Consider the following 112,923-nt stretch of genomic DNA (forward strand, 5'->3'; position numbering starts at 1 on the left):
TCGCATTTTATGGAGCGATGCAAAACAGCGACATCCTGAACATGATCTATGTTCAAATCGCGATTAAAGTATGTTTTGCCTTCTTCAACATCCTGCCAGCTTATGGTGCCAGGTCATTGTTCAAGAGATACATCCCGGACGGCCAGAACAAGCAACAGAGTGCCTGATTGTCTCAAGGCATTGGATTCAACACTCATCTGACAGCCAGACGCAGTGTTGAATCCCATTGGCCAGCAATCAAGCCTTTAGCTGAGACTCAACTTGCCTTTCAAGCTATTCATGACCTCTGTCTTGTTCTCCAGATAGCTGTTCAAGCCTCTTGCGCGAAGATTGCACGCATCGCAATTAGCGCAGCCACTGCCCATGATCCCGTTATAGCAAGTCAGTGTTTGTTCACGAATCAGGTCCAGTTGGCTGTGGTAGTCAGCCAACGCCCAGGTTTCTGCCTTGTTCAGCCACATCAGTGGAGTTTCAAGCTGCAGCTTGTACTCCATGCCCAGCTCCAGCGCCTTGTTCAAGGCCTTTACAAACTCATCGCGACAATCAGGATAACCAGAGAAGTCCGTCTCACAGACACCGGTGATGACAGTCTCGGCTTTTACCTGATAGGCATAAATGGATGCCAGGGTTAAAAACAGAATATTGCGTCCCGGCACAAAGGTACTGGGCAGGCTCTCACCTGAACTGTTCACCGTCGGCACCGGGATATTGTCCCGAGTGAGACTGCTGATTGCCAACTCGTTCAGCAGCGAAGCATCCAGCACCTTGTGAACTGTCGCTCCCAGTTGTTTTGCAAGCCGCTGCGCCGTTTCTATCTCTGCGTGGTGCCGCTGACCATAGTCAAACGTAATGCAGTGCACCTCGTCATAAAGCGGCAATGCGTGGATCAAACAGGTTGTCGAGTCCTGCCCGCCACTAAAAACGACGACGGCTATTTTCTTCATCATTCTGCTTCCTGCATAAGTAGAGTCATTTCATGAGTTAAACGGCCCATTGACGGGCTCTGAATAAAATACCCCGCACTTCTCTCGAAGGCGGGGCTTTTTTGTCTAGGACAAAAAATCAAGCCGAGGGGCTGCTACCGGCCATGCGCCGCAGGATATGCGCCTGGCCTTTGACACAGTGCAGGATCACCGCCGCGACATGGCCCACGATCAGTACCAGCAAGGTCCAGCCCAGCAAGCTGTGGAAGTTGTTGCCCAGGTCGGTCATCCACTGGATTTTCGCCCCCTCGAAGCCGCTCATCACCGGCAGGCCAAAGGCGGAAAATGCCCGCCCCGATCCGTACTGGCGCAGCAGTCCGAGAAACGGAATGGCGAACATGCCGACATACAGCAACCCGTGCCCCAGACGCGCGGCGAAGTTCAGGCTCGGCGGCCGGCGATGACGGTTCAACAGGCTCCAGAGCACACGCACCAGCAACAGGCCCATCAACAGCAGCCCCACTTGCTTGTGGGTCGGCCAGAGAAATTCATCCAATGCCGATTCGGCCAGCAGGTAATGTGCACCGGTGGTGCTGTAGATCCAGACAAAGGCCAATGCCATGGCCCAGTGCAATCCGCGACTGATAACGCCATAACGCGCCTGCGAATCGTATATTTCGATACGGCTTTCCATTACATCCACTCAGGTTCATCCACGAACGAGGCATTTTACCCGGCCATGCAAAGTCATCGGGCCGAAAAGCTTTAAATGATGTGACGGTCCCCCCGAGCGGTATAAAAAAGCCCCGCGCTTCTCTCGAAGGCGGGGCTTTTCTGTGGCCTGGACAGCTTAGTGTGCGTAGGTCAGCAAGAGCTCGGTCGGGGCCTTGAAATCCACCGACATCATCACGCTCAGGGCGGTGATGGTGAAGATCGAGAACACGAAGAGCTTGCGCGCCCACACAGTGTCATCCACTGCCTTGTAGCCGGTCCAGGCCATGTACAACCAGTACATGCCCATCGCCGCCGCTACCGCCAGGTAGCTCATGCCGGCGTAACCGCTGAAGGTCAGCATCAGGGTCGCCACCAGGAATGCCAGGATGTAGAGCAGGATGTGCTTCTTGGCCACGCGAATGCCACGCTTCACGGGCAGCACCGGAATCGATGCGGCCAGGTAATCGTTGAAGCGGAAGATCGCGATGGCGTAGGAATGCGGCATCTGCCACAGGCTGAACATCACCAGCAGGGTCAATGCGGCCATGTCGAAGCTGTTGCTCACAGCCACATAACCGATCACCGGCGGCATGGCCCCGGACAGACTGCCCACCAGCGTGCCGTGAACCGACTTGCGCTTGAGGTACAGGCTGTAGAGACCGACGTAGATGACAAAGCCGATTACCGCGAACAACGCAGCCAACGGGTTGGCCACGTAGTACAGCAGGGCGACGCCGGCGACACCGAGGATGGAGGCATAGACCAGGGCCGCTTCCAGGGAGATCAAGCCCTGGACCAGCACGCGGTTCTTGGTGCGCTCCATCTTCAGGTCGATGTCACGGTCGATGCAGTTGTTGAACACGCAACCGGACGCTACCACCAGCGAGGTGCCGATCATGGCGGCCAGGAAAATGGCCAGATCGACATGCCCTTTCGAGGCCAGGAAAAACCCGCCTGCCACAGAAAGCACGTTACCGAAAATGATCCCCGGTTTGGTGATTTGGATAAAGTGCTTGAGCGACATCGGGTTTACCTCACTTGGCCATCATGACGGTGTGGATGCTGAACATGATCCACAACGACAGACCAACCAGCAGAACAATGACCAACGCGGCGAAGATGAACGCCACCACGTTGTTGCGCTGTGCCGCGGAACGGTCCAGGTGCAGGAAGTACACCAGGTGTACCAGCACCTGGATCACTGCGAATGCCAGGACGATCCACAGGGTCACGTCTTTAGGCAGCGACGGGTACATCACCAGGCCGAACGGGATCAGTGTCAGGATGACCGACAGGATGAAGCCGATGGCGTAGGACTTGACGCTGCCGTGACCGGCTTCGTCGTGGGAGTGTGTGTTGGCCATTTACATAGTCCCCATCAGGTAAACAACGGTGAATACGCAGATCCACACCACGTCCAGGAAGTGCCAGAACAGGCTCAGGCAGCTCAGACGGGTCTTGTTGGTCGCCGTCAGGCCGTTTTTCTGCACCTGATACATCATGATCGCCATCCAGATCAGACCGCTGGTCACGTGCAGACCGTGGGTACCAACCAGGGTGAAGAAGCCGGACAGGAAGCCGGAACGGCTAGGGCCGTAGCCTTCGGAGATCAGCAGGTGGAACTCGTTGATCTCCATGCCGATGAAGCCCAGGCCGAACAGGAACGTCATGCCCAGCCAGCCCAGTACCTGCTTCTTGTTACCCCGGAAGAACGCCAGCATGGCGAAGCCATAGGTGATCGAACTGAACAGCAGCAGAGCGGTTTCGCCCAGTACGTAAGGCAGTTCGAAGATGTCGTGGCCCGATGGGCCACCCGCTACGTTATTAACCAGTACCGCGTATACCGCGAAGATCGACGCAAACAGAATGCAGTCGGTCATCAGGTAGAGCCAGAAACCGAATACGGTCATCTCGCCCGAGTCGTGGTGATGGTCATCGTGCCCATGGTCATCGACATGGGCGTGTCCAGCATTGGTCACTAAGTTCGACATGGATTAAGCCTGTTCCAACGAGGTTTCAACACGGGTAGCCGGGATCTTGTTCTCCGATACCAGACGCTTGTGCTGCTCGGCTTCGATGCGTTCGATCGTCTCGACCGGCACCATGTAGCCTTGATCATCACGGGCAGCGTGGATCGCGAAATAGATCACGGTGCCGGCCAGGCTTGCGATGGCCAGCCACCAGATGTGCCAGATCATGGCGAAACCGAACACGGTCAGCAGTGCCCCCATGACCACACCGGTAGCGGTGTTGTTGGGCATGTGGATCGGCTGATAGCGGCCTGGCTTCGCGTAGGCAGTGCCGTCTTCCTTGGCTTCGGTGAACGGGTCGATGCCTTCGGCTTTCGGCAGTACAGCGAAGTTGTAGAACGGCGGTGGCGACGAGGTCGACCATTCCAGGGTGTGGGCGTTCCATGGGTCGCCGGAGACACACATGTTCTGCTTGCGGTCACGCACACTGACATACAGCTGGATCAGCTGGCAGGCGATACCCACAGCGATCATCAGTGCACCCACCATGGCGACGTACAGGTACGGCACCCACTCAGGGTTGGTAGTGGCGTTCAGACGACGGGTCATGCCCATGAAGCCCAGTGCATAGAGCGGCATGAAGGCGACGAAGAAGCCCGAGATCCAGAACCAGAATGCTGCCTTGCCCCAACCTTCATGCAGCTTGAAGCCGAAGGCTTTCGGGAAGTAGAAGCTGAAGCCGGCGATGTAGCCGAATACCGCGCCGCCGATGATCACGTTGTGGAAGTGAGCGATCACGAACAGGCTGTTGTGCAGGACGAAGTCCGCACCCGGGATGGCCAGCAGTACGCCGGTCATGCCGCCGATGGCGAAGGTCACCATGAAGCCCAGGGTCCACAGAACCTGGCTGGTGATGCGCAGACGGCCGTGGTAGATGGTGAACAGCCAGTTGAATAGCTTCACCCCCGTCGGGATCGAGATCAGCATGGTTGCCAGGCCGAAGAAGGCGTTGACGCTGGCACCCGAACCCATGGTGAAGAAGTGGTGCAGCCAAACCATGAAGCCCAGGATCGAGATCGCGCCGGAAGCGTAGATCATCGAGTGGTGGCCGAACAGGCGCTTGCCCGAGAAGGTCGAGATGACTTCGGAGAAGATACCGAACGCCGGCAGGATCAGGATGTACACCTCGGGGTGACCCCAAGCCCAGAACAGGTTCACGTACATCATCGGATTGCCACCAAGTTCATTGGTGAAAATGTGGAAATCCATGTAACGGTCAAGCGTCAGCAGTGCCAGGGTAGCAGTGAGGATCGGGAACGAAGCCACGATCAGCACGTTGGCCCAGGTGCAGGTCCAGGTGAAGATCGGCATGTCCATCATCTTCATGCCCGGGGTACGCATTTTCAGCACGGTGGCCAGGAAGTTGACCCCCGTCAGCGTTGTCCCCAGACCCGATAGCTGTAGCGCCCAGATGTAGTAGTCCACACCCACGCCCGGACTGTATTGCAAGCCCGACAGCGGCGGATAGGCAACCCAGCCGGTCTTGGCGAATTCACCAACGCCCAGGGACAGGTTGATCAGCACCACGCCCGATACCAGCAGCCAGAAGCTCAGGGAGTTGAGGAACGGATAGGCCACGTCACGCGCGCCGATCTGCAGCGGCACGACAAGGTTCATCAGGCCGGTGAAGAATGGCATCGCCATGAAGATGATCATGATCACACCGTGGGCGGTGAAGATCTGGTCATAGTGTTCAGGTGGCAGGTAGCCAGGCGAACCCTCGGTGGCCATGGCCAACTGGGTACGCATCATGATGGCGTCAGCGAAGCCACGCAGCAGCATGACCATGGCGACGATGATGTACATCACACCGATTTTCTTGTGGTCGACGGACGTCAGCCACTCGGTCCACAGGTAAGTCCACTTCTTGAAGTAGGTGATTGCCGCGAACAGCGCCAGACCACCGAGCGCGATCATGGCAATGGTCACCATGACAATCGGCTCGTGGAACGGAATCGCTTCCAGACTTAATTTACCAAACATCGTTTACTCCTCTGCCCCGGCAGCTGAATGCGAACTCACGTCCATCCCTTCGGTTGCGGCCACTTCCTTTTCTTTCTTCTCGTGCTTGAGCGGCTTGCCCGGTTTCATGCCTTCATACTTGTCGATGATGGTCTGGAACAGGTTCGGCGCGTACGCGGAGTAGAGCTCTACAGGATTGTTCTGGCTCGCCTTGGAAAGGGCTTCGTATTCAGCGGTGTCCAGCTGTTTAGGTGCCTTCTTGACTTCGTTTACCCAGGCGTCGAAATCTTCCTGACTGGTTGCGATCGCTTTGAATTTCATGCCGGTAAAGCCCGCGCCACTGTAGTTGGCGGAGATACCTTCAAGTTCGGTGTTCTGGTTGGCAATCAAGTGCAGCTTGGTGGTCATGCCCGCCATCGCGTAGATCTGGCCGCCCAGGCCCGGGATGAAGAACGAGTTCATCACGGTGTCGGAGGTCACGCGGAAGTTCACCGGGGTATGGGCCGGGAAAACGATCTTGTTGACGGTGGCGATCCCTTGGTCGGGATAGATGAACAGCCACTTCCAGTCCATGGCGACCACTTCGATGGTGACCGGTTTGGCGTCGGACTCCAGCGGACGGTAAGGGTCCAGGGCGTGGGTCGACTTGTAGGTGACATAACCCAGGGCAATGATGATCAGTACCGGAACCAGCCACACCGCAATTTCGATCTTGGTGGAGTGGGACCACTTCGGCGCGTAGGTCGCGTCCTTGTTCGAGGCGCGGTATTTCCAGGCGAAGGCGAAGGTCATGATGATGACCGGCACAACCACCAGCAGCATCAGAATGGTTGCCGTGATGATCAGGTTTCGTTCATCCAGACCGACCTGACCCTTAGGATCGAGCAAGGTCCATTTGCAGCCTCCCAGCATCAACATGCCGAGCAGCGGCAATAAGCCTAGTAATCTGGGGTACCTGTTTTTACTCATCTCACGACCTCTAAAGCAGCTTGCGCAATGCAGTTGGGTTTTGATCGCCAACACTTCACCCTGCCAAGGGTTGGCATTTTTCTTCAATTGAATAAGGGCCTGCCCGTTGGGTTAAACGCTCAACGACACATCCCGGGCTAGCAGTGGTTCTTATTCGATCTCGTGGTCAAAGGCCTTGTTACAGACCAATTCCATTTGGTGCGGAAGTTTGGAAGGCGCCGACACCCGCAGTCGCATGGAGCGCTCTATCCGCCCCTCGACCGTCCTCGTGTGCTCAGGGATGAGCAGCGTCGGAAATTCAGTGCGGGCGATTGTAGATATGTCGCGTTTTATAAACCATGTCTTATCCCGAAATAATTTTTATCGCTGAGCGCAACAATCGCTCATGATTGTTGCGAAGGATCGCAATCATAACGATTTTCATTATCAACAAAAAGCCCCAAAAAGGACTCCACAGCGCCCGGCTACCGGGCCTCCGCCCGCCCCTGAAAGCCGTCTTTCATATGGCTTCACCCCTTGTAAAACGGGGTCTGTGAAGAATTGTATAGATAGCAGGCTATGGGTTTTCCCCAACAGCGCGGCTTACACAAACTGACAGACTTGCATGGAACCAGTTGCTCGGAATGCAGTCTGTTGCAAGCCCCCGATCGCCCCTCTGCGACTGCGACAGTGTGACAACATGTCGCACTTTTGCCGCGCCCCGACTTGCCGCAAATCACGGACTTTTCAGGTGTCGAATGAACGGCATGAAAAAGCCCCGGCCTCTGTTGGGAGACCGGGGCTTTTCCGGGTGGATCAGTAGGTTTTCTTGCGATTGCGGACAATGCCCAGCGGCACCAGGATCACCGTCAGCACGAACGCCAGCAGTGCCCACTGGGCCAGGGACAGCCCAAGGATCGGCGGATACGGCGTGGAGCAGAAGCCATCTACCTGAAAGCCCAGGGGAAAGATCGTCGCCAAGGGCAGGCTGTCGACAATCGGCTGCAGCACGTCAATGCCGCAGCTCACCGCCGGATAGAACTGGGTGTACACATGGTGCCCGGCGACTCCCGCGCCGGCGATGGCACTGATGACCACCAGGGCCTCCATGATGGTGATGCCCCGTCGCGAGCTCAGGGCCGCGCCGATGAAAGCGAACAGTGCAATCAGCAGCAAGGCGTAGCGCTGCAGGATGCACAGTGGGCAAGGCGCTTCGCCCAATACCACCTGCATGTACAGGGCCCCGCCGATCAGTGCCAGGCAGATAACCCCCAGCAGCACCAGGAAGCGCCGTTCACGTCCCAAACGCAGTCTGTCGTCACTCATCCCTATTCCTTTTTTCTGTTGTCTGTCCAACCGGGCCGCCAGTGCTGGTCACGGCAGCCCGCGGTTGAATTGCGAAGTTGATCTGATTGCCATCGGGTGCCCGGAAGTCTACACGCTGATCATGACCTTTGAATGCATTGCATCGAAGGCAACACCCCAAGGTTTACGGGCCTGGAGGACGCACAATGAAAGGGCCGGCATGGCACTGCCATCCCAGCATCGAGGGGAATTAACGACAGGCAGGTTAAGCACGGATTAACAGCCCTGCCCCATTGCAGGGCTGACGTGTGCAGGAGCTGGCTTGTGTAGGAGCTGGCTTGCCAGCGAAGGCATCGGTGCCGATAGCACTTGGGTCACCGGCGGATGCACCGGCAAGCCGGCTCCTGCAGGCAGGAGCCGGTGACAGGGTTACTCCAGGGCCGCCGCCGGGCCGAAGAACTCATAGCGACTTTGTTGCTCGGGGATGCCCAGGGCCTTCAGGTGGCGCTTGATGGCCGCCATGAACCCCTTGGGACCGAGGAAATAGGCATCCAGGTCACGCTGCTCCGGCAACCAGTCGGCCAACTGCTCCCGGGTCAGCAGCCCCAGTTTGTCCGCCGCGGGGCTGACGCCGTCGTCCTCGGCATAGCAGTAGAAACGCTTGAGCTGTGGATAACGTTGCGCCAACTCGTCGACCCAGTGACGGAACGCGTGCACTTGGCCGTTGCGTGCACAGTGGATGAAATGCACCGGGCGTTCGGTAGCCAGCGCTGCCTCCAGCATCGGCAGGGTCGGGGTGATACCGACCCCGCCGCTGATCAGCACCAGGGGCTTGTCGCTGGCCACCAGGGTGAACTCACCCGCCGGCGGAAACAGCATGATGCGCGCGCCCACCGGGCACTGGTCATGCAGGTAGTTGGACGCCAAGCCTCCGGCCTCGCGCTTGACACTGATGCGGTACTGGCCCTGGCTGGAAAGCGCCGACAGGGAATAATTGCGCCGCACTTCCTCGCCCTCTATGAAGAGCTGCAAGCCAATGTACTGCCCAGGCTCGGCGGCGAGGATCGGCCCCTGGTCCGATGGTTCGAAATAGAAGGAGGTGATTTCCGCACTTTCCTCGACCTTATCCACCAATTTGAATTCCCGCGCGCCACGCCAGCCACCGGGGGCCTGGGCCTTCTCGTCGTAGATGGCCGACTCGGCGCCGATCAGGATATCCGCCAGCTGGTTGTAAGCCGCGCCCCAGGCATTGATCACTTCAGGAGTGGCGATCTCGCTGCCCAGCACCTGCGAAATGGCCCGCAACAGGCAGGTGCCGACAATGGGGTAATGCTCCGGCAGGATCTGCAGGGCCACATGCTTGTTAATGATCTTGGCCACCAGATCCCCCAGTTGATCCAACTGGTCGATATGCCGGGCATACATCAGTACGCCGTTGGCCAGGGCCCGGGGCTGATCACCGCTGGCCTGGTGTGCCTGGTTGAACAGCGGACGCACCTCGGGGTACTCGGAGAGCATCATCCGGTAGAAATGGGTAATCAGGGCTTCGCCACCGCTTTCCAGCAGGGGCACAGTGGATTTAATGATGGCGCGATCTTGAACGCTTAGCATAGGGACAACTCCTGGACTTTTTGACTGCTTGCAGGTTGCCCTTGTCTAATCAGTTTTCATGCCAGAAATTAAATTCTTATAAATCAATAACTTGAAATATATATAGTCATAAAGACACTTATGCATTTATAGTCATTAGGACAACATGGAGTCCTTATGACTGCAAAATCCCTACTCATGACCCTGCTGCCCCTGGTGACCGACCTGTCTCGGGAACTGCCCGAGGGCGAGCGTTACCGCCGCCTGCTGGAAGCCCTGCGCGCCCTGCTGCCCTGCGATGCCACTGCGCTGCTGCGCCTGGATGGCGAATGGCTGGTGCCGCTGGCGGTCAACGGCCTGAGTACCGATACCCTGGGCCGGCGCTTCAAGGTCAGCGAGCACCCGCGCTTTGCCGCCCTGCTCAGCAGCCCGGGGCCGACCCGTTTTGCCAGCGACAGTGAACTGCCCGATCCCTATGACGGCCTGGTGGAAGGTCTCGACGATCACCTGGAAGTCCACGACTGCATGGGATGTCCGCTGTTTGTCGATGAGCGCCCCTGGGGCCTGCTGACCCTCGACGCCCTCGATCCGCAACGCTTCGAACCTATCGAGCTGGACGCCCTGCAAGCCTTCGCCAGCCTCGCAGCGGCCACTGTCAGCGCAGCCGAACGCATCGAGCGCCTGGCACTGCGCGCCGAAAACGAGCATCAACGGGCCGAGGTCTTCCGCCAGGCCAGCGGACAGAACCGCGAGATGATCGGCCAAAGCAAGGCCCACAAGCGTTTGCTGGAAGAGATCAGCCTGGTTGGCGGCAGCGACCTGACCGTGCTGATCACCGGTGAAACCGGCGTTGGCAAGGAGTTGGTGGCCCAAGCCATTCACGCTGCCTCACCCCGGGCTGAGCAACCGATTATCAGCCTCAACTGCGCGGCCTTGCCCGACACCCTGGTGGAGAGTGAGCTGTTTGGCCACGTGCGCGGCGCCTTTACCGGGGCCACCCAGGATCGTCGGGGTAAATTCGAGCTGGCCAATGGCGGCACCCTGTTTCTCGATGAAGTCGGCGAGCTGTCGCTGACGGTGCAGGCCAAACTGCTGCGGGTGCTGCAAAGCGGTCAGTTGCAGCGCCTGGGCTCGGACAAGGAACATCAGGTAGACGTGCGCCTGATCGCCGCCACCAACCGTGACCTGGCAGAAGAAGTACGCAACGGTCGCTATCGCGCCGACTTCTACCATCGCCTCAGCGTTTATCCGCTGCGGGTGCCGGCCCTGCGGGATCGGGGCCGGGACGTGCTGCTGCTCAGCGGCTACTTCCTGGAACAGAACCGCTCGCGCATGGGCCTGGGCAGCCTGCGCCTGAGCGCCGATGCGCAACAGGCGCTGCTGGCCTACAGCTGGCCGGGCAACGTCCGCGAGCTGGAGCACTTGATAGGCCGCAGCGCCCTCAAGGCCTTGGGCAACTGCCGTGAACGGCCGAAAATCCTCAGCCTGGATGCAACGGACCTGGACCTGCCACGGGTCAGCGAAAAGGCGCCTGCCGTGCCTGAGCAAGCCCTAGAAAGCGCGCCCCTGGCCCTCGCCAACGGCGATCTGCGCCAGGCCACCGAGCACTATCAGCGCCAACTGATCAACGCCTGCCTTGAACGGCACCAGCACAACTGGGCCAGCGCCGCCCGTGAGCTAGGCTTGGACAGGGCCAACCTCAGCCGTCTGGCCAAGCGCCTGGGCCTGCGGTAGACGCCAGGGGCAGGCTCGCAGGAGCCGGCTTGCCAGCGAAGGGCACGCCGCCAATCCAGGGACCTGCGCACCGGCCGACGGAAAGCAGCCTCGCCGCTAAAGCCCGCCCTGAATACGTCGATAACCCGTTATCAAGGGTTATCCGTGGGTCGAGCCACAAGCCAATTTTTTCCAGAGAAGGTTTTTATGTCCTCCAACAAAGCCCGCGCAGACTCGCTTTCGCTTCTGCTGTTTACCTTGCGCAGCGGCAAGCTGATGGCAATCAACCTGCTTAAAGTCAGTGAAATCATCCCCTGCCCGCCGCTGACCAAGCTGCCGGAATCCCACCCCCATGTGAAAGGCATCGCCACCTTGCGGGGCAACTCCCTGTCGGTGATCGACCTCAGCCGGGCCATCGGCGAGCGCCCCTTGGCAGACCCGGACAGCGGCTGCCTGATCGTCACCGACGTCAGCCGTTCCAAACAGGGCCTGCACGTACAGGCGGTGAGCAAGATCGTCCATTGCCTGACCACCGATATCCGCCCGCCACCCTTTGGCTCCGGCGGTATCAAGTCCTACATCACCGGGGTAACCCAGGTGGACGGCACGCTGGTGCAAGTGCTGGATATCGAGAAAGTGATCCACGGCATCGCCCCGGCGCAGATCGAGATGGCGCCCACCGAACTGAGCATGGAAGACGCCGAAGCCCTGGGCAATGCACGCATCCTGGTGGTGGACGACAGCCAGGTAGCGCTGCAGCAATCGGTGCACACCCTGCGTAACCTGGGCCTGCAATGTCACACCGCCCGCAGCGCCAAAGAGGCCATCGACTGCCTGCTGGAGCTGCAAGGCACGGCCAACGAGATCAACCTGATCGTCTCGGACATCGAGATGTCGGAAATGGATGGCTATGCCCTGACCCGGACCCTGCGGGAAACCCCGGACTTCGCCCATCTGTATGTGTTGCTGCACACCTCGCTGGACAGCGCCATGAACAGCGAGAAAGCCCGCCTGGCCGGAGCCAATGCGGTGCTCACCAAGTTTTCCTCGCCGGAACTGACCCGCTGCCTGATCGACGCCGCCAAGGCCATCGCCAGCCAGGCGGCCTGAGCCATGAGCGAGATCCACTGCCTGCTGCTGCGCCGCGATCTCAGCGCTCCCCAGACCACGCCACAGTGGCCGGCGGGTATCACCCTGGAGCACTACAGCCCGGAACTGGCCGAAGCCGTGCATCAACTGATGCACCTGGGCTACCAGGACGGCGGTGGCCGGGTGCCGCCCCTGGAAGACTGGCGCCGGGCCTTCGAAACCGATGCCGAGTACGACCCCCAGCTGTGCCTGGTGGTGCGGGATGCGGAGGGCGTGGTGGCGGTGGCCCAGTGCTGGACCAGCACCTATATCAAGGATCTGGTGGTGCACCCTCGGGCCCGTGGTCAAGGACTGGGCCGCGCCTTGCTGCTACAAGCCTTCCTGATGTTCGCCGAACGCCGGGAAGGCTTTGTCGATCTCAGGGTACTGGAGGACAACCTGCGGGCGCGGCGCTTGTATGAAAGCGTCGGCATGCATATCGTGCGTCGCGAAGTCGTGCCCTAGACGACAGCCATCAAGACCCGACAGCTGGCGTGCAACTTGCTTCGACACGCTCCCTGGCCGCGTCAATAACAGCATTTATGGCGCTATCCCTGTCGACCCAGAACGGTTTACTCGCTCCATGAATACTCAGTTTTCCTGCGTTGGTTGCGGCAAGTGCTGCAACGATCACCATGTGCCCCTGACCCTCACCGAAGCCCGGGCCTGGGCCGCCGACGGCGGTCAGGTGATCGTTCTGGTGGAGGCCTTCCTCGGCAATGGCCTGGGGCTGCCGACGCAACAGCGCGAACACGCCGAGCGCCGTTCCTGCCGGGTCACCAGTGGCAGTACCGAAGCCTACGTGGCGATCACCTTTGCCGCCTACAACGTCGGCCCCTGCCGGAATCTTGACGAAGACCAGCTGTGCCGCATCTATGAGCGTCGCCCCCTGGTGTGCCGCATCTACCCCATGGAGATCAACCCCCATATCCCCCTCAACCCACTGGCCAAGGAGTGCCCGCCGGAATCCTGGGAACAGGGACCGCAACTGATTCTGGGGGGAGCACTGGTGGATAGGGAACTGGCCGAGCTGATCGACCGCTCGCGCCAGGCCGACCGCGATGATATCCATACCAAGGAAGCCATTTGCGCCCTGTTGGGCATTCGCACCACGGCCCTCAAGGGCGACGGCTTCACCGCCTACTTGCCCGACATGAATGCCCTGGCCAAGGCCATCGATCAGGTTCAGGCAGCGCCACCCGCGGCATCGAATCAACCCTGGCGCTTTCACCTGTCCGGGAACGACATCGCCGGCCAGGTCCAGGCTGCCGGCGCCCTGGTGGTCAGCGAAGCCGCACTGGACTATGCCTTCATCTCGCTGCGCGCCGCCTGACTCCGCAGGATCAGGCTTGCCGGCGAACCGGCGCCCCGCGAACCGGCCTATCCACGCTTGTGCCAGAACTCCTGGGCCAGTTGCCGCAAGTCCCCCGCCAGCCCGGCCACGTCGCCTGAATTGACATGACTGAGCTGGCCGGCACTGACCGTCACTTCACAGGCATTGCGAATACCGATGATGTTGCGGTTGATGTCCTCGCTCACCGCGCTCTGCTCCTCCACCGCTGCGGCAATCTGCAGGCTCATTTCGGTGATCTGATTGACCCGCTGGCTGATGCCGTCCAGCGCCACCGCGGCGCGCTGGGCCTGATCGACGCTGCTTTCCACATGCTGACTGCTGTGCTGCATGGCCTCCACGGCATTGCGCGCCGCATTTTGCAGGGTGCTGATCATGCGCTGGATTTCGTTGGTGGAATCCTGGGTCCGCTGGGCCAGCCCGCGCACCTCATCGGCCACTACGGCAAAGCCGCGTCCCTGCTCACCGGCCCGCGCCGCCTCGATCGCAGCGTTCAGAGCCAACAGGTTGGTTTGCTCGGCGATGCTGCGGATCACCTCCAGCACACCGGAAATGTCCGCGCTGTGGTTTTCCAACTGATGAATGACCTCGGTGGCCCGCTCCAGCTCACTGGCCAGGCGCAACACCGCACTGCGGCTTTCACCCACCAATAGATGACCTTCGCGGGTTTCGCTTTCCGCCTGATCCGCCGCCACCGATGCCTGCTGGGCATGGGTGGCGACTTCCGCCACGCTGGCGGCCATCTGGTGAATGGCGGCCGCCACCTGATCGGTTTCCGCCTGCTGCTCCAGGGTGCTGTTGTGACTGCTGTGCAGATGCTCCACCAGCTCCGCGGCATGCCCGGCCAATCGCTGGGACGCATCGCCGATCCGCCCCACCACTGCCCCCACCTGGGCCTCGAGCATCTGCAAGGCGAACTCGATACGCCCGAACTCATCGGCACGACCGGTGTAGATGCCCTGGCTCAACGGGTTGTCGCCGATCTGCCGGGCCCGCTCGGTCAGCCGATCCAGCGGCCGCAGCTGGGCACCGACCGCGACCAGGCTCAGGCACCAGCCCATGGCCATCACCGCCCCCTGGACCATCCAGGATTCGGGCAGCAACCACACCGAAACACCGTAGGTACCAACGAAACCGGCGCTGATCGATGCCCACAAGCGCAGACGCAGACTAATGACCGGCAACAGACTCCACCAGGAAGCTCCCGCCCCGTTGAGCCGGGCATAAGCCCGTTGCGCAGCCTCGATCTGCTGTGCACTGGGCTTGGTGCGCACCGACTGGTATTCCACCGCCTGCCCGTCGCGGGTCACCGGCGTGACGTAAGCGCTGACCCAGTAGTGATCGCCGTTCTTGCAACGGTTCTTCACCAGGCCCATCCACGAACGACCGCGCTTGAGGGTACGCCACATGTGGCCGAACGCTGCCGCAGGCATGTCCGGATGGCGCATCAGGTGGTGGGGCGAGCCCAGCAACTCCTCGCGGCTGTAACCGCTGATCTCGATGAAATCAGGATTGGCGTAGGTGATCGCGCTGGTCAGATCAGTGGTCGAGAGGATGTTCGCATCAGGGGCAAAGTCCACGTTTCGCCCAGTAACCGGAAGGTTGATCTTCATGGGAAGCGCGCTCGTAATTGTTAGGAGGAGTCGGCAGGGCTGCTGACTCTAAGCGCACTGATGCCACGAATACTGATCCAGCTCAGGTTTAAAGCAATTAGCCATCATTGCGATTAAAAAGCGCAAATCGAGGCAATGTCTTCGATTGTCGGCGATATCAACGTTTGCCCATGGAGCGCCGAGTGCCGGGAGGCGCTGCGCCGGGGGTCTTGGTGTGGCCATTGCTGGCGCCGTTCTTGTACCAGGGCTGCTGAACGTTTTTTGCCGCGGCGAATTCGGACGGTTTGAAGGGAAACTTGAACGCCGGGATCGCAGCCTTGCCCTCGGTTTCAGGGGTGACCGGCTCGGCCGCAGGATCAACGCTCAGGGCGTCATCCGCAGCAGGTTGTGCAGGGGAAGTCATGGAAACTCCAAGAGAGAAAGAAAAGCCGGGCCGAGGGACGGGCCACAGTGGCCGGCAGTATACCTGTGTGCCTGCGATCTTTGACCTGGATCGCAACGGCTGGCAGGTACTTTTCTGACAGGGCTGACAGCTGGCCGTCACCCTGCTGACCGAGTTAGCGGACTATAACTGTGCACAGATCATGGCCACCCTTCCGACATTACTGCCCGGCGCCCTCCCCTCATGTCCATTGCCAAGAAAACCGTCGTGACCGCAACGCTTCTCCTGGCTGTCGCCGCCGCTGCGATCTGGTTCCTCAACAAACCCACGAGCCCCAGGCTCGCCGCGCCCACGGCGATACCGGTACGAGTGGTGCAAGTGATCCAGCAGGACGTACCGCGCTACACCAGCGGCATCGGCTCGGTGCTGTCGCTGCACAGTGTGGTCATTCGCCCCCAGGTGGACGGCATCCTCACCCGGTTGCTGGTCAAGGAAGGGCAACTGGTGAAAGCAGGTGACCTGCTGGCCACTCTCGATGACCGTTCGATCCGCGCCAACCTGGATCAGGCACGGGCCCAACTGGCGCAAAATCAGGCCCAGTTGCAGGTGGCGCAGATCAATCTCAAGCGCTACAAGCTGCTGTCGGTGGATGACGGCATCTCGAAGCAGACGTACGACCAACAGGTGGCCCTGGTCAATCAGCTCAATGCCACAGCCCAGGGTAACCAGGCCGCCATCGACGCCACCCAGGTACAACTCTCCTACACCCAGATCCGCTCTCCCGTCACTGGCCGAGTGGGTATTCGTACCGTGGATGAGGGCAACTTCCTGCGCATGACCGACACCCAGGGCCTATTTTCGGTCACCCAGATTGACCCCATCGCCGTGGAGTTCTCCCTGCCCCAGCAAATGCTGCCGACCCTGCAACAACTGATCCGCGCCCCCGAGCCGGCGACGGTCCAGGCCTACCTGGGCGCCGACAGCAACACCCCCAGCGCTCTGCTGGGCAACGGCCACCTGACGCTGATCGACAACCAGATCAATGCTGGTACCGGCACCATTCGCGTCAAGGCCGAGTTCGACAACGCTCAGCAAAAGCTCTGGCCCGGACAATTGGTGACAGTGAAGATCCAGACCGCGCTGGACCAGGCCGCGCTCACCGTACCGCCTACCGTGGTCCAGCGCGGCCTGGATCAGCACTTCGTGTTCAGGGTCAAAGGCCGGCAAGTGGAAAGCGTGCCGGTGCAGGTGGTGTATCAGGACAGTGGCCTGAACATCATCTCCGGCGTCCAGGCCGGAGATGTGCTGGTCAGTGACGGTCAGTCGCGGCTCAAGCCCGGCTCACAGGTCCAGGTGCTGAGCGACCCGCCGCCCCTGGTGCAGGCTTCGGAGTCCAAGCCATGAAGGGCGGTGGCTCGGTGTCCGCCTGGTGCATCGACCATCCGGTCGCCACCGTGTTGCTGACGTTTGCGCTGGTGCTGCTGGGGTTGATCGCATTTCCGCGCCTGCCAGTGGCGCCGCTGCCGGAAGCCGAGTTTCCCACTATCCAGGTTTCCGCCGCCTTGCCCGGGGCCAGCCCGGACACCATGGCTTCCTCGGTGGCCACGCCCCTGGAAGTGCAGTTCAGCGCCATCCCCGGCATGACCCAGATGACCTCCAGCAGCGCCCTGGGCTCGTCCCTGCTGACCCTGCAGTTCACCTTGAACAAAAGCATCGACACCGCCGCCCAGGAAGTCCAGGCGGCCATCAACACCGCCGCCGGCAAGCTGCCCAAGGACATGCCCACCCTGCCGACCTGGAAGAAGGTCAACCCGGCGGACAGCCCGGTGCTGATCCTCAGCATCAGTTCAACGCAGATGCCTGGCACCGAACTGAGCGACTACGCGGAAACCCTGCTGGCCCGGCAGATCAGCCAGATCGACGGCGTTGGTCAGATCAACATCACCGGCCAGCAGCGCCCGGCGATCCGGGTCCAGGCGTCGGCAGACAAGCTGGCCGCCATCGGCCTGACCCTGGCCGACATCCGCCTGGCGATCCAGCAGACCAGCCTTAACCTGGCCAAGGGCGCGCTGTATGGCGAGTCGAGCATCTCCACCCTGTCCACCAACGACCAGCTGTTCCATCCCGAGGAATACGGCCAGTTGATCGTTTCTTACAAAAACGGCGCGCCGGTGCATCTGCAGGACGTGGCGCGTGTGGTCAACGGTTCGGAAGATGCCTACGTCCAGGCCTGGTCCGGTGACCAGCCAGGGGTCAACCTGGTGATCTCGCGCCAGCCGGGGGCCAATATCGTCGACACCGTGGACCGTATCCAGGCCGCGCTGCCGGGCCTTGAGGCCATGCTGCCGGCGTCGGTGCAGGTCAAGGTGCTGGTGGACCGCACCCAGACCATCCGGGCCTCGCTGCACGAGGTGGAGATCACTCTGCTGATCGCCGTGCTGCTGGTGGTGGCAGTGATGGCGCTGTTCCTGCGCCAGTGGTCGGCGACCCTGATCGTCTCTGCGGTGCTGGGGGTATCGCTGACCGCCAGCTTCGCCCTGATGTATGTGATGGGCTTCAGCCTGAACAACCTGACCCTGGTGGCCATCGTCATCGCCGTGGGATTTGTGGTGGACGATGCCATCGTGGTGGTGGAGAACATCCACCGCCATCTGGAGGCCGGCGACGGCATGCGCGAGGCGGCGATCAAGGGCGCCGGAGAAATCGGCTTCACCGTGGTCTCCATCAGCTTTTCCCTGGTGGCAGCGTTCATTCCCCTGCTGTTCATGGGCGGCGTGGTGGGGCGGCTGTTCAAGGAATTCGCCCTGACCGCCACCTCCACCATCATGATTTCGGTGGTGGTTTCGCTGACCCTGGCGCCCACCCTGGCGGCCCTGTTCATGCGCACCCCGGTGCACCCGGCCCATGCCCAGCCGGGCTTCGGCGAGCGCCTGCTGGCCTTCTATGAACGCGGCCTGCGCAAGGCCCTGGCCCATCAGAAACTGATGCTGGGGATTTTCGGCCTGACCCTGGGCATGGCCATTGCCGGCTATATCCTGATCCCCAAGGGCTTCTTCCCGGTGCAGGACACCGGCTTCGTGCTCGGCACTACTGAAGCGGCGGCGGACATCTCCTACCCGGACATGGTGAAAAAACACCAGGCCCTGGCGGAAATCGTCGCTGCCGACCCGGCGGTGCAAGCCTTCTCCCACTCGGTGGGTGTCTCCGGCAGCAACCAGACCATCGCCAACGGCCGCTTCTGGATCTCACTGAAAAAACGTGGCGACCGGGATGTTTCCGCCAGCGCTTTCATCGATCGCATCCGCCCGCAACTGATGCAGGTGCCCGGCATCGTGCTCTACCTGCGGGCCGGCCAGGACATCAACCTCAGTTCCGGACCGAGCCGTGCCCAGTACCAGTACGTGCTCAAAAGCAACGACGGCCCGACCCTGAGTACCTGGACCCAGCGCCTGACCGAGAAGCTGCGCAGCAACCCGGCGTTCCGGGATGTTTCCAACGACCTGCAACTGGGCGGCAGCATTACCCACATCAACATCGATCGGACCGCCGCCGCGCGCTTCGGCCTCACCGCCAGCGATGTCGACGAAGCGCTGTACGATGCCTTCGGCCAGCGTCAGATCAACGAGTTCCAGACCGAGATCAACCAGTACAACGTGATCCTCGAACTCGACACCCAGCAACGGGGCAAGGCCGAGAGCCTCAACTACTTCTACCTGCGCTCGCCGCTGACCGGGGAAATGGTCCCGCTGTCGGCCCTGGCACGCTTCGATGCCCCCAGCATCGGTCCTTTGTCGATCGCCCACGACGGCATGTTTCCGGCGGCCAACCTGTCGTTCAACCTGGCCCCCGGCGTGGCGCTGGGGGACGCGGTGATCCTGCTTGACCAGGCCAAGAGCGAGATCGGCATGCCGGCGGCCATCAGCGGCAACTTTCAGGGCGCGGCCCAGGCCTTCCAGAGTTCCCTGGCCAGCCAGCCGTACCTGATTCTCGCCGCGCTGGTGGCGGTCTACATCATTCTCGGGGTGCTGTACGAAAGCTTCGTGCATCCGCTGACGATCATTTCCACCCTGCCTTCGGCCGGGCTCGGCGCCTTGTTGATGCTCTGGCTCTGCGGCCAGGATTTTTCCATCATGGCGTTGATCGGCCTGGTGCTGCTGATCGGCATCGTCAAGAAAAACGGCATCCTGATGATCGACTTCGCCCTGGAGGCCCAGCGCAACCGTGGCTTGCCGCCCGAAGAAGCGATCTACCAGGCCTGTATCACCCGTTTCCGGCCCATCATCATGACCACTCTGGCCGCACTGCTCGGCGCCCTGCCGCTGATGCTCGGCTACGGCACCGGCGCCGAACTGCGCCAGCCCCTGGGCATCGCCGTGGTCGGCGGGTTGCTGGTGAGCCAGGCCCTGACGCTGTTCACCACGCCGGTCATATACTTGTGGCTCGAGCGGCTGTTCCACCGGCCCCAGCCGGCCCTTTCGCCGGCCACCAACACCTGAGGCGGGTCATGCGCGTTCTGATTATCGAAGACGAAGAAAAAACTGCGGACTACCTGCATCGCGGGTTGACCGAACAGGGCTACACCGTCGACCTGGCCCGAGAGGGCATCGAGGGTCTGCACCTGGCCCTGGAAGGCGATTATGCGGTGATCGTGCTGGATGTGATGCTCCCCGGCCTGGACGGCTTTGGCGTGCTGCGGGCCCTGCGTGCGCGCAAGCAGACCCCGGTGATCATGCTCACCGCCCGGGAGCGCGTGGAGGACCGGATTCGCGGCCTGCGCGATGGCGCCGACGACTACCTGGGCAAGCCCTTCTCCTTCCTTGAACTGGTGGCCCGCCTGCAAGCCCTGACCCGCCGCAGCGGCGGTCACGAGCCGGTGCAGATCAGCATCGCCGACCTGTGGATCGACCTCATCAGCCGCAAGGCCAGCCGCGCCGGCACTCGCCTGGACCTGACCGCCAAGGAGTTCTCCCTGCTCAGCGTGCTGGCCCGACGCCAGGGCGAGATCCTGTCCAAGACCTCGATTGCCGAGATGGTCTGGGACATCAATTTCGACAGCGACGCCAATGTCGTCGAAGTGGCGATCAAGCGCCTGCGGGCCAAACTCGATGGCCCTTTCGAACACAAGCTGCTGCACACCATCCGCGGCATGGGTTATGTGCTGGAGAGCCGCAGTGCCGAGTAACTCCATTGCCCTGCGCCTGAGCGGGCTGTTCACCCTGGTGGCACTGCTGATCTTCCTGCTGATTGGTGGTGCTCTCTATCAACAGGTGGACAAGGGCCTGGGCCTGCTGCCGGAAGCCGAGCTGGATGCGCGCTACAGCGTGCTGGAGTCGGCCCTGAATCGTTACGGCACCCCTGAGCACTGGACCAAGATCAACGCCAAGCTCAAGCTGCTCAGCGAGGAGGACAAACGCATCCGCTTCTGGGCAGTGAGCGGTGACCCCGGTTATGAATACGGCAACCCGGACCCACAGATCCGCGCATTCGCCCAAGGTCCGCTGGGCATGCGCGATCTGATTCTGAGCGATCATCCCTACCCACTGAGGGTACTGGTCAGCCAGTTGCCGGCCAAGGAACAGCGGCCGGCCCTGCGCTTTCTGATTGCCATCGATACCGATACCTTCCACCAGACCCAGCACCAGTTGCTGATCGCCCTGATCGGCCTGGCCATCGTCGGTGTTCTACTGGCCTCGGCCCTGGGTTACTGGGTGGCGCGGATCGGCCTCAAGCCGCTGATCAAGCTGTCCCAGGAGGCGCAGCGCCTGGCTCCGCCGCGCCTCTCCGGACGCCTGCAGCTCTCGCCCCTGCCGCCGGAACTGAGCCAGTTCGTCAACTCCTTCAACTCCACCTTGGAACGGGTCGAGCAGGCCTACTCGCGCCTGGAGTCGTTCAACGCCGACGTCGCCCATGAACTGCGCTCGCCCCTGACCAACCTCATTGGCCAGACCCAGGTGGCCCTGACCCGCGGCCGCTCGGCGGAGCATTACTTCGAGGTGCTGCAATCCAACCTTGAAGAGCTGGAACGGCTGCGTTCCATCGTCAACGACATGCTGTTCCTGGCCAGCGCCGACCAGGGCAGCAAGGCCACCAAGCTCACCAGCACCTCCTTGGCGACGGAAGTGGCCACAACCCTGGACTACCTGGACTTCATCCTCGAAGACGCGCAAGTCAGGGTCGAGGTCCAGGGCGATGCCCAGGTGCGGATCGAGATTGCCCACCTGCGCCGAGCCCTGATCAACCTGCTGAGCAATGCCGTGCAGCACACGGCGGCAGGGGAAGTGATCCAGGTGCGGATTGAAGTGCAGGAGCAGCAAGTGGCGATCGCCGTCAGCAACCCGGGCCAAGGCATCGCCAGCGAACACCTGCCTCGCTTGTTCGAGCGCTTCTACCGGGTCGATGCATCCCGCAGCAACAGCGGCGCCAACCACGGCCTGGGGCTGGCCATCGTCAAGGCCATCGCCCTGATGCACGGCGGCGACGTGTTCGTGCGCAGTGACCGGGGCATCAACACCTTCGGCCTGTACCTGCCTCTCTGACTCGGGATTCTCGGATTCTCGGATTCTGTAGGAGCCGGCTTGCCGGCGAAGGCGTCAACACATCCGGCGCATGACGATATGGCGCGTTCGCTGGCAAGCCAGCCCCTACAAGCCAGCGCCTACTGTTGTTTTTTTGGTAACAGTCCTTATCCTGTTCAGCTCTTTTTCCAGCCGCCTCATGGTTATATTTTTGTCGCACCGAATTGAACTTGCTCAGCAAGAAGGTCTTCAGAAATGTCCAACAGTATGGGTATGGCCAGCGCCTTTGTTTTGTCTTCCCTGTTCGTGGTGCCAATGGCCATGGCCGAAGAATCCCAGGGATTCGTGGCGAGAAATGCCGCACGCGCCGCCGCGTTCGAACAAGCACAGATTGCCCAGGCCGCCCAGCAGCAAAACACTCAGCAAGCCCAGAAGATCACCGCCGAGCACAGTAAGAGCGACGCTCAGAAAGACAGTTGATCCGCGCTACCGACTTGCTTCCCTCGACAACTTCTCTGCTTTCAACCCGGGAGTAAGTTGTCTTAAAGCCGCTGAGTTCAGCGGCTTTTTTTTGCTGTGGAGAAACCCATGGCAAATACGTCATACCCAGAACAAGAAACACCCGAATTCACAATAAAAAACCATGTTCATTCACCAAAGGAGCTACACGTTGTTCAGGACCACGCTGAGAATCAGCCCGCTATTCATTGCAATCGCTGCAACTATTCCCGCCTTGGGCCAAGCGGCCGAAGAGAGCGACAACCAGGGCTTCGTCGCCGGCTCGAGCCTCAAGCTCAACGCCCGCAACTACTACATGAACCGCAATCGCCAGCAGCAGAACAAAGACAACATCGAATGGGGCCAGGGTTTCCTCGGTGTCTTCGAGTCCGGCTATACCCAAGGCACTGTGGGCTTTGGTATCGATGCCAACGCTATGCTCGGCCTCAAGCTGGACGGCGGAGGCGGCACCACCAAGTCGAGCATCCTGCCCCTCAGCGAAGATGGCCGGCACAAGGCGCCCGGCTCGTTCTCAACCACCGGTGCCACCTTGAAGATGCGAGCCTTCGACACCGAGCTCAAGGCCGGCGACCTGTTCCTCAACAACCCGGTGATCGCCGGGGGCATGAGCCGCATGCTGCCGCAGACCTTCCGCGGCGTCAGCCTGACCAACCACAGCTTCGACGGCTGGTTGATCGAAGGCGGCCAGGCCAGCTTCACCAAGCCCTACAACCAGAGCGGTCACAAGCGCATCGGCACCTCCTACGGCGCCCTGCAAAAAGGTGACGAAAGCCTGCACCTGAATTGGACCGGGGTGGCCTGGAGCGGTGTTCCAGGCTTGACCAGCAGCCTGTATGCCTCCGAGCTCAAGGACATCTGGAACCAGTACTACTACGACCTGGACTACACCTACGCGCTCAACGATCTGGTCAGCCTCAATCCGGGCCTGCACTTCTATCACACCCAGGACACGGGCCAGGCGCTGCTGGGCAATATCGACAACAACACCTACAGCCTGCACTTCACCGTGGGCGTGGGCAGCCACAGCATCACTGCGGCCTACCAGCGGGTCAACGGCAACACGCCATTCGACTACATCGCCCAGGGCGACAGCATCTACCTGGATAACTCCCAGCAGTACTCGGACTTCAACGGTCCCAACGAGCGCTCCTGGAAGCTCAAGTACGCCTACGATTTTGCCGGCGTCGGCCTGCCGGGCCTGACCTCGGCCCTGTCTTACTCCCGGGGCGAGCTGGACCTGACCAAGGTCGATCCGGCCAGCCGCGGCTATGCCAGCTGGTACAGCGCCGACGGCAAGAATGCCAAGCACTGGGAACGTGACCTTGACCTCAAATACGTGGTGCAGGGCGGCACCGCCAAGGACCTGGCCGTGCGCTTGCAATGGGCTACCAACCGTGGTGGCAACGGCTACGGCGCACTGGACAACGACACCGATGAGTACCGGGTGATCGTCGACTATCCGATCAACGTGTTCTAAGCCGATATAAGCAAAAGGCCAGCATGTTTTGCTGGCCTTTTTTTTATTCGGGATTTATACAGGCGCGAAGGCGTGACCGATTTCTGTAGCCCACGTCCACACTAGACTTAAATCTGTCGACGTAGCAGAAATCAAAATCATGAGCGTGAGTAGTGCGACACCCCGCACAGGGAAAATCGCGTCAAATCCGGAACGTCTGTTGGTCCTGGCCAGTTCGCTGATCGTCGTGGCCATTCTCAGTATCGTCACCTACCTGTTGATCCGTGAACACGCTGCTGCCGAACAGGCTGCCACCCGTGCCGCGAACAACATCGTGCAACTGATCGACGCTGATGTACTGCGCAACGTCGAACTCTACGACCTGTCCCTCAAGGGACTGATCAGTGCGGCGCAACGCAACGACCTGAAGGACGTTTCGCTGCCCATCCGCCATCTGGCGCTGTTCGACCGCGCCACCGCAGCGCCCTACAAGGGCGATATCCTGTTGCTGGACAAGCACGGCGATGTGCTGGCCGACTCGGCTTCGCTCGTACCCCGTACGGGCAACTACGCCGATCGCGAGTACTTTCGATCGCACATCGACAATCCAGACCCGAGGATGATGATCAGCCCGCCGTTCCGCGCCCGCACCGCCGAGCATGACTGGCGGATCAGCTTCAGTCGTCGGCTCAGCAACGAGAATGGCGAGTTCATTGGCGTCGCCGAAGCGGCGATGCGCCTGAGCTACTTCAATGAGCTGTTCAAGAATCTGGATATCGGGCGCAACGGCTCGATCAACCTGATCAGCCGCGATGGGGTTCTGCTGGCCCAGCAGCCGCCCCTGGCAGACGACCTGATTGGCAAGAGTTTCAGTAACCGCCCCAACTTCGTCCGCATCCTGCGCGAAGGCAATGGCAGCTTCAGCAGCGTGTCCAGCGTGGATCGGATGCAACGGCTGTACACCTTTTCCCAGGTGGGCGACCTGCCGCTGATCGTGGTCGTGGCACTGTCCATCGATGAGGTCTTTGCTGCCTGGCAACGCACAGCGTTGCTGATCAGCGGCGCCACTGGGGCGCTGTGCATCGCCCTGTTCTGGCTGACCTGGCAACTGTGTCGCGAACTGCGGCGCCGGCAGAATGCCGAGCAGGAGCTGGCGCGCCTGGCAGCCGTCGATGCCCTCACCGGCCTGGCCAATCGTCGTACCCTGGACCAGGTATTGAACAATGAGTGGGCCCGGGCCCGGCGCGCAAACCTGCCCCTGTCACTGCTGATGATCGACGTCGACCACTTCAAGTCGTTCAACGACCGCTTTGGCCATCCGCTGGGGGACCAGGCATTGCGTGTGGTGGCGCAGAACATTGGCGCTTGCGCAGGACGCCCGGCTGACCTGGCGGCACGCTATGGGGGCGAAGAGTTCGCGGTGATCCTGCCGGGGACCGACAGCGCCGGCGCCGCCGTACTCGCCGAGAGAATCCGCGCCAGCATCGCCGCATTGCCGTCCGTCAGCGAACAGGCCACGCCCTTGACGGTAAGCATTGGCATCAACACCTGGTCGGGCAATCCGGATATCAGCCTCGACCAATGGGTGAGCGACGCCGACAAAGCCCTGTATCAAGCCAAGTACAGCGGCCGCAACCGAGTGGTTTCCAACATGTCACGGCGCAGCGCCTGAACCTTGCGGCATAAAAAAAGGCCATCCGGGGGGATGGCCTTCAAAAACAAAAGGAAAGAGAGAGTAATTACACGGCCGCGACCGGACGCATGTAAGAGATCGGTGCAGTGCTGGCATCTTCGAAGGTCACGACTTCCCAGGCATCTTTCTGCTCAATCAACTTGCGCAGTAGCTGGTTGTTCAGTGCGTGGCCCGACTTGAAGCCCTTGAACTCGCCTATCAGGCTGTTGCCCAGCAGGTAGAGGTCACCAATTGCATCCAGGATCTTGTGCTTGACGAATTCGTCTTCGTAGCGAAGACCGTCTTCATTCAGTACGCCATCCGAATCGACCACAATGGCGTTTTCCACGCTGCCGCCGAGTGCGAGGTTGTGCTTGCGCAGGTACTCGATATCACTCATGAAACCAAAGGTACGGGCGCGACTGACTTCTTTTACAAACGAAGTACTGGAGAAGTCCACGCTTGCACTCTGGGTGCGGTCACGGAAAACCGGGTGATCGAAATCGATCTCGAAGCTCACTTTAAAACCATCGAAAGGCACGAAAGTGGCGCGCTTGTCGCCGTCTTCCACGGTCACTTCACGAAGGATGCGGATGAACTTTTTAGCTGCGTCCTGTTCTTCGAGGCCAGCAGATTGAATCAGGAATACGAAGGGTCCGGCACTGCCATCCATGATCGGGACTTCGGACGCGGAGAGCTCGACGTAGGCGTTATCGATGCCCAGGCCAGCCATGGCCGAGAGCAAGTGCTCCACCGTGTCCACTTTGACGTCACCGTTGACCAACGTGGTCGACATCGTGGTTTCGCCAACATTTTCCGCGCGAGCAGGAATCTGCACCACAGGGTCCAGGTCGGCACGACAAAACACAATGCCGGTGTCGACAGGCGCAGGCTTGAGGGTCAGGTAAACCTTCTCCCCGGAATGCAGGCCTACACCTGTGGCACGGATAATATTCTTCAGGGTGCGTTGTTTAATCATGGCTTGGGCCGCTTCAGCGCAAATTGCGAACTGGTATCAACAAAGGCTGGCGATAATAGCAGACCATGCCTTTGCTGAACACCAATCACCCTAATACCCCTGATACATTCCATCAATCGGCCTGACGACGCAGGAATGCCGGGATGTCCAGGTAGTCCAGATCATCTTGCGGATTCAGCTTCGCCGCGGTCGCCGCGTTCGACTGCGCCTGATTGCGCATAACGGTCGGACGATCCAGGTCACGGTAGTTCACCGACGGCAGTTCCTGACGAGCAGCAGCTGGCGCTTGCGATTGTGCGGACATGGAAGTCTGAACGGTGTTGTCGATGACCTTCACAGGCTTCTCGATTTTCGCGCCCAGGCCGGTGGCCACTACGGTTACATGCAGCTCGTCACGCATGTCCGGATCGATAACGGTACCGACCTTGACCATGGCGTGTTCGGAAGCGAAGGCTTCGATGATGCTACCCACGTCGGAGTACTCACCCAGGGACAGGTCAGGACCGGCGGTGATGTTCACCAGGATGCCGCGTGCACCTTCCAGGTTCACGTCTTCCAGCAGCGGGTTGCGGATGGCCGCTTCAGTGGCTTCACGCGCACGGTTCGGACCGCTGGCGCAGCCAGTGCCCATCATCGCCATGCCCATTTCGCTCATCACGGTACGTACGTCGGCAAAGTCGACGTTGATCATGCCCGGACGCTTGATGATGTCGGAGATACCGCGAACGGCACCAGCCAACACGTCGTCAGCCTTGGCAAACGCCGACAGCAGGCTGGCGTCCTTGCCGAGGATGGTCAGCAGCTTCTCGTTGGGAATGGTGATCAACGAGTCGACGCTTTCGCTCAGCGCGCGGATGCCCTCATCGGCGATCTGCATGCGCTTGCGGCCTTCGAACGGGAACGGACGGGTGACCACCGCAACGGTGAGGATGCCCATTTCCTTGGCCACTTCAGCGATGATCGGCGCCGCACCGGTACCGGTACCGCCGCCCATGCCAGTGGTGATGAACACCATGTTGGTGCCCGCCAGTACTTCGGCGATGCGCTCGCGGTCTTCCAGAGCGGCTTGACGGCCGACTTCCGGATTGGCACCCGCACCCAGGCCCTTGGTCACACCGGTACCCAGTTGCAGGATGGTCCGCGCGCCGATGTTTTTCAGCGCTTGAGCATCAGTGTTGGCGCAGATGAACTCGACGCCTTCGATGTTGCTCTTGACCATGTGATTGACCGCGTTGCCGCCGCCACCGCCAACACCGATAACCTTGATTACCGGACTCTGCGGGATGTTGTCTACGAGTTCGAACATTTTCCCTCTCCTTTCATTTCTCTAGTTTTTCGCCTACTGCCTACTGCTTTGAAACGGTGTTGCGGTAAATCTTTAGAAGTTGCCCTGGACCCAGCTCTTGATGCGGTCCAGCAACGCGGTCTTGGGCTCGTCGCTGCTGTAGCTGTCGCGGCTGCCGATGCCGGAGAACGAGATGCCGTCGGACTGTTTCTGCAGTCCGTACAGCAGCAAGCCAACGCCGGTGGAATAGATCGGGTTGCGCACCACGTCGGACAGGCCCTTGACACTGTGGGGCACGCCCAGACGAACCGGCATGTGGAAAATTTCCTCGGCCAGTTCCACCGCGCCTTCCATCTTCGAGGTGCCACCAGTGAGCACGATGCCCGCTGGGATCAGGTCTTCGTAGCCGCTACGACGCAGCTCAGCCTGAATCAGGGTGAACAATTCGTCGTAACGCGGCTCGACCACTTCGGCCAGGGCCTGACGCGACAGCTCGCGCGGCGGACGATCGCCAACGCTCGGCACCTTGATGGTTTCGCCGGCACCGGCCAGCTTGGCCAGGGCGCAGGCGTAACGGATCTTGATTTCCTCGGCGTACTGGGTCGGTGTGCGCAAGGCCATGGCGATGTCGTTGGTCACCTGATCGCCGGCAATCGGGATCACCGCGGTGTGACGGATCGCGCCTTCGGTGAAGATCGCCATGTCGGTGGTGCCGCCGCCGATGTCCACCAGGCACACGCCCAGCTCTTTCTCGTCGTCGGTGAGTACCGAGTAGGCGGAGGCCAGTTGCTCGAGGATGATGTCGTCGATTTCCAGGCCGCAGCGGCGCACGCACTTCTCGATGTTCTGTGCCGCATTCACCGCGCAGGTCACCACGTGCACCTTGGCTTCCAGACGCACGCCGGACATGCCCAGGGGCTCGCGCACGCCTTCCTGGTTATCGATCACGTAATCCTGCGGCAGGGTATGCAGGACTCGCTGGTCAGCCGGGATCGCCACAGCCTGGGCTGCATCCAATACCCGCTCCAGGTCCGCCGAGCTGACTTCCCGATCGCGGATCGCCACGATGCCGTGGGAGTTCAGGCTGCGAATGTGATTACCCGCCACACCAACGAACGCCGAGTGAATACGGCAGCCCGCCATCAGTTGCGCCTCTTCCACCGCGCGCTGGATCGACTGCACAGTGGATTCGATATTCACCACCACGCCCTTCTTCAGGCCGCGGGAAGGATGGGTGCCGATGCCGACGATTTCCAGCGAGCCATCGGCCGCGACTTCGCCTACCAGCGCCACAACCTTGGAGGTGCCGATATCCAGGCCGACGATCATTTTGCCGCTTTGCACATTTGCCATGGTCCTGCCTCTTCTTAATTCTTCGCGACGGCAGGTTGCGCCGTCGTGGGTGCCGCCGGATCGCGCCAGCCCACGGCCAGGCCGTTGGCATAACGCAGATCGATGCGCGCGATATTCGTGATCTGTTCTTTCAGCGTTTTTTCATAAATGGCAATGAAGCGGCGCATCTTCTCCACCAGATGATCGCGACCCAGGAGCAACTCGATACCCGGACCGGCACTGCCGGCACCGGTGGTCAGGAACCAGCTGCCGCGCTCGCGCAGCTCCAGACGGGCGATCGAAAAGCCCAGCGGCCGCAGCATCTGGCTCAACACCTGATACTGCTGCATCACTTGCTGCTGGGCCCGCTGCGGCCCGAACAACTGCGGCAAGTGTTCATAGTTCGCCAGCTCACGCGGAGTGAAGGCCTGGCCCTGGTTGTTCAACAGTGCCTCGTCGCCCCAACGGGCTACCGGCAGTTGCTCTTCCAGGCGAATCACCACTTGGTCCGGCCACACCCGACGAACTTCGGCGTGGGCGATCCAGGGCATCTGTTCCAGTTCGGTGCGCATGCTCGCCAGGTCGATGGTGAAGAAGCTCGCCGCGACATAAGGCGCGATCCGCTGCTGCACCGCCTGCTGGCTGATGTAGCTCAAGTCCCCCTGCACCGCGATCTTGGTGATCGGGCGGTCGGCGTACGGCAACAGACGCTGGGCACCTTCATAGGTGCCAAACCCCAGAGCCACCAGCAGCACCGGCCAGAACAGGCTTTTCAGAAAGCCAAAGTTGGCTTTCGGCAGGCGCACCGACATCGGCTCTTTAGCCACCATTCGGCTGGCACCCCGCGGCACCGGCTTGCGGCCGGGTGCGGGTTGCTGATGACGAAGCGACGCGCCTTGCATGGACTTAACCTCTCGCCTCAAGACTGGCTGCCAGGATGGCCAGGACCAACTGCTGGAAATCCAGACCGGCCGCACGAGCGGCCATCGGCACCAGACTGTGGTCGGTCATCCCCGGAGCGGTGTTCACTTCCAGGAACCAGAACTGTCCCTGGGCATCCTGCATCACATCGGCACGCGCCCAACCGGCAATACCGAGCGCCTCACAGGCTTTCGCCGTGAGGTCCATGAGTTCCTGTTCCTTGGCGCTATCGAGGCCGCACGGAATCCGGTACTGAGTATCGGAAGCCAGGTACTTGGCGTCGTAGTCGTAAAAAGTGTGGGGAGTACCCAGGGCGATCGGGGGCAACACCTGATCACGCAGAGTCGCGATGGTGAACTCCGGACCTTGGATCCATTGTTCGACCAACACTTGCGAATCGTAGGTACTGGCCGCCTTCCATGCGTCGATCAATTCGGGCGCGGAAGTCACCTTGGCCATACCGATACTGGAGCCTTCATGAGCCGGTTTGACGATCAAAGGCAGGCCCAGTTCCGCCACTGCGGAAATACAGTCGGCCTCGGAGCTCAATACTGCGTGGCGCGGCGTCGGAATCCCCAGGCTGTGCCAGACCTGCTTGGTGCGCAGTTTGTCCATGGCCAGAGCCGAAGCAAGGATGCCGCTACCGGTGTAGGGAATCCCCAGGCACTCGAGCAGGCCTTGCATGCTGCCGTCTTCACCGCCACGACCGTGGAGAATGATGAAGGCGCGATCAATCTTCTCGCTCAAGAGGCGCTGCAGCAGGTCGTCGCCGACATCAATGCCGAAGGCGTTCACACCGCCACTCTGCAAGGCTTCAATTACGGCCTTGCCGGACTTCAACGACACTTCGCGCTCGGCGCTCTTGCCGCCGTAGAGCACGGCAACGCGACCGAAATCGCTCGGCTTCACGGTGGAGAACAGATTGGCGTAGGCAGCGGTCATTTCGCCCCCTTGCCAGCGGCCACAGCACCGGCGAACAGCGGGCTGCTGAGCAATTTAGGCGCAAGGCCGCCGATATCACCGGCACCTTGGCACAACAGGATGTCACCGGCGCGCAGCAACGGCTTGACCAGCGGCGCCAGATCGACGCCACGTTCGATGTAGATCGGATCCAGCTGGCCACGCTGACGAATGCTGTGGCATAGCTGGCGACTGTCGGCGCCGGGGATCGGCTCTTCGCCGGCCGGGTAGACCTCCATCAACAGCAGGACGTTGGCATCGGCCAGCACCTGCACGAAGTCGTCGTACAGGTCACGGGTACGGCTGAAGCGGTGCGGCTGGTAGACCATCACCAGGCGGCGCTCAGGCCAGCCACCACGCACGGCCTTGATTACTGCCGCGACCTCGGTCGGGTGGTGCCCGTAGTCGTCCACCAGCATGACGTTGCCGCCTTCCACCGGCAGCTCGCCGTAAACCTGGAAGCGCCGGCCCACACCCTGGAAGCCCGACAGGCCCTGGACAATGGCTTCGTCGCTGATGCCTTCGTCGGTGGCGATACAGATGGTCGCCAGGGAGTTGAGCACATTGTGGTTGCCCGGCATGTTCACCGATACATCCAGCGGCTCGCGGTCGCGACGCAGCACGGTGAAGAAGGTCTGCATGCCTTGCTGGCGTACATTGATGGCGCGCACGTCGGCTTCTTCGCTGAAGCCATAGGTCACGGTCGGACGCTTGACCAGCGGCAGGATATCGCGCACCACCGGATCGTCCAGGCACATCACCGCCAGCCCATAGAACGGCAGGTTGTGCAGGAAGTCGACGAAGGTTTTCTTCAGTTTGTTGAAGTCACCGTCGTAGGTCGCCATATGGTCGGCGTCAATATTGGTGACTACGGCTACCAGCGGCTGCAGGTGCAGGAAGCTGGCATCGCTTTCGTCGGCTTCGGCAATCAGGTAACGGCTGGTGCCCAGCTGTGCATTGGTGCCCGCTGCATTGAGCCGGCCACCGATGACAAAAGTCGGGTCCAGGCCACCAGCGGCGAACACCGAGGCCAGCAGGCTGGTGGTGGTGGTCTTGCCATGGGTACCGGCCACGGCCACGCCATGACGGTAGCGCATCAGCTCGGCGAGCATCTCCGCCCGCGGCACCACCGGAATACGGCGTTCCAGGGCAGTGGCGACTTCCGGGTTCGAGGTATTCACGGCGCTGGACACCACCAGCACATCGGCATTGGCGGCGTTTTCGGCGCGATGGCCGATGAAAATCTGCGCGCCAAAGGACTCCAGGCGCTCGGTGACCGGCGACGCCTTGAGATCGGAACCGGAGACCTGGTAACCCAGGTTCAGCAGCACCTCGGCAATCCCGCACATGCCCACGCCGCCGATGCCGACGAAGTGGATACGGCGGATGCGGCGCATTTCCGGTTGCGGCATGGCTTTTTGATTCTCAACCATGGACCACCTCCAGGCAGATATTCACCACATCACGGGTGGCGTCGGGTTTGGCCAGGCGGCGCGCGGCCTGGGCCATGTTGTCGAGTCGTTCTGGTTGCATCAAAACCTCTGTCAGGCGAGCGGCAAGGTCCGCTGCACCAGTCGTTCTTTGCGGCATCAGGAAGGCAGCACCTTCACGAGCCAAATATTCGGCATTGCGGGTCTGGTGATCGTCGATCGCATGGGGCAAAGGCACCAGCATCGAAGGCAGACCGGCGGCAGCCAGTTCGCTGACAGTCAACGCGCCTGCGCGACAGACCACCAGGTCGGCCCAGCCATAGGCTTGAGCCATGTCTTTGATAAAGGGCTGCACCTGCGCCTCGACGCCGGCCGCGCGATAGCGCTCTGCAGTGACTTCATCGTGGTTTTTACCGGCCTGATGGAACACCTCCGGGCGCAGCTCGGGGGCGACCTGTGCCAGGGCTTCCGGCAGTAATTTGTTCAACGGCTCTGCCCCCAGGCTTCCGCCCAGGATCAGCAAACGCGCCTTGCGTCCGGCCAGGGCCTCGCGCGGTGTTTCGAGGAACAGTTCGGTACGCACCGGATTGCCCGTGGTGCGGCGGCTGTCCGAGGCCCCGAAGGTGTCCGGGAAAGCTTCGCAGACTCGGGCGGCCAACGGCACCAGCAGCCGATTGGCGGTACCGGCCACGGCATTCTGTTCATGAACGATGACCGGCACCCCGGACAACTTGGCGGCAACACCACCAGGGCCGGTCACATAACCACCAAAACCCAGCACACAGACCGGATTGAGTTGGCGAATGATCCGCCGCGCCTGGAGCACCGCCTTGATCAGGACGAACGGCGCCTTGAGCAGCGACAGCTTGCCCTTGCCCCGCAGCCCGGTGACGTTGATCAGATGCAGCGGCAAGCCGGCCGCCGGTACCAGTTCGTTCTCGATCCCACGGGGAGTACCCAACCAGTGCACGCTGTAGCCACGGGCCTGGAACTCGCGGGCACACGCCAGCGCCGGGAACACGTGGCCACCGGTGCCGCCCGCCATGATCAGCACGTTAGCGCCCATGGACTGGATCCTCGGCAAAGTCACTCTCACTGAACTCCATCTCTTCACTGCCCAGGTGGGTTCTGCTCTCCCATTCGATACGCAGCAACAATCCGAGGCAGGCGCAGCAGATCACCAACGAACTACCGCCATAACTGAGGAACGGTAGGGTCAGCCCCTTGGTCGGCAGCAGACCGACGTTCACCCCGATATTGATCAAGAACTGACCAATCCATAGGAACGACAAGCCATAAGCCACATAGGCGGCAAAGAACTGCTTGGCTTTCTCGGCCCACAGACCGATGTACATGCCGCGAATACAGACGAATACGAACAGTGCCACCGTGCACAAGGAGCCCACGGCACCCAGCTCTTCGGCCAATACCGAGAACACGAAATCGGTGTGAGCCTCCGGCAGATAAAACTGCTTCTGCACGCTGTTACCCAGTCCAACCCCCAGCCACTCGCCGCGACCAAACGCAATCAGTGCCTGGGACAATTGATATCCGGCACCGAACTGGTCCGCCCAGGGGTCGGCAAAGTTGGTCAGACGCGCCATTCGATAGGGCTGCATCTGAATCAGCAAGACAACCGCTGCCACTGCCAGGACCACCATCAGGGAAAACCGGAACAGCCCGACACCGCCGAGGAACAGCATCGCCGCTGCGGCCCCCATCATCACCACGGTGGCACCGAAGTCCGGCTCCATCAGCAGCAGGCCCGCCATTGGGAGCAGAACGATGAATGGCTTGAAGAAGCCCATCCAGCTTTCACGCACTTCCTTCTGGCGCCGCACCAAGTAGCCGGCGAGGTAGATCACCACGAACACCTTGGCAATCTCGGAGGGCTGAACGTTAAAGAAGCTGAAACCGATCCAGCGCATCGAACCGTTCACTTCACGGCCGATCCCCGGAATGATCACCATCACCAGCAAACCGAAGGCACCAATCAGCATCATCCAGCCCAGGCGCTGCCAGGTGGCGATGGGAATCATCATGGTAACAATGCAGGCCCCCAGGCCCAGCACGATGTAGATCAGGTGGCGAATCATGTAGTACAGGGCACTGCCCGACTGCGCCGCCGCCACTTCGGTAGAGGCCGATGCAATCATGACCAGCCCCAGGCCGAGCAGCGTCAGGCAGCCGGCGAGCATCGGGAAATCCAGGTCGATGCCACGCCCGGTGATAAGCGGCGACGGATACGGCTTGATGAAATTCCTCAAGTTCATGCCAGCTCCTCCACGACACGGACGAACTGGTGACCCCGGTCTTCGTAATTCTTGAACATGTCGAAACTGGCGCAGGCGGGCGACAGCAACACCACGTCGCCAGGCTGTGCAGCGGCGCGGCATTGAGCCACAGCGTCGGCCAGCGAATCGACACGAATCAGCGGCACGGCATCGCCAACCGCCTCACCGATCTTGTCGGAGTCACGGCCCATCAAGATCACCGCGCGGCAGTTGGCCGCTACCGGATCCCGAAGATCCTTGAACTCGGCGCCCTTGCCGTCGCCACCGGCGATCAGCACGATCTTGCCATCGATGTCCGCGCCCAGGCCTTCGATGGCAGCCAGGGCGGCGCCGACGTTGGTGGCTTTGGAATCGTTGTAATAACCCACGCCATCCACGTCGCGAACCCACTGGCAACGGTGCTCCAGGCCGGCGAAGGTGCGCAGAGCCGAAAGCATGGCGTCGAACGGCAAGCCGACCGCATGCCCCAGGGCCAATGCCGCCAGGGCGTTGGACTGGTTATGGGCACCACGGATCTTCAGTTCGCGCACCGGCATCAGGTTCTGGAACTCGAAGGCCAGGTACTTCTCACCCTTTTCTTCCCGTAGGCCAAAGCCCTTGAAATCGGGCTTACCCAGGCCAAAGGTCCAGCACGGCAGGTTCTCACTCAGCAACGGCCGGGACAGCGCATCCTGGCGATTGACCACCACTTGCCGCGCGCCCCGGAAGATCCGGTGCTTGGCCAGGTGATAGGCCGGCAGGCCGCTGTAGCGGTCCATATGGTCTTCGCTGATGTTCAGCACGGTGGCCACTTCAGCGCACAGCTGGTCAGTGGTCTCCAGCTGGAAGCTGGACAACTCCATCACGTACAGCTCGACGTCGTCGCTGAGCAGATCCAGGGCCGGAGTGCCCAGGTTGCCGCCCACGGCGACCCGCTTGCCCGCCGCAGCGGCCATCTCGCCCACCAGGGTGGTCACGGTGCTTTTCGCGTTGGAACCGCTGATGGCGACAATCGGCGCCTTCGCGTTACGCGCGAACAGCTCGATGTCACCGGACAATTTCACGCCACGGGCAGCAGCGGCCTGCAGGGCCGGGGTCGCCAGGGCCAAGCCTGGGCTCACGTAGAGCTCGTCGGCACGGCACAGGAACTCGACATCCAGCTCGCCACAACGCACGTCCACCTGCGGGTAGTCACGACGCAGCGTGGCCAGCTCAGGTGGATTCTCCCGCGTATCGGCCACCGCAAAAGCAACGCCCCGGTTCGCCAGGAAGCGAACCAGGGACATGCCGCTCTTGCCGAGGCCGACAACGATGCGGAAGTGGTCAGAAGCGATCAGAGACACTCGTTCTACCTCAGCTTCAGGGTGGCAAGGCCGATCAACACGAGAATCACGGTGATGATCCAGAAACGGACGATCACACGAGGCTCGGGCCAGCCCTTGAGTTCAAAGTGGTGGTGAATAGGTGCCATGCGGAACACACGGCGACCGGTCAATTTGAAGGAAGCCACCTGGATCACCACCGACAGGGTCTCCATCACGAACACGCCGCCCATGATGAACAGGACGATTTCCTGACGGACGATCACGGCGATGGTGCCCAGGGCCGCGCCCAGCGCCAGCGCGCCGACATCGCCCATGAAAACTTGTGCCGGATAGGTGTTGAACCACAAGAAGCCCAGGCCGGCACCGATCAGCGCACCGCAGAAGACGATCAGCTCGCCCGCCCCCGGTACATAAGGAATCAGCAGGTATTCGGCGAACTTCACGTTACCCGACAGGTAGCAGAAGATCCCCAGCGCGCCGCCGACCATCACCGTCGGCATGATCGCCAGGCCATCGAGGCCGTCGGTCAGGTTGACCGCGTTGCTCGAACCGACGATGACGAAGTAGGTCAGGACCACGAAACCGATGCCCAGAGGAATGCTCACGTCCTTGAGCATCGGGATCAGCAAGGTGGTTTCCACCGGGCTCTGCGCGGTCATATAAAGGAAGATCGCAGCGCCCAGGCCGAACACCGATTGCCAGAAATACTTCCAGCGGCTGGGCAAGCCACGGGAGTTCTTCTCGATCACCTTGCGGTAGTCATCGACCCAACCGATGGCGCCAAACGCCAGGGTCACCACCAGCACTACCCACACATAGTGGTTGCGCAGGTCGGCCCAGAGCAGGGTGCTGATACCGATGGCGGAAAGAATCAGCGCGCCCCCCATGGTCGGTGTACCCGACTTGGACAGGTGAGATTGCGGACCGTCATTACGCACGGCCTGGCCGATCTGCCGGTTTTGCAGAGTACGGATCATCCACGGACCCAGGCACAGCGCCAAAGACAGCGCAGTCAGTACCCCGAGAATCCCGCGCAGGGTCAGGTACTGAAAGACCGCGAAGCCTTTGTAGAACTGTTGCAGGTACTCCGCTAGCAGCAGCAGCATCAATGTTTCTCCGTGCTCGAGCCGCACAAAGCCGCGACGATGTTTTCCATCACCGCGCTGCGCGATCCCTTGATCAAAATGGTGGTATTTGGGTCTTGCTCGACGTCCAGGGCAGCAATCAGATCAGCCTGGCTGGCGAAGTGGCGCGCGTGTTCGCCGAAGGCGGCGACAGCATGAGCCATCATCGGGCCTACGGCGTAGAGGGCCGAAACCTTGCCAGCGGCATACGCACCTACTTCGCGGTGCCCCTGCTCCGCCCACTCGCCCAACTCGCCGATGTCTCCGAGCACCAGGACGGTGCGGCCGGAAAAGCCGGCGAGTATATCAACGGCGGCACACATTGAGGTGGGGTTTGCGTTGTAAGTGTCATCAATCACCCGCATGCCGTTCTTGGCCAGTTGGGCAACGGTGCGGCCCTTGACCGGCTGCACCGCATTCAGGCCGGTGACGATGCCGAACAGCGAGACGCCCATGGCATGGGCCGCGGCTGCGGCGGCCAAGGCGTTGGCCACGTTATGGGTGCCAAGCAGGTTCAATTGCACCCTATCCACGCCCTTTGGGCTGTGCAATGTGAAGGACGGGCAACCACGGGCATCACGACCGATATCCGAGGCATGAAAATCTGCTGCGCTGTTGTCCAGGGCAAAGCTCAGCACCTGACGACCGGCGGCGCGGGTCTTCCAGATCGGGAAGGCCTTGTCGTCCAGATTCAGCACGGCAATCCCGGCGCTATCGAGCCCCTCGAGAATTTCGCCCTTGGCTTCGACGATTTTCTCCGGGCCGCCGAACTCACCGACGTGAGCGGTACCAGCGTTATTGATGATCGCCACATGGGGACGAGTCATGGCCACGGTGTAGGCGATTTCGCCGATGCGCGACGCGCCAAGCTCGATCACGGCAGCGGTGTGTTCGGGGGCCAGCTCCAGAAGTGTCAGCGGCGCGCCCAGGTCATTGTTCAGGTTGCCCCGGGTTGCCAGCACCGGACCACGGGTACGCAGGATACTGGCCAGCATCTCCTTGACCGTGGTCTTGCCGCTGGAACCCGTCACCGCAGCCACCGGCCGGGTAAAGGCGCCACGATTCAGAGCACCCAATTGGCCGAGGGCCAGACGGGTGTCCTTGACCAGCAACTGAGGCAGCGCGCTGTCGGGAACTTCACGTTCGACCAACGCGGCTACGGCACCTTTGCCCGCCACTTCGTTCAAGTAGTCGTGACCGTCAAAACGGGGGCCGGTCAAGGCAACGAACAACTGACCCGCCTGAATCGCCCGGCTATCGATACTGACACCACTGAAACGCACATCGCCCGCGATCAGGCGGGCGTCCAATGGGGCCGATACTTCACTGAGCAGCAAGGCTTTAAGCATGTGCCACCTCCCATGCAGTCAAGGCCTTGTCGGCTTCAGCAAGGTCGGAGAAGTCATGGCGCTGGCCATTGATCTCCTGATAATCCTCATGGCCCTTGCCCGCCAGAACCACCACATCGTCTGCCGACGCGGCGGCGATCAATCGAGCAATGGCGAGACCACGACCGGCTACAAAATCGACCTTGTCTACCGCGCTGAAACCAGCACGGATATCGTCGAAAATCTGCGCTGGGTCTTCGCTGCGTGGATTGTCATCGGTGACCAGCACGCCATCTGCCAGGCGCTCTACCACTTCTGCCATCAGCGGACGCTTGCCGCGATCGCGGTCACCGCCGCAGCCGAACAGGCAGAGCAGGCGCCCCTTGGCGTGAGGGCGCAGGGCCAGCAATACTTTCTCCAGAGCATCCGGAGTGTGGGCGTAATCCACGACCACCAAGGGTTGAGTACCACCCCCCAGGCGTTGCATGCGCCCAGCAGGACCTTCGAGCTTGGGCAGCACGGCGAGAATTTCATCCAGTGCGTACTCCAGGCCCAACAAAGCACCGACCGCCGCCAGCACATTGCTCAGGTTGAAGCGTCCGAGCAAGGTGCTGCGCAGATGGTGTTCACCCTGCGGAGTCACCAGGGTTGCGCGCACGCCGTCGTCATCAAAGTTCGCCTCACGGCAGTACAGATAAGCAGAGGCATCCTCGAGGCTGTAGGTTATCAACCGCGATTCGTGCTTGTCCGCTGCCAGTTGCCGACCGAACTCATCATCGAGATTGATCACCCGGCAACGCAGGTCAGTCCAGTTGAAGAGCTTCGCCTTGGCTGCGCCATAGGCTTGCATGGTTCCGTGGTAATCCAGATGGTCGCGGGACAGATTGGTCAGCACCGCAACATCGAAAGCCAGGGCCGCCACGCGCCCCTGATCCAGACCATGGGACGAGACCTCCATGGCCACCGCCTTGGCACCGGCGTTCTTCAGATCAGCCAGGGTCGCCTGCACCGCGATAGGGTTAGGCGTGGTGTGCAAGCCACTTTCCAGCGCGCCATAGAAGCCAGTACCCAGCGTGCCTACCAAACCGCAACGCTGGCCCAAAAGATCCAGCGCCTGGGCCACCAACTGGGTGACGCTGGTCTTGCCGTTGGTACCGGTCACGCCCACCAGATTCAGCTGGCGGCTTGGATCCCCATAAAAGCGCCCGGCAATGTCCGACAACTGCGCCGCCAGGCCCTTGACTGGAATCAGCGGCACATCGGTCAGCGGCAGCACGGTTGCACCTTCCACCTCATAGGCCACTGCAGCAGCACCGCGCTGCAAGGCGTCGGCAATATGTGCACGGCCGTCAAACTTGGCGCCGGGTACCGCCAGGAACAAATCACCGGCACGTACATTGCGGCTGTCCAGCGTCAACTCGCGGATCAGCAGATCGCGGCCGGCGTGGGCGAAAATCTTGTTCAGGCTAAGAGACATTAGCCGCGCCCTCCATTGGCTCGTACTGGGGTACCGGGCGCCACATTGGCCTGTTGCGTGGCCGGCAGATTATCCGGAGTGATGTTCATCAGGCGCAGGGTGCCGGACATCACTTTGCTGAACACCGGAGCCGATACCAGGCCACCGAAGTAACCGGCCTTGCTCGGCTCGTCGATCACTACCACGATGGCGTAGCGCGGATCGCTCATCGGGCCGAAACCGGCAAATAGCGAACGATAGGAGTTCTCGGCATAGCCCTTGGTGCCTACCGACGTCTTGCGCGCGGTACCACTCTTGCCAGCCACGTGATAGGCCGGGACCTGGGCACGGAACACGCCCCGGGGAGCCTCGATCACCTGCTGCAGCATGCCCTGCATGGTTTTAGCGACGTTTTCCGGAATCACCTGAGCGGTTTGCGGCGTCTTGTCGGATTTGATCAGCGTCAGCGGAGCAATCCGACCATTGTTGGCCAACGCGGAAAACGCGTGGACCAGTTGGATCGCGGTCACCGAGAGGCCGTAGCCATAAGACAGAGTTGCGGTTTCAGCCTTGCGCCACTCACGGTAGTTCGGCAGGTTGCCGACTCGCTCGCCAGGGAAGCCGAGGCCTGTGTCCTGACCCAGACCGATCTTCTGCGCCAGACGGAAAATGGTTTCGCCACCGATATCGAAGGCGACCTTACTCATGCCGACGTTACTGGAGTTGATCAGAATACCGGTCAGATCGAGCACCGGCCCTTCGGTCTTCGACACGTCACGAATGGTGTACTTGCCCAACTGCAGGGTGCCCGGATAAACCTCGACAGTATCGCTGGGCTTCCAGCGTCCGGTTTCCAGGGCGGCACTCATGGAGATCGCCTTCATGGTCGAGCCGGGCTCGAATACGTCGATCATCGCGCGGTTACGCATCATCGCCGGCTGCAGATTGCGGCGATTGTTCGGGTTGTAGGTCGGCTGGTTGACCATGGCCAGGATCTCGCCGGTCTTCACGTCCATGATCACCAGGCTGCCGGCCTTGGCGCCGTTTTCGACAATGGCATTGCGCAGTTCACGGTTGGCCAGGTATTGCAGGCGCAGGTCAATCGACAACGCCAAGGGCTTGCCGGCCTTGGCGTTCTTGGTGACCTGGACATCCTTGATCAATCTGCCTCGCCGGTCCTTGATCACCTGGCGCTTGCCGGGAACGCCGGCGAGCCATTCGTCATAGGCCAGCTCGACCCCTTCGCGGCCACGGTCGTCAATGTCGGTAAAACCAACCATGTGCGCAGTCACTTCGCCGGCCGGATAGAAACGCCGGAACTCCTCGATGCCATAGACGCCCGGCACCTTCAGATCGAGCACCGCTTGGCCCTGTTCAGGGGTCAGACCCCGAACCAGGTAGATGAATTCTTTATTGGCCTGAGCTTCGAGACGCTCAGTCAGCGCCTTGGGGTCCTGACCAAGGGCCATGGCCAATGCTGGCCAGCGGTCCTTGGCCAATTGCATTTCCTTGGCATTGGCCCAAAGCGTGGTCACTGGCGTACTTACGGCCAGAGGCTCGCCATTGCGGTCGGTGATCAGGCCACGATGGGCAGGGATAGGAATATGCCGGACACTGCGCGCATCGCCCTGCCCCTTGAGGAAGTCACGGTCGACCACCTGCAAATCGATAATGCGCCAGCCAATCGCCGACACCATGATCGCCAGCAAGCCCAGCACCACACGGAAACGCCAAGGGTAGAGAGCGCCTTCAAGTTTCATGGCGCCACCATGCGAACTTCAGCCGCGCCCGGGATGTGCATCTTCAGCTGTTCAGTGGCCAGCACTTCGATCCGGCTATGAGCGGTCCAGGTGCTTTGCTCAAGAATCAACCGTCCCCATTCGGCCTGGGCCTTGTCACGCACACTCAACTCGCCATACAGCGTATTGAGTAATTGACGATTCCAGTGAGCGCTGTAGGACACCGCAATCGCGGAGACCAAAACGCCAACGAATAGCAGAAGCATGAAAAAGCTTCCGCCTGGAAGAGGCTTGGCGAAGAGCTTGCTCACCGAAGCTTCTCCGCAACACGCATGACCGCACTACGGGAACGGGGATTGGCTTTGAGCTCGGCCTCGGAGGCGAACTGCGCTTTGCCATGAATCTTGATTTTCGGCACGAAGGCTTCAAAACGTACCGGCAGGTTGCGCGGCAGATTGTCGGACTCGCCCTTCACCAGGCGCCGCATGAATAATTTGACGATGCGATCTTCCAGGGAGTGAAAGCTGATCACCACCAAGCGACCGCCCACTTCCAGCGACTCCAGCGCTGCTTCAAGGCCGGCCTCGAGATCGCCCAGTTCGTTATTCACATGGATGCGCAATCCCTGGAAAGCCCGGGTAGCAGGATTCTTGCCCTTCTCCCAGGCAGGATTGGCGACTTTCAATACTTCGGCCAGATCGGCAGTACGTTCGAAGGGCTGGATTTCACGACGCTCGACCACGGCTCGCGCCATGCGCCCGGAGAAGCGCTCTTCGCCGTACTCCTTGAACACACGGGCAATTTCCTCGACGGGCGCGGTGGCAATGAACTGCGCAGCGCTAATACCACGAGTCGGGTCCATGCGCATGTCCAGAGGGCCATCATTGAGAAAACTGAAGCCACGCTCAGGATCGTCCAGCTGTGGAGAAGACACGCCAAGATCCAGCAGAACACCACTGACCTTGCCTGCCAGGCCGCGCTCCGCGACCTCCGAACCCAACTCGGCAAAACTGCGCTGTACAACGACAAAGCGGCCGTCTTCGGCCGCTAGCGCTTGCCCGGTGGCAATCGCTTGGGGGTCCTTGTCGAATCCGAGGAGCCGGCCCTCCGTTCCGAGCTTGCTGAGAATCAAGCGGCTATGCCCGCCACGGCCGAAGGTGCCATCCAGATAGCAGCCATCAGGGCGCACGGCGAGAGCCTCGACGGCTTCGTCAAGCAGCACGGTGATGTGGTTAAAGCCGCTATCAATAGTCACAGGATCAAATCACGCAGTTCATCAGGCATGGCGCCCGGTTGTTGAATAGCCGCCAGGTCAGCTGCAGAAACAGCATCCCAGGCATCCTCGTCCCACAATTGGAACTTGTTCAGTTGGCCCACCAGCATTGCGCGCTTATCCAACTTGGCATATTCACGCAGGCGCGGTGGCACCAGAAAACGACCACTGCCATCGAGCTCGAGATCGACGGCATTACCAATCAGCAAACGCTGCAAACGACGGTTCTCTTCGCGAAGCGAAGGCAGTGCGCGCAGCTTGGTTTCTATCAGCTCCCACTCATCGAGGGGGTAAACACACAAACAAGGATCAACCGCGTCAATGGTGACGATTAATTGCCCAGAACTTCGCGAAACGAGCTCGTCACGATACCGGCTCGGCATGGCGAGACGGCCTTTTGCATCGAGACTGATAGCGTTAGCTCCGCGAAACACGTCAGCGTTTCTCCAAATTTTAGCGTTTTGCGCTCAAAAAACCCACTTCATGCCACTTTCCGCCACTTGCGCACACTATAGGAATGCGCCCACACCACCGTCAAGGCGCGCAGCGACGGAAAAGCCTTATAGAACGGAGATTTAGGAGACTAAAAGGAGAGGTAACGAGAATTCGGAGGGCATTCCAGAGCATCAACTTCAGACAGCCCAATAAGCTGCAGCACGAAGTTAAAGTAATTTATTAAGAGTAAGATTTTTTCGGTATTACAAAAACGCTTCTGCTATTGATTCAAGCAGGGAGGGAAAAGGTGGAGAGTCGATCTGTAAGCCGGGTTCTGTCGAGGACAGTCATTCCTCTACGATGGCCATCACTGGACATCTTTAGCAACCTACCCGGTTCCAGCGCGGGCCACGCCTTGGAACCCTATTTGGTCTTGCTCCGAGTGGGGTTTACCTAGCCACGAACTGTTACCAGACGTGCGGTGCGCTCTTACCGCACCTTTTCACCCTTACCGGCACCGAAGTGCTTAGGCGGTTATTTTCTGTGGCACTTTCCGTAGGCTCACGCCTCCCAGGCATTACCTGGCACTCCGCCCTATGGAGCCCGGACTTTCCTCCCCCCTCTAATTTTCATAGAGGGCAGCGACTGTCCAATCGACTCTCCGCCGCGAAGGTTAACGGCAGAGAGGCCCAAGAACAAGCGCTAAAAGCCTTTGGCCACCCTGCTACGCAATTTATTGCTCTTTCTGTTTATTCAGGGCCACCTGATACAGCACATTCTTGCGCTCACCCGTGATCTCAGCCGCCAGCGCCGCCGCCCTTTTGAGAGGCATCTCCTCAAGCAACAGGTCAAGAATGCGCATCGACTCACTACTGATCGCCTCATCGCTTTCCGGCGCCGTCCATCCCGCCACCAGCACTACGCACTCACCGCGCTGCTGGTTGCTGTCGGCCTCCACGAACTGACGCAACTCGGAAAGTGGTAGCCCCTTGAGGGTCTCGAAGGTCTTGGTCAGTTCTCGAGCCAACAGTGCCGGTCGCTCGCCACCAAATACCGTCTCCATATCCTGCAGACACTCAAGAATACGATGCGGCGCCTCGTAAAAAATCAACGTGCGAGGCTCTTCCTTGACCAACTCCAAACGCCCCCGCCGCCCAACGGCCTTGGCCGGCAGAAAACCCTCGAAGATAAACCGATCCGATGGCAGGCCTGCCGCCGACAGTGCCGCGATCAATGCGCAGGCCCCTGGCACAGGAACCACATTGATGCCTGCTGCACGGGCCTGCCGCACCAAGTGATAACCCGGATCGGAAATCAACGGCGTTCCGGCATCGGAAATCAATGCGACATCATCACCCGCCAATAAACGGGTAATGAAACGACTGCCCTCATCACGCTCGTTATGCTCATGGCAGGCTGCCAAGGGCGTGGAAATGCCAAAGTGCTGCATCAGACGCTGTGAGTGCCGAGTATCCTCGGCAGCGATCAGGGACACTTCGCGCAACAACTTCAGGGCCCGGGCACTGATGTCGTCCAGGTTGCCGATGGGCGTCGCCACCACATAAAGCGAGCCAGCAGCGGAATTCAAAGGACCTGGAGCAGTCAAAGCGCACACCTCTTGATCGGCAAAAGCGCCATTGTAGCGCGTTGAAGTCCTCTCAATATGCCTGGCGATCGTTCAACACTGCAGCCCTTTGTGGCCTTTTATGCGCTACAGCAACATTTGCACCCGTTAAATAGACGGTTTATCGCCAGTAACATCGCGCCCCGGCCAGCGCTTGGGTACAATTCCACGCTCATTTGATCGAGTATCAGGAACACTTACATGATCGCTTGCCTGCGGCTGCTTCTTGCCCTCTGCCTGGCTACCCTTTTGGTGGCTTGCGCCAGCTCGCCCTCTTCCAGCCTTGGCGAACTTCCACGGACACCGGATGCCAGCATCGAGCAATTGCTCGAACAGGCCGCCACCAGCAAAAGCCCGGACAAGGCAGCCCTGCTGCGCTTGAGCGCAGCAGACCTGGCATACCGCCAGGGCAACGCCGGACGCGCCGGACAAATCCTCCAGCAAGTGCCGCTGGATCAGCTCAAACCTGCCCAGCAGATCTTCGCCAGCACTCTGTCAGCAGAGCTGGCCATGATCCGCAATCAGCCGAAAGCCGCACTGACTGCGCTGAGCCACCCAAGCCTGCAGCACCTCAGCGAACTGCCTGCAACTCAGCAGATCCGTACCGGCAACGTTTATGCGCGCGCTCTGGAAGCGGACGGCCAGACGCTGGCTGCCGCCAAGCAGCGGATTCTTATCGCGCCCCTGCTGAAAGATGAAGCGGCGGCAAAGAACCATGAGGCCATCTGGGTACTGATTGCCGCGCTGCCCACCGACCAACTGCAATCTGCAGGCAACGATGACCTGGCCGGCTGGTTGAGCCTGGCCTTGGCAGTCAAGACCGCCGGTACTCTGGAGCAACAACAGTCGGCCATTGATAACTGGCGCGCGCAGAATCCAAAGCATCCTGCCGCCATTCAACTGCCTCAACCGCTGACCCAGCTTAAAGAGCTGGCTAGCCAGCCTGTTTCGAAAATTGCCCTGCTACTGCCACAAGATGGGCCCTTGGCTTCGGTTTCCAAGGCCCTGCGTGAAGGCTTCATGGCCGCTCACTACCAGGCTCAGCAAGCCGGGCAAAAGCCACCCAGCATTGAGTTTTACGACAGCTCGCGCCTGAGTTCCCTGGACGACTTCTACCGCAAAGCCCAGGCTGCCGGTGTGCAACTGGTAGTCGGCCCCCTGGAAAAACCACTGGTCAAGCAACTGGCTACACGCTCGCAGCTGCCGATTACCACCCTCGCACTGAACTACAGCGAAGGCGAACAAGGCCCGGCGCAACTTTTCCAATTCGGCCTGGCGGCCGAAGACGAAGCCCGTGAAGTCTCTCGTCGCGCCCGCGCCGATGGCCTGCATCGCGCTGCGGCGCTGGTCCCCAAGGGTGAGTGGGGCGACCGCGTGCTCAAGGCCTTCCGCCAGGACTGGGAAGCCAACGGTGGTAGCGTGATCGGCATCGAGCGAGTCGATCAGCCTGTCGCTCTGGCCCAACAAATTGCCGACTTGTTCCGACTGCGCCAAAGCGAGGGTCGCGCCAAGAGCCTGCAGAGCACCGTAGGCACTCAAGTCGCCGCACAACCGTCGCGCCGCCAGGATATCGAGTTCATTTTCCTCGCTTCCACTCCGCAGCAGGCACAGCAGATCAAGCCGACCCTGAACTTCCAGTACGCTGGCGATGTTCCAGTGTATGCAACCTCCAACGTGTTCAGCGCCAGCGGCGATCAGAATCAATACAACGATATGAACGGTGTAATGTTCTGCGAAACACCTTGGCTGCTGGATGCCAATGGCCTTCTGCGCCGCCAGGTCACTGCACAATGGCCACAAGCTGGAGGCAGCCTCGGTCGCCTGTACGCAATGGGTGTCGACGCCTATCGCCTGGCACCACGCCTGGGTCAACTCAAGGCCCTGCCTGACAGCCGGATCGAGGGCGAGTCCGGTAGCCTGGGCATGGCCGCCGGTCAGCGCATTGAGCGTCAACTGCCCTGGGCCAAGTTCGTCAATGGCCAGGTCACCCGCCTGCCCGACACACCGCGCTAATGCTCCAAGGATCACGCCAGCAAAGCGGAAGAGATGCCGAAAGCCAAGCGCTCCGGCATCTCCAACAGCAAGGGCTGCGCCTGCTGGCGCAGAACTGGCTGTGCAAACGCGGCGAGCTTGATCTGGTCATGCTTGACGGCGATACAGTAGTATTCGTCGAAGTCCGCTACAGACAACACACGCAATGGGGTGGAGCTCTGGGCAGTATCGATGGGCGCAAGCGTCAAAAACTGATTCTCGCCGCGCAGATTTTCCTGCAACGCGAGTCACGCTGGTCCAACCACCCCTGCCGTTTCGACGTGGTCGCCATTGAAGGCGCCCCGGGTGCAGAAGCCCGTTTGAACTGGCTACGCAATGCCTTTGATAGCTGAAAGACGCCCTCAGGCCGCACCCATTTTCACTCAACTTTTTTGCTCTTTGCTTTGCGGGCTGCACATTCACGTGCCACCAAGCCGCGCCACTTAAGGTCACACAGATGGACATGCAATCCCGAATTCGCCAGCTTTTTCAGGCCAGCATCGACACCAAGCAACAGGCGATGGACGTACTTGCACCGCACATCGAGCAGGCCAGCCAGGTCATGGTCAATGCCTTGCTCAATGAGGGCAAAATGCTCTCCTGTGGCAACGGTGGCTCCGCCGGCGACGCCCAACACTTCTCCTCCGAGTTGCTCAACCGCTTCGAACGTGAACGCCCCAGCCTGCCCGCCATCGCTCTGACTACCGACAGCTCGACCATCACTTCGATTGCCAACGACTACAGCTACAACGAAGTCTTCTCCAAACAGATCCGTGCTCTCGGCCAACCCGGCGATGTGTTGCTGGCAATTTCCACCAGCGGTAACTCGGCGAACATTATTCAAGCCATTCAAGCCGCACATGATCGTGAAATGATTGTCGTAGCATTGACCGGTCGCGATGGCGGAGGCATGGCCTCGCTGCTACTGCCTGAAGACGTGGAAATTCGCGTACCGGCCACCGTCACTGCACGTATTCAAGAAGTCCACCTGCTGGCGATCCATTGCCTTTGCGACTTGATCGACAGCCAATTGTTCGGGAGTGAAGAATGACCCCTAATCGCCTTGGCCTTCTGGCCTTGACCTTGTGCCTCGGCATCACTGGTTGCAGCTCGGTGATTACCGCCACCCGCGACAAACCAATCGATGACGATCGCGGCACCCGCACCTTCGGCAGCAAGATCGACGATTCACTGATCGAAACCAAAGTCGCCGTGAACGTTGCCAAGGCCAACCCGGACCTGGAAAACAACTCGCACATCGTCGTCACCAGCTTCAACGGTATCGTCCTGCTGGCCGGCCAGACACCGCGCCCCGACCTCAAGGCCATGGCCGAACAGGCCGCCAGCGAGGTGCAGCGAGTCAAGAAGGTACATAACGAACTGCAAGTGCTGCCGCCCTCCGGATTCCTGGCACGGCAGAACGATGGCTGGCTGACCACCAAGATCAAGACCCAGATGCTTACCGACGCCAGCATTCCCGCTTCACGGATCAAGGTCGTGACCGAAAACGGCATCGTCTATTTGCTGGGCCTGCTGACCCAACAGGAAGCCGCCCAAGCCACCAGCCTGGTACAAGGCGTCTCCGGCGTACAAAAAATCGTCAAGCTGTTTGAATATATCGACTGACACAGCACAGCAGCAGATACAAAAAAGGCGATCCATCCGGATCGCCTTTTTTATTACTTGACCACTTTCAGGCTCGGCCGGCCGCTAGGCCGTGGCGGCTCGCTGTCCGGTGGAGGCAGGTCGTCTTCCGGCTCGATATCGTCCTCCTCATCCAGAGGCGATTCCAGATCAAAGACCATGCCCTGCCCATTCTCCCGCGCATAAATCCCAAGGATCGCAGCAACCGGCACGTGCAGACTATGAGGTACACCGCCGAAGCGCCCCTCGAAAGTGACTGCATCATTGTCCATATGCAGATGGCGCACGGCGCTGGGAGATATATTCAGGACAATTTGCCCATCACTGGCGAAACCCTGGGGCACCTGCACAGCCGGGTAATCGGAGTTGACCAGCATGTGCGGGGTGCAATCGTTGTCCACAATCCACTCATAGAGCGCGCGGACCAGATAAGGTCGACTGGAGTTCATAGCGGCTCCTTAAGCCTCAGCGCATATCACGTTCGACACCAGACAAACTCGCCTGGAAAGCCTCACGCGCAAATTGGCGGTCCATATAATCAAGCAGCGGCTTTGCCTGCCGCGGCAGTTCGATACCCAGAATTGGCAATCTCCAGAGTATGGGCAGTAGGCAGCAGTCCACCAGGCTTTGTTCCTCACTGAGGAAAAATGGCTTATCGGCGAACAACGGAGAAACCCCTGTCAGACTTTCGCGTAATTCCTTACGCGCCTGCACCCGCACCGCCTCTTTGGTCCGCGAATCCAGAATCAGGTCCACCTGCCCACACCAATCACGCTGGATGCGATGTATAAGCAAGCGGCTGTTGGCACGCGCAACAGGGTAAACCGGCAGCAATGGAGGATGAGGGTAACGCTCATCCAGGTATTCCATCACCACTGTCGACTCCCACAACGCCAGGTCCCGATCGACCAGCGTTGGCAAGCTCCCATAAGGGTTCACTTCGATCAGTTTCGGCGGCTGACGCCCCGCCTCCACACTGATGATCTCGGCGCTGACACCCTTCTCCGCAAGCACAATGCGCACCCGGTGGGAATAGTGGTCGGCGGGGTCGGAGTAACAGGCCAACCGATTGGTCACGCCCATGGCGATCCTCCTCGCTTGTTGAAATTATCGGAAGCAGAAAAAACAAGCGCGCCCTCAGGGCGCCTCTGGTAACCCCCGAATGATACAGGGTTGTTACAGCTTCAGAGACGCCCTTGGGCGCGCATGTTCAACAACTGACGCTTAAAACGCTATCAATGCACATCCTTCCAGTATTCGCGCTTGAGCAGATAGGCGAATACGAAGAAGAAGGCCAGATACAAGAGTACGTAAGTACCGATGCGCTGGTGTTGCAGCTTGACCGGGTTGGCCGAGTAGGCCAGGAAGGTCACCAGATTCTTGACCTTCTCATCGAACTGCGCCTCATTGAGGGTGCCGGTGTTTTCCTTGATCGTCAGCTGATCACAAGCCTCATGAGTCAGAGGAGTACCGGTCAGCGGATCGTATTGCTTCTTACCGTCTTCGACGATCTGAACCTGTTTGCAGCCAACCACCTGACGGCCTTGCAGACCGACCAGGACGTTAGGCATGCCCACATTCGGGAAAACCTTGTTGTTCACACCCCAAGGGCGGGCCGGATCCTCATAGAAGGATTTCAGATAGCCATAGAGCCAGTCGGTACCACGAACGCGAGCCACCAGGGTCAGGTCAGGTGGCGCAGCACCGAACCAAGTCTTGGCGTCCGCCGGCTGCATACCGATGTTCATGTGATCACCGATCTTCGCACCGGTGAAAACCAGCTTGCTCAACATCAGGTCATGAGGAATGCCCAGGTCATCCGCAACTCGCTCATAACGCTGGAACTTGGCGCTGTGGCAGCCCATGCAGTAGTTGGCAAAGGTGCGCGCGCCGTCTTGCAAGGCAGCCTTGTCAGACAGATCGATATCGATCTTTTCCAACTCAGGACCACCGTGCTCGGCCGCGAAAGACAATACAGGCATAGCAGCAAGAATCAGTACAGCAAATAGCTTTTTCATCAGCCAGTCACCCTTTCCGGAACCGGTTTGGTCTTCTCGAGCCTGGTGTAGAACGGCATCAGAATGAAGTAGGCGAAGTACAGGAAGGTACATACCTGCGACAACAACGTACGGCCTGGAGTCGGCGCCAGTACACCCAGCACACCCAGGATCACGAACGAGATGCAGAACACCAGCAGCCAGATCTTGCTCAGCCAGCCTTTGTAGCGCATGGACTTGACCGGACTACGGTCAAGCCAAGGCAATACAAACAGGACAGCAATCGCGGCACCCATGGCAATAACACCCATTAGCTTGTCAGGCACCGCACGCAGAATCGCGTAGAACGGAGTGAAGTACCAAACAGGAGCAATATGCTCAGGCGTCTTGAACGGGTTGGCCGGTTCGAAGTTCGGCTTCTCGAGGAAATAACCACCCATCTCCGGGAAGAAAAATACGATCGAGCAGAAGATGAACAGGAACACCACCACGCCGACAATATCTTTCACGGTGTAGTAAGGGTGGAAAGGAATGCCATCCAGCGGGATGCCGTTCTCATCCTTGTTCTTCTTGATGTCGACGCCATCCGGGTTGTTCGAACCCACTTCGTGCAGCGCCAGGATGTGCAGCACCACCAGACCGAGGATAACGATCGGCAGGGCCACCACGTGCAAGGCGAAGAAGCGGTTCAGGGTGATACCGGAAATCAGGTAGTCACCACGGATCCACTGAGTCAGGTCATCACCAATGACCGGGATCGCACCGAACAGCGAGATGATCACCTGGGCTCCCCAGTAGGACATCTGGCCCCAGGGCAGCAGGTAGCCCATGAACGCTTCGGCCATCAGCGCCAGGTAGATCAACATGCCGAATAGCCATACCAGCTCACGAGGTTTCTGGTAGGAACCGTAGAGCAGGCCACGGAACATGTGCAGGTAGACCACAATGAAGAACGCCGAAGCGCCAGTGGAATGGAGCAGACGCAGGATCGCACCGTACTCGACGTCACGCATGATGTACTCAACGGAAGCAAAGGCCTCTTCCGCCGAAGGGGTATAGCTCATGGTCAGCCAGACGCCGGTGACGATCTGGTTGACCAGAACCAACAGTGCCAGGGAGCCAAAGAAATAGAAGAAGTTGAAGTTCTTCGGAGCGTAATACTTGCTGAGATGGTCTTCCCACATTTTGGTCGCGGGGAAGCGCGCATCGACCCAATCCATGAACTTGCTCATCACGCTTTCTCCGTGTCGACGCCAATGACAATGATGTCATCCGACTCATAGGAATGCGGGGGTACTGGCAGGTTCAAAGGCGCAGGTTGCGACTTATAGACGCGACCAGCCAGATCGTAGTGGGAGCCGTGGCAAGGGCAGAAATAGCCACCTACCCAGTCCTTGCCCAGATCCGCGGGCGCCACTTCAGGACGGAAGGTCGGAGAACAGCCCAGGTGGGTGCAAATACCGATCAGCAGCAGAATTTCTGGCTTGATCGAGCGCACTTCCGGGTCGACGTAGGTTGGTTGTACCGAGTTCTTGGAGTCAGGGTCAGACAACTGGCCCTCGATCTTTTTAAGATTCCCCAGGATCTCCTCAGTCCGGCGGACGATGAATACCGGCTGACCACGCCATTCAGCAATCATCTGCTGACCTGGGTCGATCTTGCTGATATTCACTTTCACCGGTGCACCTGCGGCTTTCGCCTTGGCACTGGGAAACCATGACCCCACGAACGGGACCGCAGCCCCCACCGCTCCAGCAGCACCCACCACGGATGTGGCTGCTACTAGGAAGCGACGCCGGCCTGCATTCACGCCGTCATTGCTCATTCAGTCCTCTCCCATCAGCTTTGTGGCCTGTTAAATCAGGCATCTACTAAGTAAAAATCTGAACTTATAAAAATTTTGCCGAATGGTAATGAAAAGCCCCTATTCTGACAAGGTAATTACCAAGCAGACCCAGCCCGAAGCCTTGTAGTATAGGGCCTCCGCGGATGTGGCAAGTTGTCACAGCGCAAATTCTAGACAATAAAAAACGCCCAGCTCCGCGAGGAGACTGGGCGTTTTTGAACGCAGTAGCGAATTAACGCTTGGAGTATTGCGGACGCTTACGCGCTTTACGCAGACCCACTTTCTTACGCTCAACTTCACGTGCGTCACGGGTTACGAAACCAGCTTTACGCAGAGCGCCGCGCAGAGTTTCGTCGTAATCCATCAGAGCGCGAGTGATACCGTGGCGGATTGCGCCAGCTTGACCACTTACACCGCCGCCGATAACGGTAACGTAGATATCGAACTTCTCAACAGTCTCGGTCAGCTCCAGCGGCTGACGAACTACCATGCGGGCAGTTTCGCGACCGAAGAAGTTATCCAGGGAGCGGTTGTTGATCGAGATGTTGCCAGTGCCCGGACGCAGGAAAACGCGTGCGGTTGCAGTCTTGCGACGGCCAGTGCCGTAATTTTGAGTCGCCGACATAATGAACTATTCCGTTAAATCTTCAGTTCTTGGGGCTGCTGAGCAGTATGAGGGTGAGCAGCGCCCGCATAGACTTTCAGCTTACGGTACATGTCGCGACCCAGCGGGTTCTTAGGCAGCATGCCTTTTACCGCGGTCTCGATCACGCGCTCAGGGGCTTTAGCGATCAGTTTTTCGAAGTTGATCGACTTGATGCCGCCCGGGAAACCGGAGTGGGAGTAGTACATTTTGTCAGTGGTTTTAGCGCCAGTAACACGTACCTGCTCGGCATTGATCACGACGATGTAGTCGCCGGTATCAACGTGAGGAGTGTACTCAGGCTTGTGCTTGCCACGCAGACGGCTCGCGATTTCGGTGGCCAGACGACCCAGGGTCTGACCTGCAGCGTCGACGACGAACCAGTCGCGCTTTACTGTTTCCGGTTTAGCAGTAAAAGTTTTCATTCTTTATAGCCTCAGGGGCCGCCCAGCAAAATAGACGGCGGATCTTACTGAATAGTGCGTACTTTGACAAGGTCAAAGGCAGCCGGACACAGACGCTATCGGGGGCTCGGGTCAGCGCGTCTGAAATACGGCAAGATTCTTCGGCAGGCGGCGCATCACTTCCACTGCAGAAAGAGCTGCCGAATTATGCAGATTGCGAAAAAAATTTCAACCTGCTTTTATGATTGTTTTGCCGAGGGAGCACCCGATGGACTATCGCCAGCTAGGCCGAACCGATCTGAATGTGAGTGCGATTTGCCTGGGAACCATGACCTGGGGCGAGCAGAACACCGAGGCTGAGGCCTTCGCTCAGATCGAGCGGGCCAAGAATGCCGGAATCAACTTCATGGACACCGCCGAGATGTATCCGGTGCCCCCCAAGGCCGAAACCTACGCCACCACCGAACGCTATATCGGCAACTGGTTCAAGCAACGCGGCGACCGCGCCGACTGGGTCCTGGCCAGCAAGATCGCAGGCCCGGGCAACACCATCGACTACATCCGCGATAAGCAGCTCAAGCACAACCGCAAACATATTATTGAAGCCGTGGATGCCAGCCTCAAGCGCCTGCGGACTGACTGGATCGACCTCTACCAACTGCACTGGCCCGAGCGCAGCACCAACTTCTTCGGCCAACTGGGCTACAAGCACCAGGCCGACGAAGACTTCACCCCGCTGGAAGAAACCCTCGAAGCCCTGGACGAGCAGGTCAAGGCCGGCAAAATCCGCCATATCGGCCTGTCCAATGAAACACCCTGGGGGACCATGAAGTTCCTCGCCCTGGCCGAAAGCCGCGGCTGGCCAAGGGCCGTTTCGATCCAGAACCCCTACAACTTGCTCAACCGCAGCTTTGAAGTGGGCCTGGCGGAAATAGCCATTCGCGAACAGTGCGGCCTGCTGGCCTACTCGCCCCTGGCGTTCGGCTTTCTGTCCGGGAAGTACGAAGATGGCGCCCGCCCAGCCAAGGCGCGACTGAGCCTCTACAGCCGCTTCAGCCGCTACTTCAACCCACAGTCGGAAGCCGCCTGCAGCCGCTACGTGGCTCTGGCCCGCGAGCACGGCCTGGATCCGGCACAAATGGCCCTGGCCTTTGTCACCCAGCAGCCGTTCGTGACCAGCAACATCATCGGTGCCACGACCCTGGAACAGCTCGACAGCAACATCGCCAGCGCCGAACTGAAGCTGTCGGAAGAAGTGCTGGCCGGAATCGAAGCAATCCATAAGGACCACCCCAACCCCGCACCATAACGCTCCCGCAGGAGCTGGCTTGCCAGCGAATGAACATAACGCGCAATGCGCTTCGTTCGATTCGCCGGCGAACCGGCTTCTACAATGAACGAGCGATGATTTCCTTCATGATCTCGTTGGTCCCCGCGTAGATACGCTGCACCCTGGCATCCGCCCAGGCCCGGGCGACCGGATACTCCCACATGAAACCGTAGCCACCGTGCAACTGCACGCATTCATCGAGCACCTTGCACTGCAGGTCAGTTCCCCAGTACTTGGCCATAGCGGCAGTCGGCACATCGAGCTTGCCTTGCAGATGCAGCTCCAGGCAGCGATCGACAAAGACCCGGCCGATCTGAATTTCCGTGGCCATTTCCGCCAGCTTGAAGCGGCTGTTCTGGAAATCGGCAATTGCCTTGCCAAATGCCCTGCGCTCACGGGTGTACTCCAGAGTCCATTGCAAAGCGGCCTCAGCGCTGGCCAGCCCGCCAATCGCCACAGTCAGGCGCTCCTGAGGCAATTCCTGCATCAGATAGGCAAACCCCATCCCGGCCTGCCCCAAGAGGTTTTCCTTGGGCACCCGCACATCCTGGAAGAACAGCTCCGAAGTGTCCTGGGCCTTCATCCCGACCTTCTCCAGTCGCTTGCCCTTGGAGAACCCCGGAGTGTTGGCCTCCACCAGAAACAGGCTGGTGCCCTTGGCTCCCGCCTTGGGATCAGTCTTGGCCACCACAATCACCAGATCGGCCAGAAAGCCATTGGTGATAAATGTCTTGGAGCCATTGATCACATAGTCGTCACCATCAAGCACCGCGGTGGTCTTTACCCCTTGCAGGTCGGAGCCCGCCCCCGGCTCGGTCATGGCGATAGCGGTGACCATCTCACCCGACACCAGCCTGGGCAGGTACTTCAATTTCAACGCTTCACTGCCGTAATGCAGGATGTAGGGAGCGACAATGTCCGAATGCAAGGAAAAGCCAATGCCGGTCAACCCCAAGCGACCGACCTCCTCGATCACTACAGTGCTGTAGAGAAAGTCAGCACCCAAGCCGCCGTACTGCTCCGGGATGTGCGAACACAGCATCCCCGCCTCCCCCGCCTTGCTCCACAGCTGACGGTCGATATAGCCCTGCTTTTCCCAATCGCCATGGAAGGGCACCGCTTCCTTCTCGAGAAAGCTGCGCACGCTGTCACGGAAGAGTTCGTGCTCGGAACTGAACAAAGTTCTGGGAATCATGCAGCCACCTGTGGTTGTTGTTGATCGGGATTGGCTGCCAGAGCCTAAGCCCAGGCACCTGCACGGGACACTGGACACATCCGACAAAAAATAAGACGATCCAGCCGTCTGGTGACCACTTTCCCCTATAAGAACAATTGAATTATGTCTAACCAAACCTCCACGCCCTTGCGGCGCGTCAGCATCCTGGCTATCGACCGGGTTTTCGCTTCCACCCTCATGCAGGCCAAGGATTTTTTTCATCTGGCCAGCCTGCGTTACGGCAAACAACTGGGCCAAGGCCTGACTCCGGCGTTCGAAACCCGCCTGGTCAGCCCCGACGGCCAGCCGGTCTGCAGCTTCAGCAATGTGATCATGCCAGTGGATGGTGCGCTGGAAGACGCCGAAGTGATCATTCTCCCGGCCTTCTGGGATGACTTCGACACCCTGTGCCAGCGTTACCCACAGATACTGCCCTGGCTGCGTACCCAGCACGCCCGCGGCGCGGTGCTTTGCGGTGAAGCCACCGGGGTTTTCTGGTTGGCTGAAGCCGGATTGCTCGACGGCAAGGAAGCCACCACCTACTGGCGCTTCTTCAGCACCTTCAACGAACGCTTCCCCAAGGTCCAGCTCAATCAGGACAAGCACCTGACGGACGCTGACAACCTCTACTGCGCCGGCGGTACCACCTCGGCCTGCGACCTGTACATTTACCTGATCGAACGGTTCTGCGGAGCCAACGTAGCCCAAGCAGTAGCTCGGGACATCCTCTACGAAGTGCAACGCAGCTACGCCCCCGGGCGCATCGGCTTCGGCGGCCAGAAGCTGCACCAGGATGTGATCATCCTGCAGATCCAGCACTGGCTCGAAGAGCACTTCGCAGACAAGTTCCGCTTCGAAGACGTGGCCCGCGAACATGGCATGAGCATTCGCAACTTCATGCGCCGCTTTCAAACCGCTACCGGTGACAAGCCCCTGCACTACCTGCAGCGTCTACGCATCGAAACCGCCAAGGGTCTGCTTTCAGGGACCCGCAAGAGCATCAAGACCATCAGCTATGAAGTCGGCTACGACGACGCCAGCTTCTTCGCCCGCCTGTTCCGCCAGCACACCGAACTCTCCCCCAATCAATACCGCCAGCAGTTCCAGCAACAGGCGGCATAAAAAAAGGGCCTGCAATGCAGGCCCTTTTTCATTGGCTCGAGATTATGGCTTGTGCGCCCGCGACAGAAACTCGTGGGACTGCATCTCCAGCAACCGGCTGAGGGTGCGCTGGAACTCGAACGTCAGGCGCCCTCCGGTATAGAGGTCCTTGAGTTCGACCTCGGCGGAGATGATCAGCTTGACGTTACGGTCATAGAACTCGTCGACCATGTTGATGAAGCGCCGAGCGATATCGTCCGTGGTGACGCTCATCTGCTCCACGCCGCTGAGCAGTACCGCATGGAAGATCTTGCCCAATTCGATGTAGTCGTTCTGGCTACGAGGGCCATCGCACAGTTCGCGGAAGTCGAACCAGGCCACGTCATCACAGGTGCGCAGCGCACGAATTTCTCGGTTCTCGATGATCAACACATCGTTTTCCACTGACTGAGTGCACTCTGGCGTCAGCGCACGGAAGCTCTTGCGCAGGCTTTCATGGGCAGCTTCGTCCAATGGATAGTGAAACAGCTCCGCCTGCTCCAGATGCCGCAGACGGTAGTCGACGCCACTGTCGACGTTGACGATCTCGGTGTTCTGCTTGATCAGGGCGATGGCCGGCAAGAAGCGCGCACGCTGCAGACCGTCCTTGTACAAACCATCCGGAACGATGTTCGAAGTCGCCACCAGGGTCACACCGTTCTTGAACAACTCTTCCATCAAGGTGCCAAGAATCATCGCGTCGGTAATGTCAGACACGAAGAACTCATCAAAACAGATCACCCGCGCCTCTTGTGAGAAACGCTTGGCAATGATGGTCAGCGGATTCTTCTCGCCACCCAGAGTTTTCATTTCTTCGTGTACGCGCTTCATAAAGCGGTGAAAGTGCGTACGAACTTTTTCCTTGAACGGCAAGGCTTCGAAGAAGGTGTCCACCAGATAAGTCTTTCCGCGCCCTACGCCCCCCCAGAAGTACAGACCCTTGACCGGCGTCTGATCCTTCTTGCCAAAGAGCTTGCCGAGCAGTCCCGGCTTGTTTTGCTCGGCCGCGATCAGATCCTCATACAGGCGCTGCAGATGACGCACAGCGGTTTCCTGTGCCGCGTCATGAAAGAAGTCCGGGCGTTTCAGATCTGCTTGGTATCGTTCTAGGGGCGTCATAATTCGTTAGCAAGGCAACAAAAACGGGCCGTCACTTTAGCGACGGCCCTGGGGAATGGCAATCAGCCCTTGGTCGGGAAGATTCCGATTAGTCCTGCGCCGGGGTCAGCGCAATCCGCAGTGCATCTATGGCTGCGTCACGCGCGGCAGTGTCAGCGAAGGCTGGGCTGTCAGCCACGCAGGCGCCATCCAGCCAAACGCTGAAACTGCCGGCTTCGCTACGCAGATCCAGCTCCTGCCCCGATTGCAGCAGTTTGGTCACCGCACCGGCGGCCTTACCGTCGGCGAAGTTGCGCGACAGCAGCAACTGCTCACCATCGGCGGACAGCAAGCGGAAACGGAAGCTACCATCGTCTTCACGGAAGCTGATGAAGCGCGCGGCCTTGGCGGTCTTTTTCTTGGTCGTGGCGGCAACCTGCACCTGGCTGGCAAAGGAACGCAAGCCCACGGCTTCGCGCAGCTCGGCAAGGAACGGCGTGGCCACGGCACGAGCTTTAGCGGCACCGGCACGCAGAATGTCTTCCAGGTCCCCGGGACGGGCGATCAACTGGTGGTAGCGCTCACGGGCCTCACCCAATTCGCCATCCAGCAACTGGAACAGACGGTTCTTGGCTTCGCCCCAGCCCAGCCCCTGCAACAGCTCAGTACGGAACTCGGCGGCCTGCGACGGGGTAGAAAACGCCTGGAACAGAGTGAACAGATGGGAGTTGTCCGGGTCCTTGGCCTCACCCGGCGCCTTGGAATCGGTGACGATCCGCGAGATCGCGTCCTTCATGTCCTTGGCACTGGTGAACAGCGGAATGGTGTTGTCGTAGCTCTTGGACATCTTGCGACCGTCCAGGCCAGGCAGGGTGGCAACACTTTCCTCGATCAATGCCTCGGGCATGGTGAAGAACTCCTTGCCCTGACCAAACAGATGGTTGAACCGCTGACCGATGTCCCGGGCCATTTCCACGTGCTGGATCTGATCACGACCCACCGGCACTTTGTGTGCGTTGAACATCAGGATGTCCGCAGCCATCAGCACCGGATAGCTATAGAGCCCCATGGTGATGCCAGCATCCGGGTCTTCACCGGTTTCGAGGTTCTTGTCCACCGATGCCTTATAAGCATGGGCGCGATTGAGCAGACCCTTGGCGGCGACACAGGTCAGCAGCCAGGTCAGTTCCGGAATCTCCGGAATGTCCGACTGACGGTAGAAAGTCACACGCTCCACATCCAGACCACCTGCCAGCCAGGTAGCCGCGATTTCCTGGCGCGAACGCTGAATGCGCAACGGGTCATCGCACTTGATCAACGCGTGATAGTCGGCCAGGAAGTAGAAGGAGTCGGCATTGCTGTCGCGGCTGGCGAGGATCGCCGGGCGAATCGCGCCGGCGTAGTTGCCCAGATGCGGGGTGCCGGTGGTGGTGATGCCGGTGAGGATACGCGTACGAGTAGTCATGGGTAATCGCTTATCAGACTGCTATCAATTCGAAAGTCGCGGCAGCACCAGATCCTTGAGATCAGTGAGCTTGCCATGAAAAAAGTGCCCGCATTCTGCCACTTTCAGCAGCTCATGGGGGCGAACAAGCGCGTCGGACCAGTCATAGACCGCTTGAGGGTCAATGACTTCATCGGTTTCTGGCTGGATCAGGGTCAGCGGGCAGTTTTCCGGCAGCAGGTCGGTATCGCGCAGACGGGTCACCGCCGCCGCCACCATGAACAGGTGCTTGAGCTGCACGCCCTGGGCCTCCAGGCGCCCGCCAAGGCTGGCGGCGACAAAACCGCCGAAGGAGAACCCCAGCAGGGTCAAGGGCAGCTCCGGATGCTTGGCCTGCAACCATTGGGCGGCAGCCTGGGCGTCATCGACTTCGCCACTGCCCATGTCGTGACTGCCTTCACTGGCACCAACACCTCGATAGTTGAAACGCAAGGTGATCAGACCGGCATCCCGTGCGGTGCGCTGCAAGGTGGACACCACCTTGTTGAGCATGGTGCCGCCCTGCACCGGGTTGGGGTGACAAATCAGTGCCACGCCGCGAGGATCGGGCACCTCCAGATACAGGGCTTCCAGTTGGCCCACCGGGCCGGCAATCACTACAGGGGTTTCACGCATTAGCAAGGAAGGAACTCCGTGACCTCGAAGGGGGTCGACTCGTCTAGCAAATGGTCTGTGCCAATCTATTGCGAGTGAATCGCGGTATACAGCGCAGGTTCGAGCCGTTAACGTAAAGCAAAGCCGTTTATAGAGGAAGGACTCGTGGAACACTCGCTCTTAGTTTGGTTGTTGCCGACTCTTGCCCTGGTCGCGGGTGTCGCCATTGGATTCCTGGTTGCTCGCCTGCTGCCCAATGCCGCGCCTAACCGCACGCAGCGTCAGTTGGACGATATTCAGGAACGTTTCGACAATTATCAGAATGAAGTGGTCACCCATTTCAACAGCACTGCCACCCTGGTGAAAAAGCTCACCCAGAGCTATCAGGAAGTGCAGGACCATCTCGCCGAGGGTGCCAATCGCCTGGCCCTGGACGAGCTGACCCGGCAACGCCTGCTGGCCGCACTGCACTCGGAGTCGGCACAAGCTCCGCGGGAGCGTCTGACTCCACCGCGGGATCAGGAGCCACCACGGGACTACGCACCGAAGACACCAAACGCTCCGGGCATGCTCGACGAGCAATACGGCTTGAAGAAGTAATCCGCTTCAGTCATTAAAAAGCCCGCCCGATTTGCATCGGGCGGGCTTTTTTATATCTGGGATTCCAGTCGACTCAATCAGTACTGCTGACCTTGCTGCTGGTAGGGCTGCTGGTATTGCTGACCAGGCTGCTGATACTGCTGGCCCGGGATTGCCTTGAGGTTGACCTCTACACGACGGTTCTGTGCTCGGCCGTTGACGTCGGCGTTGCTGGCGATCGGATTATCCGGACCAGCACCGCGAGCGGACAGGTTGGCACTGCTCACACCCTGGGAAGTCAGGTAGGTCGCCACGCTCTGGGCACGACGCTGGGACAGGTCCATGTTGTGCTGACGGCTGCCGGTGCTGTCGGTGTAGCCGACGATCTCGATCTGGTTCTGGTTGAACTCGCGCAGGGAGTTGGCCAGGTTGTTCAGCGGTTGGTAGAAGCTTGAGGCGATGTTCGCCGAGTCAGTGGCGAACGTGATGTTGCCCGGCATGATCAGCTTGATCTGATCACCCTGACGCTGCACTTCAACCCCGGTATTGGCCATGCTGGCGCGCAGTTTCTTCTCCTGCTGGTCGGCGTAGTAACCGTAACCGGCGGCGGAGGCACCCACTACGGCGGCACCGATCAACGCGCCCTTGCCACGGTTGTTGTGGTCAATGGCAGCACCGGCCAATGCACCAGCCAGGGCACCCAGGCCACCGTATTTTGCAGTTTTGCTCATGCCCGACGAACCGCCGTCGGCCTGCCCCTGGTTGTCATAGGGGTTAGGCGAAGCGCAGCCGGACAACAAGGCCACAGCAGTAGCGACAATAATCAAACGACGCGAGGTGAACATGGAAAGCTCCTACATTTTGCATTCTGTGGTGCAGCGGACGTTGGCAACAGACCTTTGCTGGCGTTGGAACACACAGAGCGGCAAAAATTCCGTCAGCGACCAGGCAAAAAGTCAGGCTCTCACAAACGGGTTCTGGCGCATCTCATCGCCCAATCGAGTGTCTGGGCCGTGCCCGGCAATCACTGTGGCGTCTTCATCGAGGGTATACAGACGCTGCTTGATCGAACGCACCAGGGTGGCCTGATCACCGCCCCACAAGTCCGTGCGCCCGACCCCGCGCTTGAACAGCGTGTCGCCGGCAATCAGAAGCTTAGCCTCAGAAAACCAAAAGCTCATGGAACCTGGGGTATGCCCGGGAGTATGCAGAGCCACGCCGCAACCGCAGGCCAGTTCCTCATCGTCGTCCAGCCAGCGGTCCGGGGACGGGACCGGTGTGTAGGGCACGCCAAACATGCTGCACTGCATCTCCAGGTTGTCCCACAGGAACTGGTCGTCCTTGTGCAGATGCAAGGTGGCGCCGGTCTTTTCCTTCATCTGCCCGGAGGCGAGAAAATGATCCAGGTGCGCATGGGTATGAATGATGCTCACCACCTTCAACCCCAGGGAATCGAGGCGGGCCATGATCAAATCGGGATTGCCTCCCGGATCGACAACTATGGCTTTCTTGGTCAGCGGGTCGCCAATGATGGTGCAGTTGCACTGCAGCGGGCCGACGGGGAAGGTTTCACGGATAAGACTGGGTTTGGCGGCGTCCATGGAAGGGTTCCAGAAAAAAACGATGACGCATTCTGGCACAGCTCGCCGCCAGCACTCACTCAGAACGCCAGTTGCAGCGTCTCCTCGCCTTCCAGCGCCAGCAGGAACTGCTTGGCTTCAAGCCCCCCGGCAAACCCGGTCAGGCTCCCCGAAGCGCCGATCACTCGGTGACAGGGAGCCACAATCGAGATCGGGTTACGGCCATTGGCTGCGCCCACTGCCCGCACCGCCTTGGGACTGCCGATCTGCCGGGCAATCTGGCTGTAGCTGCGGGTTTCACCGAAAGGAATGGTCAGCAACGCCTGCCAGACCTTGCACTGAAACTCGGTACCGGCGAAATCCAGCTCAAGCTCGAAGCGCTCACGGCTGCCAGCAAAGTACTCCCGGAGCTGACGCTCGGCTTCCAGCAGCAGAGGATGGTCAACCGCCTCCTGCAAAGGCCCGAGACGTACCCGGTTCTGCCGTTCGTGCTCCCAGAGAATCGCTGCCAGCTTCGTCCCTCTGGCCACCAGAGTCAGTTGGCCAACGGGGGACGCCATCAGTTTGAATACGCAGGACATCTCAGGTCTCCTTCAATCCGCCAGTGGAATCGGACCCGGAACCCTGTGGTTCATGGCCTTCCTCTCAGTACACCGACACTGTAAAGCGAGATTCAAGCGCAAGAACCACGTTTCTTGCGCTTGAACTCGACGGCGAATCATTCTGAGTGCCGGGCAGAGCCGAAGCTAGTCGTCCTCATCCACCAGGAAACAGTTGTCACTGCTACTGCGCTGGCCATAGGGATCGACAATGAAGGCCCCGCGCCCCTGGCCGCATTCGAGCAAGCGCACCGGAGACAGTTCGCGCTGCCGGTCGATCTGCGCATTGAAGCGCATGATGTAGACCCCCAGGGAAATCGATACACAGAGAATCAGCACCAGACACAACACCAACTGATCGGTGTAGCTGGCGCCGCCCTTATCAGCATGCACTGATGACATGATCGGATCCTGCCTGCTCAACGCTGTGGCCAATCAGTAACCAGTTCAGGGGGCCGCCCCCTCCCAGGCGCCCCCAAGGTGCCTGGGAAGGCAGGGCGCAGGCCATCAGGACGAGAAGAATCAGAACCAGCAGGATTCCTTTGACCACCGAAGTCAGGTTCATGGCGGTGCCACGCTCTGGAGTTAAGAAGAGCCCCAGCTTAGAGACGGCCGGGTTAACACCGGGTAAACATCGGCAGAAAGCCGCCCGACTCCGCTATCCTTCGGCCCATTGAGCGCCAAGGGTCCAAGGGGACGTTTCCGTGCATATTCAACTGCTACTGGTCGAGGACAACCTCGACCTGGCCAATACTGTCATCGAGTACCTGGAAATCAGCGGCATCGTCTGCGACCACGCCAGCAACGGTCAGACCGGCCTTAACCTGGCTCTAAGCCAGCACTACGACGTTATCCTGCTGGACATCATGCTGCCGCGACTGGACGGCCAGCAGCTGTGCCAACAGTTGCGCCTGCAAGGCAGCCAGACACCGATCCTGATGCTTACCTCGCTGGATGCCCTTTCCGACAAGCTCGCCAGCTTCGCTGCCGGGGCCGACGACTATCTGGTCAAGCCCTTTGAAATGGCGGAACTGGTGGCCCGTATTCGCGCCCTGAGCATGCGCCGCAGCGGCCAGGCGAGCCGCCTGCAAGTGGCCGACCTGGTGATGGAACTGTCTACCCGCAAGGTCAGCCGCGCCGGCCAGGAGCTGCATCTGTCGCCCATTTGCTGGACCCTGCTGGAGTGTCTGATGCGTGCCAGCCCGGAGCCGGTGACCAGGGAACGCCTGGAGGCAACAATCTGGGGCGACGAGCCACCGGACAGCAACACCCTCAAAGTGCACATGCACCGACTGCGCAAGACCGTGGACAAGTCCTTCGGCCAGCCGCTGATCCACACCCTCCCCGGTATTGGTATCCAACTGAGGTCACATGCGTAACGGTTTGGGTCTGAAATGGGTGATCAGCGGCAGCTTCCTGCTATTGATCGCCGTGGTGTTGTTGATCTACAGCCTGCTGCTGCCGGAATACAGTGTCCGCGGCCTGCTCTATACCGCCAGCGCGATGATGGAGGAGGAAGCCCAGTACTTCGCCAGGCATTACAAGAAAGATCCGAACACCCCACCGCCGCACAACTACTTCTATACCAGCGTCATCGGCAAAGAGGCGCTGCCAGAGAAAATCCGTCAGATGCTGGACACGCCACCCAGCCTGTCCTTCGGTGCGGTGCAGGTGTTTGGCGACCTGGAGTCCGATGATGAGGATGAAGGGCGGGCGATCCTGGCCCAGCCCCTGGCTGACGGCAAGACCCTGTACATGTACGACGTCGACCACGACCAGGAAGAAGGCGGCGAAGTCGAAACGCCACTGTCCGATGCCTACCTGGATCATGAGCTGCGAGGCGTCATCTTCATCAGCCTCGCGGTGTTTATCCCGGCGCTGATCATCATTGCCCTGCTGGTCTGGTGGCTGGTTCGTCCACTGGGGCGACTGGCCCAGTGGTCCACGACCCTGAAGGATGCGGAGTCCAGCCAACGGCCGAATTTCAGTTTCAAGGAGTTCAATATGCTGGCCGACGCCCTGGCCCAAAGCGTGCAGCAAGTTCAGGCCGCGAGCCTGCGCGAAGGTCGCCTACTGCGCTATACCAGCCATGAACTGCGCACGCCGCTGGCGGTGCTCAAGGCCAATATCGAACTGCTGACCCTGCAATCCGGCGGCGTCCTGCCCCCGCCCCTGCAACGTATCGAGCGCTCGGTGCTGAACATGCAGCGCATCGCGGAAACCTTGCTGTGGATGAGCCGTGAACTGCCTGAGCCCTTGCCGGAGGAAGCCATCGACATGAGCGGCCTGGTCAATGAACTGATCGAGGAACACCGCTACCTGATCGGCACGCGGGATATCGAACTGATCCTCGACATCAGTAGCGAACCCTGCCGCCTGCCCCTGACCGCCTGCCGCATCGTGGTGGGCAACTTCCTGCGCAATGCCTTGCAATACGCCGATGAAGGCAGTGTCGAGATCAGCTTCGAGCACCCGCAGTTGCGTATCGTCAACCGCATCCGCGAAGCCAAGCAGTTGGAGCCCTCCAGCGACTTCGGCTATGGCCTGGGCCTGGAGTTGATGTGCCAGCTATGCGCACGGCTGGGCTGGCATATCGAAGTGCTCGACGAGCAGCAGCACTTTACTGTCACCCTGAATTTCGAAGCTGCTCCATCCCCCGAGCCGTTACCGGCTCCAGAGAGCCCGCCCGACGCCAACGGATAAGCCTCGTGTTCCTGGTCCAGGACCCGGAAGGCGAGGAAATATGTCTTCGCAAGCGATGAAAAAACTGCCTAAACCTCGTCCTTTCCAACAGCGCTTATGGGTATTGTTGAGGGACAAAAAATCATGCCTGGGGCTGGCCGGTGCATAACTTGCTTGCATGGAGCGCAATGCGATTGGCGTGATGCAATCAAGCGCCGAGTCAGTACGACCCATCCCCGTGCCCAGGCAAAGAATGAGGTTCGCTGTGGCCGCCTACAATCTGCGTCAACTCAAGTACTTCATCACCACCGTCGAATGCGGCAGTGTCGCTGAAGCGTCACGCAAGCTGTACATCGCCCAGCCGTCGATCTCCACCGCCATCAAAGGCCTGGAGGACAGCTTCGGCGTGCAGTTGCTGATCCGCCATCACGCCCTGGGCGTATCCCTGACCCCAAGTGGTGCACGCTTCTACCGCAAGGCCCAGGAGCTGCTGCGCATGGCCAAGGAGTTCGAGCAGAACGCCCTGGCGGACAACGACGTGGTGGCCGGACAGATCGACATCGGCTGCTTTGAAACTGTCGCGCCTTTGTACCTGCCACAACTGATCGCCGGCTTCAGTGCCCTGTATCCCGGGGTGGAGATCCGTATCCGCGATGGCGAACAGCAGGAACTGGTACAGGGCTTGACCGGCGGCGCCTTCGACCTGGTGATCCTGTACGAGCACGAACTGGACGGCACCATCGAAACCGAGCCGCTGATGCCACCGCAAAGGCCCTACGCGTTGCTTCCCGCCGACCACCGCTACGCCCAGCAAGCCCAGGTTTCACTGCGGGACCTGAGCCTGGAACCGATGATCCTGCTGGATGTGCAGCCGAGCCGGACCTACTTCGTCAGCCTGTTCGAGGAGCTGGGATTGACGCCACAGATCGCCTTCAGCTCGCCGTCCATCGAGATGGTGCGGGGCATGGTGGGCCAAGGCTTCGGTTTTTCGATTCTGGTAACCCGCCCCCACTCCCAGTGCTCCTACGACGGCAAGCCGGTGGTGTGCGTGGACATTGTCGAGGACGTGACCGGCTCCGGGCTGGTGGCGGCCTGGCTCAAGCGTGGCCAATTGACCAAACCGGCGCGCCTGTTCGCCGATTACTGCAAACAGCACCTGGCCCGATAACCCCGGGCCCGGCGCAGTGTCAGGACGCAGATGCTGCCAATCGGCCCACAGCGATGGGCCAGCAGAAGGCCTCGCCAGCAGAGTGGCGCCTAACCCAGCAACCCCAATTCCTGGGCCCGCGCCACAGCCTGTGTACGGCGCTCCACCCCAAGCTTGCTGTTGATATGGCTGGCATGGGTTTTCACCGTATGCAGCGAAATGAACAAGCGTTCGCTGATTTCCTGATTGGAACAACCCTGGGCAATCAATTGCAGCACCGACAGCTCCCGGGAACTCAACGACTCACTGTGAGCCGCCACCTCAGGAAGCTCACGGGGGGCTGCAGGCAAGCGCTCCAACAAGGCCTGGGTCAAGGCGGTCGACACGCAGTGCTGCAGTTGCTCGCGCATCCAGCAGGGGTGACTGCGGATCAAGCTCTCGAAAGGTTGCACCGCGCCCCCCACCGCCGCTTCCAGGGCCCGGGCAAAGTCCTGTCGTGCCTCTGGGCCGCGCCCGGACGCCAGTAACAGCAGGGCTTTCTGGGTCAGGGCCATAACGCTCAACAACTGCCGACCGCTTTGCTGGCCATGTTCCACCAATCGATTCAAGCGCTGTTCGGCCCGGGCAGAGTCGCCCTTGATGGTTTCCAGCTGGGCCTGCTGCAATTCGATGTGCAAGGGCAACTGCGGATGGAACTCCGGCGGCGCCGCTGCCTGTTCCCCGGTGTAGGTCTGGCCCAGCCTCGCCAGCCAGGCCTCGGCCAGGTCGGTGCGGCCCTGGGCCAGCCAAAGTTCGCATTTCACCAGGGTGATCATCGCCAGGTAGTAGATCGGTGGCACGTCCCAGATATGCATCAGGCGCTCGGCCTCGGCGAGCTCGGCAAAGGCCCGGGAAAACTCGCCCCGCAGGCCCTCCTGCTTGGCGATCACGCAATGAGCGATCAGCACACTGATATCGCGACAGGCCCGGGCCTCCACCAATCCGGCTTGTAAACGCACCAGGCCGGCCTCGGGCTGGGCTCGCAAGGTCAACAGATAACCCTCATAGAGGGTCAGCCGGGCCCGCACTGCGTACAGTCTTTGAGCCGACAGACCCTGCAGGCGCCGTAATCCCTGATGCACCTCTTCCAGGGCCCGTAGCACTTCACCCCGGGCCTGCAGAACCCGCGCCCGATCATAGTGGGCCAGGGCCTCGAACAACGGATTGCCGACCCGCTGCGCCAGCTCCAGAGACTCGCGATTGAGGCTGCGGGCGCGCCACAGATCGGCGTCGGTAATCGCCAGGTTGGACAAGGTCGACAGGCACATCAGGCGTTGCCCGTAGCGCTTGTGCGGCAGGCTTTCCAGGGCTTCGCTGCAGTAGGCCAGGGTCAGCTCCCGTTGCCCGCGCCCGCGAGCGATGATCCCGCTCAACGCCAGCCATTGCGCCAGCATCGACTTCTGCGCAGTGGCCGAAGGCGCCGGCAGGAAACGACTCAGGTGATCCGCCAGCTCCTCTGCCGCATCCAGCTGGCAGGCCAGGCCCAGGGCCCAGCTGTAGAGCACGATCAGCCTTGGTGTGCTGATGAGCAGGCTGTCAGGCAGGTCCATCTTCCAGCGCAGCAGCATGCCGACATTCTGCTCAGCCAGCAGTTGCTCCTCCGACAGGTTCTGCACCAGGTTGGCCGCCACATCCAGGTGTCCGGCGCGCAGCGCCTGCTCCACGGCCTCGTCCAACAGCCCTTGAGCGTTGAACCAGCGACAGGCCCGCAAGTGCAGACTGGCGGCCGGCACCAGGGTATTGGCCGTGGGCCGGGTGCGCAGCAGATCGGAAAACAGATGGTGATAGCGATACCAGTGTCCGTGTTCGTCCAGGGGCACCAGGAACACTTGGTGGGCCTGCAGAAAACCCAGGATCTCGGCACTGTCATGGGCTTCGCGCAGGGCGTCGCAGAGCTCGGCGCAAAAGCGCTCCTGGGGCGCCGTGTCATAGAGGAAAGCCTGGACTTCGGCGGGCAGGCAGTCGATGACTTCTTCCAGCAGGTAGTCGCGGATCAGCCCTTCGCCTCCATGCAATCCCTGGGGCAAGGTGCCCAGCGCACCCGCCTCGGACGCTGCCAGTAGCCAGAAACGCAATCCGGCAACCCAGCCCTCGCTGCGCTGGATCAGGCTTTCCAGAGCCTCGCCGCGCAAGGAGCTGCTGTGGCGGTCCAACAAGCTGAGGGATTCGTCATGGGTCAGGCGCAGATCCTGCTCATTCAGCTCCAGCAACTGTCGTGAGAGCCGCAGCCGCGCCAGATGCCAATCCGGACGCTGACGACTGGTGACCAATACCAGCAGACCATCGGGCAGGTGATTGAGAAAAAACTGCAGGCAACGATCGAGCACCGGCCCCTGGGCCAGGTGATAGTCGTCCAGGACCAGCAACAGCGGCGTGTTGCTGGACAGGTGAATCGCCAGTTCGTCCAGCAAGCCATCCAGCCACTCTTCAAAGGCGAAAGGCTGATGGCGCTGGCGCATTTTCAACAGACCGAGAGACTGCCGGCCCAATTGGGGATAGTACTGCTGCAAACCGGCCAGCAAGCGTTCGAGGAAGCGCCCGGGATCACTGTCTCGGCGGCTCAACCCCAACCACAGGCTCTGCCAGTTGCCCGGCAACCCCTGGCAGAACTCCACCGCCAGCGAGCTCTTGCCGAACCCGGCCGGCGCACTGACCAGCAACAGTCTTCCCTTCAACCCGGCACTCAAGCGCTCGCAAAGACGCGGCCGCTGCACGTATCCGTCGGGCAGAGGGGGTCGATAGAAACGCCCTTCCAACGCAGGAATCACCGCGCTGGCAGACCGTTGAAGGGGGGACAGCTCAGTCATGGCCAACTCTTATTGATGTAGGGTTGTCGGCGTAGCAGATGCCCGCAGACTAGCGGTAAAAAGCGACCTGTTGAAGATTTTTGCGACCATTCGAGTGAAAAAGACTATGACCAAATGGGTCAGATACATCTGATTTATCAGCCGACATTTCAGTTATTTATCCGGCAACCTACTAATTCGCCTAGAGAAAGCCCGCCGGAGCAGCCTAGATTGTTGTGCATATCTGCGAATGCACAATTTTTCAGGCAAAAAAAAGCCCCGAACCAGTCGGGGCAATTTCCGAGGATGCGGCCTCTATTGACAGCGGATCAGCGAACTCCGTCCTGACGCAGGGCGGCTGGAGTGAAGTCACTGGTGGTTGCGGTGAAGCCGAAGTCATACGCCTGCTTCTCTTCGTTCTTCATGCCCAGTGCCAGGTAGCGGCCGGACTGCAGGTCGTAGAGGGTTTCCAGGGCATACCACGGCACTTGCTTGTCGTAGTAGTTCTCGGCGTGGGCTTCGGCCACACGCCACAGTTGGCCACGACCGTCATAGTGGTCGATCACCGCAGCTTGCCAGGTGTCTTCGTCGATATAGAAGTCACGCTTGGCGTAGATGTGGCGCTGGCCTTCCTTCAAGGTGGCGACCACATGCCAGACCCGGCGCAACTCGTAACGAGCCAGGTCCTGGTTGATGTGCCCGGCCTTGATGATGTCGGCGTACTTCAGGCTCGGCGAGTCGAGCTTGTAGCTGTCGGAGGCGATGTACATCTCCTTCTTGCCTTCCAGTTTCCAGTCGTAGCGATCCGGCGCACCGTTGTACATGTCCAGGTTGTCGGAAGTCCTCAGACCGTCGGCGGCGGTACCCGGGCCGTCATAGGAGACTTGCGGAGCACGACGCACACGACGCTGACCGGCGTTGTAGACCCAGGCCGAACGCGGTTCCTTCACTTGGTCGAGGGTTTCGTGGACCAGCAGCACACCACCGGCCAGACGCGCCGGGGCCGTCACTTTCTGCTTGAAGTAGAACAGGATGTTGCCCGGGTTCTTCGGATCGTAGTCCTTCATCTTGTCGCGGAACACGAACTGGTCCTGGAAGTACACCAGGCTGTAGGAGCCGTTGGCCTGCGGCGTGGCCTGGGTCACCAGACGGGTCACGCTGCCACCGCGATAGCGGGTGATGTGGTTCCAGATGACTTCCACACCGCTCTTGGGAATCGGGAACGGAATCGCGGTTTCGAAGTTCTCCAGGCCGTTGCCGCCGGACACCAGGTTGGTGCTGGTGGCGTTGCGCTTGATCGCGGCGAACACCTCAGCCGGCACCGTGGCCCCGCGATGGGACGGATAGACCGGCATCTTGAAGGTTTCCGGGTAGCGCTTGAACATCGCGTACTGCCCCGGGGCCAGCTTGTCCTTGTACTGCTCGACGTTCTGCGCGGTGATGGTGAACTGCGGCTGCTCGCTGCCATAAGGGTTGGACAGGAAACCCTTGCTGTCCACAGTGCCGGCGTTGGTTGCCAGGGGCTTCCAGGCGGGAATGGTGCCGGCAGCGTTACCGGCCATTTCCGCGCCCATCGGCGTCAGGCTGGTGCCCAGCTTGGCCGCTTCATCGGCCGAGACCGCGGCCATGACCCCGGTCGCTAGCAGTGACAGTCCCAGCACACCGACGTGCAACAGACTCTTGGTGATTTTCATATTGTTGTTCTTCCTGAAAATGCAGTGTGCTTAGAAGTTCACGCCAACGCTCAAGGCGAGGAAGTCCCGGTCATCCACGGTGCTGTAGTCGCCACCGAAGAAGTTGGTGTAAGCCAGGCTCGCGGTGTAGGTGTTCTGATACTCGGCGTCCAGGCCCAGGCTGATGGCCTTGCGACCTTCCTCGAAGTTGGCGCCAGGACCTGGCGAGTAGCCCTTGACGTCGTGGGACCAGGCCACGTTCGGCTTGAGGTTCACACCGGCGAATACATCCGGGTATTCCCAGATGGCCCGACCGCGGTAGCCCCAGGAGGTGGCGGTGGTGAAGCCGTCGTTGTTGCAGTTGCTGCTGAGATTGCTGGCATCTGCGCCCGGTCCTGCGCCGGCGATGGTGGTGGAGTTGAGTGCGCGACAGGTGTTTTGCCCGCCGGTGGCTGGCAAGGCGCCAGGACCAAACACCGGATCACGTCCATAACGGACATCCGACTTGCTCTCCAGACCGCCGACGTGGGTAACCCCCACCTCACCCACCAGAGTCAGACGGCTGGCGCCCATGACCTGATCAAAGAAGTGCGTGAAGGTGGTCTGGAATTGAGTGATTTCCTTGCGGCGATAGCCATGCAGGTCCTGTCCAGGAATCCCGTCGAGCAAGGAGGCGTTGGTGTAGGCCCCCCCCAAGCGCCGAACAGCGGAATAGAGAATATCGGTACTGTTCAACTGCACCGGCGCATTCGGCCGATAGCTCAGTTCGCCGCTCCAGGCGGTACCTGTAGGCAAAGTGGTGGAGAAGCTCAGTCCGTACAGGCGGATGTCTTCCGGATACTCGATAAAGTACTTCGAGTTACCGGCAATCCACACCGGCGCCAATGCGCCAAACGCTCCGGCGATGTTGTATGCCGACTGAGGAGCCCCCGTAGCACTGAAGATCGGTGCACGGCTGTGATAGTTCATGAAGTAAGCGCCGAACTCAGTGTCCAGCGGCTCGAAGTTGTAACGGAACGCCGCGCCAAACTGACCACTGTCACGGGCGTCACGGTCGCCACTACGGCGCACCAGAGCACCCTCCTCGTTTATATCTACTCCACGTGCGGTAAGGTTCGCCAGGCCAGCAGGGCTCAGCCTGGCAATGGTCGAACGCTTGGACAGGAGTCGCAGATTGTCGTCACAGCCATCGGAAATGTTGTCCGGCTGGGAGAAGAAGGTGCCGCAGTTATCGGTAACGGTCTGGTCCCATTCCAGCTGGTAGAAGGCTTCGGCCGACAGGTTCTCGGTCAGGTTCTGGGAGATGTAGAACATGTTGACCGGGATCAGGCCTTCCTTGACCTCGGCACCGGGACGGCGGAACGCCGACACGTCGATGGGGTTGATCGAGTTGATACCGCCGCCGATGAAAGTACTTTCACCCCAGCTTACGACCTGCTTACCCAAACGCACCGAACCCGGCTCATCGGCAATGGAGTAGTTGTGATAGACGAAGGCATCGAGGATCTGCCCGCCGGAGGACTTGGCGCCTTCCTTGCGGTTGTTGTCGCTGATGTTCTTGAAGTCCATGTCTTCGTCTTTGAGCTTGAAGTCATACCAGTACTTGCCACGAACAAACACACCGGTATCGCCGTACTTCAACTCCAGGTCATGGATGCCCTTGAAGATCTTCGAGAAGGTCTGGCCCTTGTTGAAGTTCAAGTGGCCGTCATCGGTGGTCTGGGACAGGCCCTTGCCGCCATTGTTGACCCCGATCAGGTCCTTGTTGCGTCCGGCGGTCGACCAACTGGCCCCCACCGACAGGGACGAATCGAAGCTACCTTCGATTTCACCGATATTGAAGCTAACGCCGAATGCAGGCCCGGCGAGCGTGGAGGCGAGACCGACGGCCAGGGGCAGTTTCGCCCGGCGCCAGAACTGGTTTGCTGATGTCATCGACGCTACTCCATGTGCATTATTGTTATGGCAGTACGCTTTTCTGAAAACGCTTCGAATACCGGTTGGATGAACACTTGTCCCGGCTCCGAAGTTGCGTGGCGCGAGCACCCCGCAATGCTCCGTCGTTCAGAAAAATCCGTGAACGGACTATATCCAGCAGGGATTACTGCTTGATCCCTCTAAAGTGTGATTTGCAGCCACCCACCGCACTGGAACAGCCCTTTGCCACAACCTTTGAAAAACGGCGCGGCAAGAATGACTGAAAAATCCGTGAGTACAAGGCAAAGGCTTGCCGGGTGGGCATGCCGTGCCCTGGCGGGCACGGCAGAGGAAGCTCAAAGCGTGGAGAGGAAGGTGCTGTTACTGGCTTGCCATTCGCTGATGTCGACACGGATGCGCTTCTTGTCGAGCTTGCCAACGCTGGTCTTGGGAATTTCAGTAACAAGGGCAATCTGACTGGGAATTGCCCATTTGCTGAGGTGCCCCAGTTCCACGAACGGCTTGAGGTGTTCCTTGAGCTCACGGGCACCAATCTCATGGCCTTGGCGGATCACCAGCAAGGCAAACGGGCGCTCGCCCCACTGCGGATCGGCAATGCCCACCACTGCTACCTCACGTACCGCCGGGTGGCGACTGATGAGGTCTTCCAGGTCCAGGGACGAGATCCACTCGCCACCGGTCTTGATCACGTCCTTGATCCGGTCGCGGATGTCGATCACCCCCATGCTGTCCAGGGTCGCCACATCGCCGGTGTGCAACCAGCCGCCGTCCCAGAGCTCGGCGCCCTTCTGCGGCTCGTTGAAATACCCCTCGCTCAGCCAGGGCGCCCGCAGCACCAACTCGCCCTGGGACTCACCGTCCGCCGGCAGGAAGTTGCCCTCGGCATCGATGATCGCCGCTTCCACCAAGGGCCCCGGCACCCCGGCCTTGATCCGGTAGGTGGTGCGTTCATCCTCGCTGCCCGCCATCAACTCCTCATTGAGGTGAGCGCAGGACACCAACGGGCCGGTTTCCGACATGCCGTAGGCGGCGGTCAGCTGGATGCCCTTGGCCTTGGCCGCCTCGTACAGCGCACGGTTCAACGCACTGCCGCCGATGACGATCTTCCAGCCACCGAAATCGGTGTTCTGGGCCGCCTTGGCATTGAGCACCATCTGCAGGATGGTCGGCACACAGTGGGAGAAGGTGACCTTCTCCCGGCGCCACAGCTCCACCAGGTACTCCGGGTCGTAACGCCCGGGATAGACCTGCTTGAGCCCAAGCATGGTGGCCACATAGGGCAGACCCCAGGCGTGCACATGGAACATCGGCGTAATGGGCATGTACACGTCGTTGGTGCCCAGCAGGCGCACGCTATCGATGGAGCCCATGATGGTGGACACACCCATGGTGTGCAGCACCAGTTGCCGATGGGTGAAATACACACCCTTGGGATTGCCGGTGGTCCCGGTGGTGTAGAAGGTGGTGGCCACCGAGTTTTCGTCAAAATCCTCGAAGGAGTACTGGGGGCTGGCAGCGGCCAGCAGGGTCTCGTACTCGCCCACCAGATTCGGCAAATCGGCAGTCTTCTCCGGCGCGTCGGTGAGCAGCAGGGTTTTCTCCACCGTGGTCAAGTGCCCGGCGATGGCCTGGTACAGGCCGACGAACTCGCTGTTGACCAGCACGAAGCGGTCCTCGGCGTGGTTCATGGTGTAGAGGATTTGCTCCGGCGACAGACGCACGTTGATGGTGTGGATCACCGCACCGATCATCGGAATGGCAAACATGCATTCCAGGTAACGATGGCTGTCCCAGTCCATGACCGCCACGGTATCCCCAGCCTTGACCCCGGCCGCAGTCAGTACGTTGGCCAGGCGCGCCACCCGTTCGATCAGGGTCGGGTAGGTGTAACGCAACTGGTCACGGTAGATGATCTCGCGGGTTTTCTCGTAACGGCTGCCGGACATCAGCAACCGTTTGATCAGAAGCGGGTATTGGTAAGCGCCTTCGGCGGGAGGAATAACACGAGTCTGCAACATAAGAATCCCTTTTCTGACGGCTCGGTCGTGACTGGAGGATTCCCACTCTAGAGTTCCCGAGCGCCGGCTAAATCAGCCAAAGGGATGATTTGCAGGGCCGCACCAATACTAGCTCCAGGCCAGTATCGGTGCGGCTCAGGTGATCCTGTGTGTCCCGCCCGAGCATCGCGATCAATGCATCTCGGTGAACGCCAGTTTTACGCCAATGGCGATCAGCACCGCGCCCATGGTGCGGTCGAACCAGTGCCCCATGCGAGCGAAACCGGCACGCACTCGTTGCTGGCTGAAAAGCATGGCTACCAGACAAAACCAGACGGCAGTGGCCGCCGCCAGATACACCCCATAGCCAGCCTGGATCGCCAGGGGCGTGTGCGGATTGATCACCACGGTGAACAGGGAGAGGAAGAACAGGGTCGCCTTGGGGTTCAGCCCATTGGTGACAAAACCAGAAGTAAAGGCGCCGCGCGCGGTACGCACTCCGGCTTCCTTGTGCAGGTCGTCCGCTGCCGGCTTGGCCGGCTGGGCGCGCAGGGCCTTGTAGCCGATGTACAGCAGGTACGCCGCCGCCAACCACTTCAGGGCGTTGAACAGCACGATGGACTGGGAAACGATCAGGCCGATCCCCAGCAATGAGTAACCCACGTGCAGGAAGATCGCACAGCCCACTCCCAGGGCAGTCCAGGTACCGGCGCGGCGGCCGTGGGTCACGCTTTCGCGCACCACTACGGCGAAGTCCGGGCCGGGGCTGGCCACCGCCAGCAAGTGGATCAGGGCAACGGTCAAGAACTCGGTGAGGTACATGCAGGCTCCTGTGTATGTCTAATTATTTCATCTGTTAGGCTCGGCAGATTACGCCTTAGATCCCTCGTGCAAAAGGTACAGTTCATGATCAACAATCGCCGCGCCGTCTTCCTCGATCACAGCTCACTGGACCTGGGTGACCTGGATCTGAGTGCGCTGCATGACTGCTTCAGCCCCCTGCAAGTACATGCCCACACCCCCGCGGACCAAGTGATCGAACGCCTGCAGGGGGCTCAAGTCGCCATCAGTAACAAGGTGGCCCTGAGCGCCGAAACACTGGCGGCCTGCCCTGATCTGCAACTGATCCTGGTGGCCGCCACCGGCACCAACAATGTCGATCTGGCCGCTGCCCGTGGGCAAGGCATCAGCGTCAGCAACTGCCAGGGTTATGGCACCCCATCGGTGGCCCAGCACACCTTGATGCTGCTGCTCAATCTCGCCACTCGGGTTGCCGACTACCAAAAAGCCGTTGCTGCCGGCCGCTGGCAGCAGGCCCAGCAGTTCTGCCTGCTGGACTACCCCATCATCGAACTGGCGGGCAAGACTCTGGGCCTGCTGGGCAATGGCGAACTGGGCAGCGCCGTGGCGCGCCTGGCCGAAGCCTTTGGCATGCGCGTGGTATTGGGGCAGATCCCTGGACGACCGGCCCGACCCGACCGCCTGCCCCTGGAGGAACTGTTGCCCCAGGTGGATGCCCTGACACTGCACTGCCCGCTCAACGAACACACCCGACACTTTATCGGCGCCCGGGAGCTGGCCCTGCTCAAGCCCGGCGCCCTGGTCGTCAATACTGCCCGTGGCGGCCTGATCGACGAACAGGCCCTGGCCGATGCGCTGCGCAGTGGTCATCTGGGGGGCGCAGCCACCGACGTCCTGAGCGTCGAGCCGCCGGCCAACGGCAATCCACTGCTGGCCAGCGATATCCCGCGCCTGATCGTCACGCCGCACAATGCCTGGGGCAGCCGCGAAGCTCGCCAGCGAATCGTCGGGCAACTGACGGAAAATGCCCAAGCCTTCTTCAGTGGCGCCCCACTGCGGGTCGTGAGTTGATAAACTTCGCCACTTTTTTCGGGGGCGACCATGGACACTCGCAGTGAAGTACTGTTACGCCAGGCTCAATTGTTTCAAGGCTCACTGCTGCTGGCCGGCCTAACCGCGGATGACCTGCTGGGTCGCCTGCCCAACGCCCGAGGCTGGAGCTGGCACGCCGGCGATCAGGCAGCCCTGGAGGCACGCTTTCCAGGCCGCAGCCACTTTGGCGTAGCAGCACCGGCAGAATCCTTCGACAGCGCCGTGCTGTTCCTGCCCAAGTCCAAGGACCTCACCGACTACCTGCTCAACGCCCTGGCCTCGCGCCTGGCCGGGCGCGAGCTATATCTGGTGGGCGAGAAACGCAGCGGCGTGGAGAGCGCCGCCAAGCAACTCAACCCTTTCGGCAAGCCGCGCAAGTTAGACAGTGCTCGACACTGTCAGCTATGGCAGGTGACGGTGGCCAACGCCCCCACGCCGGTAGCGCTGGAGAGCCTGGCCCAGGAGTACGAGCTGCCCCTGGCCGAAGGTCCATTGAAAGTCGTCAGCCTGCCCGGCGTATTCAGCCATGGGCGCCTGGACCGCGGCACCGCGCTGTTGCTGGAGCATCTGGATCACTTGCCCGCCGGCCACCTGCTGGACTTCGGCTGTGGCGCCGGGGTACTGGGAGCCACAGTGAAACGCCGCTACCCGGACAACAGCGTGACCCTGCTCGATGTGGACGCCTTCGCCGCCGCCAGCAGTCGCCTGACCCTGGCCGCCAACGGTCTTGAAGCCGAGGTTCTGACCGGCGACGGCATTGATGCCGCGCCCATGGGATTGAACTGCATCCTGACCAATCCCCCCTTCCATACCGGGGTCCACACCGACTACCAGGCCACGGAAAACCTGCTGCGAAAAGCAGCAAAACACCTGCAAAAAGGTGGCGAACTGCGAGTAGTTGCCAACAGTTTCCTGCGCTATCAGCCACTGATCGAAGAGCACCTTGGACCTTGCGCGATCAAGGCCGAAGGTCAGGGCTTTCGGATTTATCGAGCCAAGCGCGGCTGACATTCTTTTTCGCAAACAAGGCTTGCCGAATGGATTTTGCCTAGGCAGAATCCGCTCCGTCCTAGGGGAGTAGTCTCCCACGAGCGCCACGCTCGTCCGGCATGCGTCAACATACTTGGTCCTCAGACCATGGCGCATGCGACCCAAGAGTCCGCACAGACGGACCGCAGGGTTTGACAAGACCTATGACACGCACACCTTACCCGGGGCGGGAAGGCTGTACGTGTCATAGCCGTGTCGACCCGCCCCTTAGGAAAACCCTGATGATGCTGGATTCTCTCCTCGTTCCCACCGCAATCGTTGCCTTGGCCGAAATCGGCGACAAGACGCAACTGCTCGCCCTGATTCTGGCCGCCCGCTTTCGCAAACCCTGGCCCATCATCGCCGGTATCGTCGCCGCGACCCTGGCCAACCATGCGGCCGCCGGCGCGGTAGGTGCCTGGTTCGGCAGCTTCTTCTCCGACGCAACCCTGCACTGGATTCTTGCCGCCAGCTTCACCGCCACGGCCCTGTGGACCCTGGTTCCGGACAAGATGGATGACGATGAGGCCACTACCGCCCGCAAGTTCGGGCCCTTCCTCACGACCCTGATCGCGTTCTTCCTGGCTGAAATCGGCGACAAGACCCAGGTCGCTACCGTCATGCTGGCGGCGCAATATCCGGATCTGTGGCTGGTGATCATCGGCACCACCCTGGGCATGCTGATTGCCAACGTACCGGTGGTTCTGGCGGGTAACTTCGCTGCGGACAAACTGCCCCTGACCCTGATTCGTCGACTGGCGGCGACGGCCTTCTTCATCCTCGCCGTGGTGGCGGTGTACAAGGCCATGCAGATCAGTGGCTGGCTGTAAATGAAATCGCCGGCAAACCGACTCCCACACAACCTGTAGGAGCCGGCTTGCCGGCGAAAGCCTCAGCGAAAATGAGGCGAAGGGATCAGGACTTCTTGGCCTGCTCATACAGCGGCATCACCTTCGGAATCGCCGCCTGCAAAGACGCGATACGGCTGGTGGAAGCCGGGTGAGTACTCATGAACTCGGGCGGCGCAGAACCACCGGCAGCCTGACCCATCTTGTTCCACAAGCTGATGGCCGCGTTCGGGTTGTAACCGGCGCGGGCGGCCAGCTCCAGACCAATCAGGTCCGCTTCGTTTTCGTTCTCGCGGCTGTTGGGCAGAGTCATCAGCAGGCTCACCCCATTGTCACCCAGGGCAACCGTTTCCTGGGAAACCCCGAACAGGGTAGCGATCTGCTTGCCTGCACCGACCGCGTACTGCTTGGACATCGCCTCACGACCATGCTCACGCAGGGCGTGTGCAATCTCGTGGCCCATTACCGCAGCAATTTCATCGTCGGTCAGTTTCAGTTTTTCGATCAGACCGGAGTAGAAAATGATCTTGCCGCCAGGACCGCAGTTGGCGTTGAGTTCGTCGCTCTTGATCAGGTTGACTTCCCACTTCCACTGCGCGCAGTCGGGGCGGAAGGTCGGCGCCTGGGCGATCAGGCGGTTGGCGATGACCTGCAGGCGCTTGGCGTTGGCACTGGTCTTGTCCAGCACGCCCTGGCTGCTGGCCTCTCCCAGGGTCTCCTGGTAGGACTGGGCATAGGACTGATTGACCTCGGCACTGGACACCATGCTGAACATGGATTGCTTGCGATCCACACCCACCACGCCACCGCTGGTGGTGTTGACCGTTTCACAGCCGGTCAGCAAAACAGCGGCGCTCAATGCACATACGAGTAACGACTTCTTCATCATGAAACCTCCCTGAAAACATGGCGCGTATCCTAAGGGCGGAACTGTGTCCGCGCCAGATGCAAAACACGCATTCAGTCGCAATTCAGATACATCCAGACCCTGACAAAAAAACTTCACATACCGCCCAAGGCCTCCAACCGCCTGCAACACGTCCCCGCCAATCACGACCTCTACCCATCTGAAACAGGCATTTCGCCTCTCAAGGCTAATGACCGGTGAGGCTGCGGCCGATACAGCACGGCAGACCTAAATTCCTGCGCCCGGAGCCTCTATGAAGTTCAAGTCGATCCAGTTTTCCGTCGCCGCCCTGGCCGGTGCCATTGTCCTCAGCGTGGTTGCAGCCCTGGTGCTGTACGCCCTGTTCTCCGGCGCCAGGACCCAGCAAATGGTGCAAGAGCGGACCCAGGCCCAATTCGAGCAAGTCATCGAACAGCGCCTGAGCGGCCTGGCGCAGACTCAGGTCAGCCAGATCCAACGGGAACTGGAAGCGCCACTGCTGATTGCCGGCGGCCTGGTGCGGGTCAATGCCCTGATGGGCACCCAGGACTCCCAAAGCCATGCCGGACTCAGCCTCACCCGTGAACAGCTGATCGCCCTGATCAAGGAAAACGTCACCCAGAATCCGAAGATCCTCGGCGCCTACATCGGCTGGGAGCCTGGCGCCATCGACCACAATGACGCGGCCTACGTCGGCACCTCGGTGGTGGGCATCGACGCCGCCAACGGGCGCTTCCTGCCCTGGTGGTTCCGCAACGAAGACGGCAGCCTGGGCCTGGACAAGCTGGCCGACGTCAACGACCGGACCCTACTCTCCACCGGCGTGCGCACCAGCGAGTACTACCTGTGCTCCCAGGACAGCCTCAAGTCCTGCGTCATCGACCCCGCCCCGTACAAGGTCGGCGACAAGGTGGTGATGCTCGCCTCCTTTATTCAGCCCATCCTGCTCAACGGCAAATTCCAGGGCATCGTCGGCGCCGACCTGTCGGTGAACTTCATCCAGGACATGCTGGTCGCTGCCAATCAGAAGCTCTACAGCGGCGCCGGAGAAATGGCCCTGATCGGTGGCAATGGCCGTCTGGTGGCGTACACCAAGGATTCAAGCAAGTTCGGCGAGAAGGTCAGCGATGTTCTGCGCCAAGACACCGTGGCCAGACTGTCCAACCTCAAGCGCGGCGAAGTGACCTACAACGTCGACCAGGCCAACGGCCAGATTGCCCTGTACCTGCCGTTCGGTATCGGCCAGACCGATGCCAACTGGACGTTGATGCTGCAACTGCCCTTGGGGGCGGTGATGGCCGATCTGGACAAACTGCAGGGCGACCTGGCTGAACAGCGCAAGGCCGACACCTTCGGCATGGCCATGGTCGGCCTGGTGATTGCCGGCCTCGGCCTGCTGGTGATCTGGTTGGTGGGGCATGGCATCGCACGTCCGCTGCGGCAAATGGTGGCCATGCTCGATGATATCGCCCAGGGCGAAGGTGATCTGACCCGGCGCCTGACCAGCGACCGAGCCGACGAGCTGGGCTCCATCGCCAAAGGCTTCAACACCTTCCTGGCCAAGCTGCAGGCAATGATCAGCCAGGTGGTGACCTCGGTGCAGAGCGTCAGCGACTCCTCGGAACACACCGCCGATATCGCCATTCGGACCAACCAGGGCGTGCATAAACAGATGGTGGAAATCGATCAGGTGGCCACCGCGGTGCATGAAATGACCGCCACCGCCCAGGACGTGGCACGCAATGCGACCCAGGCCGCGCAAGCGGCCAGCCATGCCGATCAGGCCGCCAGCCAGGGCATGCAGATCGTCCGCGACACATCCAGCGCGATTGGCGCCCTGGCCGAGGAAATCGGCCGTGCAGTCGGCGTGGTGCAGACCCTGGCCAAGGACAGCGAAAACATCAATGCCATCCTCATCGCCATTCGCGGGATTGCCGAGCAGACCAACCTGCTGGCCCTTAACGCAGCGATCGAGGCGGCAAGGGCCGGCGAACAGGGCCGCGGCTTTGCCGTGGTCGCCGACGAAGTGCGCAACCTGGCACAGAAGACCCAGCAGGCCACGGAAGAAATCCAGTCGATGATCCAGCAACTGCAGCAGGGCACCCGGGAAGTGGTGCGGGTCATGGAGGACAGCCAGCACAAGACTGACCAGAGCGTGGAGCATGCAGCCAAGGCGGCCCAAGCCCTGGAAACCATCACTCAGGCGGTGTCGGTGATCAACGACATGAACACCCAGATCGCCAGCGCCGCCGAGGAGCAGAGCGCAGTGGCCGAGGACATCAACCGCAACGTGATCAACATCGGCCAGGTGGCCAACGAAGTGGCCGGCGGCGCCGACGAATCCAGCGCCGCCAGTGCCGGGCTGACCAAGCTCGCCGAACAGCAACGGCGCCTGATCAACCAGTTCAAGGTCTAATCACGGACCTGTAGGAGCCGGCTTGCCGGCGAAAGCGATCCTGGCTTGGGCAGCAAACCAGGGGGCCTCTTCGCTGGCAAGCCAGCTCCTACAGCCAGCTCCTGCAGTTGATGCTTCAGGCGGGGGTCAGGCACTCGGGGCCGTTGAGCTTAGGGTCGTTGACCAGATTGGCCAGGACCCGCTCGCGCAAGGCGGCAGGCGGGCTGGCGAGCAAGGCTTGCAAGGCATGCAGCGGTGTCTCGGGATCGAGCCAGACTTCCTGGGCGCCAGCATCCAGGATCAACGGTCGACGCAAATTGGAAGCGGCCTGAGTCACCACGGCAGTGCTCAGCCAGACCTGTTCCTGTACCGGATAGGCCTCCCAGATCGCAGCAAAGAAGATCGACGACCCCTCGCCTGGCGTCAGCCAATAGGGGCGTTTGCGACTCCCTCCGCGCCATTCATAGAAGCCGTTGGCCGGTAGCAGGCAGCGGCGCTCACGGAATGCCTGGCGAAACATCGGCTGCTCCGCCAGGGTTTCCGCCCGGGCATGGGCCGGCGTACGCGACAGGTCTGTCAACCAGGGCGGGGTCAGGCCCCAACGAGCCCGGGCCAGAGCGCGCTGGCCGTTTTCGGCCCGCTGGATCAGCACCGAATCATTGGGCGATATATTCCACTGCGCGCGCTGATCCTCGGGAAATCCCGGCAAGGCGGCAAATGCAGGGTTCCAGCGAAACAGGGCATAACGTCCACACATGGGGCAATACAACTCTCGGCAAATCGGCGCTCAGCCTAACAGACCAGCACCCCGGCAAAACTATCCGGTTCTTCAAAGGGCAACGGCAGGGCCGCATTGTACGCAGCGATCAACTCCCGCGCCTGCTGCGCCTGATCGTTCTCCACCGTCAGCCCCAGCAGCCCGAACAACGGCAACTCCCCCGCCCCACCCAGCAGGTCGCGCCCTTGCAGGTGCGCCTCGATGCCCTCGCTCGCCAGCATGCACTGGAGCAACTCGCCTTCCATCAGATTTTCCGGCTCGTAGATGCGCTGCATAAGGACCACTCCCCACTCAGTCATTTTCACTGTGGACGTCGAGCATCCATTCCCGACCATCGGTTTGTAGCGTGAAGACAATGGGTCGGCAGCACACCGGACAGTCTTCAATATAGGTCTGGTCGCCAGCGGACAGGTCCAGTACAGCTTCCGCCTGTTCGCCACAGTAGGGGCATTGATAATGGTCGGTTTCCAGCATCGCCGTCTCCAGAGTGACTTATGCGTATAATCGCCGGTCTATTTGCAGGGCTTTTTTTGTTTGAGCTGAACTTTCAGACCATGCCCGGCTTTTTTCGATACAAACCTTTTCTTACCCTAGCCGTTTCTAACAAGAGAGCATGATGGGCGAATTCGATGCCATCCGACCTTACCACGACAGCGAAGTACCAGCGGTGCTGGCCCGGCTGCTCAGCGACAAGGCGTTTCTAGATATCCTCACCCACTTTCGCTTCCCGCGTTTTGCCCATACTTTCGGCTGGCTGCTCAAACCCCTGATCGCCCATCGCCTGCGCCGCGAATTCGCCGGAGTCACTTCGGTGGCGACCCTGCAGGACAAGGTCGAGTTCTACGTCGACCACACCATTGAACGTGCCACCGACGGCGTGACCTATACCGGCGTCGAGCAGTTCAAGTCCGGCACCGCCTATGTGTTTCTGGCCAACCATCGCGACATCGTCATGGACCCGGCCTTCGTCAACTACGCGGTATATCACGCCGGCCTGCCGACACCGCGCATCGCCATTGGCGACAATCTGCTGCAGAAGCCGTTCGTCAGTGACCTGATGCGCCTGAACAAGAGTTTCATCGTCCACCGCTCCATCAGCGGGCGTCGGGAAAAACTCGCGGCCTATCAACTGCTCTCGGCCTACATCAACCATTCGATCCGCAACGACGGCCAGTCGATCTGGATTGCCCAGGCCGAAGGCCGGGCCAAGGATGGCGACGACCGCACCGAGTCGGCGATCCTCAAGATGTTCCACATGAGCCGCAAGGATGAACCGTTCGGCGAAGTCATCCAATCGCTGAACCTGACCCCGGTGTCCATCAGCTACGAATATGACCCGTGCGATCAGGCCAAGGCCCGGGAGCTGTATATCCGCGCCACCACCGGCAGCTACACCAAGGCGCCAGGGGAGGATGACGTGAGCATCGCCAAAGGCATCACTGGCTATAAAGGCCGGGTCCACGTGAATTTTGCCGCCCCCATCAGCGAACTGTTCGAAGACACCAAGCAATTGGCCATGGAAATGGACCGGCAGATTCTCGGCGGCTATCGCCTGTTCCCGGTGCATTACCTGGCCTATGCCCAGTGGAACGATGCCGACCCGCAACTGCAGGTACCGAGCGCCGCCGAGGTCTTTGCGCCCCAGGAACTGGCCAAGGCTGAGGAAGAATGGCAGCGCCGACTGGACGCCTGCCCACCGGAGCACCGCCCTTATCTGGTGCTGCAATATGCCAATCCAGTGCGCAATCAGTACCGGGTCAAGGCAGGCCTGGCGCTGTAATCGCGGCACTGCAATGCACAACGGCGCCTGCGGGCGCCGTTGTCATGTCTGCGGTGCAAGGATCGATCAGAAACGCGTACTGATCCAAGAGACCAGCAACGCCAGCCCCAGGCAGGCAAAACCGAAGCGGTAGAAGAATCGGTTCATTCGCAAAGTGGCGGGGTCCAGCATCAGCAGAGGCTGATCCACGGCCCGGCCTTCACTCTGGACTGCCAGGTTGGCCAGGGCCCGCCGTTCACGGCGACGAGTGGCGTGCAACAGCCAACTGCCCGGGCAAGCGAACAGCAACGCCAGCAGGTTGATCAATTTGGCAGGGTGGGCATTGAACATCGACCAGATCAGTTGCAGCGACATCATGAACCTCGAATGAAACCTGTATTCGGGCCGTCGAGTGCACCCGCGGCGCGGATTCTACTCAATCCCCGAATAAACGCGGGGGGCTTTCCGACCAATAACGAGGCGTCGATCAATTAATTTAAAACGTCATCTTTTCGTCATCTAAACAAGCCAGTCTGTTGCCCCTCGATGCCCCACGGAGCTTGTCATGCTGCACGCAGAAAACCAGGATCGCCTTTATCTGATCGCCCCTAGTGAAGAACAGCAGGCGCTGGTGAGCGCCCTGGCCTTCAACGTTCAGGACCGACACTGGCTGGTGTATTGCGCCCTGGGTGGACATCAGCATGCGGACCTGCCGGAAACCGATCTGCTGACCGGCGTCAGCATGCTGGACTTCTACGTCGAAGCGGCCTGATCTGCGCCCATAAAAAAGCCCGGCTCGCCATCAGGCAGCCGGGCTTTGGCATTACTTGGCCAGGGCTCAGGCCCCGGCCAGGCACGGATTACTCACCGAGGATCTGGCCCACGGTCGGATCCTTGAACAGACGGGTCAAGGCATCGCTCAGTACATCGCCCACCAGCTTGGTGTTGGTGTCCTGGTTCGGTGCCATGCCGAAACGCTGGTCAAGGGACGCGCCATAGCGACCGCTGTAGCGCCGGTTGGCGTTCTGCACATCGGAACGGAAGGTGGCGCCAATGGTGGCCTCGGTCACGTACAGGCCTTCTTTGGGCGACTGATACTTGAGCTCGGCCAGGGTCACGGTCAACTGCGGAGCGTTGCTGCCGCCCGCCGTCGGGGTGAAGCCCAACAGACGCACCGCGGCTTCGGCCTGGGCCTGCAGCTTCGGCAGGATCTGCGCGCTCTGCACAGTAATGGCACTGGTTTCCGGATACAGGCCGCCACGGGTACCCAGGGTGGGCGATGGACGTCCATCAACCACTTTCACCACCACCGGCTGGCCATGGCCAACGGGGGCCAACTGGGTCGTGAGCTTCGGCTCCGGGCTCAGTTGTTGCGGGCTGTGGGCGCAACCCACCAGCGACAGGCTGGTCACAGTGATCAAACCGAACAACAGGCGTTGCAACATGCTCATCTCTCCAGGAATCAGGCACAAACAGGGCCGCAGTATAGCGGTGCATAACCGCGACGAACCAGCGTCAGGCAAGAGTTAGTCAAGTCTCAGACAGGTGCCGTACAACCAGGTTCCTGTAACCTGCCGTTCACTCGCAATACATCATGATGTAACGGCTCAAGGGCACTCTTATCGTCAATGACACACTCACAGGTGTTCGGTTATGAACTTCCTTCGCTCCCTGTTCGCCCCGCGTCAGCAGTTCCGCAGTTTTGCCCTGCTCGATGGCCAAGGCCGTTGCTGCGCCTTCAAGCACTGCCCCACAGCCCCCGTGGGTGACGGCTGGGTGGAAATCGAAGAGATTCGCCTGAACTGGTTGCACCAGGTATTGCCCGCCAGCGCCCGGATCAGCCCACGCTGCGCCCGGTCCGTGGTGCAACCGATACTGGCCACCTGACCAACAGCCTAATAAAAGTCACGAAACAGGATCATTTCTGCGCATTTCTTCGTTACAATCTCCCCCCGATTATAAGGACGTCTCCTGATCGGGCCTCGCAGTACCGCCAACGCCACTGCATTGGCACCCCGCACCGCCCACAGAGAGCCGCCCACACAGATCGAGTGAAGCTGGCGTGCTTGCTGTACCACCTTGCAAACCTCCACTTTTCGCGAATCTGCAGAGCTGCCATTGCTCGGCCACTGAAGCTGTTTGCCCGTTGTGCCCGCATGCCTTGCATGCCGGCAACACCGCTCGGGCCAGGTGCCAGGCCGAGGCAGCCCTTTTTTGAGGTTCACGTCTTCAAAAGAGCGTGAAAAAACGGGTTTTCACAACTTCACAAGAGTGTGGCGAGCAAATGAATAGTTTTGCGTCTGAACTGGCACCATTAGCCTCTACAACAGCCCAATTACACAGGACCGAGCCCTCCTCAGACACTTGCGCTTGATGCCTGTCCGCTGACGGATTTGGTTGCACGAACGGATGTATCGACCATAAGTCGAATTGCCCGAGGCTCCCCGAGATGCGTTCATATGCACCTTGAGGCCCGATTGGCAGCGTCCGCAGTAGTTGCAAAGAATTGCGAAGATTCGGACATGGCAATCCTGGCCATGGGTAACCTGGGGCATCACGTGAACCGCCCCATCACTCCTGGCAGCCATGCCGTCAATTTGGTGCTGCAGATTTTGGAGACGCGTTAATGGCGCATAACGAAGCAGTAGACGTCGTATTGGTTGGGGCCGGCATCATGAGTGCCACCCTCGCTGTACTGCTCAAAGAGCTCGACCCCGCAATCAAGCTGGAAGTCGTCGAGCTGATGGATTCGGGTGCCGCGGAGAGTTCCAACCCGTGGAACAACGCCGGCACCGGCCACGCAGGTCTCTGTGAGCTGAACTACACGCCACAGGCCGCCGATGGCAGCGTTGATATCAAGAAAGCCGTGCACATCAACACCCAGTTCGAGGTGTCGAAGCAGTTCTGGTCCTACTTGACCAAGCAAGGCACGTTCGGCTCGTCCAAGTCATTCATCAGCCCAGTGCCGCACCTGAGCTTCGTGCAGGGCGACAAGGGTGTGTCCTTCCTCAAGAAGCGTTTTGAAGTGCTGAGCCAGCACCATGCCTTCGCGGACATGGAATACACCGAAGACAAGGCCAAGATGGCCGAGTGGATGCCGCTGATGATGCCGGGCCGCCCGGCAGACGAAACCATCGCCGCGACCCGGGTGATCAACGGTACCGACGTCAACTTCGGCGCCTTGACCAACCAGTTGCTCAAGCACCTGACCAGCGCCCCCGATGCCCAGGTCAAGTACTGCAAGCGCGTGACCGGCCTCAAGCGCAACAAGGACAACGGTTGGACCGTGAGCATCAAGGACGTCAACAGCGGCAACAGCCGTGAAGTCGACGCAAAGTTCGTGTTCCTCGGTGCGGGTGGCGCGGCCCTGCCGCTGCTGCAGGCTTCAGGCATTGAAGAAAGCAAAGGCTTCGGCGGCTTCCCGGTGAGCGGCCAGTGGCTGCGTTGCGACAACCCGGAAGTGGTCAAGCAGCACCAGGCCAAGGTCTACAGCCAGGCCGCCGTGGGTTCGCCACCAATGTCCGTGCCGCACCTGGACACCCGCGTGGTCGATGGCAAGAAGTCCCTGCTGTTCGGACCTTATGCCGGCTTCACCACCAAGTTCCTCAAACATGGCTCGTTCCTGGACCTGCCGATGTCGGTACGCGCCGGCAACATCGGCCCGATGCTGGCCGTGGCCCGGGACAACATGGACCTGACCAAGTACCTGGTCAGCGAAGTCATGCAGTCCATGGAGCAGCGCCTGGAATCCCTGCGTCGCTTCTACCCGGAGGCCAAGGCCGAAGACTGGCGCCTGGAAGTGGCCGGCCAACGGGTGCAGATCATCAAGAAGGACCCGAAGAAAGGCGGCATCCTGCAGTTCGGTACCGAGCTGGTGGCGGCCAAGGACGGCTCTCTGGCCGCCCTGCTCGGCGCTTCGCCGGGTGCTTCGGTGACCGTTTCGATCATGCTGGAACTGATCGAGCGCTGCTTCCCGGCCAAGGCCAATGGCGAATGGGCTGCCAAGCTCAAGGAAATTTTCCCGGCGCGGGAAAAGGTCCTGGAAACCGACGCGGCGCTCTACCACAAGATCAACAGCGAAAATAACCTGAGCCTGGAGCTGGTCGAGCCAAGCAAGGAAACCGAAAGCTGCGCCTGATCTGACGCCCATAAAAAACGCCCCGGCCTGCAAAGGACGGGGCGTTTTTTTATGCCTTTTGAGCGGTTCAGCCGCGGGCGTTGTCCATCAGTTCGATGTAGTCGGCGGCGTTACGCTGATCCTTGATCAGGTCGACGAAGGTCTGGCTGTGCTCATCCTTGCCGTCCAGATCCAGACCGGCTGCAACGAAGAAGGTCAGGAAGCGCTCAAAGTCGTCGATACGCAGGCCACGATAGGCCTTGATCAGTTTGTGCAGGGACGGCGAAGTGGCGTCGACCGGCTCGAAATCGAGGAACAACTTGATCTGCTCATCGCCGATCTCGTCACCAATCACTTGTTTCTTATCTTTACGCATCGCCGACTCCAGCTCGCAGACATTTCACGGGGCGGGCAGTTTACCCTCAGCCCGCCTCAGGCCTCAACGCGGACGCACGCTGCCGGTGTGCAAGTCAGCCCAGATATGGCCATTGGCATAACTGAGGAACTGGCAATACACAGTGTCGTTACGCAACAGGTCCATCACCGCCCGGTACTGGGCCAGGGGGTAATACAAGGTCAGGGTTCTGGACTTGGCATCGTACTGGGGCTTTTTCAGGCTTTTGCTTTCACCATCGAAATTCACCAGCACCTGGCTGATGGTGGCGCCCTTGTTCAGCGGCTTGCCCTTGAGTCGCACCCATACCGGCGATGTCACCGGAATCGGCTGCTGATTGGATTGGCGCTGGCTGCCGATCACCACGGAATACTCGGTGACCTGCAACAGCTGCTGCTGTTCAGGGACCGAGTCGCGCAGAGTCAGGTCGTCAGGCGGCAGAAATTGCCCATGCAGGGGCGCCGGGGCGGCTGCCAGGGGTAGGCTCAAGCTCAGAAGAAGGGCCGCGCTAGTGCGAATCAACAGGCTCATGACAGGCTCCAATCAAGGGCTGAGCACTCTAGCACGGGTTTTTACCGCAAATCCTGCGCCGCAGTCTGAGGCGACTGCCCCAGGCTGCGGATGCGACAAGCGGGGCACACCATCAGTCGAATTGCGCGCGCATCCAGGCCTGGTATTGCGCCACACCGGGTTCGCCTTCCCGGGGGGCCCAACTGGCCTGCTCGCCCTCGCCCACCGGACGGTAGGGCCCGGCCTTGCACTCGAACATCAGGCTGTCGGGCTCAAGCACCACCAGACCATGGAAGACCCCGGCCGGCAGATCAACACCGATGCAGTCACCACCGGCCTGCAAGACCCGTTTGTCCTGGACCTGGCCCGCTTCATCGAAAATCAGCACGCCAAGCCGCCCCTTGAGCACCAGCAGGGTCTCGGCCTTGTCGGCACTCAGGTGCCGGTGCGGCGGAACGTAGGTGCAAGGTTGCAGCGCCACTGCCATGCGATGGCAGGGCTCTTCCATGGCATGGAAGTTGTGATGCTGACGACCACGGGGATTGGCCGAGGCCTTCTCAGCCAGGTCGCTGAACAACGCTTGATCGAGAAAGCTCGGCCCGGACATGTCTTACATCCCCTTCACGGCGTAAATGCCGGCTGCGTTGCGCCAGTAGCCTTTGTAATCCATGCCGTAGCCGAAGACGTAACGGTCGACGCAAGGCAGGCCCATGTAGTCGGCCTTCAGGTCCGGACGGGCCTTGCGATCGTGTTCCTTGTCGATCAGCACCGCGGTGTGTACTGCACGGGCACCGGCGTGCTTGCAGAAGTCGATGATGGCGCCCAGGGTGTGACCTTCATCAAGAATGTCGTCGATGATCAGCACGTCGCGATCAATAAAGGAGACTTCCGGCTTGGACTTCCAGAACAGCTCGCCGCCGCTGGTTTCGTTGCGATAACGAGTGGCGTGCAGGTAGGAGGCTTCCAGGGGGAACTGCAGGTGGGTCAGCAGTTTGCCGGCGAAGATCAGGCCGCCGTTCATGACGCAGAACACCACCGGATTGCGCTCAGCCAGTTCTTCAGTGATTTGTGCACCGACACGGGCGATGGCCGCCTCGACTTCAGCTTCGGTGTACAGGCAGTCAGCCTCGCGCATGATTTGACGGATATGCTCGAGATCAGCGGACATGGCGCTCTCCAAGGGGGTGGCAGTTTCGGAAAAGCGGGCAAAGGTACGCATCCGGCCCGATCAGATCAAGCGTTTCTGGACTAACGTACTTTATGTCTATAGGACAACAACCCCGGATAGATTAATCTAGGCCGTTTTTTTTGCCCGCCGCCGGAGCCTTTCCCTATGCCCATCCGTGAGATCCGCCATCCGCTGATCCGACACAAACTTGGCCTTATGCGCCGCGCAGACATTAGCACGAAGAACTTTCGCGAGCTCGCTCAGGAAGTCGGTGCCCTGCTGACGTACGAAGCCACCAAAGACCTGCCCCTGGAAAGCTACGAGATTCCAGGCTGGTGCGGCCCTGTCCAGGTCGAGAAAATCGCCGGCAAGAAGATTACCGTAGTACCGATCCTGCGCGCCGGTATCGGCATGCTCGAAGGCGTGCTGAGCCTGATCCCGGGCGCCAAGGTCAGCGCCGTGGGCGTGGCCCGCAACGAAGAAACCCTGCAGGCCCACACCTACCTGGAAAAACTGGTTCCGGAGATCGACGAACGTCTGGCGATGATCATCGACCCGATGCTGGCCACCGGCAGCTCCATGGTCGCCACCATCGACCTGCTGAAAAAAGCCGGCTGCCGGGATATCCGCGCCATGGTCCTGGTGGCCGCCCCGGAAGGCATCGCCGCCGTGGAAAAGGCCCACCCGGACGTGACCATCTACACCGCTTCCATCGATCAGAAGCTCAACGAGCATGGCTACATCATTCCAGGTCTGGGTGATGCCGGTGACAAGATCTTCGGCACCAAGCAGAAGGACTCCTGATCATGCAGGACGAGTTCAACGATCCGCTCTGGCGCCAGGTATTGTCTGGCGCGCAGATGCTCTTCGTGGCCTTTGGCGCCCTGGTGTTGATGCCGCTGATTACCGGTCTTGACCCGAACGTGGCGCTGTTCACGGCGGGTCTCGGGACTCTGTTGTTCCAGGTAGTGACCGGACGCCAGGTGCCGGTCTTCCTGGCGTCGAGCTTTGCCTTCATCACCCCGATCATTCTCGCCAAGGGCCAGTTCGGCCTCGCGGCGACCATGGGCGGGGTGATGGCGGCAGGCTTCGTCTACACCTTTCTGGGGCTGGCGGTGAAGATCAAGGGCACCGGTTTCATCGACCGTCTGCTGCCACCCGTGGTCATCGGCCCGGTGATCATCTCCATCGGCCTGGCCATGGCCCCGATCGCCGCCAACATGGCCATGGGCAAGGCTGGCGATGGCAGCGAGCTGATTCATTACCAGACGGCGATGATGATCTCGATGCCGGCGCTGCTCACCACGCTGATTGTCGCGGTGTTCGGCAAAGGCATCTTCCGTCTCGTACCGATCATTTCCGGGGTGCTGGTGGGCTTTGCCCTGTCCTTCTACTTCGGCGTGGTGGACACCGCGAAGATCGCCGCCGCTCCCTGGCTGGCACTGCCGCATTTCACTGCTCCGGAGTTCAACTGGCAGGCGATCCTGTTCATCGTCCCGGTCGCCCTGGCTCCGGCCATCGAACACATCGGCGGTGTGATTGCCGTCGGCAGCGTCACCGGTCGCGACTACCTGAAGAAACCCGGCCTGCATCGCACCCTGTTCGGTGACGGCATCGCCACCACCGCTGCCGGCCTGTTCGGCGGCCCGCCCAACACCACCTATGCCGAAGTCACTGGTGCGGTGATGCTGACCAAGAACTACAACCCGAAAATCATGACCTGGGCGGCGGTCTTCGCCATCACCCTGGCCTTTATCGGCAAGTTCGGCGCGCTGCTGCAAAGCATCCCGGTACCCGTGATGGGCGGGATTCTCTGCCTGCTGTTCGGTTCGATTGCAGCGGTAGGCATGAACACCCTGATCCGTCACAAGATCGATCTGGGGGAAGCCCGCAACCTGGTGATCGTTTCGGTGACCCTGGTGTTCGGCATCGGCGGCGTACTGGTGGGAACCGGTACCGGTCCGGACGACTTCGGCCTCAAGGGCATCGCCCTGTGCGCCATCGTCGCCATCGTGCTGAACCTGGTGCTGCCGGGTAACGACGGCTGGAAGAACAAGAAGGCCGACGAGCCTCTGATCTGAAGACGCGTTCGCCGGCAAGTCTGCTCCGTAGGAGCCGGCTTGCCGGCGAAGCTGTTTACAACGCCAACGGCGCCCTGGCGCACAAGGTGTTCAAGGCCTGAGCCCATTGCGGGTCGTCATTCAGGCACGGGATCAACACCAGATCCTCCCCTCCGGCTTCGCGGAACTGCTCAAGACCGCGATCACCAATTTCCTCCAGGGTCTCGATGCAATCGGCGACAAATGCCGGGCACATCACCATGACCTTCTTCACCCCCTGCTTGGCCAATTCATCAAGCCGCGCCTCGGTGTAAGGCTCGATCCATTTGGCCCGTCCCAAACGCGACTGGAACGACACAGACCATGTGCCATCCGCCAACCCCAGGTACGCGGCCAGGGCCGACGCCGTCCGCATGCACTGGGCGCGATAACAGGTGGCCAATACCGCCGCAGATGCATTGCGGCAGCAATCGGCGTCCTTGAAGCAATGCTGGCCGGTAGGGTCCAGCTTGGTCAGGTGACGCTCCGGCAGGCCGTGAAAGCTGAGCAGCAGGTGATCATGTTCCTGGGCCAGGTACGGTTTGGCACTGGCCGCCAGGGCCTCGATGTACTCCGGCTGATCGTAGAAGGGTTGCAACACGCTGAACTGCACATCCAGCTTGCGCTCGCGCACCACGCGCTTGGCCTCTTCGATCACCGTAGTCACGGTACTGTCGGCGAACTGTGGATAGAGCGGTGCCAGGGTGATTTTCTTCTGTCCCTGGGCCACCAGCTTGAGCAGCGCCGACTCGATCGAAGGCTCGCCGTAACGCATCGCCAACTCCACCGGGCCCTGCTTCCACTGCTCGCTCATCACCTGTTGCAGCCGGCGGCTGAGCACCACCAGCGGCGAACCCTCCTCCCACCAGATCGACGCATAGGCGTGAGCGGACTGCTCAGGGCGCTTGATCAGGATCAGCGACACCAGCAAGCGCCGCACCGGCCAGGGCAGGTCGATGACATAGGGGTCCATGAGGAATTGGTTGAGGTAGCTGCGCACATCCGCCACCGAGGTGGAGGCCGGCGAACCGAGATTGACCAGGAGCAACGCGTGATCGGTCATGCAACGTCCTATTTCAAAGGCGGCTGGACACATCGTCCAGGGCCGCGGACAAATCAGTGAACTGGAAAGTGAATCCTGCCTCCAGCAACCGCGCGGGAACGGCACGCTGGCCACCCAGCAAGAGCAACGACAACTCACCCAGCGCCAGGCGCAAGACAAAAGCCGGCAGCGGTATCAGCGCCGGCCGGCGCAGCACGCGCCCCAGGCTCTTGGCGAATTCGCGGTTGCGCACCGGCTTCGGCGCGCAGGCATTATAAGGACCACGTGCCTCATCCTGATGCACAAGAAAATCAATCAGAGCGATTTGGTCGTCGATATGAATCCACGGCATCCACTGACGACCGTTGCCAATCGGCCCGCCCAGCCCCAGCTTGAACGGCAGCAGCAGGCGCGACAAAAAGCCGCCCTCGGCCGCCAGCACCAAACCAGTGCGCACCAGCACCACACGCACGCCCATGGCTTCGGCACGTTGGGCAGTTTCTTCCCAGGCAATGCACAACTGGCTGGCAAAGTCCTCGTTGACCGGAGGCGAATCCTCGCTCAGCTCCCGCTCGCCACCGTCGCCGTACCAACCCACTGCCGAACCAGAGACCAGTACCCGTGGCTTTTGCTCGCGACTTTCAAGCCAGGCCAGCAGGGTTTCGGTGAGGGTGATACGACTGTTCCACAGCAGCGCCTTGCGCTTGTGGGTCCAGGGTCGATCGGCAATCGGTGCTCCGGCCAGATTGATCACCGCGTCCAACGGCGTCTGGTCCAGCTCTTGCAAAGTCTTGATGGCCCGTACCTGGGGACCGCACAGGGCGGCAACTTTTTCGGGTTGGCGAGTCCATACACTTAGCTGGTGACCCTGGGCCTGCCAATGACGACACAGTGCACGCCCGATCAAACCAGTACCGCCGGTCAGCAATATATGCATGACATCTTCCTCACGTGGCGTTTTACCCGAATCACTAGTCTATTTTTATAAGCAGGGATCTTTTCAAGCGGACAGGCTGTTATCTAACGATAGACAACCTGCCCAACCGATGACGCCGAAAGCTATACCAAAAAACAATATTGTACAGGTTTTAGTAGCGGCGTAATCTGTACAGAATGGTAAACGAGGCCCCTATGACAGTACCCATCGCAATCATTGGTACCGGCATCGCCGGACTCTCCGCCGCCCAGGCACTTCGAGATGCCGGGCACAGCGTCCAACTCTTCGACAAAAGCCGCGGCAGTGGTGGGCGTATGTCGAGCAAACGCAGCGATGCCGGCAGCCTGGACCTGGGGGCCCAGTATTTTACCGCCCGCGACCGCCGTTTCGTGACCGAAGTCCAGCGCTGGCAAGCCAAGGGCTGGGTCGCCGAATGGGCGCCGCAACTCTACAACTCCCACGGCGGACAACTCAGTCCTTCTCCCGATGAACAGACTCGCTGGGTCGGCACGCCGCGCATGAGCGCCATCACTCGCGCCCTGATCGGCGACCTGGAAGTGCACTTTGCCTGCCGCATCACGGAAGTCTTCCGCGGCGAACAACACTGGCACCTGCAGGACGCCGAAGGCTTTACCCATGGTCCCTTCAGCCACGTTGTGATCGCCACTCCGGCGCCCCAGGCCACGGCCCTGCTGGCAGCCGCGCCGAAGCTCGCCGGAGTCGCCGCCGGGGTGAAAATGGACCCGACCTGGGCGGTCGCCCTGGCCTTCGATACGCCTCTGGAAACCCCCATGGAGGGTTGCTTCGTCCAGGACAGCCCACTGGACTGGCTGGCCCGCAACCGCAGCAAACCCGGACGCGACAGCCATCTCGACACCTGGATTCTGCATGCCACCAGTGCCTGGAGCCGGCAACACATTGACCTCAGCAAAGAGGCCGTGACCGAGCAACTGCACGGCGCCTTCGCCGAATTGCTGCACAGCGTCATGCCTGCCCCGACCTTCAGCCTGGCCCATCGCTGGCTCTACGCCCGACCGGCAACCAGCCATGAATGGGGCGCGCTGGCCGACGCCGACCTGGGGCTGTACGTATGTGGTGACTGGTGCCTGTCCGGTCGGGTCGAAGGCGCTTGGCTCAGTGGCCAGGAAGCCGCACGCCGTTTGCACGAGAGCCTGCAGTGAATCGACTCAACCCGCGCAAACTGCTGCTGTCGAAATGGACAGCAGCCCACCCGCAACACCGCGAGAAACACTTCCTGGTCACCGAGCTTTTCTGCGACGAAGAAGGCACCGTGCTGGACATCGAACTGCAAGCCGTACTCACCCGACGCAGCCAGCGCCTGAATTGGCAAACCCTGCTCAACGACAGCGACTGGCGAATGGGCTGGCAGTAACCCGACAACCTATCGAGCAATACCTATACAAATAATTTGACTTGTACAACTTTAATTCTATGATGAAGACAAGTTGTACAACGTTGCTTTTTTGTACAGGTAAGCCCCGGAGGTTGCACCATGTCCACCAAGCCGAAAATTGCCATCAGCGCCTGCCTGATGGGCGTCGAGGTCCGCTACAACGGTGGACACAAGGAGTCTCGTCTGTGCAGCCGAGTACTCAGTGACTACTTCGATTTCGTGCCTCTGTGTCCAGAAGTTGCGATCGGCATGGGCACCCCCCGCGAACCTATTCGACTGGTCGGCGACCCCGAGCAACCTCGGGCCGTAGGCACCGTGGATGCCAGCCTGGATGTCACCCTGCCCCTGGCGGAATATGGCGAGCGCATGGCGGCCCAGGTAGGCGATATCTGTGGCTACATCTTCATGCAGAACTCACCATCCTGCGGGCTGGAGCGGGTCAAGGTGTACCAGGCCAACGGCATTCCCCATAGAAACGGCGGCCGGGGCGTCTATGCCCAGGCATTCTGCGCACAGCATCCCAATCTGCCGGTGGAAGAAGCCGGACGCCTGAACGACCCGGTACTGCGGGAAAACTTCCTGACCCGGGTCTACGTCTATCGCGACTGGCAGGCGCTGCTCAAGCAAGGCCTGACCCGCCGCGCCCTCACCGACTTCCACTCGCGCTGCAAATACCTGCTGATGGCTCACCATCCCGTACAGTACAAGACCCTGGGCAATCTGCTGGGCAGCATGGGCAAGGGCGATCCGACCCTGATCGGCCCGCGCTACTTCAGTGAACTGATGGCAGCATTGAGTAAATGCGCGACCCGTGGCACCCACAGCAATGTCCTGCAGCACCTGAGCGGCTATCTCAAGCAGTCCATCAGCGCCGAGGACAAGCAGGAAGTGCAACACGTAATCGGCCAATACCGCCACGGCATCGTGCCTCTAGTCGTGCCACTGACCCTGCTCAAGCACCACTTTCGCCAACACCCCGATCCCTACATCGCGCAGCAGTTATATCTGCAGCCACATCCGGAAAATCTCAGCCTGCGCAACGCGATCTGAGCCATGAAACAACTCGCTCAAGAAGCCGACAACAGCGCCCAGTACCGACGCGCCCTGGAACAGGGATGGCTGCCGATTCGCGAAGTGGCGCGCCAGACCGGGGTCAACGCCGTCACCCTGCGCGCCTGGGAGCGCCGCTACGGATTGATCGTGCCCCTGCGTACGCCCAAGGGCCATCGCCTGTATTCCCAGGATCAGGTGCAAGAAATCCTGACCATTCTTACCTGGCTCAATCGCGGGGTCGCGGTCAGCCAGGTCAAGCACTTGCTGGACAGCGCCCCAAGCATCAGCACACCGGCCGAGAATGACTGGCAGCGCCTGCGCCAGACCCTGAGCCTGGCCATCAGCCAATTGGCGGAACGCAAGGTCGACGACACCTTCAATCAGGCCATGGCCCTGTACCCGCCCCGCACCCTGTGCGAGCACTTGCTGATGCCATTGCTGGCGGAGCTGGAACAGCACTGGCAGGGCCAGTTCGGCAGCCAGATGGAGCAGGTGTTCTTCTATTCCTGGCTACGCAGCAAGCTGGGGGCGCGGATCTACCACAACAACCGCCAACTGCAGGGCCCTCCACTGCTGCTGGTCAACCAGTCGGACCTGGCCCTGGAACCCCATCTGTGGCTGACCGCCTGGCTGGCCAGCAGCGCCGACTGCCCGGTGGAGGTCTTCGACTGGCCGTTGCCCGGCGCCGAACTGTCCCTGGCCATCGAACGCCTGCAAGCCCGCGGCCTGCTGCTGTATTCCAGCAAAGCGCTCAATCCCGCGCTGTTGCCCAGGCTGCTCAACGGCATTGCCTGCAAAAAAATCATTGCCGGCCCCGCGGTGTGCATCCACCCCGCCGACTGGTCCGTATGTATCACTGAAATCGCTGATCTGTACCTGGCCCAGGACCCGATCTCGGCCTGCCAGGCACTGCTTGAGCGAGGACTCTTCTGAACCGGGAATCAGCATGCAATTGATCTGGCTGCGCAGCGACCTGCGCCTACATGACAACACCGCCCTGAGCGCCGCCGCCCAGCGTGGCCCCACCGTGGCCGTGTACCTGCTCAGCCCGGAACAGTGGCAAGCCCATGATGATGCACCGTGCAAGGTCGACTTCTGGCTGCGCAACCTGCAAACCCTGAGCAGCGCCCTGGGCCGCTTGAACATACCCTTGCTGATCCGCAGCGCCAGCACCTGGGACCAGGCACCCCAGGTGCTGCTGGAACTGTGCCGGCAACTGCAGGTACGCATGCTGCACTTCAACCAGGAGTACGGCATTCACGAGAGCCGCCGCGATGCCGCCGTGACCCGGGTCCTGGAAGAAGCCGACATCAGCGTCCAGAGCTACCTCGATCAATTACTGTTCCAACCCGGCACCGTGCTGACCAAGAGCGGCGGCTACTTCCAGGTCTTCAGCCAGTTCCGCAAAGTCTGCTACAGCCGCCTGCACAGCGCACTCCCGCCCTTGGTGAGCGGCCCCAGGGCGCAACTGCCACTCTCGATCAATGCCGACCCGTTGCCGCGCCGGATCGAAGGTTTCCCGCAGCCCAGCCAGGCTCTGCGTGACCTCTGGCCCGCAGGTGAAGATGAAGCCCTGGGCCGTCTGGAACAGTTCACCGACGAGCAGATCAACTACTACCAGAGCGAACGCGACTTCCCGGCCAAGCCCGGCACCAGTCAACTCTCGCCCTACCTCGCCGCCGGGGTGATCTCGCCCCGACAGTGCCTGCACGCCGCCTTGCGCTGTAACCAGGGAGAGTTCGAAAGCGGTAATCCCGGTGCCGTCACCTGGATCAACGAACTGCTGTGGCGTGAGTTCTACAAACACATCCTGGTGGGCTACCCGAGGGTTTCCCGGCACCGCGCCTTCCGTCCGGAAACCGAAGCCGTGGCCTGGCGCGACGCACCCGAGGAACTCGCTGCCTGGCAGGAAGGCCGCACCGGCCTGCCGATCATCGATGCCGCCATGCGCCAACTGCTGGAAACCGGCTGGATGCACAATCGCCTGCGGATGGTGGTGGCCATGTTCCTGACCAAGAACCTGTTGATCGACTGGCGTGAAGGCGAGCGTTTCTTCATGCGCCACCTGATCGACGGAGACCTGGCGGCGAACAATGGCGGTTGGCAGTGGAGCTCCTCCACCGGCACCGACGCCGCGCCCTACTTCCGCATCTTCAACCCGGTCAGCCAGTCGGAACGCTTCGACGCGGAAGGACGCTTCATCAAGCACTGGTTGCCACAACTGGCGGGGTTGAACAAAAAAGATATCCACAACCCTGGCGCCATGGGCGGGCTGTTCGCTGTCGCCGATTACCCGGCGCCCATGGTCAACCTGTCGATGTCCCGGGATCGAGCTCTGGCGGCGTTCAAAGCCCTGCCTTCGCGCCTGGATGCGGGAGACGCCCATGAATGACTTCCTCGACCGCTTTGCCCGGGATTTCTCCAGCCTCGACAAGCACAGCTTGCAACGCCTGGACCAGCTCTACAGCGAGGACATCCAGTTCACCGACCCGCTGCACGAGATCAATGGCCTGCCGCGCTTGCGGCACTACTTTGCCGAGCTGTACGCCAACGTCAGCGAACTGCGCTTCGACTTCCATGGCGCGGACCCCTGCGGCGAGGACCAAGGCTATCTGCGCTGGACCATGAGCTACTGCCACCCGCGCCTCAAGGGCGGCCAGATGATCCGGGTCCCCGGCTGCTCGCACCTGCACTGGCGCGACGGCAAGGTCTACCGCCACCGGGACTATTTCGACGCCGGTGCCTTGCTCTATGAACACCTGCCCGTGCTCGGTGCGGTGATCGCCTGGCTGAAAAGGAGGCTCGGATGAACCCTGCAATGCCCCGGCGGATCTGGCTCACCGGTGCCAGCAGCGGCATCGGTGCGGCGCTGGCCGAAGAACTGCTCAAGACCGGCGCCCAAGTGGCCATCAGTGCTCGCTCGCGCGAGCCCCTGGAAGCGCTGGCCCTGCGTTATCCGGGCCGGGTGCTGGTGGTGCCCGGCGATCTCACCGACGCCCTGCAGGTGCGCGAGATCGGCAAGCGCATCGCCCAGGCCTGGGGTGCCCTGGACACGGCGATCCTCAATGCCGGGACCTGTGAATACATCGATGTGCAGCAATTCGACGCGGCGTTGATCGAGCGTGTGCTGAACAGCAACCTGCTGTCCGCCAGTTATTGCATCGAGGCTGCGCTGCCGCTGCTGCGCGCCGGCAATCGCCCCCTTCTGGTGGGTGTGGCCAGTTCCGTGACCTATCTGCCGCTGCCACGGGCCGGCGCCTATGGTGCTTCAAAGGCCGCCTTGCGCTACCTGCTGCAATCCTTGCGCATTGACCTGGCCGCCGAGGGCATCGACGTCACCGTGGTCAGCCCCGGGTTCGTCGATACCCCGCTGACCGCGCGCAACGACTTTGCCATGCCCATGAGTTGGTCCGCCGAGAGGGCCGCCCGACACATCCACAAGCATCTGTCACGCCGGGATCTGGAGATCGCTTTCCCCGCCCCGTTCATCTTCGGCCTCAAGCTGCTGTCCTGGCTGCCCGGCCGCCTGCAACTGGCCATCGCCAAACGCCTGGCCCGCACGGGGAATGCATCGTGAAAATCGCCATTATCGGTAGCGGCATCGCCGGCCTGACCTGCGCCTACGTCCTGAACCGTCGCCATGACATTCGGGTCTATGAGGCCGGCAGCTGGATCGGCGGCCACACCCATACCCTGGATGTCAGCCTGAACGGCGAAACCCAGGCCGTGGACACCGGTTTCATCGTCTTCAACGACTGGACCTACCCCAACTTCATCCGCCTGCTGGGGCAGATCGGGGTCAAGTTCAAACCCACCGAAATGAGTTTCTCGGTGTGCGATCCGGCCTCGGGCCTGGAGTACAACGGCAACAACCTCAACAGCCTCTTCGCCCAGCGCCGCAACCTGCTGTCGCCCGGGTTCTGGGGCATGCTGCGGGACATTCTGCGCTTCAACAAAGCGGCCCTGCGCGACTTGCAGCAGCAACGCATCCGCGCTGACACCACCCTCGGCGACTACCTCCGGGACCAGGGCTACGGCGAGCGTTTCATCCAGCATTACATCGTGCCCATGGGCTCGGCGATCTGGTCGATGTCGCGGGTGCAGATGCTGGGTTTTCCCCTGCAGTTCTTTGTGCGTTTTTTCAAGAACCACGGCCTGCTGTCGGTGAGCAATCGTCCGCAGTGGTGCGTGATCGAAGGCGGTTCAAGCCGCTACATCGAGCCGCTGACCGCCTCGTTCCGCCAGCACATCCGCCTCGACTGCCCGGTGCAGCGAGTCGAGCGTGACGAACTGGGCGTGGTGATCCACAGCGCTGCGGGCAGCGAGCGTTTCGACAAGGTGGTGTTCGCCTGTCACAGCGACCAGGCCCTGCAGCTGCTGGCCAGCCCCAGCCGGGCCGAACGGGAGATTCTCCAGGCCCTGCCCTACGCCGACAACGAAGTGGTGCTGCACACCGATACCCGGCTGCTGCCTCGGCGGCGCCTGGCCTGGGCCAGCTGGAACTACCGCCTCGACGCCAGCGGCGAGAAAGCTGCCGCCGTGACCTACGACATGAACATTCTGCAAGGTCTGAAGAGTGACACCACCTTCTGCGTCAGCCTCAACCAGACCGCCGCCATCGATCCGACGCAGATCCTCGCCCGCTTCACTTACGCCCACCCGCAATACAGCCTCGGCGCGGTAGCGGCCCAGGGGCGCTGGGGTGAACTGCAAGGCGCCCAGCACAGCTTCTACTGCGGCGCCTACTGGGCCAACGGTTTCCACGAGGACGGTGTGGTCAGCGCGCTGCGCGTGGCCCAGGCCTTTGGTGAACAACTGTGAACAGCGCCCTGTACAGCGGCTGGATCAGCCATCGGCGCTTTGCCCCCAAGGGCCATGCCTTCCGCTACCGGATCGGCCTGCTGTACCTGGATCTGGAAGAGCAGGACAGGGTGCTGGGGCTTTCGCCCCTGGCAGGCCAGAGTCGCTTCGCGCCGTTCGCCTTCCGCGAAAGCGACTACCTCAAGGGCTTCACCGGCCAGGGCATGCGCCTGATCGACGCCGTACGCCAGCAAGTGGCTGAGGCGATCGGTCATGTGCCCGGGGGCTCAGTGCGCCTGCTGACCCAGGTTCGCAGCTGGGGCCTGGCGTTCAACCCGGTGAGTTTCTTCTACTGCTTCGAGGCCGACGGGCAACTGGCGGCGATTCTCTGCGAGGTCACCAACACCCCCTGGCGCGAGCGCTACCACTATGTACTGCCGGCCCGCCCAGGCAGCGCCACCGCTCCCGAGCACCAGCACTTCGCCGTGACCAAGGCCTTTCACGTGTCGCCGTTTCTACCGCGGGACCTTGAGTACCGCATGAGCTTCAGCCCCCCGGCCGAACGGCTCGGGGTGCACATGGCCGACTGGCAGGGCGAGCTCAAGGTGTTCGACGCCACTCTCAGCCTGCAACGCCAGCCCCTGGACCGCCGCAGCCTGCACCAGTATCTGCTGCGCTTTCCGTGGATGACCGCCAAGACCTGCCTGGCGATCTACTGGCAGGCCCTGCGCCTGGCCGCTAAGGGCATCAAGTTCTTTCCCCACGAGGCTGCCGACGGCGCCTATCGCACAGCCGCTGTACAACCCAAGGATCGCCGCCATGAAATCCTCTAGCGTATCGGCCAGAAACACCCTGTTCAGCACCCACAGCCTCACTGCCAGCCTGCTGCGCCGTGGCGTACTGCGACAACTGGGGCAACTCAAGCACGGGCAACTGCTGATCGTCGAAGACGGCGAGCGCCTGGTCTTCGGCAGCAACAGCGCGCCCCTGATCGGGGAAATCCACATTCATGACAGCAGCGTCTGGGGGCTGGTGGCCAGCAGCGGTTCGATCGGCGCCGGCGAGGCCTTTATCCATGGCTACTGGAGCACTCCGGATCTGACGGCGGTGATCCGCGTATTCGTCAGCAACCTTGAGGTACTGGACGCCATGGAAGGCGGCCTGGCGCGACTCGGTCGGCCCCTGGTGCGCGGTCTGCACTGGCTCAATCGCAACACCCGCAAAGGCTCGCAGAAAAACATCGCCGCCCACTACGACCTCGGCAATGAGCTGTTCGAGCAGTTTCTCGATCCCACCATGATGTATTCCGCCGCACAGTTTCGCAGCGACGACGACAGCCTGGAGCAGGCCCAGTTGAACAAGCTGGAACGCATCTGCCAGAAGCTCGCCTTGCAGCCCGAGGATCACCTGCTGGAGATCGGCACCGGCTGGGGCAGCATGGCGCTGTATGCAGCCCAGCATTACGGCTGCCGCGTGACCACCACCACCCTGTCCAAGGAGCAGTTCGCCTTTACCCGGCAACGCATTGACGCCGCCGGCCTGCAGGATCGCGTCACCCTGCTACTGGAGGACTATCGCGACCTCACCGGGCAATACGACAAGCTGGTGTCCATCGAAATGATCGAAGCCGTGGGCCATCGTTTCCTGCCCACCTACTTCAAGCAGTGTGCGCAGTTGCTGAAAAGCAACGGCCTGATGCTGCTGCAGGCCATCACCATCCGCGACCAGCGCTACGAACAGGCGAAGAACGGCGTGGACTTCATCCAACGCTACATCTTCCCCGGCGGCGCCCTGCCCAGCGTGCAGAAAATGCTTGAAGTGGTCGGTCGCGACACCGACATGAATCTGTTGCACATGGAGGACTTCGGCCTGCACTACGCCCGTACCCTGCGCCTGTGGCACGAGAACTTCCGGCGCGCCCACGGTCGCCTGAGCGAGCTGGGCTATGACCCGTACTTTCTGCGGCTGTGGGAGTTCTACCTGTGCTACTGCGAAGGCGGCTTCCTGGAACGCAGCATCGGCACCGCGCAGATGCTCCTGGCCAAGCCCTCGGCAGTGCCGCAACCCTTGCTGGGCCGTTTCGATGCGTAAGCAACTGGCCAACGCCCTGCTGTTCCAGCTGGGCTGGTTCATCTGCGTGCTGTCTGGCGACAGCCCCTGGCTGCTGCTGGGGGTAGCCATCCTGCTGGCGCATTTACGCTGGATCGGCAGTTGGGCCGGGGAAGGTCGAATGATTGTCGGCATCGCCCTGATCGGCATCACCCTGGACAGCTTCCTGCACTGGCTGGGAGTGCTCCAGTTCAAGGAAGTGAGCCTGCTGATTCCCCTCTGGCTGATGCTGCTCTGGATGTTGCTGGGCACCACTCTGCGCCATTGCCTGGCATGGACGGCACGTCCCTGGTGGCTGGCCTGCATCCTCGGGGCGCTGTGCGGACCGCTGTCCTACTACGCCGGGGGCCGCTTGGCCGGAGTGACCTTTGCCTACGGCCTATGGCCAACCCTGCTGGGGCTGAGCCTGCTCTGGGCAGTGCTCCTGCCGCTGTTCCACGTGCTTGCACGTCCCACTGTCGAAGCGCCTCAACCGGCCATTCAGGACTGAGCGTCCGTCAGGGCTTTCACACAGCCCTGGCCCACTGCCTTACACTGCGCGCCTATGACTAACATCCCCGTTACCCCCATCCCCGAACCGGCCATCAGTTGCTCGACCTGCGCTGCTTGCTGCTGCCAGCTGGAAGTCATGCTGATCACCGACACCGGGGTGCCCGAACGCTTTATCGATACCGATGATTGGGGCGGCGAAGTCATGCGCCGCCTGGACGACGGCTGGTGCGCAGCACTGGATCGCGACAGCATGCGCTGCACCATCTATGAGTTGCGGCCGCTGATCTGCCGCGAGTTCGAACTGGGAGAGGCGGACTGCCTGAGCGAGCGCCGGGGAATCGCCACGGCGTATCGCTGAACCGGCTTTTTCACAAGTCGAAACGCTGAACGCTACCCGGATTGTTCCATAGCAGAGGAAGCACCTGAACAAAGTGCTGGACATCGCCACTGGTCCAGAAGCGCGCCTCACGGGCGACTCCCCGGGCACGCAGGTCGCTCTCGTCCAGCAGGCGCTGCAACTGCCGGGCAACCGCAGCACCGGTGTCGATCAGGCTGATGTGGGCAGGCAGCATCTGCACCAGCACCGGCTTGAGAAACGGGTAATGGGTGCAGCCCAGAATGATGGTGTCGCAACCGGCGGCCAGCAGCGGTTCGACATAGCCCTGCAACAGTTGGCACAGGGCGCTACTGTTGAGGTCGCCGTTTTCGATCATTTCCACCAGGCCGGGGCAGGGCTGGGTGACCACCTTCACATCAGCGGCAAAACGATCGAGCAAGGCGGCGAACTTGGCGCTCTGCAAGGTGCCGGTGGTCGCCAGCACCCCCACCACGCCGCTGCGGGTCGCAGCCGCTGCGGGCTTGACCGCAGGTTCCATGCCGACGATGGGCCAGTCCGGAAAGTCCCGGCGCAGCTCGGCCACTGCGGCCACGGTCGCAGTGTTACAGGCCAGTACCAGCGCCTTGGCGCCCTGCTCGCGGAAGTAACTCGCCATCAGTGCGCAGCGCTGGCGAATGAACTCCGGGGTCTTCTCGCCATAGGGGATATACCCGCAATCGCCAAAGTACAGCAACGATTCGTTGGGGAGTAGTTGCTGTATTTCCGCCAGTACCGACAGGCCGCCAACACCGGAATCGAACACCGCAATGGGCGCTTCACTCATGATGAACTCCGCAGACACTGCAACCGGGATCACGCTTGACTCGCAGTTCACGAAAGCGCGTGCCCAAGGCATCGATCAATAACAGTCGGCCCACCAGTGGCTCACCAAATCCGGCCAGCAGTTTCAGGGCTTCCAGCGCTTGCAGACTGCCCACGGTGCCCACCAGCGGGCCAAGCACCCCGGCTTCACTGCAGGTCAGCTCGGCTTCGCTGCCATGCCCGTACAAGCAGTGGTAGCAAGGGCTTTCCGGGCGCCGCGGGTCGAACACCGACAACTGCCCTTCCAGGCGAATCGCCGCGCCACTGACCAAGGGCTTGGAGGCCACCACGCAAGCGGCGTTCACCGCCTCGCGGGTGGTGAAGTTGTCAGAGCAATCAAGCACCAGGTCCACCGCGGCCACGGTAGCGGCCAGGCTGTCGACGTCCAGCGCGTGACGATGAGGCACCAGGCGGATTTCCGGGTTGAGGGCAGACAGCCGGCTGATGGCCGAGTCCACCTTGCTGACCCCGACACTGGCACTGTCGTGAATGATCTGCCGTTGCAGGTTGGTCACATCCACCGTGTCGAAGTCTGCCAGGTGCAGCTCACCAACACCGGCGGCCGCCAGGTACAAGGCCGCCGGGGCCCCCAGGCCACCCAGGCCGACTATCAGTACCCGGCTTTGCTTGAGGCGCAATTGACCGTCGATATCAACGTGTTGCAACAGAATCTGCCGGCTATAACGCAACAGTTCCTGATCGGTCAGCATGGCAGGCAACCGAGAGTGATGCGCTCATGCCCACCCAGGTCAACGCGGCTGTGGACCTCGATAAAATCCTGGGCCGTCAACAATTCGCGCACCGCTGCAGCCTGGTCGTAACCGTGCTCCAGCATCAGCCAGCCGCCGGCTTCCAGATGTTGCGGAGCCTGGGTGACGATCAGGCGCAGGTCATCCAGGCCGTCCTGGCCCGCCACCAGGGCGCTTTCGGGTTCGAAACGCACATCGCCGGCCACCAGATGGGGATCGGCCTCGGCAATATAAGGAGGGTTGCTGACGATCAACTGGAAGCGCTGGGACTCGACCGCGCTGAACCAGTGGCTGCTGAGCACGGTGACGTTGTTCAGTTGCAGGCGCTGGCGGTTGCGCTCGGCCAGGGCCACGGCTTCCAGCACCCGGTCCACGGCCGTTACCTCCCAGGCTGGACGTTCGCTGGCCAGGGCCAGAGCGATGGCGCCGCTGCCGGTCCCCAGGTCGAGGACCTTGGCCGGGCTCGCCGGCAGCAGCTCCAACGCCGCCTCCACCAGCAGTTCAGTGTCGGGACGCGGGATCAGGGTGTGCGGTGCCACTTCCAGATCCAGTTTCCAGAAGCCCTGCTGGCCGAGGATGTAGGCCACCGGTTCGCCGGAACGGCGTCGTTGCAGGTATTCAGTGAACAGCAACACGGCCTCGCTGGGCACGATGCGCTCTGGCCAGGTATGGAGAAAACTCCGCGGCTTGCCCAGGGCTGCCGCCAGGAGCAGTTCGGCATCCAGGCGCGGCGTCGGCGAATCGGGCAATTGGGCTGCGCGCAGCAGGCTGGCGATGATGGTCATTTACTCACCCAATGCCGCAAGTTGATCGGCCTGATATTCGGCCAGCAGCGGTTCGATCACCGCCTCCACGCCCCCGGCAAGGATTTCGTCCAGGGAATACAGGGTCAGGTTGACCCGATGATCAGTGACCCGGCCCTGGGGGAAGTTGTAGGTACGAATGCGCTCGGAGCGATCCCCCGAGCCCACCAGCAACTTGCGCTCGCTGGCAATGGCGTTGGCCGCAGCGCTGGTCTGCTGGTCGTTGAGCTTGGCCGAGAGCCAGGACATGGCCCGGGCCCGGTTCTTGTGCTGGGAACGCTCTTCCTGGCACTCCACCACGATCCCCGAAGGAATGTGGGTGATGCGGATCGCCGAGTCGGTCTTGTTCACGTGCTGACCGCCGGCACCCGAGGAGCGATAGGTATCGATGCGCAGGTCCGCCGGATTGATCTCGATGGTTTCCTGCTCATCCGGCTCCGGTAGCACCGCCACGGTGCAGGCCGAGGTGTGGATGCGGCCCTGTGATTCGGTGGCCGGTACCCGCTGCACACGGTGCGCGCCGGATTCGAACTTCAGCTTGCCGTAGACGTTCTCGCCTTCGACCCGGGCAATGACTTCCTTGTAGCCGCCGTGCTCACCCTCGTTTTCCGAGAGGATCTCCAGCCGCCAGCCACGCCGCTCGGCGTAACGGGAATACATGCGGAACAGGTCGCCGGAGAAAATCGCCGCCTCATCGCCGCCGGTACCGGCGCGGATTTCCAGGAACACGTTGCGACCGTCGTTGGGGTCCTTGGGCAACAGCATGCGTTGCAGGGCGCTTTCCAGCTCGGCCAGTTGCTCCTTGGCCTCACGCACTTCCTCGGCAGCCATTTCCCGCAGGTCCGGGTCGTTGTCCTTGAGCAGCGCCTGGGCACCTTCAAGGTCGGACTGGACTTTGAGTACCTGTTTATAGGAGGCGACGATCGGTTCGACTTCTGCGTATTCCTTGGAGTAGGCGCGGAACTTGGCCTGATCGGAAATGACCTCAGCATCGCCGAGTAAGGCGGTCAGTTCCTCGAAACGGTCCTGGAGAATGTCCAGCTTACTGAGCAGTGACGCTTTCATTACGGGGTTTTATCCGATGAGCCCTCACCGAGGGCAAAGAGTTCTTGGGCCATGGCCAGCGCATCGAGGCGGCCTTCGGCGGAGAGCTTTTTCAACTGCACGCTCGGCGCGTGCAACAATTTGTTGGTCAGGCCGCGGGCCAGTTGGGCCAGCACGTCCTCGGCGCCGCTGCCATTGGCCAGCATGCGCAGGGCTTTCTGCAATTCTTCGTCGCGCAGGCGCTCGCTCTGTTGACGATAGGCCTTGAGTACGTCCACCGCCGCCAATTCACGCAGGCGCACCATGAAATCCTCGGCGCCGATGTTCACCAGCTCCTCGGCGGCCTGGGCCGCGCCCTGACGGCTCTTGAGGTTTTCCGCGACCACTTCGTGCAGGTCATCGACGGTGTAGAGGTAAACGTCGTCCAACTCGCCGACTTCTGGCTCGATATCCCGGGGAACGGCGATATCCACCATGAAAATCGGCTTGTGCTTGCGCAGCTTCAGAGCGCTTTCCACCGCGCCCTTGCCGAGGATCGGCAACTGGCTGGCAGTGGAACTGATGACGATATCGCTGTGCACCAGCTCCTGGGGGATGTCCGACAACAGCACCGCGTGGGCGCCGAACTGCTCCGCCAGGAGACTGGCCCGCTCCAGGGTGCGGTTGGCAACGACGATGCGCTTGACCCCAAGGTCGTGCAGGTGCCGGGCCACCAGGGTAATGGTCTCGCCAGCGCCGATCAGCAACGCCTGGCTGCGCTGCAGATCACTGAAAATCTGTTTCGCCAGGCTCACCGCAGCAAAGGCCACGGACACCGGGTTTTCGCCAATGGCGGTATCGGTGCGTACTTGCTTGGCGGCACTGAAGGTAGCCTGGAACAGCCGCCCCAGCAGTGGGCCGACAGTCCCGGCCTCCCGGGCCACAGCGTAGGCGGACTTCATCTGCCCGAGAATCTGCGGCTCGCCCAACACCAGCGAATCCAGCCCCGACGCCACCCGCATCATGTGACGAACTGCCGCATCATCTTCATGCACATAGGCGCTGGCACGAAGCTCGTCTAGGCTCAGGTGGTGATATTCCGCCAGCCAGCGCAGCACCACATCCGCAGAAAGATGATCCTGTTCTATATAGAGCTCACTGCGATTGCAGGTGGAGAGGATCGCAGCTTCGCGGCTGTCGGTGAGTCGGCAGAGCTGCTGCAAGGCCTCAACCAACTGCTCAGGGGTAAAGGCCACGCGCTCGCGGACGTCTACAGAAGCAGTCTTGTGGTTAATACCGAGTGCAAGGAAGGCCATTCAAGGTCGCTGATGATGTCGAGAAGCCGACAATTGTCCTACTTCGACAGACGCAGAACAACTACCGCCGACTATTGTCCTAGTTTTGTGCCAAAACTCGCCGAGCGAAGATCAGGCAAGGCGAAAACAGGCGAGGAAGCGGAGTTTAGGGGCCTAAATGAGCATTCCGAGCCTGTTTTCAACGCAGCATGATCGAAGCGCAGGCAGTTTTCGCGCAGAAACTAATAGACTGCCTCTGTTCTGGCATCCCGTTGAGTCTCGGTTATGTTTGGCCGAAGGCTTGTGTCATGATGATCCGACCGCAGGTTAGTCGCCCTCTTCCTATATGAATAGATCTTCCGCGTTGCTCCTCGCCTTTGTCTTCCTCAGCGGTTGCCAGTCACTGGCCCCCGTTTCATCGGACGCTACGTCGCCGGTGGAAGACAGCACCCCCGCCCCTGAAAAGCCCAAGGTCTATTCATCGTTCAGCGAAGACACCATCTTCAGTCTGCTGAGCGCTGAACTGGCGGGCCAGCGCAATCGTTTCGACATTGCCCTGGACAACTACGTGACCCAGGCCATCAACACCCAGGACCCGGGCATCTCCGAGCGTGCCTTTCGCATTGCCGAGTACCTGGGAGCCGACCAGGCAGCCCTGGACACTTCGCTGATCTGGGCAAAGAACGCTCCCGACGATCTGGAAGCGCAACGGGCTGCCGCCATCCAATTGGCACGGGCCGGACGCTACGACGACTCCATGCTGTATATGGAGAAGGTTCTGCAGGGCAAGGGCGACACCCACTTCGACTTTCTTGCGCTGTCGGCTGCCGATACCGACCAGGACACACGCAACGGTCTGATGAAAAGCTTCGATCGTCTGTTGCAGAAGCACCCGCACAACAGTCAACTGATCTTCGGCAAGGCCCTGTTGATGCAGCAGGATGGCGACGCCAAGGATGCCCTGACCCTGCTGGAGCAGAATCCCCCGGAAGACGGCGAGGTGGCGCCGCTGCTGTTGCGCGCCCGCTTGCTGCAGAGTCTGAACCGCGGCAAGGAAGCCCTGCCGCTGCTGGAAAAAAGCATCCGCAAGTACCCGGACGACAAGCGTCTGCGCCTGACCTACGCCCGCATGCTGGTGGAGCAGGACCGCATGGAGGACGCCAAGACCCAGTTCTCCAGCCTGGTCCAGCAATATCCGGAAGACGATGAACTGCGCTATTCCCTGGCACTGGTCTGCCTGGAAGCCAAGGCCTGGGAAGAGGCCAAGGGTTACCTGGAAGACCTGATCGCCCGGGAAAGCCACGAAGACTCCGCACACCTGAACCTGGGACGAATCGCCGAAGAGCTCAATGACCCGCAAGGAGCGCTGATCGAATACGCTCAGGTCGGACCGGGTAACGATTACCTACCGGCGCAACTGCGACAGGCCGATATCCTGATGAACAACGGCCGCACCGACGAGGCGCAAAAGCGCCTGGTGGCGGCTCGCGACGCCCAACCCGACTACGCCATCCAGCTATACCTGATCGAAGTCGAGACACTGTCGGCGAACAATCAGGGCGATCGCGCCTGGAAAGTTATTCAGCAGGCGCTGCAACAGTATCCCGATGACGTGAACCTGCTCTATACCCGTGCCATGCAAGCGGAAAAACGCAATGACCTGGCACAGCTGGAAAAAGACCTGCGCCTGATCATCCAGCGTGAGCCGGATAACGCCATGGCCTTGAATGCTCTGGGCTACACCTTGTCGGACCGCACGACCCGCTACACCGAAGCCAAGGCACTGATCGAGCAAGCCCACCAACTGACCCCGGAAGACCCGGCGGTACTGGACAGCCTGGGCTGGGTAAACTTCCGTCTGGGTAACCTCGACGAAGCCGAGCGCCTGCTGCGCCAGGCCCTGGAGCGCTTCCCGGATCAGGAAGTGGCCGCACATTTGGGCGAGGTCCTGTGGAACAACGGCAAGCAGCGCGAGGCCAAACAGATCTGGAGCAAGTTCATCAAGGACCAGCCAGACAGCCCCGTATTGCGCGACACCATCAAACGCCTGACCGGATCAGAGACTCTTTAAGACTATGTTTTTGCGCCACGTTATTGTTTTCAGCTTTATCGCCCTGCTTGCCGGCTGCGCCGGCTTTGGCGCCCGTGAGTCCGTCCAGGGCCAGGGCAACCCTGCCCAATGGCGCCAGCACAAGGATCAGTTGACCGACCTCGACGGCTGGCAGATCAACGGCAAAATCGGCATTCGGGCCCCCAAGGATTCCGGCAGCGGCACGCTGTTCTGGCTACAACGCCAGGACTATTACGACATTCGTCTGTCCGGTCCGCTGGGCCGTGGCGCCGCACGCCTGACCGGCCGT

The 112,923-nt window shown here is 60.7% G+C and carries 111 protein-coding genes, 1 other RNA gene, 2 pseudogenes and 1 riboswitch (2 of these 115 only partly in view); of the genes and pseudogenes, 47 read left to right on the forward strand and 67 right to left on the reverse strand.

What is annotated here, in order from left to right; all coding sequences use genetic code 11:
- A protein-coding gene (locus tag P7C00_RS26410; protein WP_346633887.1) for a queuosine precursor transporter crosses the window boundary here: on the forward strand, window positions 1-167 show its 3' end. It extends 727 nt beyond the left edge of the window; the window shows 167 of its 894 coding nt (coding positions 728-894); its start codon lies beyond the left edge, outside the window; it ends in the stop codon at window positions 165-167.
- Window positions 168-245: 78 nt separating this feature from the next.
- Here P7C00_RS26410 and queC read toward each other — a convergent pair whose 3' ends face one another.
- From queC to hmpA, 9 genes are all read right to left on the reverse strand, one after another.
- Window positions 246-944 (reverse strand): 7-cyano-7-deazaguanine synthase QueC, encoded by a 699-nt coding sequence (gene queC, locus P7C00_RS26415; protein ID WP_346633886.1) that lies wholly within the window; start codon window positions 942-944, stop codon window positions 246-248.
- Between the two features lie 118 nt (window positions 945-1,062).
- Entirely contained in the window at window positions 1,063-1,617 is a 555-nt protein-coding gene (locus P7C00_RS26420) for a cytochrome b (protein WP_346633885.1), read from the reverse strand.
- 156 nt (window positions 1,618-1,773) lie between these two features.
- Entirely contained in the window at window positions 1,774-2,661 is an 888-nt protein-coding gene (gene cyoE / locus P7C00_RS26425; protein ID WP_123724747.1) for a heme o synthase, read from the reverse strand.
- Between the two features lie 10 nt (window positions 2,662-2,671).
- The gene (gene cyoD, locus P7C00_RS26430) at window positions 2,672-3,001 is read right to left on the reverse strand and encodes a cytochrome o ubiquinol oxidase subunit IV (protein ID WP_092310581.1); all 330 of its coding nucleotides are present in this window, start codon (window positions 2,999-3,001) and stop codon (window positions 2,672-2,674) included.
- Window positions 3,002-3,628, reverse strand: coding sequence for a cytochrome o ubiquinol oxidase subunit III (locus tag P7C00_RS26435; protein ID WP_025129487.1), 627 nt, complete (start codon window positions 3,626-3,628; stop codon window positions 3,002-3,004).
- A 3-nt stretch (window positions 3,629-3,631) separates the two neighbouring features.
- On the reverse strand, window positions 3,632-5,650 hold the full coding sequence (gene cyoB, locus P7C00_RS26440) for a cytochrome o ubiquinol oxidase subunit I (RefSeq protein WP_346633884.1): 2,019 nt from the start codon (window positions 5,648-5,650) through the stop codon (window positions 3,632-3,634).
- Window positions 5,651-5,653: 3 nt separating this feature from the next.
- Window positions 5,654-6,598, reverse strand: coding sequence for a ubiquinol oxidase subunit II (gene cyoA / locus P7C00_RS26445; protein ID WP_346633883.1), 945 nt, complete (start codon window positions 6,596-6,598; stop codon window positions 5,654-5,656).
- 795 nt (window positions 6,599-7,393) lie between these two features.
- On the reverse strand, window positions 7,394-7,903 hold the full coding sequence (locus P7C00_RS26450; protein ID WP_346633882.1) for a disulfide bond formation protein B: 510 nt from the start codon (window positions 7,901-7,903) through the stop codon (window positions 7,394-7,396).
- Between the two features lie 408 nt (window positions 7,904-8,311).
- A complete protein-coding gene (gene hmpA, locus P7C00_RS26455) occupies window positions 8,312-9,493 on the reverse strand; it encodes an NO-inducible flavohemoprotein (protein WP_404937614.1) in 1,182 nt (393 codons plus the stop codon).
- Between the two features lie 156 nt (window positions 9,494-9,649).
- Here hmpA and norR point away from each other — a divergent pair, with 156 nt between their 5' ends.
- The 4 genes from norR to P7C00_RS26475 all read left to right on the forward strand — a co-directional run bounded on the left by norR (window position 9,650) and on the right by P7C00_RS26475 (window position 13,646).
- Window positions 9,650-11,206, forward strand: a complete 1,557-nt coding sequence (norR, locus tag P7C00_RS26460) for a nitric oxide reductase transcriptional regulator NorR (RefSeq protein ID WP_404937615.1) — start codon at window positions 9,650-9,652, stop codon at window positions 11,204-11,206.
- Between the two features lie 186 nt (window positions 11,207-11,392).
- A complete protein-coding gene (locus P7C00_RS26465) occupies window positions 11,393-12,295 on the forward strand; it encodes a chemotaxis protein CheV (RefSeq protein WP_123724752.1) in 903 nt (300 codons plus the stop codon).
- A gap of 3 nt (window positions 12,296-12,298) precedes the next feature.
- Window positions 12,299-12,778, forward strand: a complete 480-nt coding sequence (locus tag P7C00_RS26470; RefSeq protein ID WP_346633879.1) for an N-acetyltransferase — start codon at window positions 12,299-12,301, stop codon at window positions 12,776-12,778.
- A 118-nt stretch (window positions 12,779-12,896) separates the two neighbouring features.
- Window positions 12,897-13,646, forward strand: coding sequence for a YkgJ family cysteine cluster protein (locus tag P7C00_RS26475; protein ID WP_404937616.1), 750 nt, complete (start codon window positions 12,897-12,899; stop codon window positions 13,644-13,646).
- 47 nt (window positions 13,647-13,693) lie between these two features.
- Here P7C00_RS26475 and P7C00_RS26480 read toward each other — a convergent pair whose 3' ends face one another.
- The 3 genes and pseudogenes from P7C00_RS26480 to P7C00_RS26490 all read right to left on the reverse strand — a co-directional run bounded on the left by P7C00_RS26480 (window position 13,694) and on the right by P7C00_RS26490 (window position 15,680).
- Window positions 13,694-14,749: a methyl-accepting chemotaxis protein gene (locus P7C00_RS26480; protein WP_404940100.1), complete on the reverse strand. Its 1,056-nt coding sequence runs from the start codon at window positions 14,747-14,749 to the stop codon at window positions 13,694-13,696.
- Between the two features lie 246 nt (window positions 14,750-14,995).
- Window positions 14,996-15,277 (reverse strand): annotated as a pseudogene (locus tag P7C00_RS26485) (PAS domain-containing protein); the annotation flags it as partial.
- A gap of 157 nt (window positions 15,278-15,434) precedes the next feature.
- Complete coding sequence (locus P7C00_RS26490; RefSeq protein WP_346633876.1) at window positions 15,435-15,680, reverse strand: hypothetical protein; 246 nt, start codon at window positions 15,678-15,680, stop codon at window positions 15,435-15,437.
- 222 nt (window positions 15,681-15,902) lie between these two features.
- On the opposite strand from P7C00_RS26490, the gene P7C00_RS26495 reads away from it, so the two are divergent.
- The 7 genes from P7C00_RS26495 (at window position 15,903) to P7C00_RS26525 (ending at window position 25,821) form a co-directional block, all read left to right on the forward strand.
- Window positions 15,903-17,063: an efflux RND transporter periplasmic adaptor subunit gene (locus tag P7C00_RS26495; protein WP_404937617.1), complete on the forward strand. Its 1,161-nt coding sequence runs from the start codon at window positions 15,903-15,905 to the stop codon at window positions 17,061-17,063.
- Complete coding sequence (locus P7C00_RS26500; RefSeq protein WP_404937618.1) at window positions 17,060-20,155, forward strand: multidrug efflux RND transporter permease subunit; 3,096 nt, start codon at window positions 17,060-17,062, stop codon at window positions 20,153-20,155. The genes P7C00_RS26495 and P7C00_RS26500 overlap by 4 nt, the downstream gene beginning before the upstream one ends.
- An 8-nt stretch (window positions 20,156-20,163) precedes the next feature.
- Complete coding sequence (locus P7C00_RS26505) at window positions 20,164-20,841, forward strand: heavy metal response regulator transcription factor (protein WP_346633873.1); 678 nt, start codon at window positions 20,164-20,166, stop codon at window positions 20,839-20,841.
- Window positions 20,831-22,195, forward strand: a complete 1,365-nt coding sequence (locus tag P7C00_RS26510) for a heavy metal sensor histidine kinase (protein ID WP_404937619.1) — start codon at window positions 20,831-20,833, stop codon at window positions 22,193-22,195. Before P7C00_RS26505 ends, P7C00_RS26510 begins: the two co-directional genes overlap by 11 nt.
- 234 nt (window positions 22,196-22,429) lie before the next feature.
- Entirely contained in the window at window positions 22,430-22,654 is a 225-nt protein-coding gene (locus P7C00_RS26515) for a hypothetical protein (protein ID WP_346633871.1), read from the forward strand.
- Between the two features lie 163 nt (window positions 22,655-22,817).
- Window positions 22,818-24,170, forward strand: a complete 1,353-nt coding sequence (locus tag P7C00_RS26520) for an OprD family porin (protein WP_404937620.1) — start codon at window positions 22,818-22,820, stop codon at window positions 24,168-24,170.
- A gap of 139 nt (window positions 24,171-24,309) precedes the next feature.
- Window positions 24,310-25,821, forward strand: a complete 1,512-nt coding sequence (locus P7C00_RS26525) for a diguanylate cyclase (protein ID WP_346633869.1) — start codon at window positions 24,310-24,312, stop codon at window positions 25,819-25,821.
- A gap of 67 nt (window positions 25,822-25,888) precedes the next feature.
- Here the strand turns inward: P7C00_RS26525 and lpxC are convergent, their stop codons facing one another.
- From lpxC to rsmI, 18 genes are all read right to left on the reverse strand, one after another.
- Window positions 25,889-26,800: a UDP-3-O-acyl-N-acetylglucosamine deacetylase gene (gene lpxC / locus P7C00_RS26530; protein WP_011063304.1), complete on the reverse strand. Its 912-nt coding sequence runs from the start codon at window positions 26,798-26,800 to the stop codon at window positions 25,889-25,891.
- Between the two features lie 112 nt (window positions 26,801-26,912).
- Window positions 26,913-28,106, reverse strand: coding sequence for a cell division protein FtsZ (gene ftsZ, locus P7C00_RS26535; RefSeq protein ID WP_346633868.1), 1,194 nt, complete (start codon window positions 28,104-28,106; stop codon window positions 26,913-26,915).
- A 72-nt stretch (window positions 28,107-28,178) separates the two neighbouring features.
- Window positions 28,179-29,438, reverse strand: a complete 1,260-nt coding sequence (gene ftsA, locus P7C00_RS26540) for a cell division protein FtsA (protein WP_346633867.1) — start codon at window positions 29,436-29,438, stop codon at window positions 28,179-28,181.
- 14 nt (window positions 29,439-29,452) lie between these two features.
- Window positions 29,453-30,319: a cell division protein FtsQ/DivIB gene (locus tag P7C00_RS26545; protein ID WP_016966667.1), complete on the reverse strand. Its 867-nt coding sequence runs from the start codon at window positions 30,317-30,319 to the stop codon at window positions 29,453-29,455.
- A 4-nt stretch (window positions 30,320-30,323) separates the two neighbouring features.
- Window positions 30,324-31,280, reverse strand: a complete 957-nt coding sequence (locus tag P7C00_RS26550) for a D-alanine--D-alanine ligase (RefSeq protein WP_404937621.1) — start codon at window positions 31,278-31,280, stop codon at window positions 30,324-30,326.
- Window positions 31,277-32,731 (reverse strand): UDP-N-acetylmuramate--L-alanine ligase, encoded by a 1,455-nt coding sequence (gene murC / locus P7C00_RS26555; RefSeq protein ID WP_346633865.1) that lies wholly within the window; start codon window positions 32,729-32,731, stop codon window positions 31,277-31,279. Before murC ends, P7C00_RS26550 begins: the two co-directional genes overlap by 4 nt.
- Window positions 32,724-33,794 (reverse strand): undecaprenyldiphospho-muramoylpentapeptide beta-N-acetylglucosaminyltransferase, encoded by a 1,071-nt coding sequence (murG, locus tag P7C00_RS26560; RefSeq protein WP_123724766.1) that lies wholly within the window; start codon window positions 33,792-33,794, stop codon window positions 32,724-32,726. The genes murC and murG overlap by 8 nt, the downstream gene beginning before the upstream one ends.
- Window positions 33,784-35,001 (reverse strand): putative lipid II flippase FtsW, encoded by a 1,218-nt coding sequence (ftsW, locus tag P7C00_RS26565; protein WP_404937622.1) that lies wholly within the window; start codon window positions 34,999-35,001, stop codon window positions 33,784-33,786. The genes murG and ftsW overlap by 11 nt, the downstream gene beginning before the upstream one ends.
- The gene (gene murD / locus P7C00_RS26570; RefSeq protein WP_346633863.1) at window positions 34,998-36,344 is read right to left on the reverse strand and encodes a UDP-N-acetylmuramoyl-L-alanine--D-glutamate ligase; all 1,347 of its coding nucleotides are present in this window, start codon (window positions 36,342-36,344) and stop codon (window positions 34,998-35,000) included. The genes ftsW and murD overlap by 4 nt, the downstream gene beginning before the upstream one ends.
- A 5-nt stretch (window positions 36,345-36,349) precedes the next feature.
- Window positions 36,350-37,432 carry a phospho-N-acetylmuramoyl-pentapeptide-transferase gene (gene mraY, locus P7C00_RS26575; protein ID WP_102860321.1) on the reverse strand — a complete coding sequence of 361 codons (1,083 nt, stop codon included), beginning with the start codon at window positions 37,430-37,432 and terminating at the stop codon, window positions 36,350-36,352.
- A complete protein-coding gene (gene murF / locus P7C00_RS26580; protein WP_346633862.1) occupies window positions 37,432-38,799 on the reverse strand; it encodes a UDP-N-acetylmuramoyl-tripeptide--D-alanyl-D-alanine ligase in 1,368 nt (455 codons plus the stop codon). Before murF ends, mraY begins: the two co-directional genes overlap by 1 nt.
- Window positions 38,792-40,255, reverse strand: coding sequence for a UDP-N-acetylmuramoyl-L-alanyl-D-glutamate--2,6-diaminopimelate ligase (locus tag P7C00_RS26585; RefSeq protein WP_346633861.1), 1,464 nt, complete (start codon window positions 40,253-40,255; stop codon window positions 38,792-38,794). Before P7C00_RS26585 ends, murF begins: the two co-directional genes overlap by 8 nt.
- Window positions 40,255-41,994, reverse strand: coding sequence for a peptidoglycan D,D-transpeptidase FtsI family protein (locus P7C00_RS26590; RefSeq protein ID WP_404937623.1), 1,740 nt, complete (start codon window positions 41,992-41,994; stop codon window positions 40,255-40,257). Before P7C00_RS26590 ends, P7C00_RS26585 begins: the two co-directional genes overlap by 1 nt.
- Window positions 41,991-42,284, reverse strand: coding sequence for a cell division protein FtsL (gene ftsL, locus P7C00_RS26595; RefSeq protein ID WP_003188663.1), 294 nt, complete (start codon window positions 42,282-42,284; stop codon window positions 41,991-41,993). The genes P7C00_RS26590 and ftsL overlap by 4 nt, the downstream gene beginning before the upstream one ends.
- Window positions 42,281-43,228, reverse strand: coding sequence for a 16S rRNA (cytosine(1402)-N(4))-methyltransferase RsmH (gene rsmH / locus P7C00_RS26600; protein WP_162884089.1), 948 nt, complete (start codon window positions 43,226-43,228; stop codon window positions 42,281-42,283). Before rsmH ends, ftsL begins: the two co-directional genes overlap by 4 nt.
- Complete coding sequence (mraZ, locus tag P7C00_RS26605; RefSeq protein WP_019693566.1) at window positions 43,225-43,680, reverse strand: division/cell wall cluster transcriptional repressor MraZ; 456 nt, start codon at window positions 43,678-43,680, stop codon at window positions 43,225-43,227. The genes rsmH and mraZ overlap by 4 nt, the downstream gene beginning before the upstream one ends.
- Window positions 43,681-43,988: 308 nt before the next feature.
- Window positions 43,989-44,342, reverse strand: an RNA gene (rnpB, locus tag P7C00_RS26610) — RNase P RNA component class A.
- Between the two features lie 72 nt (window positions 44,343-44,414).
- Window positions 44,415-45,269 carry a 16S rRNA (cytidine(1402)-2'-O)-methyltransferase gene (gene rsmI / locus P7C00_RS26615; protein ID WP_346633991.1) on the reverse strand — a complete coding sequence of 285 codons (855 nt, stop codon included), beginning with the start codon at window positions 45,267-45,269 and terminating at the stop codon, window positions 44,415-44,417.
- 237 nt (window positions 45,270-45,506) lie between these two features.
- Between rsmI and P7C00_RS26620 the strand changes: the two genes are divergently transcribed.
- The 4 genes from P7C00_RS26620 (at window position 45,507) to P7C00_RS26635 (ending at window position 48,962) form a co-directional block, all read left to right on the forward strand.
- Entirely contained in the window at window positions 45,507-47,318 is a 1,812-nt protein-coding gene (locus tag P7C00_RS26620) for a penicillin-binding protein activator (protein ID WP_404937624.1), read from the forward strand.
- Window positions 47,318-47,689: a YraN family protein gene (locus P7C00_RS26625; RefSeq protein ID WP_346633859.1), complete on the forward strand. Its 372-nt coding sequence runs from the start codon at window positions 47,318-47,320 to the stop codon at window positions 47,687-47,689. Before P7C00_RS26620 ends, P7C00_RS26625 begins: the two co-directional genes overlap by 1 nt.
- 104 nt (window positions 47,690-47,793) lie before the next feature.
- Window positions 47,794-48,387 carry a phosphoheptose isomerase gene (locus P7C00_RS26630; RefSeq protein ID WP_015636934.1) on the forward strand — a complete coding sequence of 198 codons (594 nt, stop codon included), beginning with the start codon at window positions 47,794-47,796 and terminating at the stop codon, window positions 48,385-48,387.
- Window positions 48,384-48,962 (forward strand): BON domain-containing protein, encoded by a 579-nt coding sequence (locus P7C00_RS26635; protein ID WP_346633858.1) that lies wholly within the window; start codon window positions 48,384-48,386, stop codon window positions 48,960-48,962. The genes P7C00_RS26630 and P7C00_RS26635 overlap by 4 nt, the downstream gene beginning before the upstream one ends.
- A 53-nt stretch (window positions 48,963-49,015) precedes the next feature.
- Here the strand turns inward: P7C00_RS26635 and P7C00_RS26640 are convergent, their stop codons facing one another.
- The 7 genes from P7C00_RS26640 to rplM form a co-directional block, all read right to left on the reverse strand.
- Window positions 49,016-49,429, reverse strand: a complete 414-nt coding sequence (locus tag P7C00_RS26640; RefSeq protein WP_346633857.1) for a ClpXP protease specificity-enhancing factor — start codon at window positions 49,427-49,429, stop codon at window positions 49,016-49,018.
- Between the two features lie 16 nt (window positions 49,430-49,445).
- Window positions 49,446-50,063: a glutathione S-transferase N-terminal domain-containing protein gene (locus P7C00_RS26645; protein ID WP_102860311.1), complete on the reverse strand. Its 618-nt coding sequence runs from the start codon at window positions 50,061-50,063 to the stop codon at window positions 49,446-49,448.
- Window positions 50,064-50,215: 152 nt separating this feature from the next.
- Entirely contained in the window at window positions 50,216-50,998 is a 783-nt protein-coding gene (locus P7C00_RS26650; protein ID WP_346633856.1) for a cytochrome c1, read from the reverse strand.
- Window positions 50,998-52,209 (reverse strand): cytochrome bc complex cytochrome b subunit, encoded by a 1,212-nt coding sequence (locus tag P7C00_RS26655; RefSeq protein WP_404937625.1) that lies wholly within the window; start codon window positions 52,207-52,209, stop codon window positions 50,998-51,000. The genes P7C00_RS26650 and P7C00_RS26655 overlap by 1 nt, the downstream gene beginning before the upstream one ends.
- The gene (gene petA, locus P7C00_RS26660; protein ID WP_011063329.1) at window positions 52,209-52,802 is read right to left on the reverse strand and encodes a ubiquinol-cytochrome c reductase iron-sulfur subunit; all 594 of its coding nucleotides are present in this window, start codon (window positions 52,800-52,802) and stop codon (window positions 52,209-52,211) included. Before petA ends, P7C00_RS26655 begins: the two co-directional genes overlap by 1 nt.
- A 253-nt stretch (window positions 52,803-53,055) precedes the next feature.
- Window positions 53,056-53,448 carry a 30S ribosomal protein S9 gene (gene rpsI, locus P7C00_RS26665; protein ID WP_003205364.1) on the reverse strand — a complete coding sequence of 131 codons (393 nt, stop codon included), beginning with the start codon at window positions 53,446-53,448 and terminating at the stop codon, window positions 53,056-53,058.
- Between the two features lie 14 nt (window positions 53,449-53,462).
- Window positions 53,463-53,891 (reverse strand): 50S ribosomal protein L13, encoded by a 429-nt coding sequence (gene rplM / locus P7C00_RS26670; RefSeq protein WP_007928449.1) that lies wholly within the window; start codon window positions 53,889-53,891, stop codon window positions 53,463-53,465.
- Window positions 53,892-54,138: 247 nt separating this feature from the next.
- On the opposite strand from rplM, the gene P7C00_RS26675 reads away from it, so the two are divergent.
- A complete protein-coding gene (locus P7C00_RS26675; protein ID WP_346633854.1) occupies window positions 54,139-55,179 on the forward strand; it encodes an NADP(H)-dependent aldo-keto reductase in 1,041 nt (346 codons plus the stop codon).
- Between the two features lie 79 nt (window positions 55,180-55,258).
- Here the strand turns inward: P7C00_RS26675 and P7C00_RS26680 are convergent, their stop codons facing one another.
- Window positions 55,259-56,395: an acyl-CoA dehydrogenase family protein gene (locus P7C00_RS26680; RefSeq protein ID WP_402884852.1), complete on the reverse strand. Its 1,137-nt coding sequence runs from the start codon at window positions 56,393-56,395 to the stop codon at window positions 55,259-55,261.
- A 243-nt stretch (window positions 56,396-56,638) separates the two neighbouring features.
- Here P7C00_RS26680 and P7C00_RS26685 point away from each other — a divergent pair, with 243 nt between their 5' ends.
- On the forward strand, window positions 56,639-57,538 hold the full coding sequence (locus tag P7C00_RS26685; RefSeq protein WP_346633990.1) for a GlxA family transcriptional regulator: 900 nt from the start codon (window positions 56,639-56,641) through the stop codon (window positions 57,536-57,538).
- 42 nt (window positions 57,539-57,580) lie between these two features.
- Here the strand turns inward: P7C00_RS26685 and zapE are convergent, their stop codons facing one another.
- The 3 genes from zapE to P7C00_RS26700 form a co-directional block, all read right to left on the reverse strand.
- Window positions 57,581-58,675, reverse strand: coding sequence for a cell division protein ZapE (gene zapE / locus P7C00_RS26690; RefSeq protein ID WP_346633852.1), 1,095 nt, complete (start codon window positions 58,673-58,675; stop codon window positions 57,581-57,583).
- An 88-nt stretch (window positions 58,676-58,763) separates the two neighbouring features.
- On the reverse strand, window positions 58,764-60,119 hold the full coding sequence (locus tag P7C00_RS26695) for a tryptophan--tRNA ligase (RefSeq protein WP_404937626.1): 1,356 nt from the start codon (window positions 60,117-60,119) through the stop codon (window positions 58,764-58,766).
- 24 nt (window positions 60,120-60,143) lie between these two features.
- Window positions 60,144-60,773 (reverse strand): alpha/beta fold hydrolase, encoded by a 630-nt coding sequence (locus tag P7C00_RS26700; RefSeq protein WP_346633850.1) that lies wholly within the window; start codon window positions 60,771-60,773, stop codon window positions 60,144-60,146.
- Between the two features lie 144 nt (window positions 60,774-60,917).
- Here P7C00_RS26700 and P7C00_RS26705 point away from each other — a divergent pair, with 144 nt between their 5' ends.
- Window positions 60,918-61,352 (forward strand): YhcB family protein, encoded by a 435-nt coding sequence (locus P7C00_RS26705; protein WP_123724784.1) that lies wholly within the window; start codon window positions 60,918-60,920, stop codon window positions 61,350-61,352.
- Window positions 61,353-61,429: 77 nt separating this feature from the next.
- On the opposite strand, the gene P7C00_RS26710 is transcribed toward P7C00_RS26705, so the two are convergent.
- The 4 genes from P7C00_RS26710 to P7C00_RS26725 form a co-directional block, all read right to left on the reverse strand.
- Window positions 61,430-62,176, reverse strand: a complete 747-nt coding sequence (locus tag P7C00_RS26710; protein ID WP_346633849.1) for an OmpA family protein — start codon at window positions 62,174-62,176, stop codon at window positions 61,430-61,432.
- Between the two features lie 111 nt (window positions 62,177-62,287).
- On the reverse strand, window positions 62,288-62,932 hold the full coding sequence (locus tag P7C00_RS26715; protein ID WP_404937627.1) for an MBL fold metallo-hydrolase: 645 nt from the start codon (window positions 62,930-62,932) through the stop codon (window positions 62,288-62,290).
- Window positions 62,933-62,991: 59 nt separating this feature from the next.
- Entirely contained in the window at window positions 62,992-63,492 is a 501-nt protein-coding gene (locus P7C00_RS26720) for a methylated-DNA--[protein]-cysteine S-methyltransferase (protein ID WP_404937628.1), read from the reverse strand.
- A gap of 165 nt (window positions 63,493-63,657) precedes the next feature.
- Entirely contained in the window at window positions 63,658-63,912 is a 255-nt protein-coding gene (locus tag P7C00_RS26725) for a hypothetical protein (protein WP_404937629.1), read from the reverse strand.
- A gap of 302 nt (window positions 63,913-64,214) precedes the next feature.
- Between P7C00_RS26725 and P7C00_RS26730 the strand changes: the two genes are divergently transcribed.
- From P7C00_RS26730 to P7C00_RS26740, 3 genes are all read left to right on the forward strand, one after another.
- The gene (locus tag P7C00_RS26730) at window positions 64,215-64,889 is read left to right on the forward strand and encodes a response regulator transcription factor (RefSeq protein ID WP_346633845.1); all 675 of its coding nucleotides are present in this window, start codon (window positions 64,215-64,217) and stop codon (window positions 64,887-64,889) included.
- Window positions 64,882-66,213, forward strand: a complete 1,332-nt coding sequence (locus tag P7C00_RS26735) for a HAMP domain-containing sensor histidine kinase (RefSeq protein ID WP_346633844.1) — start codon at window positions 64,882-64,884, stop codon at window positions 66,211-66,213. The genes P7C00_RS26730 and P7C00_RS26735 overlap by 8 nt, the downstream gene beginning before the upstream one ends.
- A gap of 244 nt (window positions 66,214-66,457) precedes the next feature.
- The gene (locus P7C00_RS26740) at window positions 66,458-67,360 is read left to right on the forward strand and encodes a LysR family transcriptional regulator (RefSeq protein ID WP_102860294.1); all 903 of its coding nucleotides are present in this window, start codon (window positions 66,458-66,460) and stop codon (window positions 67,358-67,360) included.
- Window positions 67,361-67,449: 89 nt separating this feature from the next.
- On the opposite strand, the gene P7C00_RS26745 is transcribed toward P7C00_RS26740, so the two are convergent.
- From P7C00_RS26745 to P7C00_RS26765, 5 genes are all read right to left on the reverse strand, one after another.
- Window positions 67,450-70,185, reverse strand: a complete 2,736-nt coding sequence (locus P7C00_RS26745; protein WP_404937630.1) for a LuxR C-terminal-related transcriptional regulator — start codon at window positions 70,183-70,185, stop codon at window positions 67,450-67,452.
- Window positions 70,186-70,493: 308 nt separating this feature from the next.
- Entirely contained in the window at window positions 70,494-71,858 is a 1,365-nt protein-coding gene (locus tag P7C00_RS26750; protein ID WP_346633842.1) for a DUF1329 domain-containing protein, read from the reverse strand.
- Between the two features lie 30 nt (window positions 71,859-71,888).
- Window positions 71,889-73,772, reverse strand: coding sequence for a DUF1302 domain-containing protein (locus tag P7C00_RS26755; protein WP_346633841.1), 1,884 nt, complete (start codon window positions 73,770-73,772; stop codon window positions 71,889-71,891).
- Window positions 73,773-74,110: 338 nt separating this feature from the next.
- Window positions 74,111-75,793, reverse strand: coding sequence for a fatty acid--CoA ligase (locus P7C00_RS26760; protein ID WP_346633840.1), 1,683 nt, complete (start codon window positions 75,791-75,793; stop codon window positions 74,111-74,113).
- A gap of 171 nt (window positions 75,794-75,964) precedes the next feature.
- Window positions 75,965-76,594, reverse strand: a complete 630-nt coding sequence (locus tag P7C00_RS26765) for a LysE family transporter (RefSeq protein WP_346633839.1) — start codon at window positions 76,592-76,594, stop codon at window positions 75,965-75,967.
- Window positions 76,595-76,678: 84 nt separating this feature from the next.
- Here P7C00_RS26765 and P7C00_RS26770 point away from each other — a divergent pair, with 84 nt between their 5' ends.
- The 3 genes from P7C00_RS26770 (at window position 76,679) to P7C00_RS26780 (ending at window position 79,524) form a co-directional block, all read left to right on the forward strand.
- On the forward strand, window positions 76,679-77,644 hold the full coding sequence (locus P7C00_RS26770; RefSeq protein WP_346633838.1) for a 2-hydroxyacid dehydrogenase: 966 nt from the start codon (window positions 76,679-76,681) through the stop codon (window positions 77,642-77,644).
- Window positions 77,645-77,674: 30 nt separating this feature from the next.
- A complete protein-coding gene (locus tag P7C00_RS26775; RefSeq protein ID WP_404937631.1) occupies window positions 77,675-78,673 on the forward strand; it encodes a methyltransferase in 999 nt (332 codons plus the stop codon).
- A gap of 52 nt (window positions 78,674-78,725) precedes the next feature.
- A riboswitch (yybP-ykoY riboswitch) is annotated at window positions 78,726-78,847 on the forward strand.
- 92 nt (window positions 78,848-78,939) lie between these two features.
- Window positions 78,940-79,524, forward strand: a complete 585-nt coding sequence (locus P7C00_RS26780; protein WP_102860988.1) for a TMEM165/GDT1 family protein — start codon at window positions 78,940-78,942, stop codon at window positions 79,522-79,524.
- Window positions 79,525-79,609: 85 nt separating this feature from the next.
- On the opposite strand, the gene P7C00_RS26785 is transcribed toward P7C00_RS26780, so the two are convergent.
- Window positions 79,610-80,428 carry a M48 family metallopeptidase gene (locus tag P7C00_RS26785; protein ID WP_346633989.1) on the reverse strand — a complete coding sequence of 273 codons (819 nt, stop codon included), beginning with the start codon at window positions 80,426-80,428 and terminating at the stop codon, window positions 79,610-79,612.
- Window positions 80,429-81,791: 1,363 nt separating this feature from the next.
- On the opposite strand from P7C00_RS26785, the pseudogene P7C00_RS26790 reads away from it, so the two are divergent.
- Together P7C00_RS26790 and P7C00_RS26795 are read left to right on the forward strand one after the other, a co-directional pair.
- Window positions 81,792-81,989: pseudogene (locus P7C00_RS26790) on the forward strand (HAMP domain-containing protein); the annotation flags it as partial.
- Between the two features lie 111 nt (window positions 81,990-82,100).
- The gene (locus P7C00_RS26795) at window positions 82,101-82,844 is read left to right on the forward strand and encodes a methyl-accepting chemotaxis protein (RefSeq protein WP_370059449.1); all 744 of its coding nucleotides are present in this window, start codon (window positions 82,101-82,103) and stop codon (window positions 82,842-82,844) included.
- Between the two features lie 115 nt (window positions 82,845-82,959).
- Here the strand turns inward: P7C00_RS26795 and P7C00_RS26800 are convergent, their stop codons facing one another.
- From P7C00_RS26800 to P7C00_RS26810, 3 genes are read right to left on the reverse strand one after another with little or no spacing between them, the layout of a single operon-like run.
- Window positions 82,960-83,580, reverse strand: coding sequence for an SOS response-associated peptidase (locus P7C00_RS26800; protein WP_346633835.1), 621 nt, complete (start codon window positions 83,578-83,580; stop codon window positions 82,960-82,962).
- A 35-nt stretch (window positions 83,581-83,615) separates the two neighbouring features.
- Window positions 83,616-83,876 (reverse strand): putative signal transducing protein, encoded by a 261-nt coding sequence (locus tag P7C00_RS26805; protein ID WP_123724797.1) that lies wholly within the window; start codon window positions 83,874-83,876, stop codon window positions 83,616-83,618.
- Window positions 83,877-83,892: 16 nt separating this feature from the next.
- Window positions 83,893-84,075: a CPXCG motif-containing cysteine-rich protein gene (locus tag P7C00_RS26810; RefSeq protein ID WP_016967048.1), complete on the reverse strand. Its 183-nt coding sequence runs from the start codon at window positions 84,073-84,075 to the stop codon at window positions 83,893-83,895.
- Window positions 84,076-84,214: 139 nt separating this feature from the next.
- Here P7C00_RS26810 and P7C00_RS26815 point away from each other — a divergent pair, with 139 nt between their 5' ends.
- Window positions 84,215-85,381, forward strand: coding sequence for a 1-acyl-sn-glycerol-3-phosphate acyltransferase (locus tag P7C00_RS26815; protein ID WP_346633834.1), 1,167 nt, complete (start codon window positions 84,215-84,217; stop codon window positions 85,379-85,381).
- 66 nt (window positions 85,382-85,447) lie between these two features.
- Here P7C00_RS26815 and P7C00_RS26820 read toward each other — a convergent pair whose 3' ends face one another.
- Window positions 85,448-85,735 carry a hypothetical protein gene (locus tag P7C00_RS26820; RefSeq protein ID WP_346633833.1) on the reverse strand — a complete coding sequence of 96 codons (288 nt, stop codon included), beginning with the start codon at window positions 85,733-85,735 and terminating at the stop codon, window positions 85,448-85,450.
- Window positions 85,736-85,925: 190 nt separating this feature from the next.
- Here P7C00_RS26820 and P7C00_RS26825 point away from each other — a divergent pair, with 190 nt between their 5' ends.
- A complete protein-coding gene (locus P7C00_RS26825) occupies window positions 85,926-86,132 on the forward strand; it encodes a hypothetical protein (protein ID WP_404937632.1) in 207 nt (68 codons plus the stop codon).
- Between the two features lie 88 nt (window positions 86,133-86,220).
- On the opposite strand, the gene P7C00_RS26830 is transcribed toward P7C00_RS26825, so the two are convergent.
- On the reverse strand, window positions 86,221-86,805 hold the full coding sequence (locus P7C00_RS26830; RefSeq protein WP_317069912.1) for a YajG family lipoprotein: 585 nt from the start codon (window positions 86,803-86,805) through the stop codon (window positions 86,221-86,223).
- Between the two features lie 208 nt (window positions 86,806-87,013).
- On the opposite strand from P7C00_RS26830, the gene P7C00_RS26835 reads away from it, so the two are divergent.
- Together P7C00_RS26835 and mqo are read left to right on the forward strand one after the other, a co-directional pair.
- Entirely contained in the window at window positions 87,014-87,247 is a 234-nt protein-coding gene (locus P7C00_RS26835; RefSeq protein ID WP_346633832.1) for a hypothetical protein, read from the forward strand.
- Window positions 87,248-87,986: 739 nt separating this feature from the next.
- Window positions 87,987-89,498 (forward strand): malate dehydrogenase (quinone), encoded by a 1,512-nt coding sequence (gene mqo / locus P7C00_RS26840; RefSeq protein ID WP_123724802.1) that lies wholly within the window; start codon window positions 87,987-87,989, stop codon window positions 89,496-89,498.
- A gap of 67 nt (window positions 89,499-89,565) precedes the next feature.
- On the opposite strand, the gene P7C00_RS26845 is transcribed toward mqo, so the two are convergent.
- The 4 genes from P7C00_RS26845 to P7C00_RS26860 form a co-directional block, all read right to left on the reverse strand.
- Window positions 89,566-89,853 carry a PA4642 family protein gene (locus P7C00_RS26845; protein ID WP_404937633.1) on the reverse strand — a complete coding sequence of 96 codons (288 nt, stop codon included), beginning with the start codon at window positions 89,851-89,853 and terminating at the stop codon, window positions 89,566-89,568.
- Between the two features lie 63 nt (window positions 89,854-89,916).
- Window positions 89,917-90,402 (reverse strand): hypothetical protein, encoded by a 486-nt coding sequence (locus P7C00_RS26850; RefSeq protein WP_102860276.1) that lies wholly within the window; start codon window positions 90,400-90,402, stop codon window positions 89,917-89,919.
- Between the two features lie 112 nt (window positions 90,403-90,514).
- Window positions 90,515-90,988, reverse strand: a complete 474-nt coding sequence (locus P7C00_RS26855) for a WbuC family cupin fold metalloprotein (protein ID WP_404937634.1) — start codon at window positions 90,986-90,988, stop codon at window positions 90,515-90,517.
- 3 nt (window positions 90,989-90,991) lie between these two features.
- Window positions 90,992-91,549 carry a hypoxanthine-guanine phosphoribosyltransferase gene (locus tag P7C00_RS26860; protein WP_042941423.1) on the reverse strand — a complete coding sequence of 186 codons (558 nt, stop codon included), beginning with the start codon at window positions 91,547-91,549 and terminating at the stop codon, window positions 90,992-90,994.
- A 165-nt stretch (window positions 91,550-91,714) separates the two neighbouring features.
- On the opposite strand from P7C00_RS26860, the gene upp reads away from it, so the two are divergent.
- A complete protein-coding gene (gene upp / locus P7C00_RS26865) occupies window positions 91,715-92,353 on the forward strand; it encodes a uracil phosphoribosyltransferase (protein ID WP_346633829.1) in 639 nt (212 codons plus the stop codon).
- A gap of 2 nt (window positions 92,354-92,355) precedes the next feature.
- The gene (locus P7C00_RS26870; RefSeq protein WP_016965962.1) at window positions 92,356-93,630 is read left to right on the forward strand and encodes a uracil-xanthine permease family protein; all 1,275 of its coding nucleotides are present in this window, start codon (window positions 92,356-92,358) and stop codon (window positions 93,628-93,630) included.
- A gap of 55 nt (window positions 93,631-93,685) precedes the next feature.
- Here P7C00_RS26870 and hemH read toward each other — a convergent pair whose 3' ends face one another.
- Together hemH and P7C00_RS26880 are read right to left on the reverse strand one after the other, a co-directional pair.
- Entirely contained in the window at window positions 93,686-94,711 is a 1,026-nt protein-coding gene (gene hemH, locus P7C00_RS26875) for a ferrochelatase (RefSeq protein WP_346633828.1), read from the reverse strand.
- A 13-nt stretch (window positions 94,712-94,724) separates the two neighbouring features.
- Window positions 94,725-95,627, reverse strand: coding sequence for a TIGR01777 family oxidoreductase (locus P7C00_RS26880; RefSeq protein WP_346633827.1), 903 nt, complete (start codon window positions 95,625-95,627; stop codon window positions 94,725-94,727).
- Window positions 95,628-95,821: 194 nt separating this feature from the next.
- On the opposite strand from P7C00_RS26880, the gene P7C00_RS26885 reads away from it, so the two are divergent.
- The 12 genes from P7C00_RS26885 (at window position 95,822) to P7C00_RS26940 (ending at window position 105,853) form a co-directional block, all read left to right on the forward strand.
- Window positions 95,822-96,808 (forward strand): NAD(P)/FAD-dependent oxidoreductase, encoded by a 987-nt coding sequence (locus P7C00_RS26885; protein WP_346633826.1) that lies wholly within the window; start codon window positions 95,822-95,824, stop codon window positions 96,806-96,808.
- Complete coding sequence (locus P7C00_RS26890; RefSeq protein ID WP_346633825.1) at window positions 96,805-97,020, forward strand: TIGR02450 family Trp-rich protein; 216 nt, start codon at window positions 96,805-96,807, stop codon at window positions 97,018-97,020. The genes P7C00_RS26885 and P7C00_RS26890 overlap by 4 nt, the downstream gene beginning before the upstream one ends.
- Window positions 97,021-97,140: 120 nt before the next feature.
- Complete coding sequence (locus P7C00_RS26895; protein WP_346633824.1) at window positions 97,141-98,091, forward strand: DUF523 and DUF1722 domain-containing protein; 951 nt, start codon at window positions 97,141-97,143, stop codon at window positions 98,089-98,091.
- Window positions 98,092-98,094: 3 nt separating this feature from the next.
- Window positions 98,095-99,027, forward strand: a complete 933-nt coding sequence (locus tag P7C00_RS26900; protein ID WP_346633823.1) for a MerR family transcriptional regulator — start codon at window positions 98,095-98,097, stop codon at window positions 99,025-99,027.
- Between the two features lie 13 nt (window positions 99,028-99,040).
- Window positions 99,041-100,486: a deoxyribodipyrimidine photo-lyase gene (gene phrB, locus P7C00_RS26905; protein WP_404937635.1), complete on the forward strand. Its 1,446-nt coding sequence runs from the start codon at window positions 99,041-99,043 to the stop codon at window positions 100,484-100,486.
- Complete coding sequence (locus tag P7C00_RS26910) at window positions 100,479-100,904, forward strand: nuclear transport factor 2 family protein (protein ID WP_404937636.1); 426 nt, start codon at window positions 100,479-100,481, stop codon at window positions 100,902-100,904. Before phrB ends, P7C00_RS26910 begins: the two co-directional genes overlap by 8 nt.
- Window positions 100,901-101,671, forward strand: a complete 771-nt coding sequence (locus P7C00_RS26915; protein WP_404937637.1) for an SDR family NAD(P)-dependent oxidoreductase — start codon at window positions 100,901-100,903, stop codon at window positions 101,669-101,671. The genes P7C00_RS26910 and P7C00_RS26915 overlap by 4 nt, the downstream gene beginning before the upstream one ends.
- Complete coding sequence (locus P7C00_RS26920) at window positions 101,668-102,915, forward strand: NAD(P)/FAD-dependent oxidoreductase (RefSeq protein ID WP_404937638.1); 1,248 nt, start codon at window positions 101,668-101,670, stop codon at window positions 102,913-102,915. Before P7C00_RS26915 ends, P7C00_RS26920 begins: the two co-directional genes overlap by 4 nt.
- Window positions 102,912-103,727, forward strand: coding sequence for a DUF1365 domain-containing protein (locus tag P7C00_RS26925; protein WP_404937639.1), 816 nt, complete (start codon window positions 102,912-102,914; stop codon window positions 103,725-103,727). The genes P7C00_RS26920 and P7C00_RS26925 overlap by 4 nt, the downstream gene beginning before the upstream one ends.
- A complete protein-coding gene (locus P7C00_RS26930; RefSeq protein ID WP_404937640.1) occupies window positions 103,714-104,985 on the forward strand; it encodes a class I SAM-dependent methyltransferase in 1,272 nt (423 codons plus the stop codon). Before P7C00_RS26925 ends, P7C00_RS26930 begins: the two co-directional genes overlap by 14 nt.
- Window positions 104,978-105,493: a DUF2878 domain-containing protein gene (locus P7C00_RS26935; RefSeq protein ID WP_346633816.1), complete on the forward strand. Its 516-nt coding sequence runs from the start codon at window positions 104,978-104,980 to the stop codon at window positions 105,491-105,493. The genes P7C00_RS26930 and P7C00_RS26935 overlap by 8 nt, the downstream gene beginning before the upstream one ends.
- 54 nt (window positions 105,494-105,547) lie before the next feature.
- Entirely contained in the window at window positions 105,548-105,853 is a 306-nt protein-coding gene (locus P7C00_RS26940) for a YkgJ family cysteine cluster protein (protein ID WP_273923104.1), read from the forward strand.
- A gap of 10 nt (window positions 105,854-105,863) precedes the next feature.
- Here P7C00_RS26940 and murI read toward each other — a convergent pair whose 3' ends face one another.
- From murI to hemA, 5 genes are read right to left on the reverse strand one after another with little or no spacing between them, the layout of a single operon-like run.
- Complete coding sequence (gene murI / locus P7C00_RS26945; protein WP_404937641.1) at window positions 105,864-106,655, reverse strand: glutamate racemase; 792 nt, start codon at window positions 106,653-106,655, stop codon at window positions 105,864-105,866.
- Window positions 106,648-107,403 (reverse strand): molybdopterin-synthase adenylyltransferase MoeB, encoded by a 756-nt coding sequence (locus P7C00_RS26950; protein WP_404937642.1) that lies wholly within the window; start codon window positions 107,401-107,403, stop codon window positions 106,648-106,650. The genes murI and P7C00_RS26950 overlap by 8 nt, the downstream gene beginning before the upstream one ends.
- A complete protein-coding gene (prmC, locus tag P7C00_RS26955; RefSeq protein WP_404937643.1) occupies window positions 107,397-108,227 on the reverse strand; it encodes a peptide chain release factor N(5)-glutamine methyltransferase in 831 nt (276 codons plus the stop codon). The genes P7C00_RS26950 and prmC overlap by 7 nt, the downstream gene beginning before the upstream one ends.
- Window positions 108,228-109,310, reverse strand: a complete 1,083-nt coding sequence (gene prfA / locus P7C00_RS26960; protein WP_346633812.1) for a peptide chain release factor 1 — start codon at window positions 109,308-109,310, stop codon at window positions 108,228-108,230.
- Complete coding sequence (gene hemA / locus P7C00_RS26965; protein ID WP_011063407.1) at window positions 109,310-110,584, reverse strand: glutamyl-tRNA reductase; 1,275 nt, start codon at window positions 110,582-110,584, stop codon at window positions 109,310-109,312. Before hemA ends, prfA begins: the two co-directional genes overlap by 1 nt.
- Before the next feature lie 325 nt (window positions 110,585-110,909).
- Between hemA and P7C00_RS26970 the strand changes: the two genes are divergently transcribed.
- Window positions 110,910-112,634, forward strand: a complete 1,725-nt coding sequence (locus P7C00_RS26970; protein WP_346633811.1) for a tetratricopeptide repeat protein — start codon at window positions 110,910-110,912, stop codon at window positions 112,632-112,634.
- 4 nt (window positions 112,635-112,638) lie between these two features.
- Window positions 112,639-112,923, forward strand: the 5' portion of a protein-coding gene (gene lolB, locus P7C00_RS26975) for a lipoprotein insertase outer membrane protein LolB (protein ID WP_404937644.1). The gene runs 333 nt beyond the window's last position; the window shows 285 of its 618 coding nt (coding positions 1-285); it begins with the start codon at window positions 112,639-112,641; the stop codon falls past the right edge of the window.

Source organism: Pseudomonas sp. JDS08PS003 (assembly GCF_045013505.1).
Lineage (GTDB): Bacteria > Pseudomonadota > Gammaproteobacteria > Pseudomonadales > Pseudomonadaceae > Aquipseudomonas > Aquipseudomonas protegens_B.

Excerpts from the sequence above, each read along its gene's own strand:
- queC (WP_346633886.1), bottom strand. The coding sequence starts at position 944 with ATGAAGAAAATAGCCGTCGTCGTTTTTAGTGGCGGGCAGGACTCGACA.
- P7C00_RS26420 (WP_346633885.1), bottom strand. The coding sequence starts at position 1,617 with ATGGAAAGCCGTATCGAAATATACGATTCGCAGGCGCGTTATGGCGTT.
- cyoE (WP_123724747.1), bottom strand. The coding sequence starts at position 2,661 with ATGTCGCTCAAGCACTTTATCCAAATCACCAAACCGGGGATCATTTTC.
- cyoD (WP_092310581.1), bottom strand. The coding sequence starts at position 3,001 with ATGGCCAACACACACTCCCACGACGAAGCCGGTCACGGCAGCGTCAAG.
- P7C00_RS26435 (WP_025129487.1), bottom strand. The coding sequence starts at position 3,628 with ATGTCGAACTTAGTGACCAATGCTGGACACGCCCATGTCGATGACCAT.
- cyoB (WP_346633884.1), bottom strand. The coding sequence starts at position 5,650 with ATGTTTGGTAAATTAAGTCTGGAAGCGATTCCGTTCCACGAGCCGATT.
- cyoA (WP_346633883.1), bottom strand. The coding sequence starts at position 6,598 with ATGAGTAAAAACAGGTACCCCAGATTACTAGGCTTATTGCCGCTGCTC.
- P7C00_RS26450 (WP_346633882.1), bottom strand. The coding sequence starts at position 7,903 with ATGAGTGACGACAGACTGCGTTTGGGACGTGAACGGCGCTTCCTGGTG.
- hmpA (WP_404937614.1), bottom strand. The coding sequence starts at position 9,493 with ATGCTAAGCGTTCAAGATCGCGCCATCATTAAATCCACTGTGCCCCTG.
- norR (WP_404937615.1), top strand. The coding sequence starts at position 9,650 with ATGACTGCAAAATCCCTACTCATGACCCTGCTGCCCCTGGTGACCGAC.
- P7C00_RS26465 (WP_123724752.1), top strand. The coding sequence starts at position 11,393 with ATGTCCTCCAACAAAGCCCGCGCAGACTCGCTTTCGCTTCTGCTGTTT.
- P7C00_RS26470 (WP_346633879.1), top strand. The coding sequence starts at position 12,299 with ATGAGCGAGATCCACTGCCTGCTGCTGCGCCGCGATCTCAGCGCTCCC.
- P7C00_RS26475 (WP_404937616.1), top strand. The coding sequence starts at position 12,897 with ATGAATACTCAGTTTTCCTGCGTTGGTTGCGGCAAGTGCTGCAACGAT.
- P7C00_RS26480 (WP_404940100.1), bottom strand. The coding sequence starts at position 14,749 with ATGGTCCAGGGGGCGGTGATGGCCATGGGCTGGTGCCTGAGCCTGGTC.
- P7C00_RS26490 (WP_346633876.1), bottom strand. The coding sequence starts at position 15,680 with ATGACTTCCCCTGCACAACCTGCTGCGGATGACGCCCTGAGCGTTGAT.
- P7C00_RS26495 (WP_404937617.1), top strand. The coding sequence starts at position 15,903 with ATGTCCATTGCCAAGAAAACCGTCGTGACCGCAACGCTTCTCCTGGCT.
- P7C00_RS26500 (WP_404937618.1), top strand. The coding sequence starts at position 17,060 with ATGAAGGGCGGTGGCTCGGTGTCCGCCTGGTGCATCGACCATCCGGTC.
- P7C00_RS26505 (WP_346633873.1), top strand. The coding sequence starts at position 20,164 with ATGCGCGTTCTGATTATCGAAGACGAAGAAAAAACTGCGGACTACCTG.
- P7C00_RS26515 (WP_346633871.1), top strand. The coding sequence starts at position 22,430 with ATGTCCAACAGTATGGGTATGGCCAGCGCCTTTGTTTTGTCTTCCCTG.
- P7C00_RS26520 (WP_404937620.1), top strand. The coding sequence starts at position 22,818 with ATGTTCATTCACCAAAGGAGCTACACGTTGTTCAGGACCACGCTGAGA.
- P7C00_RS26525 (WP_346633869.1), top strand. The coding sequence starts at position 24,310 with ATGAGCGTGAGTAGTGCGACACCCCGCACAGGGAAAATCGCGTCAAAT.
- lpxC (WP_011063304.1), bottom strand. The coding sequence starts at position 26,800 with ATGATTAAACAACGCACCCTGAAGAATATTATCCGTGCCACAGGTGTA.
- ftsZ (WP_346633868.1), bottom strand. The coding sequence starts at position 28,106 with ATGTTCGAACTCGTAGACAACATCCCGCAGAGTCCGGTAATCAAGGTT.
- ftsA (WP_346633867.1), bottom strand. The coding sequence starts at position 29,438 with ATGGCAAATGTGCAAAGCGGCAAAATGATCGTCGGCCTGGATATCGGC.
- P7C00_RS26545 (WP_016966667.1), bottom strand. The coding sequence starts at position 30,319 with ATGCAAGGCGCGTCGCTTCGTCATCAGCAACCCGCACCCGGCCGCAAG.
- P7C00_RS26550 (WP_404937621.1), bottom strand. The coding sequence starts at position 31,280 with ATGACCGCTGCCTACGCCAATCTGTTCTCCACCGTGAAGCCGAGCGAT.
- murC (WP_346633865.1), bottom strand. The coding sequence starts at position 32,731 with ATGGTTGAGAATCAAAAAGCCATGCCGCAACCGGAAATGCGCCGCATC.
- murG (WP_123724766.1), bottom strand. The coding sequence starts at position 33,794 with ATGGGCGCTAACGTGCTGATCATGGCGGGCGGCACCGGTGGCCACGTG.
- ftsW (WP_404937622.1), bottom strand. The coding sequence starts at position 35,001 with ATGAACTTGAGGAATTTCATCAAGCCGTATCCGTCGCCGCTTATCACC.
- mraY (WP_102860321.1), bottom strand. The coding sequence starts at position 37,432 with ATGCTGCTGCTGCTAGCGGAGTACCTGCAACAGTTCTACAAAGGCTTC.
- murF (WP_346633862.1), bottom strand. The coding sequence starts at position 38,799 with ATGCTTAAAGCCTTGCTGCTCAGTGAAGTATCGGCCCCATTGGACGCC.
- P7C00_RS26585 (WP_346633861.1), bottom strand. The coding sequence starts at position 40,255 with ATGTCTCTTAGCCTGAACAAGATTTTCGCCCACGCCGGCCGCGATCTG.
- P7C00_RS26590 (WP_404937623.1), bottom strand. The coding sequence starts at position 41,994 with ATGAAACTTGAAGGCGCTCTCTACCCTTGGCGTTTCCGTGTGGTGCTG.
- P7C00_RS26620 (WP_404937624.1), top strand. The coding sequence starts at position 45,507 with ATGATCGCTTGCCTGCGGCTGCTTCTTGCCCTCTGCCTGGCTACCCTT.
- P7C00_RS26625 (WP_346633859.1), top strand. The coding sequence starts at position 47,318 with ATGCTCCAAGGATCACGCCAGCAAAGCGGAAGAGATGCCGAAAGCCAA.
- P7C00_RS26630 (WP_015636934.1), top strand. The coding sequence starts at position 47,794 with ATGGACATGCAATCCCGAATTCGCCAGCTTTTTCAGGCCAGCATCGAC.
- P7C00_RS26635 (WP_346633858.1), top strand. The coding sequence starts at position 48,384 with ATGACCCCTAATCGCCTTGGCCTTCTGGCCTTGACCTTGTGCCTCGGC.
- P7C00_RS26640 (WP_346633857.1), bottom strand. The coding sequence starts at position 49,429 with ATGAACTCCAGTCGACCTTATCTGGTCCGCGCGCTCTATGAGTGGATT.
- P7C00_RS26645 (WP_102860311.1), bottom strand. The coding sequence starts at position 50,063 with ATGGGCGTGACCAATCGGTTGGCCTGTTACTCCGACCCCGCCGACCAC.
- P7C00_RS26650 (WP_346633856.1), bottom strand. The coding sequence starts at position 50,998 with ATGAAAAAGCTATTTGCTGTACTGATTCTTGCTGCTATGCCTGTATTG.
- P7C00_RS26655 (WP_404937625.1), bottom strand. The coding sequence starts at position 52,209 with ATGAGCAAGTTCATGGATTGGGTCGATGCGCGCTTCCCCGCGACCAAA.
- petA (WP_011063329.1), bottom strand. The coding sequence starts at position 52,802 with ATGAGCAATGACGGCGTGAATGCAGGCCGGCGTCGCTTCCTAGTAGCA.
- rpsI (WP_003205364.1), bottom strand. The coding sequence starts at position 53,448 with ATGTCGGCGACTCAAAATTACGGCACTGGCCGTCGCAAGACTGCAACC.
- rplM (WP_007928449.1), bottom strand. The coding sequence starts at position 53,891 with ATGAAAACTTTTACTGCTAAACCGGAAACAGTAAAGCGCGACTGGTTC.
- P7C00_RS26675 (WP_346633854.1), top strand. The coding sequence starts at position 54,139 with ATGGACTATCGCCAGCTAGGCCGAACCGATCTGAATGTGAGTGCGATT.
- P7C00_RS26680 (WP_402884852.1), bottom strand. The coding sequence starts at position 56,395 with ATGATTCCCAGAACTTTGTTCAGTTCCGAGCACGAACTCTTCCGTGAC.
- zapE (WP_346633852.1), bottom strand. The coding sequence starts at position 58,675 with ATGACGCCCCTAGAACGATACCAAGCAGATCTGAAACGCCCGGACTTC.
- P7C00_RS26695 (WP_404937626.1), bottom strand. The coding sequence starts at position 60,119 with ATGACTACTCGTACGCGTATCCTCACCGGCATCACCACCACCGGCACC.
- P7C00_RS26700 (WP_346633850.1), bottom strand. The coding sequence starts at position 60,773 with ATGCGTGAAACCCCTGTAGTGATTGCCGGCCCGGTGGGCCAACTGGAA.
- P7C00_RS26710 (WP_346633849.1), bottom strand. The coding sequence starts at position 62,176 with ATGTTCACCTCGCGTCGTTTGATTATTGTCGCTACTGCTGTGGCCTTG.
- P7C00_RS26715 (WP_404937627.1), bottom strand. The coding sequence starts at position 62,932 with ATGGACGCCGCCAAACCCAGTCTTATCCGTGAAACCTTCCCCGTCGGC.
- P7C00_RS26720 (WP_404937628.1), bottom strand. The coding sequence starts at position 63,492 with ATGTCCTGCGTATTCAAACTGATGGCGTCCCCCGTTGGCCAACTGACT.
- P7C00_RS26725 (WP_404937629.1), bottom strand. The coding sequence starts at position 63,912 with ATGTCATCAGTGCATGCTGATAAGGGCGGCGCCAGCTACACCGATCAG.
- P7C00_RS26735 (WP_346633844.1), top strand. The coding sequence starts at position 64,882 with ATGCGTAACGGTTTGGGTCTGAAATGGGTGATCAGCGGCAGCTTCCTG.
- P7C00_RS26745 (WP_404937630.1), bottom strand. The coding sequence starts at position 70,185 with ATGACTGAGCTGTCCCCCCTTCAACGGTCTGCCAGCGCGGTGATTCCT.
- P7C00_RS26750 (WP_346633842.1), bottom strand. The coding sequence starts at position 71,858 with ATGAAAATCACCAAGAGTCTGTTGCACGTCGGTGTGCTGGGACTGTCA.
- P7C00_RS26755 (WP_346633841.1), bottom strand. The coding sequence starts at position 73,772 with ATGACATCAGCAAACCAGTTCTGGCGCCGGGCGAAACTGCCCCTGGCC.
- P7C00_RS26760 (WP_346633840.1), bottom strand. The coding sequence starts at position 75,793 with ATGTTGCAGACTCGTGTTATTCCTCCCGCCGAAGGCGCTTACCAATAC.
- P7C00_RS26765 (WP_346633839.1), bottom strand. The coding sequence starts at position 76,594 with ATGTACCTCACCGAGTTCTTGACCGTTGCCCTGATCCACTTGCTGGCG.
- P7C00_RS26770 (WP_346633838.1), top strand. The coding sequence starts at position 76,679 with ATGATCAACAATCGCCGCGCCGTCTTCCTCGATCACAGCTCACTGGAC.
- P7C00_RS26775 (WP_404937631.1), top strand. The coding sequence starts at position 77,675 with ATGGACACTCGCAGTGAAGTACTGTTACGCCAGGCTCAATTGTTTCAA.
- P7C00_RS26780 (WP_102860988.1), top strand. The coding sequence starts at position 78,940 with ATGCTGGATTCTCTCCTCGTTCCCACCGCAATCGTTGCCTTGGCCGAA.
- P7C00_RS26785 (WP_346633989.1), bottom strand. The coding sequence starts at position 80,428 with ATGAAGAAGTCGTTACTCGTATGTGCATTGAGCGCCGCTGTTTTGCTG.
- P7C00_RS26795 (WP_370059449.1), top strand. The coding sequence starts at position 82,101 with ATGGTGGAAATCGATCAGGTGGCCACCGCGGTGCATGAAATGACCGCC.
- P7C00_RS26800 (WP_346633835.1), bottom strand. The coding sequence starts at position 83,580 with ATGTGTGGACGTTATGCCCTGTTTCGCTGGAACCCTGCATTTGCCGCC.
- P7C00_RS26805 (WP_123724797.1), bottom strand. The coding sequence starts at position 83,876 with ATGCAGCGCATCTACGAGCCGGAAAATCTGATGGAAGGCGAGTTGCTC.
- P7C00_RS26810 (WP_016967048.1), bottom strand. The coding sequence starts at position 84,075 with ATGCTGGAAACCGACCATTATCAATGCCCCTACTGTGGCGAACAGGCG.
- P7C00_RS26815 (WP_346633834.1), top strand. The coding sequence starts at position 84,215 with ATGATGGGCGAATTCGATGCCATCCGACCTTACCACGACAGCGAAGTA.
- P7C00_RS26820 (WP_346633833.1), bottom strand. The coding sequence starts at position 85,735 with ATGTCGCTGCAACTGATCTGGTCGATGTTCAATGCCCACCCTGCCAAA.
- P7C00_RS26825 (WP_404937632.1), top strand. The coding sequence starts at position 85,926 with ATGCTGCACGCAGAAAACCAGGATCGCCTTTATCTGATCGCCCCTAGT.
- P7C00_RS26830 (WP_317069912.1), bottom strand. The coding sequence starts at position 86,805 with ATGTTGCAACGCCTGTTGTTCGGTTTGATCACTGTGACCAGCCTGTCG.
- P7C00_RS26835 (WP_346633832.1), top strand. The coding sequence starts at position 87,014 with ATGAACTTCCTTCGCTCCCTGTTCGCCCCGCGTCAGCAGTTCCGCAGT.
- mqo (WP_123724802.1), top strand. The coding sequence starts at position 87,987 with ATGGCGCATAACGAAGCAGTAGACGTCGTATTGGTTGGGGCCGGCATC.
- P7C00_RS26845 (WP_404937633.1), bottom strand. The coding sequence starts at position 89,853 with ATGCGTAAAGATAAGAAACAAGTGATTGGTGACGAGATCGGCGATGAG.
- P7C00_RS26850 (WP_102860276.1), bottom strand. The coding sequence starts at position 90,402 with ATGAGCCTGTTGATTCGCACTAGCGCGGCCCTTCTTCTGAGCTTGAGC.
- P7C00_RS26855 (WP_404937634.1), bottom strand. The coding sequence starts at position 90,988 with ATGTCCGGGCCGAGCTTTCTCGATCAAGCGTTGTTCAGCGACCTGGCT.
- P7C00_RS26860 (WP_042941423.1), bottom strand. The coding sequence starts at position 91,549 with ATGTCCGCTGATCTCGAGCATATCCGTCAAATCATGCGCGAGGCTGAC.
- upp (WP_346633829.1), top strand. The coding sequence starts at position 91,715 with ATGCCCATCCGTGAGATCCGCCATCCGCTGATCCGACACAAACTTGGC.
- P7C00_RS26870 (WP_016965962.1), top strand. The coding sequence starts at position 92,356 with ATGCAGGACGAGTTCAACGATCCGCTCTGGCGCCAGGTATTGTCTGGC.
- hemH (WP_346633828.1), bottom strand. The coding sequence starts at position 94,711 with ATGACCGATCACGCGTTGCTCCTGGTCAATCTCGGTTCGCCGGCCTCC.
- P7C00_RS26880 (WP_346633827.1), bottom strand. The coding sequence starts at position 95,627 with ATGCATATATTGCTGACCGGCGGTACTGGTTTGATCGGGCGTGCACTG.
- P7C00_RS26885 (WP_346633826.1), top strand. The coding sequence starts at position 95,822 with ATGACAGTACCCATCGCAATCATTGGTACCGGCATCGCCGGACTCTCC.
- P7C00_RS26895 (WP_346633824.1), top strand. The coding sequence starts at position 97,141 with ATGTCCACCAAGCCGAAAATTGCCATCAGCGCCTGCCTGATGGGCGTC.
- P7C00_RS26900 (WP_346633823.1), top strand. The coding sequence starts at position 98,095 with ATGAAACAACTCGCTCAAGAAGCCGACAACAGCGCCCAGTACCGACGC.
- phrB (WP_404937635.1), top strand. The coding sequence starts at position 99,041 with ATGCAATTGATCTGGCTGCGCAGCGACCTGCGCCTACATGACAACACC.
- P7C00_RS26910 (WP_404937636.1), top strand. The coding sequence starts at position 100,479 with ATGAATGACTTCCTCGACCGCTTTGCCCGGGATTTCTCCAGCCTCGAC.
- P7C00_RS26915 (WP_404937637.1), top strand. The coding sequence starts at position 100,901 with ATGAACCCTGCAATGCCCCGGCGGATCTGGCTCACCGGTGCCAGCAGC.
- P7C00_RS26930 (WP_404937640.1), top strand. The coding sequence starts at position 103,714 with ATGAAATCCTCTAGCGTATCGGCCAGAAACACCCTGTTCAGCACCCAC.
- P7C00_RS26935 (WP_346633816.1), top strand. The coding sequence starts at position 104,978 with ATGCGTAAGCAACTGGCCAACGCCCTGCTGTTCCAGCTGGGCTGGTTC.
- P7C00_RS26940 (WP_273923104.1), top strand. The coding sequence starts at position 105,548 with ATGACTAACATCCCCGTTACCCCCATCCCCGAACCGGCCATCAGTTGC.
- murI (WP_404937641.1), bottom strand. The coding sequence starts at position 106,655 with ATGAGTGAAGCGCCCATTGCGGTGTTCGATTCCGGTGTTGGCGGCCTG.
- P7C00_RS26950 (WP_404937642.1), bottom strand. The coding sequence starts at position 107,403 with ATGCTGACCGATCAGGAACTGTTGCGTTATAGCCGGCAGATTCTGTTG.
- prmC (WP_404937643.1), bottom strand. The coding sequence starts at position 108,227 with ATGACCATCATCGCCAGCCTGCTGCGCGCAGCCCAATTGCCCGATTCG.
- prfA (WP_346633812.1), bottom strand. The coding sequence starts at position 109,310 with ATGAAAGCGTCACTGCTCAGTAAGCTGGACATTCTCCAGGACCGTTTC.
- hemA (WP_011063407.1), bottom strand. The coding sequence starts at position 110,584 with ATGGCCTTCCTTGCACTCGGTATTAACCACAAGACTGCTTCTGTAGAC.
- P7C00_RS26970 (WP_346633811.1), top strand. The coding sequence starts at position 110,910 with ATGAATAGATCTTCCGCGTTGCTCCTCGCCTTTGTCTTCCTCAGCGGT.